The sequence below is a fragment of the Actinocorallia longicatena genome, assembly GCF_039534125.1.
In the GTDB taxonomy this organism is placed as follows: Bacteria; Actinomycetota; Actinomycetes; order Streptosporangiales; family Streptosporangiaceae; genus Actinocorallia; species Actinocorallia longicatena.
Window position 1 is genome coordinate 57,473 of the sequence record NZ_BAAAUV010000005.1, and the last position, 115,343, is coordinate 172,815.

94 protein-coding genes and 4 pseudogenes (2 of these 98 running past the window's edge) are annotated in these 115,343 nt (G+C 70.2%); 56 read left to right on the forward strand and 42 right to left on the reverse strand.

The window, feature by feature from the left end:
- A protein-coding gene (locus ABD785_RS11165) for a discoidin domain-containing protein (RefSeq protein WP_344825787.1) crosses the window boundary here: on the forward strand, positions 1-740 show its 3' portion. It extends 1,390 nt beyond the left edge of the window; only the last 740 of its 2,130 coding nucleotides appear in the window; its start codon lies off the left edge, out of view; the stop codon is at positions 738-740.
- Here ABD785_RS11165 and ABD785_RS11170 read toward each other — a convergent pair.
- Entirely contained in the window at positions 673-1,593 is a 921-nt protein-coding gene (locus ABD785_RS11170) for a 1-aminocyclopropane-1-carboxylate deaminase/D-cysteine desulfhydrase (RefSeq protein WP_344825790.1), read from the reverse strand. The genes ABD785_RS11165 and ABD785_RS11170 overlap by 68 nt on opposite strands.
- 54 nt (positions 1,594-1,647) lie before the next feature.
- Between ABD785_RS11170 and ABD785_RS11175 the strand changes: the two genes are divergently transcribed.
- The 8 genes from ABD785_RS11175 to ABD785_RS11210 all read left to right on the forward strand — a co-directional run bounded on the left by ABD785_RS11175 (position 1,648) and on the right by ABD785_RS11210 (position 10,459).
- Positions 1,648-2,313, forward strand: a complete 666-nt coding sequence (locus tag ABD785_RS11175; protein ID WP_344825793.1) for an SGNH/GDSL hydrolase family protein — start codon at positions 1,648-1,650, stop codon at positions 2,311-2,313.
- A gap of 58 nt (positions 2,314-2,371) precedes the next feature.
- Entirely contained in the window at positions 2,372-2,719 is a 348-nt protein-coding gene (locus ABD785_RS11180) for a VOC family protein (protein ID WP_344825795.1), read from the forward strand.
- A gap of 18 nt (positions 2,720-2,737) precedes the next feature.
- Positions 2,738-5,119: an ATP-binding cassette domain-containing protein gene (locus tag ABD785_RS11185; protein WP_344825798.1), complete on the forward strand. Its 2,382-nt coding sequence runs from the start codon at positions 2,738-2,740 to the stop codon at positions 5,117-5,119.
- Between the two features lie 297 nt (positions 5,120-5,416).
- Positions 5,417-6,517 (forward strand): sugar ABC transporter substrate-binding protein, encoded by a 1,101-nt coding sequence (locus ABD785_RS11190; protein WP_344825801.1) that lies wholly within the window; start codon positions 5,417-5,419, stop codon positions 6,515-6,517.
- Positions 6,518-6,590: 73 nt separating this feature from the next.
- The gene (locus ABD785_RS11195) at positions 6,591-7,388 is read left to right on the forward strand and encodes an ATP-binding cassette domain-containing protein (protein WP_344825804.1); all 798 of its coding nucleotides are present in this window, start codon (positions 6,591-6,593) and stop codon (positions 7,386-7,388) included.
- Positions 7,385-8,635, forward strand: coding sequence for a sugar ABC transporter permease (locus tag ABD785_RS11200; RefSeq protein WP_344825807.1), 1,251 nt, complete (start codon positions 7,385-7,387; stop codon positions 8,633-8,635). The genes ABD785_RS11195 and ABD785_RS11200 overlap by 4 nt, the downstream gene beginning before the upstream one ends.
- Positions 8,636-8,660: 25 nt before the next feature.
- On the forward strand, positions 8,661-9,869 hold the full coding sequence (locus tag ABD785_RS11205; protein WP_344825810.1) for an ROK family transcriptional regulator: 1,209 nt from the start codon (positions 8,661-8,663) through the stop codon (positions 9,867-9,869).
- A gap of 203 nt (positions 9,870-10,072) precedes the next feature.
- Entirely contained in the window at positions 10,073-10,459 is a 387-nt protein-coding gene (locus ABD785_RS11210; protein WP_344825813.1) for an HNH endonuclease, read from the forward strand.
- Positions 10,460-10,490: 31 nt separating this feature from the next.
- Here ABD785_RS11210 and ABD785_RS11215 read toward each other — a convergent pair whose 3' ends face one another.
- Positions 10,491-11,285: a class II aldolase/adducin family protein gene (locus ABD785_RS11215; protein WP_344825816.1), complete on the reverse strand. Its 795-nt coding sequence runs from the start codon at positions 11,283-11,285 to the stop codon at positions 10,491-10,493.
- 146 nt (positions 11,286-11,431) lie between these two features.
- Here ABD785_RS11215 and ABD785_RS11220 point away from each other — a divergent pair, with 146 nt between their 5' ends.
- Both ABD785_RS11220 and ABD785_RS11225 read left to right on the forward strand, forming a co-directional pair.
- Positions 11,432-12,490 carry a helix-turn-helix domain-containing protein gene (locus tag ABD785_RS11220; RefSeq protein WP_344825819.1) on the forward strand — a complete coding sequence of 353 codons (1,059 nt, stop codon included), beginning with the start codon at positions 11,432-11,434 and terminating at the stop codon, positions 12,488-12,490.
- A gap of 5 nt (positions 12,491-12,495) precedes the next feature.
- Entirely contained in the window at positions 12,496-13,353 is an 858-nt protein-coding gene (locus tag ABD785_RS11225; RefSeq protein ID WP_344825821.1) for an LLM class flavin-dependent oxidoreductase, read from the forward strand.
- Here the strand turns inward: ABD785_RS11225 and ABD785_RS11230 are convergent.
- The 4 genes from ABD785_RS11230 to ABD785_RS11245 form a co-directional block, all read right to left on the reverse strand.
- The gene (locus ABD785_RS11230; RefSeq protein ID WP_344825824.1) at positions 13,341-13,850 is read right to left on the reverse strand and encodes a hypothetical protein; all 510 of its coding nucleotides are present in this window, start codon (positions 13,848-13,850) and stop codon (positions 13,341-13,343) included. The genes ABD785_RS11225 and ABD785_RS11230 overlap by 13 nt on opposite strands.
- A 103-nt stretch (positions 13,851-13,953) precedes the next feature.
- Positions 13,954-14,685, reverse strand: a complete 732-nt coding sequence (locus tag ABD785_RS11235; RefSeq protein WP_344825827.1) for a hypothetical protein — start codon at positions 14,683-14,685, stop codon at positions 13,954-13,956.
- Positions 14,686-14,695: 10 nt separating this feature from the next.
- Entirely contained in the window at positions 14,696-16,087 is a 1,392-nt protein-coding gene (locus ABD785_RS11240; RefSeq protein ID WP_344827080.1) for an aldehyde dehydrogenase family protein, read from the reverse strand.
- Between the two features lie 95 nt (positions 16,088-16,182).
- Entirely contained in the window at positions 16,183-17,052 is an 870-nt protein-coding gene (locus tag ABD785_RS11245) for a LysR family transcriptional regulator (protein ID WP_344825830.1), read from the reverse strand.
- Between the two features lie 75 nt (positions 17,053-17,127).
- Here ABD785_RS11245 and ABD785_RS11250 point away from each other — a divergent pair, with 75 nt between their 5' ends.
- From ABD785_RS11250 to ABD785_RS11260, 3 genes are read left to right on the forward strand one after another with little or no spacing between them, the layout of a single operon-like run.
- Positions 17,128-17,844: a CTP synthase C-terminal region-related (seleno)protein gene (locus ABD785_RS11250; RefSeq protein WP_344825833.1), complete on the forward strand. Its 717-nt coding sequence runs from the start codon at positions 17,128-17,130 to the stop codon at positions 17,842-17,844.
- Entirely contained in the window at positions 17,841-18,743 is a 903-nt protein-coding gene (locus ABD785_RS11255) for a DMT family transporter (protein WP_344825835.1), read from the forward strand. Before ABD785_RS11250 ends, ABD785_RS11255 begins: the two co-directional genes overlap by 4 nt.
- A gap of 55 nt (positions 18,744-18,798) precedes the next feature.
- Entirely contained in the window at positions 18,799-19,440 is a 642-nt protein-coding gene (locus ABD785_RS11260; RefSeq protein ID WP_344825837.1) for a hypothetical protein, read from the forward strand.
- 7 nt (positions 19,441-19,447) lie between these two features.
- On the opposite strand, the gene ABD785_RS11265 is transcribed toward ABD785_RS11260, so the two are convergent.
- Together ABD785_RS11265 and ABD785_RS11270 are read right to left on the reverse strand one after the other, a co-directional pair.
- On the reverse strand, positions 19,448-22,270 hold the full coding sequence (locus ABD785_RS11265; protein WP_344825840.1) for a helix-turn-helix transcriptional regulator: 2,823 nt from the start codon (positions 22,268-22,270) through the stop codon (positions 19,448-19,450).
- 39 nt (positions 22,271-22,309) lie between these two features.
- Complete coding sequence (locus tag ABD785_RS11270) at positions 22,310-23,353, reverse strand: LacI family DNA-binding transcriptional regulator (protein ID WP_344825843.1); 1,044 nt, start codon at positions 23,351-23,353, stop codon at positions 22,310-22,312.
- Positions 23,354-23,457: 104 nt separating this feature from the next.
- Here ABD785_RS11270 and ABD785_RS11275 point away from each other — a divergent pair, with 104 nt between their 5' ends.
- Entirely contained in the window at positions 23,458-23,655 is a 198-nt protein-coding gene (locus tag ABD785_RS11275) for a hypothetical protein (protein WP_344825846.1), read from the forward strand.
- 160 nt (positions 23,656-23,815) lie between these two features.
- On the opposite strand, the gene ABD785_RS11280 is transcribed toward ABD785_RS11275, so the two are convergent.
- Positions 23,816-24,451 carry a hypothetical protein gene (locus ABD785_RS11280; protein ID WP_344825848.1) on the reverse strand — a complete coding sequence of 212 codons (636 nt, stop codon included), beginning with the start codon at positions 24,449-24,451 and terminating at the stop codon, positions 23,816-23,818.
- Positions 24,452-24,454: 3 nt separating this feature from the next.
- Entirely contained in the window at positions 24,455-25,282 is an 828-nt protein-coding gene (locus ABD785_RS11285) for a hypothetical protein (protein ID WP_344825851.1), read from the reverse strand.
- A 375-nt stretch (positions 25,283-25,657) separates the two neighbouring features.
- Between ABD785_RS11285 and mscL the strand changes: the two genes are divergently transcribed.
- From mscL to ABD785_RS11300, 3 genes are all read left to right on the forward strand, one after another.
- Entirely contained in the window at positions 25,658-26,077 is a 420-nt protein-coding gene (gene mscL, locus ABD785_RS11290; RefSeq protein WP_344825853.1) for a large conductance mechanosensitive channel protein MscL, read from the forward strand.
- A 54-nt stretch (positions 26,078-26,131) separates the two neighbouring features.
- A complete protein-coding gene (locus ABD785_RS11295; protein WP_344825856.1) occupies positions 26,132-26,302 on the forward strand; it encodes a DUF3099 domain-containing protein in 171 nt (56 codons plus the stop codon).
- A 157-nt stretch (positions 26,303-26,459) separates the two neighbouring features.
- Complete coding sequence (locus ABD785_RS11300; protein ID WP_344825858.1) at positions 26,460-26,921, forward strand: hypothetical protein; 462 nt, start codon at positions 26,460-26,462, stop codon at positions 26,919-26,921.
- 3 nt (positions 26,922-26,924) lie between these two features.
- On the opposite strand, the gene ABD785_RS11305 is transcribed toward ABD785_RS11300, so the two are convergent.
- Positions 26,925-28,490: a glycoside hydrolase family 13 protein gene (locus ABD785_RS11305; RefSeq protein ID WP_344825861.1), complete on the reverse strand. Its 1,566-nt coding sequence runs from the start codon at positions 28,488-28,490 to the stop codon at positions 26,925-26,927.
- A 157-nt stretch (positions 28,491-28,647) separates the two neighbouring features.
- Here ABD785_RS11305 and ABD785_RS11310 point away from each other — a divergent pair, with 157 nt between their 5' ends.
- The 7 genes and pseudogenes from ABD785_RS11310 (at position 28,648) to ABD785_RS11340 (ending at position 35,442) form a co-directional block, all read left to right on the forward strand.
- Positions 28,648-29,919: a sugar ABC transporter substrate-binding protein gene (locus ABD785_RS11310; protein WP_344825864.1), complete on the forward strand. Its 1,272-nt coding sequence runs from the start codon at positions 28,648-28,650 to the stop codon at positions 29,917-29,919.
- A 4-nt stretch (positions 29,920-29,923) separates the two neighbouring features.
- Complete coding sequence (locus ABD785_RS11315) at positions 29,924-31,534, forward strand: ABC transporter permease subunit (RefSeq protein WP_344825866.1); 1,611 nt, start codon at positions 29,924-29,926, stop codon at positions 31,532-31,534.
- The gene (locus tag ABD785_RS11320) at positions 31,531-32,400 is read left to right on the forward strand and encodes a sugar ABC transporter permease (protein WP_344825869.1); all 870 of its coding nucleotides are present in this window, start codon (positions 31,531-31,533) and stop codon (positions 32,398-32,400) included. The genes ABD785_RS11315 and ABD785_RS11320 overlap by 4 nt, the downstream gene beginning before the upstream one ends.
- Before the next feature lie 38 nt (positions 32,401-32,438).
- Positions 32,439-33,404, forward strand: a pseudogene (locus ABD785_RS11325) (MFS transporter); the annotation flags it as partial.
- A 172-nt stretch (positions 33,405-33,576) separates the two neighbouring features.
- Complete coding sequence (locus ABD785_RS11330; RefSeq protein ID WP_344825871.1) at positions 33,577-34,170, forward strand: DinB family protein; 594 nt, start codon at positions 33,577-33,579, stop codon at positions 34,168-34,170.
- Positions 34,167-34,775 carry an NUDIX hydrolase gene (locus tag ABD785_RS11335; RefSeq protein ID WP_344825874.1) on the forward strand — a complete coding sequence of 203 codons (609 nt, stop codon included), beginning with the start codon at positions 34,167-34,169 and terminating at the stop codon, positions 34,773-34,775. The genes ABD785_RS11330 and ABD785_RS11335 overlap by 4 nt, the downstream gene beginning before the upstream one ends.
- A 76-nt stretch (positions 34,776-34,851) precedes the next feature.
- A complete protein-coding gene (locus tag ABD785_RS11340) occupies positions 34,852-35,442 on the forward strand; it encodes a hypothetical protein (protein ID WP_344825877.1) in 591 nt (196 codons plus the stop codon).
- 7 nt (positions 35,443-35,449) lie between these two features.
- On the opposite strand, the gene ABD785_RS11345 is transcribed toward ABD785_RS11340, so the two are convergent.
- The 4 genes from ABD785_RS11345 to aceA all read right to left on the reverse strand — a co-directional run bounded on the left by ABD785_RS11345 (position 35,450) and on the right by aceA (position 39,489).
- The gene (locus tag ABD785_RS11345; RefSeq protein ID WP_425547761.1) at positions 35,450-36,409 is read right to left on the reverse strand and encodes an ABC transporter ATP-binding protein; all 960 of its coding nucleotides are present in this window, start codon (positions 36,407-36,409) and stop codon (positions 35,450-35,452) included.
- Positions 36,410-36,423: 14 nt separating this feature from the next.
- Entirely contained in the window at positions 36,424-37,212 is a 789-nt protein-coding gene (locus ABD785_RS11350) for an ABC transporter permease (RefSeq protein ID WP_344825883.1), read from the reverse strand.
- Entirely contained in the window at positions 37,205-37,984 is a 780-nt protein-coding gene (locus ABD785_RS11355) for an ABC transporter permease (RefSeq protein ID WP_344825886.1), read from the reverse strand. The genes ABD785_RS11350 and ABD785_RS11355 overlap by 8 nt, the downstream gene beginning before the upstream one ends.
- A gap of 218 nt (positions 37,985-38,202) precedes the next feature.
- Positions 38,203-39,489 carry an isocitrate lyase gene (aceA, locus tag ABD785_RS11360; protein ID WP_344825891.1) on the reverse strand — a complete coding sequence of 429 codons (1,287 nt, stop codon included), beginning with the start codon at positions 39,487-39,489 and terminating at the stop codon, positions 38,203-38,205.
- Positions 39,490-39,609: 120 nt separating this feature from the next.
- Between aceA and ABD785_RS11365 the strand changes: the two genes are divergently transcribed.
- The 3 genes from ABD785_RS11365 to ABD785_RS11375 all read left to right on the forward strand — a co-directional run bounded on the left by ABD785_RS11365 (position 39,610) and on the right by ABD785_RS11375 (position 43,043).
- Positions 39,610-41,079: a helix-turn-helix domain-containing protein gene (locus tag ABD785_RS11365; protein ID WP_425547758.1), complete on the forward strand. Its 1,470-nt coding sequence runs from the start codon at positions 39,610-39,612 to the stop codon at positions 41,077-41,079.
- 173 nt (positions 41,080-41,252) lie between these two features.
- Entirely contained in the window at positions 41,253-42,218 is a 966-nt protein-coding gene (locus ABD785_RS11370) for a glucosyl-3-phosphoglycerate synthase (RefSeq protein ID WP_344825897.1), read from the forward strand.
- A gap of 105 nt (positions 42,219-42,323) precedes the next feature.
- A complete protein-coding gene (locus ABD785_RS11375) occupies positions 42,324-43,043 on the forward strand; it encodes a mechanosensitive ion channel family protein (RefSeq protein WP_344825900.1) in 720 nt (239 codons plus the stop codon).
- Here the strand turns inward: ABD785_RS11375 and ABD785_RS11380 are convergent, their stop codons facing one another.
- Positions 43,044-43,313 carry a DUF6401 family natural product biosynthesis protein gene (locus tag ABD785_RS11380; protein ID WP_344825903.1) on the reverse strand — a complete coding sequence of 90 codons (270 nt, stop codon included), beginning with the start codon at positions 43,311-43,313 and terminating at the stop codon, positions 43,044-43,046.
- Positions 43,314-43,558: 245 nt separating this feature from the next.
- Between ABD785_RS11380 and ABD785_RS11385 the strand changes: the two genes are divergently transcribed.
- Positions 43,559-44,785, forward strand: a complete 1,227-nt coding sequence (locus ABD785_RS11385) for an acyl-CoA dehydrogenase family protein (RefSeq protein ID WP_344825906.1) — start codon at positions 43,559-43,561, stop codon at positions 44,783-44,785.
- Positions 44,786-45,176: 391 nt separating this feature from the next.
- Here ABD785_RS11385 and ABD785_RS11390 read toward each other — a convergent pair whose 3' ends face one another.
- Together ABD785_RS11390 and ABD785_RS41310 are read right to left on the reverse strand one after the other, a co-directional pair.
- A complete protein-coding gene (locus ABD785_RS11390; protein ID WP_344825909.1) occupies positions 45,177-45,623 on the reverse strand; it encodes a type 1 periplasmic-binding domain-containing protein in 447 nt (148 codons plus the stop codon).
- 3 nt (positions 45,624-45,626) lie between these two features.
- Positions 45,627-45,779 (reverse strand): annotated as a pseudogene (locus ABD785_RS41310) (OapA N-terminal domain-containing protein); the annotation flags it as partial.
- A 422-nt stretch (positions 45,780-46,201) separates the two neighbouring features.
- Here ABD785_RS41310 and ABD785_RS11395 point away from each other — a divergent pair.
- Both ABD785_RS11395 and ABD785_RS11400 read left to right on the forward strand, forming a co-directional pair.
- Positions 46,202-56,833 carry a LamG-like jellyroll fold domain-containing protein gene (locus ABD785_RS11395; RefSeq protein ID WP_344825912.1) on the forward strand — a complete coding sequence of 3,544 codons (10,632 nt, stop codon included), beginning with the start codon at positions 46,202-46,204 and terminating at the stop codon, positions 56,831-56,833.
- 1 nt (position 56,834) lies between these two features.
- A complete protein-coding gene (locus ABD785_RS11400; RefSeq protein WP_344825915.1) occupies positions 56,835-57,116 on the forward strand; it encodes a DUF6881 domain-containing protein in 282 nt (93 codons plus the stop codon).
- 1,060 nt (positions 57,117-58,176) lie between these two features.
- Here the strand turns inward: ABD785_RS11400 and ABD785_RS11405 are convergent.
- The 3 genes from ABD785_RS11405 to ABD785_RS11415 form a co-directional block, all read right to left on the reverse strand.
- On the reverse strand, positions 58,177-58,875 hold the full coding sequence (locus ABD785_RS11405; RefSeq protein WP_344825918.1) for a hypothetical protein: 699 nt from the start codon (positions 58,873-58,875) through the stop codon (positions 58,177-58,179).
- Between the two features lie 169 nt (positions 58,876-59,044).
- The gene (locus tag ABD785_RS11410) at positions 59,045-59,887 is read right to left on the reverse strand and encodes a DUF1206 domain-containing protein (protein WP_344825921.1); all 843 of its coding nucleotides are present in this window, start codon (positions 59,885-59,887) and stop codon (positions 59,045-59,047) included.
- A 185-nt stretch (positions 59,888-60,072) separates the two neighbouring features.
- Positions 60,073-60,504 (reverse strand): TetR/AcrR family transcriptional regulator, encoded by a 432-nt coding sequence (locus tag ABD785_RS11415; RefSeq protein ID WP_344827084.1) that lies wholly within the window; start codon positions 60,502-60,504, stop codon positions 60,073-60,075.
- Between the two features lie 62 nt (positions 60,505-60,566).
- On the opposite strand from ABD785_RS11415, the gene ABD785_RS11420 reads away from it, so the two are divergent.
- A complete protein-coding gene (locus tag ABD785_RS11420; RefSeq protein ID WP_344825924.1) occupies positions 60,567-60,950 on the forward strand; it encodes a nuclear transport factor 2 family protein in 384 nt (127 codons plus the stop codon).
- A gap of 121 nt (positions 60,951-61,071) precedes the next feature.
- On the opposite strand, the gene ABD785_RS11425 is transcribed toward ABD785_RS11420, so the two are convergent.
- Positions 61,072-61,536, reverse strand: coding sequence for a winged helix-turn-helix transcriptional regulator (locus ABD785_RS11425; RefSeq protein WP_344825927.1), 465 nt, complete (start codon positions 61,534-61,536; stop codon positions 61,072-61,074).
- Between the two features lie 76 nt (positions 61,537-61,612).
- Here ABD785_RS11425 and ABD785_RS11430 point away from each other — a divergent pair, with 76 nt between their 5' ends.
- Both ABD785_RS11430 and ABD785_RS11435 read left to right on the forward strand, forming a co-directional pair.
- On the forward strand, positions 61,613-63,862 hold the full coding sequence (locus ABD785_RS11430; protein ID WP_344825931.1) for a molybdopterin-dependent oxidoreductase: 2,250 nt from the start codon (positions 61,613-61,615) through the stop codon (positions 63,860-63,862).
- A 52-nt stretch (positions 63,863-63,914) separates the two neighbouring features.
- Positions 63,915-64,334, forward strand: coding sequence for a hypothetical protein (locus ABD785_RS11435; RefSeq protein WP_344825934.1), 420 nt, complete (start codon positions 63,915-63,917; stop codon positions 64,332-64,334).
- A gap of 119 nt (positions 64,335-64,453) precedes the next feature.
- Here ABD785_RS11435 and ABD785_RS11440 read toward each other — a convergent pair whose 3' ends face one another.
- Complete coding sequence (locus tag ABD785_RS11440; protein ID WP_344825937.1) at positions 64,454-65,068, reverse strand: TetR family transcriptional regulator; 615 nt, start codon at positions 65,066-65,068, stop codon at positions 64,454-64,456.
- A 114-nt stretch (positions 65,069-65,182) separates the two neighbouring features.
- On the opposite strand from ABD785_RS11440, the gene ABD785_RS11445 reads away from it, so the two are divergent.
- Both ABD785_RS11445 and ABD785_RS11450 read left to right on the forward strand, forming a co-directional pair.
- Entirely contained in the window at positions 65,183-66,055 is an 873-nt protein-coding gene (locus ABD785_RS11445) for an NAD(P)H-binding protein (RefSeq protein ID WP_344825940.1), read from the forward strand.
- Positions 66,056-66,083: 28 nt separating this feature from the next.
- Entirely contained in the window at positions 66,084-67,094 is a 1,011-nt protein-coding gene (locus ABD785_RS11450; protein ID WP_344825943.1) for an LLM class flavin-dependent oxidoreductase, read from the forward strand.
- A gap of 323 nt (positions 67,095-67,417) precedes the next feature.
- On the opposite strand, the gene ABD785_RS11455 is transcribed toward ABD785_RS11450, so the two are convergent.
- Positions 67,418-68,329: a methyltransferase domain-containing protein gene (locus ABD785_RS11455; protein WP_344825946.1), complete on the reverse strand. Its 912-nt coding sequence runs from the start codon at positions 68,327-68,329 to the stop codon at positions 67,418-67,420.
- A gap of 108 nt (positions 68,330-68,437) precedes the next feature.
- Here ABD785_RS11455 and ABD785_RS11460 point away from each other — a divergent pair, with 108 nt between their 5' ends.
- Entirely contained in the window at positions 68,438-71,203 is a 2,766-nt protein-coding gene (locus ABD785_RS11460; protein ID WP_344825950.1) for an ATP-binding protein, read from the forward strand.
- Between the two features lie 98 nt (positions 71,204-71,301).
- Positions 71,302-72,060: a class I SAM-dependent methyltransferase gene (locus ABD785_RS11465; protein WP_344825953.1), complete on the forward strand. Its 759-nt coding sequence runs from the start codon at positions 71,302-71,304 to the stop codon at positions 72,058-72,060.
- A 2-nt stretch (positions 72,061-72,062) separates the two neighbouring features.
- Here the strand turns inward: ABD785_RS11465 and ABD785_RS11470 are convergent, their stop codons facing one another.
- The gene (locus ABD785_RS11470) at positions 72,063-72,758 is read right to left on the reverse strand and encodes an SDR family oxidoreductase (RefSeq protein ID WP_344825956.1); all 696 of its coding nucleotides are present in this window, start codon (positions 72,756-72,758) and stop codon (positions 72,063-72,065) included.
- 69 nt (positions 72,759-72,827) lie between these two features.
- Positions 72,828-75,584, reverse strand: coding sequence for an AAA family ATPase (locus ABD785_RS11475; protein ID WP_344825959.1), 2,757 nt, complete (start codon positions 75,582-75,584; stop codon positions 72,828-72,830).
- Positions 75,585-75,744: 160 nt separating this feature from the next.
- On the opposite strand from ABD785_RS11475, the gene ABD785_RS11480 reads away from it, so the two are divergent.
- The 5 genes and pseudogenes from ABD785_RS11480 (at position 75,745) to ABD785_RS11500 (ending at position 79,283) form a co-directional block, all read left to right on the forward strand.
- A complete protein-coding gene (locus ABD785_RS11480; RefSeq protein WP_344825962.1) occupies positions 75,745-76,482 on the forward strand; it encodes an SDR family NAD(P)-dependent oxidoreductase in 738 nt (245 codons plus the stop codon).
- An 88-nt stretch (positions 76,483-76,570) separates the two neighbouring features.
- A complete protein-coding gene (locus ABD785_RS11485) occupies positions 76,571-77,527 on the forward strand; it encodes an alpha/beta hydrolase (RefSeq protein WP_344825965.1) in 957 nt (318 codons plus the stop codon).
- Positions 77,528-77,529: 2 nt separating this feature from the next.
- Entirely contained in the window at positions 77,530-78,252 is a 723-nt protein-coding gene (locus tag ABD785_RS11490; protein ID WP_344825968.1) for an alpha/beta fold hydrolase, read from the forward strand.
- A 39-nt stretch (positions 78,253-78,291) separates the two neighbouring features.
- Positions 78,292-78,597 (forward strand): annotated as a pseudogene (locus tag ABD785_RS11495) (ferritin-like domain-containing protein); the annotation flags it as partial.
- Between the two features lie 89 nt (positions 78,598-78,686).
- A complete protein-coding gene (locus ABD785_RS11500) occupies positions 78,687-79,283 on the forward strand; it encodes a hypothetical protein (RefSeq protein ID WP_344825971.1) in 597 nt (198 codons plus the stop codon).
- A 9-nt stretch (positions 79,284-79,292) separates the two neighbouring features.
- Here ABD785_RS11500 and ABD785_RS11505 read toward each other — a convergent pair whose 3' ends face one another.
- The 3 genes from ABD785_RS11505 to ABD785_RS11515 are packed head-to-tail and all read right to left on the reverse strand — an operon-like array spanning position 79,293 to position 81,482.
- Positions 79,293-79,856 (reverse strand): dihydrofolate reductase family protein, encoded by a 564-nt coding sequence (locus ABD785_RS11505; RefSeq protein WP_344825974.1) that lies wholly within the window; start codon positions 79,854-79,856, stop codon positions 79,293-79,295.
- 40 nt (positions 79,857-79,896) lie between these two features.
- A complete protein-coding gene (locus tag ABD785_RS11510) occupies positions 79,897-80,613 on the reverse strand; it encodes a helix-turn-helix transcriptional regulator (RefSeq protein ID WP_344825977.1) in 717 nt (238 codons plus the stop codon).
- Between the two features lie 38 nt (positions 80,614-80,651).
- Positions 80,652-81,482, reverse strand: a complete 831-nt coding sequence (locus ABD785_RS11515; protein ID WP_344825979.1) for a hypothetical protein — start codon at positions 81,480-81,482, stop codon at positions 80,652-80,654.
- A gap of 134 nt (positions 81,483-81,616) precedes the next feature.
- Between ABD785_RS11515 and ABD785_RS11520 the strand changes: the two genes are divergently transcribed.
- The 4 genes from ABD785_RS11520 to ABD785_RS11535 are packed head-to-tail and all read left to right on the forward strand — an operon-like array spanning position 81,617 to position 84,520.
- On the forward strand, positions 81,617-82,783 hold the full coding sequence (locus ABD785_RS11520; RefSeq protein WP_344825981.1) for a sensor histidine kinase: 1,167 nt from the start codon (positions 81,617-81,619) through the stop codon (positions 82,781-82,783).
- Positions 82,780-83,442: a response regulator gene (locus ABD785_RS11525; protein WP_344825984.1), complete on the forward strand. Its 663-nt coding sequence runs from the start codon at positions 82,780-82,782 to the stop codon at positions 83,440-83,442. Before ABD785_RS11520 ends, ABD785_RS11525 begins: the two co-directional genes overlap by 4 nt.
- A gap of 26 nt (positions 83,443-83,468) precedes the next feature.
- Entirely contained in the window at positions 83,469-83,861 is a 393-nt protein-coding gene (locus tag ABD785_RS11530) for a hypothetical protein (protein WP_344825987.1), read from the forward strand.
- Positions 83,858-84,520 carry a hypothetical protein gene (locus ABD785_RS11535; RefSeq protein WP_344825990.1) on the forward strand — a complete coding sequence of 221 codons (663 nt, stop codon included), beginning with the start codon at positions 83,858-83,860 and terminating at the stop codon, positions 84,518-84,520. The genes ABD785_RS11530 and ABD785_RS11535 overlap by 4 nt, the downstream gene beginning before the upstream one ends.
- Before the next feature lie 50 nt (positions 84,521-84,570).
- Here ABD785_RS11535 and ABD785_RS11540 read toward each other — a convergent pair whose 3' ends face one another.
- The gene (locus ABD785_RS11540) at positions 84,571-85,206 is read right to left on the reverse strand and encodes a BMP family ABC transporter substrate-binding protein (RefSeq protein WP_344825992.1); all 636 of its coding nucleotides are present in this window, start codon (positions 85,204-85,206) and stop codon (positions 84,571-84,573) included.
- Between the two features lie 421 nt (positions 85,207-85,627).
- Here ABD785_RS11540 and ABD785_RS11545 point away from each other — a divergent pair, with 421 nt between their 5' ends.
- Positions 85,628-96,130 (forward strand): LamG-like jellyroll fold domain-containing protein, encoded by a 10,503-nt coding sequence (locus ABD785_RS11545; RefSeq protein WP_344825995.1) that lies wholly within the window; start codon positions 85,628-85,630, stop codon positions 96,128-96,130.
- Entirely contained in the window at positions 96,127-96,495 is a 369-nt protein-coding gene (locus ABD785_RS11550) for a hypothetical protein (RefSeq protein WP_344825998.1), read from the forward strand. The genes ABD785_RS11545 and ABD785_RS11550 overlap by 4 nt, the downstream gene beginning before the upstream one ends.
- A 549-nt stretch (positions 96,496-97,044) precedes the next feature.
- On the opposite strand, the gene ABD785_RS11555 is transcribed toward ABD785_RS11550, so the two are convergent.
- The 5 genes from ABD785_RS11555 to ABD785_RS11575 form a co-directional block, all read right to left on the reverse strand.
- Positions 97,045-97,881 (reverse strand): poly(ethylene terephthalate) hydrolase family protein, encoded by an 837-nt coding sequence (locus ABD785_RS11555; protein WP_344826001.1) that lies wholly within the window; start codon positions 97,879-97,881, stop codon positions 97,045-97,047.
- A 92-nt stretch (positions 97,882-97,973) separates the two neighbouring features.
- Positions 97,974-99,152, reverse strand: a complete 1,179-nt coding sequence (locus ABD785_RS11560; protein WP_344826003.1) for a PucR family transcriptional regulator — start codon at positions 99,150-99,152, stop codon at positions 97,974-97,976.
- A 110-nt stretch (positions 99,153-99,262) separates the two neighbouring features.
- Positions 99,263-100,444 carry a PucR family transcriptional regulator gene (locus ABD785_RS11565; RefSeq protein WP_344826006.1) on the reverse strand — a complete coding sequence of 394 codons (1,182 nt, stop codon included), beginning with the start codon at positions 100,442-100,444 and terminating at the stop codon, positions 99,263-99,265.
- Positions 100,445-100,480: 36 nt separating this feature from the next.
- Positions 100,481-100,867, reverse strand: a complete 387-nt coding sequence (locus tag ABD785_RS11570; protein ID WP_344826009.1) for an STAS domain-containing protein — start codon at positions 100,865-100,867, stop codon at positions 100,481-100,483.
- An 83-nt stretch (positions 100,868-100,950) separates the two neighbouring features.
- Positions 100,951-101,379 carry an Hsp20/alpha crystallin family protein gene (locus ABD785_RS11575; protein WP_344826011.1) on the reverse strand — a complete coding sequence of 143 codons (429 nt, stop codon included), beginning with the start codon at positions 101,377-101,379 and terminating at the stop codon, positions 100,951-100,953.
- A 153-nt stretch (positions 101,380-101,532) separates the two neighbouring features.
- Between ABD785_RS11575 and ABD785_RS11580 the strand changes: the two genes are divergently transcribed.
- A complete protein-coding gene (locus ABD785_RS11580) occupies positions 101,533-102,606 on the forward strand; it encodes a beta propeller repeat protein (protein ID WP_344826014.1) in 1,074 nt (357 codons plus the stop codon).
- Between the two features lie 61 nt (positions 102,607-102,667).
- Here the strand turns inward: ABD785_RS11580 and ABD785_RS11585 are convergent, their stop codons facing one another.
- The gene (locus tag ABD785_RS11585) at positions 102,668-103,753 is read right to left on the reverse strand and encodes a hypothetical protein (RefSeq protein ID WP_344826017.1); all 1,086 of its coding nucleotides are present in this window, start codon (positions 103,751-103,753) and stop codon (positions 102,668-102,670) included.
- Positions 103,754-104,022: 269 nt separating this feature from the next.
- Here ABD785_RS11585 and ABD785_RS11590 point away from each other — a divergent pair, with 269 nt between their 5' ends.
- The 3 genes from ABD785_RS11590 to ABD785_RS11600 are packed head-to-tail and all read left to right on the forward strand — an operon-like array spanning position 104,023 to position 105,640.
- Complete coding sequence (locus ABD785_RS11590) at positions 104,023-104,649, forward strand: hypothetical protein (protein ID WP_344826020.1); 627 nt, start codon at positions 104,023-104,025, stop codon at positions 104,647-104,649.
- Positions 104,646-104,924 (forward strand): hypothetical protein, encoded by a 279-nt coding sequence (locus tag ABD785_RS11595; RefSeq protein ID WP_344826023.1) that lies wholly within the window; start codon positions 104,646-104,648, stop codon positions 104,922-104,924. The genes ABD785_RS11590 and ABD785_RS11595 overlap by 4 nt, the downstream gene beginning before the upstream one ends.
- 38 nt (positions 104,925-104,962) lie before the next feature.
- Positions 104,963-105,640: a hypothetical protein gene (locus tag ABD785_RS11600; RefSeq protein WP_344826026.1), complete on the forward strand. Its 678-nt coding sequence runs from the start codon at positions 104,963-104,965 to the stop codon at positions 105,638-105,640.
- Here the strand turns inward: ABD785_RS11600 and ABD785_RS11605 are convergent.
- Complete coding sequence (locus ABD785_RS11605) at positions 105,608-106,585, reverse strand: hypothetical protein (RefSeq protein ID WP_344826029.1); 978 nt, start codon at positions 106,583-106,585, stop codon at positions 105,608-105,610. The two genes, ABD785_RS11600 and ABD785_RS11605, sit on opposite strands and share 33 nt — an antisense overlap.
- 121 nt (positions 106,586-106,706) lie before the next feature.
- Positions 106,707-107,162 carry a MarR family transcriptional regulator gene (locus ABD785_RS11610; RefSeq protein WP_344826031.1) on the reverse strand — a complete coding sequence of 152 codons (456 nt, stop codon included), beginning with the start codon at positions 107,160-107,162 and terminating at the stop codon, positions 106,707-106,709.
- Between the two features lie 146 nt (positions 107,163-107,308).
- Between ABD785_RS11610 and ABD785_RS11615 the strand changes: the two genes are divergently transcribed.
- Complete coding sequence (locus tag ABD785_RS11615; protein ID WP_344826034.1) at positions 107,309-110,809, forward strand: protein kinase domain-containing protein; 3,501 nt, start codon at positions 107,309-107,311, stop codon at positions 110,807-110,809.
- Between the two features lie 40 nt (positions 110,810-110,849).
- On the opposite strand, the gene ABD785_RS11620 is transcribed toward ABD785_RS11615, so the two are convergent.
- Positions 110,850-111,563 carry a class I SAM-dependent DNA methyltransferase gene (locus ABD785_RS11620; RefSeq protein ID WP_344826037.1) on the reverse strand — a complete coding sequence of 238 codons (714 nt, stop codon included), beginning with the start codon at positions 111,561-111,563 and terminating at the stop codon, positions 110,850-110,852.
- A 117-nt stretch (positions 111,564-111,680) separates the two neighbouring features.
- Here ABD785_RS11620 and ABD785_RS11625 point away from each other — a divergent pair, with 117 nt between their 5' ends.
- Positions 111,681-112,001: an antibiotic biosynthesis monooxygenase family protein gene (locus ABD785_RS11625; protein ID WP_344826040.1), complete on the forward strand. Its 321-nt coding sequence runs from the start codon at positions 111,681-111,683 to the stop codon at positions 111,999-112,001.
- A 211-nt stretch (positions 112,002-112,212) separates the two neighbouring features.
- On the opposite strand, the gene ABD785_RS11630 is transcribed toward ABD785_RS11625, so the two are convergent.
- Together ABD785_RS11630 and ABD785_RS11635 are read right to left on the reverse strand one after the other, a co-directional pair.
- Positions 112,213-112,686, reverse strand: a complete 474-nt coding sequence (locus ABD785_RS11630; protein ID WP_344826042.1) for a hypothetical protein — start codon at positions 112,684-112,686, stop codon at positions 112,213-112,215.
- Between the two features lie 203 nt (positions 112,687-112,889).
- Positions 112,890-113,540: a LysR substrate-binding domain-containing protein gene (locus tag ABD785_RS11635; protein WP_344826044.1), complete on the reverse strand. Its 651-nt coding sequence runs from the start codon at positions 113,538-113,540 to the stop codon at positions 112,890-112,892.
- An 89-nt stretch (positions 113,541-113,629) separates the two neighbouring features.
- On the opposite strand from ABD785_RS11635, the gene ABD785_RS11640 reads away from it, so the two are divergent.
- Positions 113,630-113,980: a DUF5997 family protein gene (locus ABD785_RS11640; protein WP_344827086.1), complete on the forward strand. Its 351-nt coding sequence runs from the start codon at positions 113,630-113,632 to the stop codon at positions 113,978-113,980.
- Positions 113,981-114,210: 230 nt separating this feature from the next.
- Here ABD785_RS11640 and ABD785_RS11645 read toward each other — a convergent pair.
- A pseudogene (locus ABD785_RS11645) lies at positions 114,211-115,343 on the reverse strand (TIM barrel protein); its annotated part runs 463 nt beyond the window's last position; the annotation flags it as partial.

The following is a 115,343-nucleotide window of genomic DNA, read 5'->3' on the forward strand; positions in this document are numbered from 1 at the left end:
TGCCGGACGGCGGCGTGACCGCCATGAAGGTCGCCGACGTCGACGGGGTGAAGCTCGCGGGCTTCCTCATCGACGCGGGCACCACGAACTCGCCGGCGCTCCTGGAGATCGGCCCTCCGGGAGCGTCGGCGGACCACTCCGACGACCCGATCTCGATGCAGGACGTCTTCGTCCGCATCGGCGGCCAGTTCGCCGGCAAGGCCACCACCAGCGTGGTCGTCAACAGCGATGACACGATCATCGACCACACCTGGATCTGGCGGGCCGACCACGGCGACGGCGTCGGCTGGGAGACCAACCGGGCCGACTACGGCCTCGTGGTCAACGGCGACGACGTGCTGGCCACCGGCCTGTTCGTCGAGCACTTCAACCGGTACGACGTCACCTGGAACGGCGAGCGCGGGCGGACGATCTTCTTCCAGAACGAGAAGTCCTACGACGCGCCGGACCAGGCGTCGATCCAGAACGGCTCCGTCCGCGGCTACGCGGCCTACAAGGTCGCCGACACCGTCCGGGCCCACGAGGCCTGGGGGCTGGGCTCCTACTGCTACTTCAACGTCGACCCGTCGATCGTCCAGGACAGGGGCTTCGAGGTGCCGGTGACCCCGGGCGTCAGGCTGCACGACGTGCTGGTGATCTCGCTGGGCGGCAACGGGCAGTTCGCCCATGTCGTCAACGACACCGGGGCGCCCACCCAGGGCACCTCGACCGTGCCGTCCCAGGTGGTCGGCTTCCCGTGATCACCGCGACGATCCGGGTTCCCCGGGGGAACCCGGATCGTCGCGCCAGGGAGTGGATTCCGTGGAGCATCTTGGCCACGTAGACCCGTTCGGGGTCGAGTCCGTGCAGGGCGGAGAAGCGGGCGGCGAACGCCTCGAGGCCGGGTGTGCTCCGGGCGTACCCGCCGGCGTGGTGGTCGTGATCGATGCTCCAGTTCGCGGTGACGGCGCCGAGCGCCTCCCGTTGCAGCCGCTCCACCTCACCTTCCAGGTACCCGGCCGCCCCCTTCAGCGCGGAGAACCCCAGGGCCCGCTGCCCGGGCCGTAGCCCCGCGGCGAGCCCGGCCAGGGTGCCGCCCGTCCCGACGGGGCAGCACAGCACGTCGAAGGGCAGATCGATCTCCTCGGCGAGTTCCACGCAGCCGCGGACGCCGAGCGCGTTGCTGCCGCCCTCGGGCACCAGGTAGAACTCCCCGTACTCCTCCCGCAGCCGCGCGGCGACCTCGGGATCGCCCTTGTGGCGGTAGGCGGCGCGGTCGAGGTAGCCCAGGCACATGCCCCAGGCCGCCGCCCGTTCCAGTGACGGGTTGAGCGGCAGACGCTCCTCTCCGCGCACGATCCCGATCGTCCGGAACCCGAAGTGGTGCCCGGCGGCGGCGACGGCCCGCAGATGGTTGGAGTAGGCGCCGCCGAAGGTCAGCAGCGCCCGGTGCCCGCGAGCGGCCTCCAGGTTGTACTTGAGCTTGCGCCACTTGTTCCCCGGCAGATCGGGGTGGACCAGGTCGTCCCGCTTCAGCCAGACCCTGACCCCCGCGGCGGCGAGCACCGGATCCACCACCTCGACGACGGGCGACACCCCCACCGCGAACTCCATGTCCCCACTCTAGTGCCCTTGCAAAAATAGAACGAACGATCGTACTTTTTGTTCATGACGATTTCGACCGTGCCCAGGACCGAAGAGACCGATCCGTTCTGCCTGCCTCCCGCCGAGGCCGCCGCGCTGCTGGCGGGGGCGCCCTGGCGGCGGTTCGCCGTGATCGGGGACAGCCTGTCCAAGGGCACCGGCGATCCGAGCCCCGGCTACGCCTCCCTGGGCTGGCCCGACCGGGTCGCCGACGTCCTGCGCCGGATCCGTCCCGATCTCGCCTGCCTGAACGTCGCCGAGGTCGGAGCGACCACGTCCAGGACGCTGAAGACCCAGCTCGGCCGGATGACCGCCTTCGCCCCCGACCTGGTCCACCTGCCATCGGGGGCCAACGACCTGTTCCGGCCCGAGCCCGACTTCACGGTGATCGAGAAGGCCCTCGGCGCCGTCCACGAGGCCGCGGCGGCCACCGGCGCGACGCTGACGGTCTTCACCCTGGGCCGCGCCTTCGTCGTGCCGGGCTTCCCCGACTGGGACCAGCGGGTGCGCACCGTCAACGCGATCACCCGGAGGCTGGCCTCGGACCACGGGGCCGTCCTCGTGGACATGTGGGACCACCCGGTCAACGACCGTCCGGACCTGGTCGGGCCCGACGGGATCCACTTCTCCGCCTCCGGTCAGGCCGTCCTGGCGGCCGAGATCATCAGGGGGCTCATGGTCAGGGTTTGACCAGACCGGTCAGGAATCGAGAAGCGGCCGCCGCGGGGCCGCAGCTAGCGTGACCGATATGGGAAATCAGGGAATCAAGACCGTTCTGCACCCCGTCTCCGACCTGGCCGCGGCCAAGGCCGTGTACTCGGCCCTGCTCGGAACGGAGCCGCAGGTCGACGGCGACTACTACGTCGGATACGAGGTCGGGGGACAGCACATCGGCCTCGTGCCGAACGGCGGTCCGCAGAAGATGTCCGGTCCGGTCGCCTACTGGCACGTCCCGGACATCGAGGCGAGACTGGCCGAGGTGACCGCGGCGGGCGGCACCGTCCAGGAGGCCGCGCACGACGTCGGCGGCGGGCGCCTGGTGGCCACCTTCACCGACCCCGACGGCAATGTGCTCGGCCTGCTCCAGGACAAGTGATCACACTAGGTTGGGGACATGATGGGATCACCTGAGAGCACCGGCGCGCCGCACGCCGCTGACAGCCATGACCTGATCCGCGTGCACGGTGCGCGGGTGAACAACCTGAAGGACGTCAGCGTCGAGCTGCCCAAGCGCCGGCTGACGGTGTTCACCGGCGTCTCCGGCTCGGGCAAGAGCTCCCTCGTGTTCGGCACGATCGCCGCTGAGTCGCAGCGGCTGATCAACGAGACGTACAGCACCTTCGTGCAGGGCTTCATGCCCACGCTGGCCCGGCCCGAGGTGGACGTCCTCGAGGGCCTGACGAACGCGATCATCGTCGACCAGCAGCGCATGGGCGGCGACGTCCGCTCGACGGTCGGCACCGCCACCGACGCCACGGCGATGCTGCGGATCCTGTTCAGCCGGCTGGGCGATCCCCACATCGGCTCGCCCAGCGCGTTCTCCTTCAACGTCGCGTCGGTCTCGGCGAGCGGCGCTTTCCGGGTCGAGCGCGGGGCCGACACCAAGACCGTCAAGCGGAGCTTCAACCGCGTCGGCGGGATGTGCCCCCGGTGCGAGGGCCGTGGCTCGGTCACCGACTTCGACCTGACGGAGATGTACGACGAGGGCAAGTCGCTGAACGAGGGCGCGCTCACGATCCCCGGCTACAGCATGGACGGCTGGTTCGGCCGCATCTTCCGCGGCTGCGGCTTCTTCGACCCGGACAAGCCCATCAGCAAGTTCACGAAGAAGGAGCTCCACGACCTGCTGCACAAGGAGCCCACCAAGATCAAGGTCGACGGGATCAACCTGACCTACGAGGGCCTGATCCCGAAGATCCAGAAGTCGATGCTCGCCAAGGACGTCGACGCGCTCCAGCCGCACATCCGGGCGTTCGTGGAGCGCGTGGTGACCTTCACGGTCTGCCCCGAGTGCGACGGCACCCGCCTCGCCGCCGAGGCCCGCTCCTCGAAGATCGCGGGAATCAACATCGCCGACGCGTGCGCGATGCAGATCAGCGACCTCGCCGACTGGGTGCGCGGGCTCGACGAGCCGTCGGTGGCGCCGCTGCTGGCCTCGCTCGGCGGGACCCTCGACTCGTTCGTGGAGATCGGGCTCGGCTACCTCAGCCTCGACCGCCCGTCCGGGACGCTCTCGGGCGGCGAGGCCCAGCGCACCAAGATGATCCGGCACCTCGGATCGTCGCTGACCGACGTCACCTACGTCTTCGACGAGCCCACGACCGGCCTGCACCCGCACGACATCCAGCGGATGAACGACCTGCTGCTGCGGCTGCGGGACAAGGGCAACACGGTGCTCGTCGTGGAGCACAAGCCGGAGACGATCACGATCGCCGACCATGTCGTCGACCTCGGTCCCGGCGCGGGCACCGGCGGCGGTTCGGTCTGCTTCGAGGGCACCGTCGAGGGGCTGCGGGCCAGCGACACCATCACCGGACGCCACTTCGACGACCGGGCGGCGATCAAGGACGCCGTGCGGCGGCCCAGGGGCCGGATGGAGATCCGCGGCGCGTCGGCGCACAACCTCCAGGACGTGGACGTCGACGTCCCGCTCGGGGTGCTCGTGGTCGTCACGGGGGTCGCGGGCTCGGGCAAGAGCTCGCTCGTGCACGGCTCGATCCCGGCGGGGGCGGGCGTGGTCTCGATCGACCAGGCCCCGATCCGCGGTTCGCGCCGGAGCAACCCCGCCACCTACACCGGGCTGCTGGAGCCGATCCGCAAGGCGTTCGCCAAGGCCAACGGGGTGAAGCCCGCGCTGTTCAGCGCCAACTCCGAGGGCGCCTGCCCCGCCTGCAACGGCGCCGGCGTCATCTACACCGACCTCGCGGTCATGGCGGGGGTGGCCACGACCTGCGAGGAATGCGAGGGGAAGCGGTTCCAGGCGGCCGTGCTCGACTACCGCTTCGGCGGCCGCGACATCGCCGAGGTCCTGGCGATGCCCGTGGCGGAGGCGGTGGAGTTCTTCGCCGACGGTGAGGCCAAGCTCCCGGCCGCGCACACGATCCTGCGCCGCCTGGCGGACGTCGGGCTGGGCTACCTCACCATCGGCCAGCCGCTCACCACGCTGTCGGGCGGTGAGCGCCAGCGCCTGAAGCTCGCGACCCACATGGGGGAGAAGGGCGGGATCTACGTCCTCGACGAGCCGACCGCGGGCCTCCACCTGGCCGACGTGGAGCAGCTCCTCGGCCTCCTGGACCGGCTCGTCGACGCCGGCAAGTCCGTGATCGTCGTCGAGCACCACCAGGCCGTCATGGCCCACGCCGACTGGATCATCGACCTCGGTCCCGGCGCAGGCCACAACGGCGGCCGGATCGTCTTCGAGGGCACCCCGGCCGATCTCGTCACCGCCCGTTCCACCCTGACGGGCGAGCACCTCGCCGACTACGTGGGAGCCTGACCGCCGCGGTCCCCCTCTTACCCGTCCGCCCCAGCAGCCCGCCGGCCCCGCCGGCGGGCTGTTCTCATGAGTTCGTGCAGGTTAACGGCGTGTGTCCGGATTGTTATCCGAGACAACAAATAACCCCCTTGCCCGGGTTGTGCGGCAGGTCACTGTCGCATAAGTTGCTCGAAACAACATTCAAGCCGGACGCGGAACCGTAACCCGGGAGCCGTCCGGCGCAGCGCTGACCCACCCCGTTATCCCCCTCGCCGCTCCCCATCAGCGGCAAGTCCCCCAGGAAAGGACCCACGCATCATGCGCAAGGGGATCCTCGGCCTCACCGCGGCCACCGCCCTCCTCCTCACCTCCGTCGCCGCCTGTGGCGACGACAGCGGAGACAAGAAGTCCGGCGACGGCGGCGCCAAGGCGACCGACAAGATCGGCGTCATCCTTCCCGACAGCAAGAGCTCGGACCGCTGGGAGACCCAGGACCGTCCGGCGCTGGCGAAGGCCTTCGACGCCGCCGGTGTCAAGTACGACATCCAGAACGCCCAGGGCGACAAGAACGCCTTCCAGACCATCGCCGACCAGATGCTGACCTCCGGCGTCAAGGTCCTGCTGATCGTCAACCTCGACTCCGGCACGGGCAAGGCCGTCATCGACAAGGCCACCGCCGCGGGCGTCCCGGTCATCGACTACGACCGTCCCACCCTCGGTGGCGGCGCGAAGTACTACGTGTCCTACGACAACGTGAAGGTCGGCAAGCTCCAGGGCGAGGGCCTCGTCAAGTGCCTGACCGACAAGGGCGTCAAGAAGCCGATCGTGGCCGAGCTCAACGGCTCCCCGACCGACAACAACGCCACCCTGTTCAAGGAGGGCTACGACAGCGTCCTCAAGCCCAAGTACGACTCGGGTGAGTTCGTCAAGGGCCCGGACCAGTCGGTCCCGGACTGGGACAACGCCAAGGGCGGCACGATCTTCGAGCAGATGCTGACCAGCACCCCGAAGATCGCCGGCGTGCTCGCGGCCAACGACGGCCTGGGCGGCGCCGCGCTGGCCATCCTGAAGAAGCAGAAGCTGAACGGCACCGTGCCGGTCACCGGCCAGGACGCCACCGTCCCCGGTCTGCAGAGCATCCTCACGGGTGACCAGTGCATGACGGTCTTCAAGGACTCCGTCGCCGAGGGCACCGCCGCGGCCAACCTCGCCGTCTCGCTCCTCAAGGGCGAGCAGGGCAAGACCAACGCCACCTTCACCGACCCGACCAACAAGGCCCAGATCCCGGCCCAGCTGCTCGACCCGGTCGCGATCTACAAGGAGAACGTGAAGGACGTCATCACCGCGGGCGCCGTCACCAAGGACAAGGTCTGCACCCCCGAGCTGGCCAAGGCCTGCACGGACGCCGGCATCCAGTAGTAAGTTCCACCGGCTTGCGCCCCGGCCGCCCTCCCCGGCGGCCGGGGCCGCCCCCTGAGGAGACCCCAAACCCATGACCGCGTCCGAAACGCCGGCCACCCCGGTGATCGAGCTGCGCGGGATCGACAAGAGCTTCGGTCCCGTCCAGGTCCTGCACGACGTCGCCTTCTCCGCCTACCCGGGCGAGGTGACCGCCCTCGTCGGAGACAACGGCGCCGGTAAGTCCACCCTCGTCAAGTGCATGGGCGGCATCCACCCGATCGACAGCGGTGAGCTCCTGTTCGAGGGCGCGCCGGTCAACGTGCACAGCCCGCGGGACGCGGCAGCGCTCGGCATCGAGATCGTGTACCAGGATCTTGCGCTCTGCGACAACCTGGACATCGTCCAGAACATGTTCCTCGGCCGCGAGAAGAAGTCCGGGATCATCCTGGACGAGTTCTCGATGGAGGAACTGGCCGCCAAGACCCTCGCCGGTCTGTCGGTCCGCACCGTGAAGTCGGTGCGCCAGCAGGTGTCGTCCCTGTCCGGCGGTCAGCGCCAGACGGTCGCCATCGCCAAGGCCGTGCTGTGGAACAGCAAGGTCGTCATCCTCGACGAGCCGACCGCGGCGCTGGGTGTCGCGCAGACCCAGCAGGTGCTCGAGCTCGTCCGGCGGCTCGCCGACAGGGGACTGTCGGTCGTCCTGATCTCGCACAACATGAACGACGTTTTCGCGGTGTCCGACCGGATCGCCGCCCTCTACCTCGGGCGCATGGCCGCCCAGGTCAAGACCTCCGACGTCACGCACGCGCAGGTCGTCGAACTGATCACCGCGGGCCGCAGCGGGGACCTCGGCCTCGTCGGCACGAACGGGAACGGAGCCAAGGCATGAGCGCCGTAGCATCGAAGGCGCCCGTGGAGAAGAAGTCCACCGGTTCGCCCCTGGCCGGCATGGCCAACGACTACATCGGCAAGCTCCGCGCCGGTGACATGGGCGCGCTGCCCGCCACCCTGGCGCTGGTCGCCCTCTGCGTCGGCTTCTGGATCGCGCAGCCGGTCTTCATGTCCGAGCGCAACTTCGCGAACCTGTTCACCCAGGGCGCCGCGGGCGCGGTCATCGCCATGGGCCTCATCTTCGTGCTGCTGCTCGGAGAGATCGACCTGTCCGCGGGCTTCGCCAGCGGTGTGAGCGCCGGTGTGCTCGCGGTCGTGATGACCAACCACGGCTGGCCCTGGTACGCCGCCATCGCCGTCGCGATCGTCACCGGCCTGTTCATCGGCCTGTGCATCGGCACGATCGTGGTCAAGCTCGGGATCCCCTCCTTCGTCGTGACGCTCGCCGCGTTCATGGCCCTCCAGGGCGTCGCCCTGAAGATCATGAACAACGGCACCATCATCAGCGTCAAGGACAAGACGGTCCTCGGGATCGCGAACAAGAACGTGCCGCCGGCCGTCGGCTGGGTGCTGTTCGCGGTGCTCGTCGCCGGCTTCGCGTTCATCGAGATCCGCAAGGCCCGCACCCGCATCTCGCGCGGGCTCGCCAACCGCGGCATGACGGTCGCCTACGTGCGCATCATCGGCCTCGCGATCATCCTCGGCTTCGCGGTCTTCGTCCTCAACGGCGAGCGCAGCCAGAACCCGACCTTCGCCTCGCTCAAGGGCATGCCCTACGTCGTCCCGCTGATCGGCGTGCTGCTGATCGTCTGGACCTTCGTCCTCAACCGCACCACCTTCGGCCGCCACATCTACGCGGTCGGCGGCAACCAGGAGGCGGCCCGCCGCGCGGGCATCAACGTCGACAAGATCAAGGTTCTGGCCTTCGTCATCTGCTCGGCGATGGCGGCCATCGGCGGCATCATCGCGGCCTCCCGCGCCAACTCCGTCGACCCGAACACCGGCGGCAGCGACGTGCTGCTGAAGGCGGTCGGCGCCGCGGTCATCGGCGGCACCAGCCTCTTCGGCGGACGTGGCCGGATCATCGACGCGGTCCTCGGTGGCGCGGTCGTCGCGGTCATCGACAACGGCATGGGTCTTATGGGGTACAGCGCGGGCACCAAGGCGATTGTGACAGGATCTGTCCTGTTGCTGGCCGCGGGGGTGGACGCGCTCTCCCGCAAGCGCGCCCTACCCGGTCGTTAACCCCCCAGTAAGGAACTCCGCCCCCATGAGAGCCGCACCCTCCCCTGAGGAGATCCGTCGGCACAACCTGGGAACCCTCCTCCGTCACGTGCATCTGGGCGGGCCCGCGTCGCGCGCCACGCTGGCCGAGCGGATGGGCCTGAACCGCAGCACCATCATGGCGCTGACCTCGGACCTGACCGCCGCCGGGCTCGTGACGGAGGAGCTCCCCAAGGAGACCCGCAAGGCCGGGAGGCCCTCGCTGGTCGTCCGCCCCGAGTCGGCGCGCGTCTACGTGCTCGCCCTCGACGTGGGCGCCGACCGGCTCGCGGTCGCCAGGATCGGGCTCGGCGGCGTCATCCTCGACCGCAAGGACCTGCCGCGCCCGCGCGGCTCGTTCGAACCCGAGGACGTGCTGTCGCAGCTGTCCGCGCTGGCCCGCGGCCTGGTCCGCAAGGCACGCGCCGACACGATCTGCGTCGGGGTGGGAGTGGCGTTCTCGGGGATCATCCGGCAGGAGGACGGGGTCGTCAGGTACGGCCCGAACATCGGCTGGGTCGACGTCCCGTTCGGTGAGGAGCTCAGCCGCAGGCTGGGCCTCGGGGTCCAGGTCGCGGTCGGCAACGACGCGAACCTGGGCGCCCTCGCCGAGCGTGAGCGCGGCGCGGGCGTCGGCCTCGACGACCTCATCTACCTGCACGGGGACGTCGGCATCGGCGGCGGCATCATCATGGGCGGCCGGCTGCTCGGCGGCGAGGGCGGCTACGGCGGCGAGGTCGGCCACATGGTCGTCAACCCCGGCGGACGGCCCTGCGGCTGCGGCTCGCGCGGCTGCCTCGAGGCCGAGGGCGGCGAACGCGCCCTCATCGCGGCGTCGGGCCGCTCGCTGACGGACATGTCGGGGCGGGAGGCCGTCGAGGTGATCGTCGACGCGGCGGACCGCGGCGACTCCACCGCCCGCGACGCGCTCCACCAGGTCGGCGACTGGCTCGGCTACGGGGTCGCCAACCTGGTCAACATCTTCAACCCGTCGATGGTCATCTTCGGCGGCGTCCTGCGCGAGATCTACCTCGGCTCGGCCGCGCAGATCCGCAGCCGCCTCGCCCTGGACGGCCTCACCGCGGCCCGCGAGGGCGTCAAGCTCAGGACCTCCTCCCTCGGCGACGAGGCCACCTTGGTCGGCGCCGCCGAGCTCGCCTTCGGCGACGTCCTGTCGGATCCGCTCGAGACCCTCGCGAGAGTCAACGTCGGCTGACGGTCCCCGCGAGGGCCGGCGAGGCGCCCGAACGGCGGCATCGCCCCAGGTCGGCGCAAGAGTTCACAGAAAATGCATTGCCTGTGACGGCCGTGATCGGCACTCTTCTCTTAGGCCCCGGAGCGGGCTGGGATGAGGGGAGGTGTCGGATGGCGAGCGTTCTCGTACTCAACGCGTCGTATGAGCCTTTACAGCGCGTTTCCGTGCGGCACGCGATCCGGATGGTGGTCCGGGGCGTCGCCGTGATCGAGGAGGCGCTGGAGGACCGCACGTTCGGGGCTTTCCCCGAGCCGAAGGTGCTGCGGCTCGTCCGCTACGTGTCGATGAAGTGGCGCCACGCGCGCCGGCCCGGCTGGAGCAAGGCCGGGGTGTACCGCAGGGACCGGGGCAGGTGCGGTTACTGCGGGCGGTCCGGCGACTCGATCGACCACATCGTCCCGGTGTCCCGCGGGGGCGCCTCCAGCTGGGAGAACACCGTTCTTGCCTGCCGGAAGTGCAACCACAAGAAGGCCGACCATCTGCTCGCCGAGTGCGGCATGATCCTGCTGCTCGTCCCGAAGGCGCCGACCTGGGACCAGCTGATGAACTGAGAGGAAGGGGCCCCGCAGGGCCCCTTCCACGTCATTCGAACAGGTCGGGCTGCTCGCGGATGACCGCGTCGGCGATCGGCTGGTAGTTGAACCAGGCCACGAGGTCGTTGCCGAGCTGGGTCTGGGTGAGCACCGCGTTCTCGTGCTCGATCGGGACCGGGGTGCCCGCGGCCTTGGCCAGCAGCTGGACCTGGGCGCTGCGCTCCATCGTGATGAACCACCAGGCGGCCGCGTCGACGGAGTCGCCGACGGTCAGCAGGCCGTGGTTGCGCAGGATGACGGCCTTGGCCGAGCCGAGGGCCGCGGCGATGCGCTTGCCCTCCTCGAGGTCGGTGACGACACCGGTGTAGTCGTCGAACAGGCCGTGGTCCTGATAGAACGCGCAGGCGTCCTGGGTGATCGGCTCCAGCAGCTGCCCGAGCGCCGACAGGGCGCGACCGTGCGTGGAGTGCGAGTGCGCGGCGGCCACGACCTCCGGACGGGCCTGGTGGACCTGGGAGTGGATCGCGAACGCGGCCTCGTTGACCGGGAAGCGCCCCTCGACGACCTTGCCCTCGTGGTTGACGAGGATCAGGTCGCTGACCCGGACGTGCTTGAACGACATGCCGAACGGGTTCACCCAGAAGCAGTCGGTCCGCTCGGGGTCGCGGGCGGTGATGTGGCCCGCCACGCCCTCCTCGAAGCCGAACTTCCCGAACGTCCGCAGCGCGACGGCCAGCCGCTCCTTGCGGTGGCGGCGCTCGTCCTCGACGGAGGTGAAGACCGGCGGGAACCGGTACTCCAGATTCGAGGCGATCTTGTTCAGGAACTCCTCTTCCTGTGCCATCGCGTGTGCTCCTTGTCGTGCCGGGGTTCGTTGTCCTGGGGTGCCAACGGTTTCTTCCACTCAACCCTAAGCGTGCCGGTCATGCTAGGTCGGGACGGTCCAATACGGGCGGGTGTGGTTGTCTGAAGAGGACAAGGGAGGCGCCGGTGAGCGGTTTCGCGGACCTGCTGGGGTCGGGCACGTCCGATCCGGCGGTGATCGAGGCGACCGTCAGGGCCGCCCGGGCCAGGTCCCCGCTGGTCGCGGCGCTGCCCGAGGACGAGGTCAGACGGCACGTCCGGGCGATCATCGACGCGGCGATCGCGGCGCTGGACGCGGGCGTCCCGGAGGAGGCCGACCTGGAGGCGGCGGCGTCCCTGGGCGGCGACCGGGCCCGTCAGGGCGTCCCGGTCGCCGCCCTCCTCGACGGCTTCCAGGCGGGCCGCACCCTGATCGTCAGGACCCTGGTCGACCGGGGCAGGGCGGCCGGGCTGCCCGCCGACGAGCTGCTCGACGGCGTCACCAGGATCGACGCCATCGCCACCGCGCTGGAGCACCGGATGGTCCACGCGCACCGGATCGCCGAGCTCGACCTCGCCAGGACCGCCCGCGACACCGAGGTGCAGCGGCTGCGGCGGATCCTGCACGGCGAGGACCCCGCCGACCGGGCGCTGCACGTGATCGTCACCGATGTCAGCGATCCGGCCGAGGCCCAGGCGCTCGAGCAGGATCTGGGCGGGCTGTCGGGCCTGGTCGACGGCCGTCTCGTGGCCCTCACCCCGACGCTCCCCGGCGCGGCGGCCGCGGGCGGGGGCCCGCGCGGCGCCGTCTCCCCGCTGGTGGCCCCCGCGCGGATCCCGGTCATGTACGAGCTGTGCCGCCGGGCCCTCCAGACCGGAGAGCCGGGGCTGCGTCCCCTCACGGAGCTGGCCCTGGCCACCGCCATGGCCGCCGAACCCGCGCTCGGCGGGCTCCTGGCCGACGACCTGCTGGCCGGCCTCGACCCCGCCGACCCCTTCCACCGGGAGCTGGCCGAGACCGTCCTGGTCTACCTCGACCACGCGGGACGGATCGAGCCGGCCGCCGCCGCCCTCCACGTCCACCCGAACACCGTGAAGTACCGGATCCGCAGGTACCGGCAGCTCACCGGGGACCCCCTGGACCGGCTCGGCGTGGCCGCCACCGCCCACCGCTGGTGGGCGCTGCGGTCCTTCCTGAGAGGATGAGGACCATGAACGTTGGCGTGGTGATGTGGCCGATCGAGGAGTGGCCCGCGATGGGGGAGCGCTGGAGGCAGGCCGAGGAGTTCGGCTTCCACAGCGCCTGGATCTACGACCACACCGCATGGCGCGGCCACACCCCGTGGGACGACGCCTACGCCACCCTGCCCGCCGCCGCGGCCCTGACCAGCACGATCAGGCTCGGCACCCTGGTGACGACCCCGAACTTCCGGCATCCGGTCCCCACGGCCTCGGCGATCAAGACCATCGACCGGATCTCCGGCGGCCGGCTCACCCTCGGCATCGGGGCGGGCGGCAGCGCCCACACCTCCGACGGCGACATCCTCGGCGAGGAGTGGACGCCCCGGGAGCGCGCCGACCGGTTCGCCGAGTGGACGGGCCAGCTCGACGCCCTGCTCACCCGGTCGCCCGTCACGGTCGAGGGCGACCACTGGACGGCCCGCGAGGTGACCCTGGCGCCCGGCCTGGTCCAGCGGCGCCCGCCGTTCCTGATCGCGGGGGAGGGGCCGCGCGGGATGCGCCTGGCCGCCCGCCTCGGCCAGGGCTGGATCGCCAACCCCGACGTCCCCGACGGCCCGGCGCTGCCGGTGGTGCGGACCCAGCTCGCCAAGCTGGAGGCCGCCTGCGAGGCGGAGGGGCGCGACTTCGCCGATCTGTCGAAGCTGATGCTCACCGGCTTCTCCGGCGACGGCTGGCTGGCCTCCCGCGCCGCGTTCGAGGACCTCCACGGCCGGTACGCCGAGATCGGGATCACCGACCTCGTGATCCACTGGCCGCGTCCGGGCTCGGCGTGGGACGCCGACTTCGCGGTCTTCGAGCAGATCGCCGAGTTCGTTCAGAGCCGGTAGATCCGTCCCTCCTCGGCCCACTCGACCCGGGCCCGGTGGCCGTCCCGGCCCTCCTCGGCGGTGAGGACGAGGCGGCGCACCCCGGCCTCCAGCGCCGGGGGCGCGAGCCGCTCGGGGGCGAACATGAGATCGGCCGATTCCGCCCAGGCGGGGAAGGCTCCGGCGTGCGGGGCCCAGACCGCCGTCCTGGTGCCGGTCGTGATCCGGTAGCCGTAGGCGTGCCCGGCCAGCGGGAGCGGGGCGATCCGCAGCGCGCCGTGGTCGTAGGGCGAGACGACGGGCTCGGGCATGCCCGTGGTGTGGGCGAGGGCCCTGCGCCGCGGCTGCAGCGGGTCGAACGGGTCGCTCACCAGCCAGGCGTGGACGTTCTCCGGGGGCTCGGATCCGGGACCTCCGTCGAACCCGATCCGGACCTGCCCGTACTCCAGCAGGAGGCCCGCCGGGGCGTGGTCGGCCGAACCCGCAGTCCCGGCGCCCAGCAGGATCAGACGCGACACGCAATCATGAAAACCCCGCCGTCCAACCCGCGTCCATGCCCTTTCCGAAACCAGTTCGGCCAGCAATGGACGCGAGTCTGCACCGCCGACCCGCGATCGGCCCTCAGGCGTAGTTCTGGCCGCAGACGAGCATCCTGGCCAGCTCCAGCCAGGGGATCTCGGGGATGTCGCGCACGGGGGACTGCCGGGGGCCGTCGTCCTTCGGCAGGCGGGCGCCGTCGGACGCCGACCAGCCGCCGAAGGCGCCGGCGATCGCGCACTCGACGAAGGCGGCGGAGTCGAAGTTGCGCCACAGGGCGGGGGTGGCGCGCCTGCCGGTGCCCTCGGGGCGGGGCGCCTGGACGCCGTCCCCGTCGTCGCGGACCGGAGGCCGGGCGACGAAGTCCTCGAGGTCGGCGATCTGGGAGAGCAGGACCCGCTCCCAGTCGGCGTAGGACCGCGGGGCCCCGGTCAGGTCGAGGTCCTTGGTCGTCCAGGCCTCGTCGTAGGAGGGCGGCGGGGTGGACCCGGCGGCGGAGAACAGCGCGCCGACGTCGTCCAGGGTGAGATGGGGGCGGGCCCGCAGGCCCGAGCTGACCTTCCACATCGAGCGCAGGAAGGCCGAGAGCGACCAGGACGCGGCGCGCGCGTCCCGGCCGATCTTCAGGACGGTGAGGTAGAGATCACGGTTGGTCGTGAGCTGCGGATCGTCCGGGCCGTCGACCCAGTAGGTCTGCTTGTGCTGGACACCGCTCTCGAACACCAGCACGTGGGAGAGCGCCGAGACCCTTGTCTGGTGCGAGGCGACCCTAACCTGGTTGCCGTTGTCGTCCTGCCGCATCACGTCCCAGTTCATTCGGGGTAATTTACCCCTTCGCCCGATGTCTTACCTGCACCTCGGTGAAGCCCTCGAGGCCCCACGTGCCGTTCTCGACGCCGATCCCGGACCATTTGAAGCCGCCGAAGGGCTGGGCGGGGTGCAGGGCCAGATGGGTGTTCACCCAGGCCGTGCCGCATTCGAGCTCGTCGGCCACGGCGGCGGCCCGCTCGGTGTCGGTGCCCCAGACCGAGCCCGACAGCCCGAAGTGGGTGCCGTTGGCGCGGGCGACCGCCTCGTCCAGTGAGGTGTACTTCACGATCGGCAGGGCTGGGCCGAACTGCTCCTCGTCGACGATGCGGCTGCCGTCCTCGACCCCGGTCAGCAGGGTCGGCTCGAAGAAGTAGCCGGGCCCGTCCACGGGCTTGCCGCCGGTGACGGCGCGCGCCCCGCCGCTCAGGGCGTCGGCGACCAGCCCGGCGACGCGCTCGAACTGCGGCCGGTTGTTGAGCGGCCCGTGCGTGACGCCCTCCTCGAGCCCGGGGCCGACCTTCGTCCGGGCGGCCTGGTCGGCGAGGGCCTCGACGAGCTCGTCGTGCAGCGATTCCGGCACGTAGACGCGCTTGATCGCCGAGCAGACCTGGCCGTTGTTCTGGAAGGCCGCGCCGAACAGCTTCGCCGCGATGGCCGCGGGGTCGGCGTCCGGCAGGACGATCGCCGGGTCGTTGCCGCCGAGCTCCAGGGTCACCCGCTTGAGGTCGTCGGCCGCCGAGGCCGCCACCCGCTTGCCGGTGGCCACGCTGCCCGTGAAGGTGATCTTGCGCGGGACCGGGTGGACGGTCATGTGCGCGCCCAGCGGGTCGCGGCCGCTGACCACGTTGAGCACGCCCGCGGGCAGCACGTCGCGGAACAGCTCCCCGACGCGCAGCGTGGTCAGCGGGGTGAACGGCGACGGCTTGAGCACCATGGTGTTGCCCGCCAGCAGCGCGGGCGCGATCTTCCAGCAGGCCAGGATCAGCGGGAAGTTCCACGGGGTGATCGCCGCGACGACGCCCATCGGCCTGCGGACGACCTCGACGAAGGCCGCGTCGTCGTCGCGGATGACCTGGCGCGGCATCGGCAGGTCGGCGAAGTGCTTCAGCCAGACGCCCGCGCCGATGATCTCGAAAGTGGCCTCCTTGAGCGGCTTGCCCTGCTCGCCGACCAGGATCGGGGCGAGATCCCCCGCCCCGGCCAGGAGGAGGTCGCCCGCGGCGTGCAGGGCGGCGCGCCGGGCGTCCTCGTCCCGGCGCCAGGAGCCGTAGGCGGCCTCCGCCGCGGCGAAGGCCGCGTCGAGCTGCTCGGGCGAGCAGTCGGGGGCCTGCGCGTGCACCTCGCCGGTGGCGGGGTCGACGACATCGAAGACGTCCTTCGCGGGGACGTCCTCCCCGCCGATGGTCATTCCGTACACGCGCGCCTCCACGATAGAAACCGAATCCGGTTCGGTTCTACCACCGATCGCGGACGACTTCCACCGCGAGGCCCGTGGAGAGGGGGTCAGCCGTCGGTGAGCGCCTCCGCGGCGGCCCGCGCCGCCGGGCTGAGGGTCGCGGCGTGCAGCAGCTCGGTCCGGTGGACCAGCGGCGGCTCGGTCACCGGGACGGCGGTGGTCCAGCCGTTCGACAGCTCCGCCCGGTGCGGCAGGACGGCGAGCCCGTGGCCCCCGGCGACCAGCCTGAGCAGGCACAGGACATCGGTGCAGGGGTACCTCAGAGCGGGCCTGAAGCTCTCCGAGCCCACGGCCGCGCGCAGGGCCTCCAGCGGGACGGCCGTGTCGGTGGCGTCGATCCAGCGGGCCTCGGCGAGGTCGGCCAGGCGCAGCCCGGGCCGCCCGGCCAGGGGATGTCCCGGCGGCATCAGGACCGCGACGGGCTCCTGGGTGATCGCGATCGTCGGCAGCGGGCCCACATCGGGGAGGTTCAGCGGGTCGTCGGGGGCGGCGAGCCCGTCGACGAGGCCCAGATCGGCCTGGCCCGTCGCGACGGCGGCGCTGACCTCGAGCCTGGGCCGCACGGACACGGTGAACGCCCGGCCGGGACGCCACGCCGCCGACAGCCGCTCCAGCGAGGCCGCCAGCGGGGAAACGGCCAGGGCGACCTCCCCGGACGGCGCCGTCACCAGCCGCTCGATGTCGGAGCGGGCCGCGTCGAGCCGCAGCAGCAGCGGCACCGCGTGCTCCAGCAGCCGTTCCCCGACCGGGGTGGGGCCGACCGGGCGGCGGGTCAGCAGCGCCGCCCCCAGATCCTGCTCCAGCGCGGCGATGTGCTGGGAGACGGCCGACTGGGTGTAGCCGAGCTCGGCGGCGGCCTCGGAGAACGAACACAGCCGGGAGACGGCCACGAACGTGCGCAGCAGATGCGGATCCATGAGCATCAGTATCGCTAATACCGGCAGTGCGAATCATCGTTGGACGCACGGCCGCCGCTCCGTGACCATGGAGACATGCTCACCCACACCGCCCGGATCGCCCTGGTCGGAAACCGCTCGGAGAACATCCGCGCCCACGCCAGGGTGCCCCGGATGATCCAGGCGCTCGCCGACCGGGACCAGCTCGTCCTCGACGCCTACTGGATCCCCACCGAGGAGGCCCACCAGGGTCTCGAGGCCTTCGACGGGATCTGGCTGCTGCCCGGCAGCCCCTACCGCAGCGAGACCGGGGCCGTGGCCGCCGTCCGCACGGCCCGCGAGAACGCGATCCCCTTCCTGGGCACGTGCGGCGGCTTCCAGCACGCGGTCCTGGAGTTCGCCAGGAACGTCTGCGGGCTCGCCGGGGCCCGCAACGCCGAGTCCGAGCCGGGAGCGACCGAGGATCTGGTGATCGTCCCGCTGACCTGCTCGCTGGAGGGGCACGAGACCGAGGTCAGGATCGCCCCCGGCTCCACGGCGGAGGCGCTGCTCGGCGCGGAACGCTCCATCGAGCGTTTCTTCTGCTCCTACGGGCTCAACAACGCCTACCTGCCCCTGCTGGAGGCCGCCGGGCTGCGCTTCAGCGGCCGCGACACCGACGGCGAGGTCCGCGTCGCCGAGCTACCCGGGCACCCGTTCTTCCTCGGCACCCTGTTCCAGCCCGAGCTCGCCGGCGACGGCACCCGGGCCCACCCGATCCTGCGCGGCTTCGCCTCGGCGGCCGTCGCCCACTCCTCGATGGTGACCTCATGACCCAGACCGTGTCCCCGCCCGCCGCCGCGACCGGCCGTCCCTGGGCGGCGCTGGCGGCCGTCACCGTGACCGTCCTGGCCTGGGCCTCGGCGTTCGTCGTGATCCGCTCGGTCGGCGAGGACTTCGGTCCCGGGCCGCTCAGCCTCGGCCGGCTGCTGATCGGCAGCATCGTCCTCGGCGGGATCCTGCTGGCCCGCAGGACCTGGGTCACGCCCACCCGGCGCGAGTGGGGCTTCGCCGTGCTGTGCGGGCTCGGCTGGTTCGGCGTCTACAACGTCGCGCTCAACGCCGCCGAACAGCGCATCGACGCCGGGACGGCCGCGATGCTCGTCAACGTCGGGCCGATCCTCATCGCCCTGCTCGCCGGGTACTTCCTGAAGGAGGGCTACCCCCGGTGGCTGCTCATCGGGGCGGCCGTGGCCTTCGGCGGGGCCGTCCTGATCGGGGTCGCGACCAGCCACGACAGCGGAACCGACCTCGCCGGGGTGCTGCTGTGCCTGGTGGCGGCCGTCACCTACGCGATCGGCGTGGTCTCCCAGAAGCCGATCGTCCGGCGGATCCCGCCGCTCCAGGCCGTCTGGATGTCGTGCACGATCGCGGCCGTGGCCTGCCTGTTCTACCTGCCGGGACTGGCGTCGGACCTCGGCGGGGCCTCCGGCGGCTCGATCTCCGGCCTGCTCTACCTCGGCCTGGTCCCGACCGCGCTGGCCTTCACCACCTGGGGATACGCCCTCAGCCGGATGAACGCCGGGCGGCTGGGCGTCACGACCTACGTGGTCCCGCCGCTGACCATCGTCATGGCGCTGGTACTGCTCGACGAGTCCCCGGCCGTCCTGGCCCTGGCGGGCGGCGTGGTCTGCCTCGTGGGCGTCGCCCTCTCCCGGCGCGCGTCCCGCTGAGGACGGGGCGGCGGTCACTGGTCCCCGGGTCGGCCTCCCTGGTCGACTCGGGATCATGCGTTCCGTACCTCTCGCCGCCGCCCTCGCCCTGTCCGCCTGCGTCCTCACCGGCGCCTGCACCGTCACCGCCGGGGGCTCGGTGACCCCGGGCAAGACCGGCCGCACCAAGACCGGGCAGAGCACGACCGGGCGGACCGGCACGACGACCGCCGGGCCGACCGCCAGGGCGACCGTCCCGGCGCAGGACGGCCCGCGCCGCGTCGTCAGCGCCGCCACCGCGGGCGGCCTGCCGAAGGGCACCGGCGACCAGGCCGTCACCGACGTCCCGGTGGACCCGGGCGAGGTCCGTGACGGCATGAACCTGGTGATCGAGAACTACGTGCGGCCGGGATCCGGCGATCCGGTCCTGCTCGTCGCCGTCGACGGCGTCACCGACGGCACGGAGAAGCGCCGCGAGCACCTGTGGCGCGGCCTGCTCGACCGCCTCCAGTGGGACGGCGGCGTCGACTCCCGTCCGGTGGCCGCGGGGCCGCTCGGCGGCTCCGTCGAGTGCTTCCTCGTCTCCCTCGCCCAGGACGGCAACGTGGTGTGCGGCTGGGCCGACGCCACGACCGCGGGCATCGCCCTGATCCCCGACAGCACCGTCGCCACCGCCTCCCGGCTCTTCCTGGCGATCCGCGCCGACGTGGAGGGCTGAGCCCGTCCTACGGCCGGAGGAAGCGGGCCGCCGCCTCGGTGCGGGTGGAGACGCCCAGCTTGCCGAGGATGTTGGAGACGTGGACGCTGGCCGTCTTGGGGGAGATGAACAGGGCCGCGGCGATGTCGCGGTTGCTGCGCCCCTCGGCCAGCAGCCGCAGCACCTCGTTCTCGCGCGCCGTCAGCACCGGCAGGACGGGCGCGGCGGTCAGGAAGCCCGCCCGGCCGCCGAGCTCGGTGAGCACCCCGAGCAGGGGGGCCGCGCCCAGATCCGTCGCGGTCTCGGCGGCCTCCCGCCAGGCGGACTCGGCCTCCTCGCGCAGATCGTTCCTGAGCAGGACGTCCGCGAGGCGCCACTGCGAGCGGGCCTTCTCGTACCGGAAGCCGTAGTCGAACGCCTCGGCCACCGCCCGCCACGCCTCGGGGGTGTCCTCGCCCCTGCCCCGCAGGTACTCGGCCTCGGCCCTGGCCAGCCAGGCGCGGCCCTCGCCGCCCAGCCAGTTGCGGGGCTCACCGGAGAGGGTGAGGGAGGCGGAGTGGCGGGCCTCGGCGAGGAAGGCCTCGGCGGCCTCGGGATCGGCTCCGTCGCCGAGATCGGCGAGCGCGCCCAGGGCGACGGCGTCGACCCGGATCCGCGGCGTCAGCGACAGGCTCGGCAGCGCGTCCAGGGCGCGCCTGGCATGCCGCAGCGCGGCGGCGTGGTCGCCCGACCAGGCCGCGTGCTCGGCCGCGAGCCCGCCGGACATGTAGATCAGGAACGGGCCCTCGTCGTCGTGGTCGAGGTTGAGCCGGTCCATCCAGCGCAGCCGCTCCTCGACGACCGGAGCGCCCCTGGCGACGTCGAGGAACAGGGCGTAGGCCGACACCTGGGCCTCCCCGGTGGTCGCGGCGCGCACCGGGAAGCCTTCGGCGTAGGTCTCCGCGCTCTTCCAGTCGCCGATCGTGTAGGCCACGAGCAGTTGCAGGCAGCGGATCGACAGCCCGTACCCGCTCCACATCAGGCCCGCGGACGCGGCCTCCTCGACGGTCTTGTCGATCGCCTCCCGCGCGGCGTCCAGGTCGCCCCGGTCGAAGTGGCCGCGGGCGTAGGAGTAGGCGGCCCTCAGGTAGACCTCGGGGTCGCCGAGGTCCCGGCCGAGCCGGTAGGCCCGCGCGAACAGGTCCATGCCCTCCTTCTCGGAGGTGAGGCTCTCGTGGTAGATGCCGAGGGTCACCAGCGTGCTGGCCTCGGCGTCGAGCGCCCCGGACGCCCGTCCCGCGGCGACGGCCTCGGCGGCCCTGTCCTCGAAGTCGCCGTACTCGTCGGAGAAGATGACCGACCGCACATAGGTCGCCAGCGCCCTGGCCCGCTGCGGGGTCGGCGGGTCGGCGGGCAGCACCTCGATCGACTCCCGGGCCACCACCACCGACTCGTCGTCGCGGTCGAGGTCGGACAGGTAGTAGGCCAGCCGCTCCAGCACCTCGGTGAGCAGCAGCGGGTCGGGTTCCGCGCCGGACCGCCCGCCGCGCAGGAGGTCGCGGAGCGTCTCGAGCCGGTGGACGGCGCGGCGGACCTCGCCGCTCAGCGCCTCGGCGGTCACCGCCTGGAGCGCCAGATGGACCCGGTCGGTCCCGGCGGCCTCCGCCGGGCCCGGCACCCGCTCCCACAGGGCCAGCGCGCGGTCGTAGTGGACGTGCGCCTCGTTCGGCGCCCCGATCCTGATCGCCTCCCGGCCCGCCTCGACGGACGCCGCGAACGCGCGCGGAAGATCATGGGCGGCGAGGCTGTGGTAGGCCAGCTCGGCGGGGCGCCCCCGGCCGACCAGGCAGGCCGCGAACGCCGCGTGCAGCCGGGTGTTCTCGCCCGGCAGCAGGTCGCCGTACACGGCCTCGCGCAGCAGCGCGTGCCGGAACACGTAGCCCTCGCCGTGCGGTTCGAGCAGACGGTGCGAGACGAGCTCGCGCAGGGCCCGCTCGCACCTGTCCTCCTCGAGCTCGGACATCTCGCGGAGCATCGAGTCGTCGATGCGCTGACCCGCCACCGACGCCACCCGGACGACCTGCTGGGCGTCGTCGGACAGCCGCTCGACCTTGGCCAGCAGCAGGTCGACCAGCCCGGTCGGCAGATCGTCGCCGGCGTCGAAGAGCTCCCCGGCGTAGAAGGCGTTGCCCTCGGAGCGGGCGTGGATCCGCGCGGCCTCCTCGGGGCTGGTGCCGCCGAGGGTCGCCAGGTAGCCGGCGGTCTCGGCCGCCTCGAACGGCCTGACCTCCACGGCGGTGACGGTCGGCTGCCGCAGCAGCTCCGCGACGACCGGACGCAGCGGATGCCGCCGGTGCAGGTCGTCGGAGCGGTAGGTGCCGATGACCGCGACCCGGTCGCGCTGGAGGAACCGGCTGAGGAAGGTCAGCAGATGCCGGGTGGAGGCGTCCGCCCAGTGCAGGTCCTCCAGCACCAGCAGGACGGGCCTCTCCTCGGCCAGCTCGGCGAGCAGCCCGAGGACCGCGCCGAACAGCTGCTGCTGGACCGGTCCCGCGCCGTCGCCGTCGGTGCCGTCGGGCAGCAGCCTGCCCAGCACCGGCCGGGCCCTCAGCCGCTCGGCCACGGCGGGCCCGCCACCGCGGAGCGCCTCGGCCAGCGGCAGGTAGGGGACGCTCTCACCGAGTTCGGCGCACTGCCCGGCCAGGACGGTCCAGCCGCCGCGCGCGCCCTCGATGATCTCCGTGGTGAGCCGGGTCTTGCCGACCCCGGCGTCCCCGCTGACCAGGACGAGCCCGCTCTGCCCCGCCGCGGCCCGGGCCAGGACCTCGCGCAGGGCCTCGACCTCGGGTTCGCGTCCGATCAGTGCCGCCATGACGGTGATTATCCCTGACCAGGCGGGTGTCCCGCGCGGTCAGAACTCCGGCGGGAGCGAGGTCGAGGAGCGGGTGATGAGCTCGTAGGCCATGAGGATCCGCCGGGCCCCGCCGCCGGGGGCGTCGTCGAGGCCGTCGTCGAGCAGGAGGCGTCCGACGGTGCGGCCCTTCTCCGACTTGGGCTGGCGGATGGTGGTGAGCCCGGCCTCGCCCGCCGCGGGGATGTCGTCGAAGCCGGTCACGGAGACGTTGTCGGGGACCGTCAGGCCCCTGTCGTGGACGGCCGCGAGGGCGCCGAGCGCGATGAGGTCGGTCGTCGCGATGATCGCGGTCGGCCGGGGGTGGAGGTCCAGCAGCCTGGCGGCGCCCGCCCGGCCGCCCTCACGGGAGTGGATCGCGTGCTGGACGGCCACGTCGTCCCAGGACAGGCCCGCCTCCTCGACGGCATCGCGGAACCCGGCCAGGCGGGCGGCGACCGCCCCGAAGGAACCGGCGTCGGCCAGATCGATGCCGGCGGGGCCCGGATGGAGCACCCCGAGCCGCCGGTGGCCGAGCCGCAGCAGGTAGGAGGCGACGGTGTGAGCGGCGGCCCTGTCGTCGACGCCCACGAACGGGACGCCGTCCAGGTAGGGCTCGCCCGCGATCACGTAAGGGAGCCGCCGCTGGCGGAGCGCCTCCAGCGCGGGGTGGTCTTTATCGAGACAGAAGGCGATGAAGCCGTCGACGATCGCCTCGCGGACGGCCGCCTCGGCGGAATCGTGGTCGGGCCAGGCCATCAGCAGCAGGCTGGTCGAGGAGATCTCGGCGATCTCGGCGAGGCCGCGCAGGAACGCCACCGCGTAGGGATCGGTGAAGGCGTAGGACAGCTCCTCGGTGAGCAGCACGCCCACCACGCCGGAACGGCCGCGCCGCAGGGTGCGGGCCGCCGGATCGGGCCCGGAGTAGCCGAGCTCCTCGGCGACGTCGAGGATCCGCTGCCTGAGCTCGGGCGCGAGCTGGTCGGGCCGCGAGAACGCGTTCGACACGGTCGTGCGGGAGACCCCGACGGCCTCCGCGATCGTCTTCAGTGTGACGCGTGCCATGTTTCCAGATCCTAGTTCTGAATTGATTCAGAAGCCAAGCCGGGTTATTCTGGACTCAGATCTGAATCGATCCAGAAGACGGCTTAGGCCAGAAGGTGGCTCTCATGAGCGTTCCGATGTCCGCTCCTTTCCTCAAGGCCCAGTACGACTACGCGCGCAGCGCCCTGCCGAACGCGCCCGTGGTCCCGCACGTCGAGAAGAAGGCCCGGGCCGTCACCGCCCGCCGCGCCCTCTCCAAGGTCCTCTACCGCCTCGCCGACCAGGTCAGCCCGGGTCGTGACGAGCACGATCTCGCCGCCTAGACTGCGGCGTCGGGCCAGACGGGAATCTATGGGGATGGAGTCCCGTCCGGCCTAACGGCCCGCGGAGGTCCCTCAGGGGTGGGGTGGTCCTCCGCGGGCGCCAACGAGGAAGGCCCGATCCGTTCGCGGATCGGGCCTTCTTTCTTTCGCTTTCCTCCCGCTACAGGGCGAGCAGCCGGTCGAGGAGGGTGCGGTAGCCGCGGAGCGACTGGCGCAGCTCCTCGGTGTTGTCCTTCTCGTTGCTCCAGCGGTCGTCCAGCTCCCGCTTGCGCTCGGTGAGCGCGGTGGTCAGGCTGGTGACGACCTCGTCGGCGAGCTGCTCGGCCTGGCGGACGGTCTCGTAGGGGTCGTCGACGAAGTTCGCCTGGACCTCCTGCCAGCGCTTCCGGAAGCCCTCGCCGTAGCCCTCCTCGAACAGCGAGCGGTCCTCGTCGTTCGTGCGGGGCAGGTCGGCGGGGACGTCGCTCGAGGGCACGTCGGCGGGCACGGCCTCGACCGGCACCGCGTCGACATGGCCGTCGTCGGCCGGGGTGTCGCCCGGGGCGGGGTCGCCGGCGACGAGCAGGTCGTCGTCCTTCGGCGTCTCGTCCCGCGGGGTCTCGGCGGTCTCGGCCGTGTCGGCCGTGTCGTAGGGGCCGTCCTCGGGATAGGGGTCGCCGGTGTGGTCGCCGACGCGCTCGCCGGTGACGTGGCCCTCCTCGTGGGCGGTCTCGGCCTCGTGGCCGAAGCCCTCGTTACGGGACCGGCTCAGGTCCTCTTCTTCCCGGTCTCCCGAACCCATCGGATACGCGGTCATGAGCTAGCTCCTCTCGTCCGGACGCGGACGTGACTTCTGCAGGTCGTCGGGGTCGGGGGCGGGCGCGTGGACGCCCTCCCGCGCGGGGTGCTCCGGCGCCCCGCCCGCAGCGGCCTCGACGGGGTCGCCCGGGGTGCGGACGGAGCCGGGGTCGTCGGCCGGGCCGGGGGCGGTGCCGGTCGCGGTGTCGGTCGTGGTGCCGGTCGTGGTGCCGGTTCCGGTGGCGCCGACGGGCTCATCGGTGTCCCGGCGGCCGTGCAGGTGCTCGGCCGCCTCGGGGAGAGCGGAGCGCTCGTCGTCGGGGACGGCGAGCAGGTCCTCGAAGAGGGCGCGGTAGTGGACCATCGCCTGGCGCAGGTCCTCGGTGCCCGCCTCCTTGAGGGTGGCGCGCTCGCTGATCGCGTGGGCGGCGTGGTAGTGGTCGAGCGTCCGGCCGTGGTCGACGGAGAGCAGCGCGACGCGCTCCTCGAAGCCCTCGGTCGGGTAGCCGCGGTCGCGCATGACGAGCGTGACGAGCCGGTCGGCGTCCGCGACGGCCGTCTCGGGCGTGTCGACGAAGTGCTCCTGCAGCCCGGTCCACTCGCGGCGGTACCGTTCGCGGGCCTCGGGGTCGAGGTCCTTGAGGTCGAGCTCCTGGTGGCGCTGCTCGCGTTCGAGGAGCTCCTTCTCCGCCGTCTTGCGGTCGCCGGCGGTCTCTACCGTGCGTTCGTATTCGGGGCCGAACCTGCGGCGCAGCCGCTGCGTCCGGGCGCGCTCGTAACCGAACACGCCCACGGCGGCGACCACGATGAGGACGGCTACGGCTATGACGACCATGATCGTGGTCGACATGTGTGCCTCCTATGAAGTCGAATGATGTGCAGCCGAGTGCCCCGGGCAAATGGGGTGAAACCTCGCGGTGTCTTTCGGGTGGTCCCGTGTGATAAGGGTTTGCCCGATCGCGGCGGGTCCGGCAGTCTGGGCGGGTCGGAGGTGAACCCGGACGGTCCGCGGAGCGTCCTACTGATGACAAGGGGGCGAGTGACATGAGCATGCGACGGGTGGATCGGACGGGGCCTCGGCCCGTCCCGGCGGACACGCCTCCGGAGGAGGAGCGCCGTCCCGCACGGTGGGTGTCGCTGGAGGCGGAGCCGCCCTCCCAGGGGCCCGACAGGGCAAATGGGGAGATTGACGGCTAGGTCGCTTTAGGCCGGGTATGGTCGGCCGATGTTCGATGGTCTGAAGAAATTCCTGCTGCGCGGCAACCTGGTCGAACTGGCGGTGGCCGTCGTCATCGGCGCCCAGTTCAGCGGCCTGGTCAACCAGTTCGTCAAGTCCTTCATCTCCCCGCTGCTGAGCCTGGTCGGCGGGGACACCGACCTGAGCCGGCTCAAGTTCACGATCAACAAGAGCGTGTTCACCTACGGCGACTTCCTCACGGTCCTGATCGCCTTCGTGATCGCCGCGGTCGTCGTCTACTTCGTCCTCGTCCTGCCGGTGGCGCGCGTCGTCGCGTTCATCGACCGGAACAAGGAGGCGACCGAGCGCGAATGCCCCCACTGCATCAGCAGCATCCCGATCAGGGCGCGGGTCTGCGCGCACTGCGGCCACGAGGTCCCCACCGCCGCCCCCTCCGCGGCCGGGTAGGCGCCCGGCGGGCGGGCTCCCGGAGAGCCGGAGCCCGGTGGGTACCTTGGAAGAGTGGAACGCCGGAAGCGCATCTACCTGATCATGATGGGCACGTGCCTCACGCTGTACGTGCTCTCCTGGACGGTCGTGCGCTTCTGGTCTTCCACCGCCGCGATCGTCATGGCGATCGTGGCCTCGATCATCCCGCCCGTCGCGGTGATCCTCGCCAACCGCCCGGACTGACCGGCCTCCCCGTCGTCACCCAGGTGAGGAACTGACAGCGGTTTCTGTCGCACCGGAGGATTGTTCCCCGGCCGCAAGTCGATGAATGTGTGGATAACAGCAAGATCCACCTGTTAAGAATCGGTTCGGGGTGGGTCACACCTCGGACAGGACGGTGATGGCTTTGCGGCACGCGTTCGGTTTCGTGCTCGGGTTGGTTCTCGCCCCCGCACTCGCCTACGGCATGGCATGGGCGTACGTCAGGGCCGGCGTGGCGGTGGATCCCCTGGAACACACCATCACCGACCGCACCCAGCTCTACGGTGCGTTCGCGCTGATGGCGGCGGTGGGCCTGGTCGGCGGGGTGACGGTGGTCGCCCGGTGGGCCTCGCCACTGGTCTCGCTGATGCCGGCGCTGGCCTTCCTCGGCTGGACGGTGTGGTTCCTCGCCGCCCCCGCCTCGGCGGCCGGGCTGCCCGCCAGGTTCCCTCCGGCGGGCGAGCTCGACGCGGGCCTCGAGAACCTCCTGGCCTCGGGCCTGTTCGCCCTGGCGGGCTTCATGCTCCTGGTCCCCGCCTGGACGCCGCACCGCTGGCGGGCGCGGCAGCCCGAGCCGGAGGAGACCTACGAGTACGCCTGATCGCTACAGCGAGCGGAGCCAGCAGGAGGCGTCCGGCGGGAGGAGACCGCCGGGGAGCGCGCGGCTGGCCAGCAGGACCTCCGTGCCGAAGGCGTCGAGGGCGATCGGCTCGGCGGTGGTGTTGACGACCACGGTGAGGCCGGGGGAGCGGTCGAAGGCCAGGACGCCGTCGGGGGAGGGGCGCCAGGTGAGCTCGCCGCCGCCGAGGGCCGGGTGCTCGCGGCGCAGCCGCAGGGCGTCGCGGTAGAGGCTGAGGGTCGAGGCGGGGTCGCCGTCCTGGGCCTCCACGGTGAGCCCGGCCCACGCCGCGGGCTGGGGGAGGTGCGGGGCGCGGGCGCCCTCGGGGCCGAAGCGGAAGAACTCGGCGGCGGTGCCGCCCCAGGGCAGGGCGACGCGGCAGCCGTCGCGGCTCTCGCCGGTCCGCGGGAACGAAGGGTCCTCGCGCAGCTCGTCGGGCAGGTCGAGGACCTCCTCGAGGCCGAGTTCCTCGCCGTTGTAGAGGTAGGCGGAGCCGGGCAGCGCGAGCATGAGCAGCAGCGCGGCCCTGGCCCGGTCGAGCCCGGCCGCGCCGCCGCCGTACCGGGTGACGTGCCGGACCTTGTCGTGGTTGGACAGCACCCAGGTGGTGGGCGCCCCGACCAGGTGGGCCTCGGCCAGCGAGTCGTCGATGACCTTGCGGTAGTCCTTGGCGGCGAACTCCGACTCCATGAACGCGAAGTTGAACGCCTGGTGGAGCTCGTCGGGGCCGATGTAGCGGGCGAGCCGCTCGGCGTTCTCCACCCACGCCTCCGCGACGGCCATCCGCCCGCCGGGGTAGGAGTCGAGGATCGGCCGCCACTCGCGGTAGATGTCGTGGACGCCGTCCTGGTCGAAGTAGGGCACCCGGTTGTGGCCGAACAGCTCGACGCGCCGGTGGGAGTCCGAGCCCATGGACGGCAGGCCCGGAGCCTTCACCATGCCCTGGGCGACGTCGACCCGGAAGCCGTCGACGCCCCGGTCGAGCCAGAACCGCAGGACGTCGCGGAACTCCGCGCGCACCTCGGGGTGGTCCCAGTCGAAGTCCGGCTGCTCGGGGGCGAACAGGTGCAGGTACCACTGGCCGTCGGGGACCCGGGTCCAGGCGGGCCCACCGAAGATCGACTGCCAGTCGTTGGGGGGAAGGTGGCCCTCACCGTCGCGGAAGTGGAACCTCGCCCGCTCGGGTGAGCCGGGGGCGGCGGCCAGCGCCTCCTGGAACCAGGGGTGCAGGTCCGAGCAGTGGTTGGGGACCAGGTCGACGATCACCCGCAGGCCCAGGCCGTGCGCGTCGTTGATCATCGCGTCGAAGTCGGCCAAAGTGCCGAAGGCCGGGTCCACGTCGCGGTAGTCGGCGACGTCGTAGCCCCCGTCGACCCAGGGGGAGACGTAGAACGGGCTGAGCCACAGGGCGTCGATGCCGAGATCTTTCAAGTATGGCAAGCGATTGCGGAGCCCGGGCAGGTCGCCGGAGCCGTCCCCGTCACCGTCGGCGAAGCTGCGCGGATACACCTGGTAGACGACGGCATCCCGCCACCAGTCGGAAACGGTCATGGGGGTGCCCTCCTGTGGGCTTGCTAGAATCTTGCAGCGTGGATGTAGGGGACTATCTGTAACAGGATCGGCAACTTGCTGCAAGAACTTCCAATCTCTGAAAAGCCTTGCTAATCTCCCGGCCATCACCCCAATCCCCTAGAACCGGGAGATCCCCATGCGCATCCGTTCCGCGGGTGTGGCCGCCCTCGCCCTGGGCCTGGCCTTCAGCGCCGCAGCTTGTGGCGGCTCCAAGAGCGAGGACACGCCGGCCCCCGCCGCCACCACCTCGGCCGCGCTCGACAAGGGCAACGGCAAGCTCGTCATCTGGGCCGACGACAAGCGCGCGCCCGTCCTGAAGTCCTTCGCCGACCAGTTCGGCACGGAGAACGGCGTCCAGGTCGAGGTCAAGGCCTTCGCGGAGAACCTCCAGACGACCTTCCTGACCGCGTCCCAGAAGGGCAGCGGCCCCGACATCGTCGTCACCGCGCATGACTGGATCGGCAACTTCGTGCAGAACGGGGCGATCGACCCGCTGCAGCTCACGGACGCGCAGAAGGCGGCGTTCCAGCCGCTGGCGATGAAGGCGGTGACCTTCGGCAACCAGACGTTCGGCGCACCCTACGCGATCGAGAACCTGGCGCTGATCCGCAACACCGACCTCGTCCCCGACGCCCCGCAGACCGTCGAGGACCTGGTCGCCAAGGGCCAGGAGCTGAAGAAGGCGGGCAAGGTCAAGAACATCCTCTGCCTGCAGTCCGGCGACCTCGGCGACGCCTACCACCTGTACCCGCTGTTCTCCTCGGCCGGGGGTTCGCTGTTCGGCACGACCCCCACGGGCGACCCCGACCCCAAGAACGTGACGCTCGGCGGCGAGGAGTCCGTCAAGGCCTTCGAGAAGATCGCGACCCTTGGTTCCAAGGGCTCCGGCGCGCTGACCACCTCGATCGGCTCCGACAACTCCATCCCGACCTTCACCTCGAAGAAGTGCGCGTTCCTCGTCTCCGGCCCGTGGGCGCTCGGTGACGTGAAGAAGGCGGGCGTCAAGTACGACATCTCGGCGATCCCCGGCTTCCAGGGCGCCAAGCCCGCCTCGCCGTTCGTGGGCGTCCAGTCGTTCTTCGTCGCCGCCAAGGGCCAGAGCAAGGCCCTCGCGCAGGAGTTCGTCGGCAACTACGTCACCAACAAGGACGTCCAGCTGGCGCTGTTCAAGGCCGACCCGCGTCCCGAGGCGCTGACCGCGGCGCTCGAGGAGTCGAAGGCCGCCGACCCCGACCTCGGCAAGTTCCTCGAGGCGGGCGCCAACGGCATCCCGATGCCGGCCATCCCCGAGATGTCCGCCATCTGGGAGCCGTTCGGCAAGGCCGAGGCGTCCGTGATCAAGGGTGCCGACCCGAAGACGGCCGTCGAGGCCGCCGCGAAGGCCGTCACGAAGGCGATCAGCAAGTAGCACCATGACTGCGATCGAGCAGACGGTGGGCGTGGGGAGCGCGGGCTCCCCACGTCCGGGGCCGTCCCACCCCGACTCCCCGCGCAAGAGCAGGCGAGAGATCTCCACCGGCTTCGTGGTGAGCCGTCTGCTCGTCCTCGGCTTCGTCCTGGCGATGGCCGCCTACGCGGCCCCGCCGCTGGTCTCCGGGCACCACTGGCCGGGCCTGGCGGTGCTGGTCCTGGTCACCGGCGGCATCGCCTGCCTGTACCTGACCCGGCGGCACGTCCCGCTGAAGTACCTCGTGCCCGGCACGCTCCTGATGGTCATGCTCCAGCTCCTGCCGGTGCTCTACACGGTGCAGGTGGCCTTCACGAACTTCGGCGACGGCCACCGCGGCTCCAAGCAGGACGCGATCACCGCGATCGAGTCGACCTCCCTCACCCAGGTGAAGGGCTCGGCGGAGTACGCGCTGTCGTTCGCGCTGAAGGACGGCAGGCTCGTCTTCCTGCTGACAGACCCGGCGACCGGGACCTCCCAGGTCGGCACCGAGCAGGGCCTCGCACCGCTGGACGGCGTCCGGCTCGGCATCACCGGCAAGGTCCTGTCCGCCCCCGGCTACCAGGTGCTGACCACCGCGCAGGCGGCGGGCCACGACAGGGAGATCACCGCGTTCTCGGTGCCCACCCGCGACGGCGCGATCAAGGCGAACGGCCTGTCCCGCGCCTACGAGGGCCGCCGCACCAGGCACTACGACCGGGCGGCCGACGCGATCGTCGACACCGCGACCGGCGCGACCTGGACGGCCGACGAGGACCAGGGCCTGTTCGTCGACGCCAAGGGCGAGAAGCTGTCGCAGGGCTGGAAGGTCGGGGTCGGCTTCGGCAACTTCTCCCGGCTGTTCGGCGACTCCACGATCCTCGGCCACTTCCTCGGGACCTTCACCTGGGACCTGTTCTTCGCCCTGTCGACCGTGTTCGGGACGTTCGTGATCGGCACGGCCGTCGCGCTGCTGCTGCACGGCTGGAAGACCCGGGCGCTCCGCTTCTACCGGGTCCTGGTCGTGCTGCCGTACTCGATGCCGGCCTTCGCGATGCTGCTGGTCTGGCGGAGCATGTTCAACACCGAGTTCGGCCTCGTCAACAAGGTCCTCGGCACCGGCGTCGACTGGTTCGGCGAGCCGCTCGCCGCGCGGTTCGCGGTGATCCTCATCAACGTCTGGCTGGGCTTCCCCTACATCTTCCTGGTGGTGACGGGGGCGCTCCAGGCGATCCCCGGCGAGCTCAGCGAGGCCGCCCGGATGGACGGCGCGACACCGTGGCAGAGCTTCCGCAAGGTCGTCCTGCCCCTGCTGCTCGTCGCGACGACCCCGCTGCTCATCTCGTCGTTCGCGTTCAACTTCAACAACTTCAACGTCATCCAGCTCACCACGGCGGGCGCCCCGTTCCCCGCGGACGACCCGTCCGTCGGCGCGACGGACCTGCTCATCACCTACACCTTCCGGATCGCGTTCGGCGCCAACAGCGCGGACTTCGGGTTCGCCGCCGCGATCTCGGTGCTGATCTTCCTGATGGTGGCGGCGATGTCGACCTACTCCTTCCGCAGGACCCGGGCCCAGGAGGACGTGTTCTCATGAGAGACCGAAGCGCATCGGCGAGGTTCAGGAGGAGCGGCTGGCGGCACGTCGCGATGGCGGGGGTCCTGGCGTTCGCGCTGTTCCCCGTGCTGTTCGTGGTCTCCGCGGCGTTCAACCCGCTCGGCACGCTGTCGTCGAGCGAGCTGATCCCGACGGGGGCGAGCCTCGGCAACTTCAGCAGGCTGTTCGGCAACCCCGACTACCCGTTCGAGCGGTGGTTCCTGAACTCGGTCGGGCTGTCGCTGGCCGCCGCGTTCGTCAGCCTGTTCCTGTCGCTGCTGGCGGCCTTCGCCTTCAGCAGGCTGCGGTTCCGGGGCCGCCGCATCGGGCTGCTGTCGCTGCTGCTGATCCAGATGTTCCCGCAGTTCCTGGCCATCGTGACGATCATCATCTTCTTCACGACGGTCACCGACCTGTGGCCGCTGTTCGGCTTCAACTCCCTCGGCGGGCTGTTCCTGCTGTACATGGGCGGGGCGCTCGGCGTGAACACCTACCTGATGAAGGGGTTCCTCGACACCGTCCCGCGGGAGCTGGACGAGGCCGCCAGGATCGACGGCGCCTCGCACGTCCAGATCTTCTTCCGGGTCATCCTGCCGCTGGTCACCCCGATCCTCGCGGTGACGGGCCTGCTGGCCTTCATCGGGGTCATGAGCGAGTTCCTCATGGCCAGCGTCTTCCTGCAGGAACCGAACGTGAAGACCCTGGCCGTCGGCATGTACGGGATGCTCGGCCCGGACGGCCGCAACACCAACTTCGGGGTCTTCTCCGCGGGCACCCTCATCACCGCGATCCCGACCGTCGGCGTCTTCCTCTGGCTCCAGAGATTCATCGTCAGCGGGCTGTCGTCGGGGGCGGTGAAGGGCTGACCGCCCCGCCCCGGCGGCCGGGGGACTTCACCACGCTCCTGGCCGTCGCCTTCCTCGGCGGCTGCGGGAACTGGCTCAGCACGTTCGCGCTCGGCTACCTCGTCTTCACGGGGTCGGGGCTGACGGTCCTCGGGCTGCTGGACTCCCTGCCGGTGATCGCCGCCGTCCTGGCGGGGCCGCGGCTGGGCGCGTGGGTCGATCACCGCCCGGCCCGCCGGACCATTCGCGACCTGCAGATCGCGCTCGCGGTCGTGACGGCGGCCCTGGTCTGGTACCAGCCGGTCTCCTACCTGCTGCTGCTCACGCTGAAGGCGCTGCTGGCCGGGGCGCAGTGGTCGGCGTTCAACCGGCTGATGCCCGCGGTGGTCCCGGACGGCCGGATCGGCCGCGGCATGGGCCTGCTCGGCACCGTCAACCAGACGGCGGCGGGCCTGGGCATGGCGCTCGGCCCCTACCTCGCCGCCCGGCTGGGCCCGAAGGTCTTCCTGCTGGACGCCGCGGCGTTCCTGGTCGCCTCGCTGCTCTACCGGCGGATCCGCACCGACGTCGCGCCCGCCGCCTCGGCCGACCGCAGGGTCCGCGCGGCCTTCCCCCGGCTGTTCGGCGATCCGTTCCACCGGGCCGTCCTCGGCCTGTTCCTGCTGGGCCAGCTCGTCTGGGGGATGCGGGACATCGGCATCCTGCCGCTGGTCCGCGACGTCCTGCGGCTGGACACCGCGCACTGGACGGGCCTGTTCGCCGCCGTCGGGCTGTGCGGCGAGGTCGTCGCGACGGCGGTGTTCGCCTGGCGCGATCCCCGGCCGGGCCGCGCCGCCCGTCCCTGGCTGGCGGCGCTCACCGTCCTGCTGGCCGTCTCCGTGGCGTTGCCCGTCATGGCCACCGGTCCGGCCGTTCCCGCCAAGTTCCTGGACGGCGTGGCCTCCTGCCTGCTGGGCGGCGGTGCGATGCTGGTCCTGGTGATGTCGGCCCCGCCCGACCTGCGGGGCAGGACCGCCGCCCTGGTCGGCGGGCTCGGGATGGCCGTCCTGGCCGGTTCGAAACTGGTGCTGGGCCTGCTCATGGCCCGCTACGGGGTGGTCCCCGTGTACGAGACGGTCGCGGTGCTCGTCGTCGTGGCGGCCCTGGCCCTGGCGGTGCCGGCCGGGCGATCATGGCGGCGGGCTACAGTCGTGATCCATGAGTGGTCACGACCCCAAGGGGGATCTGCACCGGTATCTGCGGATCGGGCGCGAGGTGCTGGTGTGGAAGCTGGACGGCCTGGCGGAATACGACGTCCGGCGGCCGATGACTCCCACGGGCACCAATCTGCTGGGCCTGGTCAAGCATGTGGCGAGCGTCGAGGCGGCTTATCTCGGTGAGGTGTTCGGGCGGCCCTTCCCCGAGCCGCTGCCCTGGTTCGAGGACGGAGCCGAGCCCAACGCCGACATGTGGGCGACCCCGGAGGAGTCCCGGGCCGACGTCATCGGCTTCTACCACCGGGTCTGGGCGCACGGCGACGCCACGATCGAGGCGCTCCCGCTCGACGCGCCCGGCCGGGTGCCCTGGTGGCCGGGGGAGCGCGGGAACGTGGATCTCCACCGGATCCTCGTGCACATGATCGTCGACCTTCAGCGGCACGCCGGCCACGCCGACATCATCCGCGAGCTCATCGACGGGGCCGCGGGACTGCGCACCGGAGTCTCCAACCTCCCCGAGGCCGACGAGGAGTGGTGGAGCGCCTACCGCGACCGCCTCGAACGGGCGGCCGTGTCGGCCTCGGCGGGATCATGAGCGACGGCTTCAGGGAGACCGCGGCCCGGCGGCTCGCGGCGTTCGGATCGGTGGCGATCGAGGACCGTCCGGGGACGCGGAGGGCGGCCGTCGTGTTGTGCGTGACCGAACAGGACGGCGAGCCGGGCGTCCTGGTGATCAAGCGGGCCTACCGGGGACGCAACGCCGGGCAGTGGGGGCTGCCGGGCGGGCGCGCCGACGAGGGCGAGACCCCGGAGATCACGGCGCTGCGCGAGCTGGAGGAGGAGCTCGGGGTCGCGCTGGAGCCCTCGGACGTCCTCGGGCGCCTCGACGACTTCCCCGCGAGCTCGGGATTCGTGATCACCCCGGTGGTGGCCGTCGCCTCCGCCCCGGTGCGTCCCGTCCCGAGCCCCGACGAGGTCCACTCCGTCCACCACGTGCCGCTGGCCGCGCTGGCGGCCGACGGCGTCGTCAACTGGCTGGCCCAGCCGTCGGGGCCGCCGCTGCTCCAGATGCTCCTCGGCCCGCGCATGACCGTCCACGCCCCGACGGGCGCGATGCTCTGGCAGTTCCGCGAGGTCGTCCTGCTCGGCAACGACGTCCGGGTCGCCGACCTCCTCCAGCCCGACTGGACCCGCCACTGACACCGGGGCTCCGCGAGGGGCCATGACGCCCGGAATGACACAGAGCGCCCATGCTCATCCGCGTATGCTCACCCTCGTGATCGCGCGTGAGTACGGGTACGAGATCCTTCCCGGGGTGGCGGCCGACACCCCCGGCATCACCGACGCGGCGCGCCGTGGCCGGCGGGCCGGGCTGGTCGTCGGGCTGCCCGCGGTGTCCGTGCTGGGCCTGGTCGCCGCCGGTCTGACCGCGCAGGGCGGGATGCTCACCGGGCTCGGCCTCATGTGCGCGGCCGCGGCGCTCGTCACGGCGGGGCTGGTCGCGCTGTGGACGCGCGCCAGGAACCGGGAGCTGCGGATCCTGCGGACCTATCCCTGGCAGGCGTGGCCGTGCGGGAGCCGTTCGGTGCGGGTCGTGGCGGCCTCGGGGGAGCGCTCGGGCGGACGCCGCTGGAGCAGCGAGGGCCGGGTGGTCCTCCTCCAGCCGGACGGCCAGAGCCACTGCTCGTTCCCCGCGCCGGGCCGCGGGGTCCAGGAGAGCGTGTGGTTCGCGGGCGACACCCGCTTCGGCGGCGTCCTGGCCGTTCCCGGTGGGTTCCCCTCGCGCTACGTGACCCGGGCGAAGCCGGGCCGCCGCAAGGGCTCCCACGAGGAGGACGCCCTCGCCGCCCGGGCGCGTCTCGGCTGAACGGGGCTCACCGCGCGACCCCCGGCTCGATCCTGGTGTTGGTGTAGAGGCGGGTGACCACGTCCTCGATGTCGGGTTCGCGCAGGGCGAGGTCGAGGACCTCGTGGGTGCGCGTGACCTCGGCGATCACCGTCGCGGGGTTGACGTTCGGCGGCAGCGCGAACCACAGCCGGGGCCCCTCGCGGCGGATCAGCCGCACGCCGGGCGGCTCGGGGGCGGGCCCGGGACGCGCGAGATCGACGATGAGCGTGCGGTCGGCCTCGGCGGTGGCGCGCAGGGCGTCGAGGCCGCCGTCGAAGGCGAGCACGCCATGGTCGATGACCATGACGCGGCGGCAGAGCCGTTCGATGTCGCCGAGGTCGTGCGTGGTGAGCAGGATCGTCGTGCCCTCCTCGCGGTTCACCCGGGCCAGGAAGTCGCGGACGGTCGCCTTGCTGACGACGTCGAGGCCGATCGTCGGCTCGTCGAGGACGAGCAGCTCGGGCCGGTGCAGGAGCGCCGCGGTCAGGTCGCCGCGCATCCGCTGGCCGAGGCTGAGCTGCCGGACGGGCGTGTCGAGGAACGGCGCCAGCTCGAGCAGCTCGGTCAGCTCGTCGAGCCGCTCCCGGAACAGCCCCTGCTCTACTTTGTAAAGGTGCCGGATCAGGGTGAAGCTGTCCCGTAGCGGCAGGTCCCACCAGAGCGTGGTGCGCTGGCCGAAGACCACGCCGAGCCGGCGGGCCAGCTCCGTCCGCTTCCGCGACGGATCGAGGCCCGCGACCCTGATCCGCCCCGACGACGCCGTGAGGATGCCGGTCAACATCTTGATCGTCGTCGACTTCCCGGCGCCGTTAGGCCCGAGATAGCCCACGAACTCCCCGGGCTCGACCGTGAAGCTGATCTCCCGCACCGCGTCGAGCTCCGACCGGGCCCGCCGCAGCACGCCGGCCTTCTTGCGCAGCACGAACGTCTTCGTCACCGACTCCAGTGAGATCAACCTGCTCAGCTCCCGGTCGAACGGTAGTGACGCAGCCCCGTGCGCCAGGCGAGCGTGGCCACCGCGACGAGCAGCACGGCGACCACGGGGGACAGGAACCGGCACCACGGCGGCAGCCCCAGCGGATCGGGGTGCCCGAGCACGTACAGCGACGGCTGCCAGTTGACGAACGCGAGCGGCACCACGAACGTGACGCCCCGCACGAAGTCCCTACCGAAGATCGACATCGGGTACTGGGCCATGAAGTTGCCGCCCCAGGTGACGCCCTTGGTGACCTGGTGGCCGTCGATCAGCACGAACTGCACCGCGGAGGTCATCACCCAGATCGCGCAGAAGATGACCGTCCCGCAGCCGACCATCGCGACCGTGACCAGCACGTCGAGCGGGTCGAGCCGGAGATGGGCCATCGCGACGCCGAGGGCCGTCCCCGCCGGGACGAGCCGCGACAGCTTGCGCGGCGAGAACTCCTCGGTCGCGAGCTGGAGCATCGGGCTGACCGGCCGCACGAGCATCGTGTCCAGCGCCCCGGACTTGATGTGCTCGCTCAGCCGGTCGGTCGTCCCGCAGCCGATGTCGGAGAGAGCGAACGCGACCTGGCAGGTGCCCCACAGGTACATGAACTCCATGACGGTGAACCCGCCGAGCTCGTCCACCCGGTGGAACATGATCGCCAGCCCGGCCAGGTCGAGGAGCATGACGAACATCCCGCTGACCATGAACAGGACCAGCGACAGCGGGTACTGCATCGCGGCCCTGGTCCAGGTCCAGGCGAGCAGCAGGTAGGTCCTAACCACCCTGGATCACCAGCTTGCGGTGGGCGGCCCTGGTGAGCAGCCGTCCGGCCAGCAGCAGGACGGCCGCCCAGCCGGCCTGGAAGGCGAACGAGCCGAGAAGATCGGGGGAGCGGCCGAGGTAGACGTCGGCGGGGACCTGGATCAGCCCCGACCACGGCAGCGCCCGGACGGCCGTCTGGAACGGCCCGGGGAACGCCACCAGCGGAAGGATCATTCCGGAGAGGAAGAGCGAGCAGACGATCGCGACGGAGTCCAGGGCGCGGGAGTCGGTCAGCCAGAACACCAGGATCGAGATCACGTAGCGGATCGAGAAGCCGAGCACGACCGCCAGCAGCAGCGACAGCAGGAAGGCGGGCCAGCGTTCGGCCGGCGGGAAGAGGATCCCGAACGCCAGCCAGCCGGCGAACATCGGGATCGTTCCCCGGCCGATCACGGTGTACAGCGCCCGCCCGAGGTCGTCGGCGAGCCACCAGAGCTGGAGGTCGGCGGGGCGGTGCAGATCGATCGAGACGTCGCCGGTGCGGATGCGCTGGGTCAGCTCCATCCCGCCGAAGATCTGGACGGGCCCGATCATCGCCTGGGTGAGGAAGGAGAAGGTGATCGCGTCGGTGGCGGTGTAGCCGCCGAGCCCGGGGGTGGCCTGCCACAGCGCGAGCAGCACGTAGCCGCGCACGAACCCGAAGACGGTGTTGCTGACGGCCTCGCCGAGGGCGGCGAGCCGGTAGGCGGAGTAGCGCCGGAACGAGAACCAGAGCACCCACGCGTACGCCACGCATCCCCCTCCGCGAGGGAACAAGTTTACGCGAACCACCGCTTCCCGGTGGATCTCCGGCGGAACACCCGCATCCGTCGGGGAGGGTCCCCGGGAAAACGAAGTGTCCCTGCCGGGTGCACGGGTCCGGCAGGGACACTTCTCAGGGGATCGGCACAGGGGTGGGGGGAGTTACCCGTGCGATCGTGTGGTTCCGGGAGAGCCGATCGCGGATGCTCCTAGTGGAACTGCTCGCTCTCGGTGCTGTCCTTGTAGGCGGTCGTGGAGGAGTTGGGGTTGATCGCGGTGGAGACGGCGTCGAAGTAGCCGGTGCCGACCTCGCGCTGGTGCTTGGTCGCCGTGTAGCCGCGGGTCTCGCTCGCGAACTCGCGCTCCTGCAGGTCGACGTAGGCGGTCATGCCCTCGCGGGCGTAGCCGTGCGCCAGGTCGAACATGGAGTAGTTGAGGGCGTGGAAGCCGGCCAGGGTGATGAACTGGAACTTGAAGCCCATGTGGCCGAGCTCGCGCTGGAACTTCGCGATGGTCGCGTCGTCCAGGTGCTTCTTCCAGTTGAAGGAGGGCGAGCAGTTGTAGGCCAGCATCTGGTCCGGGTACTCGGCCTTGACGGCCTCGGCGAACTTGCGGGCCAGCTCCAGGTCCGGGGTGCCGGTCTCCATCCAGATGAGGTCGGAGTAGGGCGCGTAGGCCAGGGCGCGGGCGATGCAGGGCTCGACGCCGTTGCGGACCCGGTAGAAGCCCTCGGCGGTGCGCTCACCGGTGATGAAGGGGCGGTCGCGCTCGTCCACGTCGGTGGTGATGAGGGTCGCGGCCTCGGCGTCGGTCCGCGCGATCACCAGGGTGGGGACGTTGGAGACGTCGGCCGCGAGACGGGCGGCGTTCAGGGTCTTGATGTGCTGGCCGGTCGGGATGAGGACCTTGCCGCCGAGGTGGCCGCACTTCTTCTCGGAGGCGAGCTGGTCCTCCCAGTGGACGCCCGCGGCGCCGGCCTCGATCATGCCCTTCATCAGCTCGTAGGCGTTCAGGACGCCACCGAAGCCGGCCTCGGCGTCCGCGACGATCGGCGCGAGCCAGTGCGGGGCGTTCTCGTCACCCTCGGACCAGGTGATCTGGTCGGCGCGGATGAGCGCGTTGTTGATGCGCTTCACGACGGCCGGGACCGAGTTGGCGGGGTAGATCGACTGGTCGGGGTAGGTCTGGCCGGAGAGGTTGGCGTCACCGGCGACCTGCCACCCCGAGAGGTAGATGGCCTTGAGGCCCGCCTTGATCTGCTGCACGGCCTGGTTGCCGGTCAGCGCGCCGAGCGCGTGGACGTAGTCCTCTTCGTGGACCAGCTTCCACAGCCGCTCCGCGCCAAGGCGGGCCAGAGTGTGCTCGACCTGAACCGATCCGCGCAGGCGGATGACATCCTCGGCCGTGTAGGTCCGCTCGATGCCGTTCCAACGCTCGTCGGTGTTCCACTGGTTCTGCAGCTCTTCAGCCGCGCCCTTGAGGCGACCATCAGTCATCTTCGTACTCCCTTTTGGTGTCGTCCCCTGGGTGCTTGCTCCGAGTCTGCACTCTCTTGACGTCAAGCTTCTACCGGGAAGTAATAGAAACTTCTGCGATTTTTGCGCTAGCATCAACCCATGGCCGTCTTGCGAAGCGAAGAATCGCTGAACTTGTCGAGTGGTGTAGACCTTTCCGTGTTCGGGCAGCGTCTGCGGCATCTGCGCCGCGGACGGGGCCTTACCCTCTCTGAGCTGGGCGAACGTGTCGGACGGGCCCCCTCGCAGCTCTCCCTCCTGGAGAACGGCAAGCGCGAACCGAAGCTGTCACTGCTTCAGGCGCTGGCCACGGCGCTCGGCGTCCCGGTCGAGGAACTTCTTCAGAAGGAGGCCCCCTCGCGGCGGGCCCAGCTGGAGATCGCCCTCGAGGACGCCCAGCGCGACCCGATCTACAAGCAGCTCGGGCTGCCCTACCTGAAGGCGTCCAAACGCCTTCCCAACGACGTCCTCGAACACCTGCTCGGGCTGTACGACGAGCTGAAGCGGTCGCGGACCAAGCCGACCGCCTCCCCGGAGGAGGCGCGGATCGCCAACGCCGAGCTCCGGCGGAAGATGCACGACCGCGGCAACTACTTCGGCGAGATCGAGCAGGTCGCCCGCAAGACGCTGGACAACGTCGGCTACAAGTCCGGGGCGCTGTCCCAGGGCATGCTGATGGCCCTGGTCACCCACTTCGGCTACAACCTGCGCTACGTCCAGGACCTGCCGCGGTCCGTCCGTTCGGTGACCGACCAGCGCAACCGGCGGATCTACCTCGAGCGCGAGCAGCTCGGCATGCACACCCCCCGCACGATCCTGCTCCAGACCCTCGGCCACATCGCCCTGGCCCACACGGTGCCGCGGGACTTCGCCGACTTCCTGCGCCAGCGCGTCGAGGCCAACTACTTCGCCGCGGCGATGCTGCTGCCCGAGGCGGCCGTCGCGCCCTACCTGCGCGACGCCAAGGCCAACCGCGAGCTGTCGGTCGAGGACCTCGCCGACGTCTTCTCCGTCTCCTACGAGATGGCCGCCCACCGCTTCACCAACATCGCCAGCCACCACCTCGACCTGCGCTGCCACTTCACCAAGAACGACGAGAGCGGGACGATCTACAAGGCCTACGCCAACGACGGCCTGGTCTTCCCCGCCGACGAGGACGGCGCGATCGAGGGCCAGCGGATGTGCCGCCAGTGGGGCGGCCGGCGGGTGTTCAACAGCCATGACCGGTTCTCCGTCTTCTACCAGTACACCGACACGCCCAAGGGCACGTACTGGTGCCTGTCGCACATCGACCCCTCGCACGAGCGCGACTTCGCGATCACCCTCGGGGTCCGGTTCGAGGACTCTCGCTGGTTCCGCGGCCGCGAGACCCAGAACCGGGTCAAGTCCGCCTGCCCCGACGGCGACTGCTGCCAGCTCCCGCCGGCCGAGCTCGCCGCCCGCTGGGAGGGCCAGGCGTGGCCCTCGGCGAGGGCCCACTCCCATGTCCTGTCGGTGCTGCCGCCCGGTGCCTTCCCCGGCGTCGACGACGCGGACGTGTACACCTTCCTCGACAAACACAGCGAGTCATAGAATTCGGTTCGACCGGAAGAGTTTCGGCCGTCGTGCCCGGGCGGCGGACCGGTCCCTTTGTGAACTGGAGGTTTCGTCGCGTTAAGTTCAGGGGTCGGTCCGCCCACCTCCGCGTGAGGGGGTGAATGATCGGAGATATCCGCGGTGTTCCTTCCCTAGAAGGGAGTTTGCTTGTGCTCGCTGAAGCCTCCAACTGGCTGAATCGGTGTTCGAGCCTCGCCGCGGACTGGCCCCTCCAGGACCTGCTGGAGGCCAAGGGTTCGACCAGGATCAGCGTCGTGCTGCCCGCGAGGGACGAGCAGGACACCGTAGGGCTGATCGTCTCGGCGATCCGCCGGGATCTCGTGGAACGGGCGCCGCTCGTCGACGAGATCGTCGTGATCGACTCCAGGTCGTCCGACGCCACCGCGGAGATCGCCGCCGCCGCGGGTGCCAAGGTCTTCGCCCAGGACGCCATCCTGCCCCGGCTGCCGTCGATGTCGGGCAAGGGCGAGGCGCTGTGGAAGTCCCTGGCCGTCACGACCGGCGATCTCGTGGTCTTCGTGGACGCGGACCTGCTGAACTTCTCCTCGACCTTCGTGACCGGCCTGCTCGGGCCGCTGCTGTCGGACCCGTCGGTCAGCCTGGTGAAGGCCTGCTACGACCGTCCCTACAACGGGGGAGAGGCCTCCTTCGCGGGCGGGGGCAGGGTCACCGAGCTCGTCGCCCGTCCGCTGATCAACATGCACTGGCCGCAGCTCGCGGGGGTCGTCCAGCCCTTGTCGGGGGAGTACGCGGGCCGCCGCTCCCTGCTGGAACGCCTCCCCTTCGTCACCGGCTACGGCGTGGAGCTCGGGCTCCTGCTCGACACGGTCCATCTGGAGGGCCTCGACGCCCTCGCCCAGGTCGACCTCGGGGTGCGGGTCCACAGCCACAACTCCACCGAGGCGCTGGGCGCCATGGCGTCCCAGATCATGCAGACCGCCTGGACCCGCCTCGACCGCCAGGGCCTCATGCTCGCCCTCTCCCAGCCCTCCTCCGACCTCACCCAGTTCCACCGGGGCCCGTCCGGCTACGTCCCGGCGGACCGCGACGCCGCCGTCGGCGAACGGCCCCCCATGATCCAGATTCCCGAGTACGCGTCTCTCCAGCCTCGTTGAATGGAACGGTGACACTCCGGGTAGGGATGATCACAATGCGGGTGGCGCTGCGACGGGAGTTCCCCAGGGGGCCCCAAAGTGAACTGGACTCAAACCTGGCAGTCGGTGACCGATAACGTCGCGCAGACGGGACCGAAGGTCCTGGTGTTCCTGTGCGTCATGGTCATCGGCTGGATCATCGCGCGGGTACTCCGCGGGGTGGTCCAGAAACTGCTCAACAAGGTCGGCTTCGATCGATGGGTGGGCGACACGCCCGTCGGTGAGGGGCTGAAGCGCAGCGGGTGGGGCGCGAGCATGCTCGTGGCCAAGATCACCTACTGGGCGATCCTGCTGGTCACGCTGCAGATGGCGTTCGGCGTGTTCGGCGCGAACCCGGTGAGCGACCTGCTCGCCTCGGTGGTGGCGTGGCTGCCCAAGGCGGCCGTCGCGATCATCCTTGTGGTGGTGGCCTCGGCGATCGCCAAGGTCGTCAAGGACCTGGTCATCGCGGCCACGGGGCAGCTGTCCTACGGCAGGCTGCTGGCCAACATCGCGCAGTTCTTCATCCTGGCCGTCGGTATCATCGCGGCCCTGAACCAGATCGGCGTCGCCACGACCGTGACCACGCCCATCCTTGTGACCGTCCTGGCCACCATCGGGGCGATCCTGGCGATCGGCGTCGGCGGCGGCCTGATCAAGCCCATGCAGGAGCGGTGGGAGCGCATGCTGAGCCGCGCCGAGAAGGACGCGGGCGTCGGCCCGGCCTACGACAGGGGACGGGAGGACGCCCTGCGCGGGTCCGGCGAGCGCGAGACCACGCCCGTCGAGCGGACGACCCTCCAGTGATCAGGAGGCGACGGTCCTGAGCTCACGCTCGATCGCGGTGGCCCGCAGGAGTTCCCAGTCGAACTCCTGTCCGGGCCACCAGCCTTTTTCCATGCAGACCTCGAGGAAGCCGTGCCGGTAGTCCCGCAGGGTCTTCTCGGTCAGGGGCAGGCCGGAACCCTGGATGATGTCGCGCACCGCGGCGGCGTGCTGGTCGGCGGCCGCGGTCAGCCCGGGCGAGAGGCTCAGCTCGTCCAGGCGCTCGAGGAGTTCGTCGTGGAGTGAGCGCATGACCCCGAAGAGTACGTCTCTTTACCTTGTGCTGAATCCGCCCGGTGAGGCGGTGGAAGTGCGCGCCGAACGCCAAAGGGCGCCCGAAATCCCTGGGGCTAGCCGCATCCCGGCCCGCCGTCTAGCGGCTGAACTTCTGTTGTGACGGCACGCACACGCACTCCGGCCTACTCTTCGGTAACTCCCGGGTGCTACCGTGGGTAACACACTATTAGACGAAGTATCCCGGAAGAGGTTCACACACCGTGTCCGACGTAGCGAAGAGCTTCTCCCTGGAGCTCACCGAAGATGTCCGGGACGCCCAGGCCTGGTGTCATGAGTTCGCCCGCGACGTCATCCGCCCCGCGGCGGAGGAGTGGGACGAACGCGAGGAGACCCCCTGGCCGATCATCCAGGAGGCGGCCAAGATCGGCCTGTACTCTCTGGACTTCTTCGCCACCCAGTCCTTCGAGGATTCCGGTCTCGGCATTCCGGTCACTTTCGAAGAGCTCTTCTGGGGCGACGCGGGCATCGCGCTGGCCATCGTCGGAACGGGCCTCGCCGCCGCGTCCCTGGCGACGACCGGAACCCCCGAGCAGATCGCCGAGTGGGCGCCGCAGATGTTCGGCACCGCCGACGACGTCAAGCTGGGAGCCTTCTGCGCCTCCGAGCCGAACGCGGGCTCCGACGTCGGCTCCATCCGCTGCAAGGCCGTCTACCAGGAGGCCACCGACGAGTGGGTCCTGAACGGCGTGAAGACCTGGGTGACCAACGGCGGCATCGCCAACGTCCACGTGGTCGTCGCCTCGATCTACCCCGAGCTCGGCTCGCGCGGCCAGGCGTCCTTCATCATCCCCCCGAACACTCCCGGCTTCTCCCAGGGCCAGAAGTTCAAGAAGCACGGCATCCGCGCCAGCCACACCGCCGAGGTCATCCTCGACAACGTGCGCATCCCCGGCTCCCTCCTCATCGGCGGCAAGGAGCGTTTCGACGCCCGCATCGCCCGCGTCCGCGAGGGCAAGCGCGCCGCCGGCCAGGCCGCCATGAAGACCTTCGAGACGACCCGCCCGACCGTCGGCGCCATGGCTCTGGGCGTCGGCCGCGCCGCCTACGACTACGCCCTGTCCTACTCCCGCGAGCGCGAGCAGTTCGGCAAGAAGATCGGTGACTTCCAGGCCATCGCCTTCAAGCTGGCCGACATGAAGACCCAGCTCGACGCCGCCCGCCTCCTCGTCTGGCGCGCCGCCTGGATGGCCCGCGCCGGAAAGCCCTTCGAGAACGCCGAAGGCTCCATGGCCAAACTCGCCGCCTCCGAGATGTCCGTCCGCGTCACCGAGGAAGCCATCCAGATCCTCGGCGGCAACGGCTACACCCGCGACTACCCCGTAGAACGCATGCACCGCGACTCCAAGATCTTCACCATCTTCGAAGGCACCTCCGAGATCCAGCGCCTCGTCATCGGCCGCACCGTCACAGGCCTCCCGGTCCGCTAAATCCCCAGCTCGGCAAGGCTTTCCTCGCGCCGGTCCCGGCATCCGCGACATCGTGGATACCGGGACCGATCCGTGAGATCTAGAAGATCCGATGTATCTTCGAATCTGCTGCGAAGGCCCTGTTCCTGGCCATCGGCCACGGCACTGCTGGCGAATCCTCCTTTTGAGGTAGCGGCTTTCGGCGTTTTGCACCGCGCGTCCCGCGTTTTGCCCGCACCGGTATCTGGCCAGGCGTGCTGAGCGTGTGCTGACCCCCTCCCTTACCGGGTAGGGGTATTCAGGTCTGCGACGTCAGGGATGACGCTGTCCGCCTACAGGATACTTTGACGCATGCCGCGGGCCTCGGCCCGAACGGTCGGTCGGTGAAGGATTTCGGTAGCAGTTGTGCGGTTCACTCTTTTCCGGAGACTTCCGCGCTAACCAGTGCTTCGACCCTGGCGGAGATGTCGCGGTCTTCGCCGTTCACGGCGGTGATGTTGGGATGCCCGGCGGTGGAGCCGATGAGGACGAACGCCTGGCTGGGATGCAGGCTGGCTTGAGCGCTCACGGTTTTCGCGGGAATGTCCCCGGCGGCGACGATGACGGCGCATCCGGAGGCGATGAGGGTGTTCAGAAAGGGTGTGGAATTCGCGACGGTGGCCGGCCCGGTGACGGGGAGATACTGCACTTTGGCACGAGTCCGCAGTGAAGCCTGCTGCATTCCGGACCAGGCTGGAATGGCCGCCGGATCGGTGATGCCCTGCGCTCCGGTGAGAAGGCACGCCTTGGTCGCGAGATACTCCCTGGTCCGCACGGGCGCAGGTCCAGGTCTCCACGCGACGGCCAGTCCGATCGACACGACGCAAATGAGGGAAATGCAGAGGAGAACGCGCTGGTGAAACGGTGGGAGCTGCTTCCAGGAACTGGTGATTCGTTCGATGAACGTCGGTAGGCGCACTCGTCCCCGTATGTAGGCGGTCGCCATGCCGACCGGACGTCGAGTTGGACGGCACATCGTAGGCGGGGGTCATGATCTAATGTCAAGTGACCCGCATCACATCTCGACTCGACGGGTGCATGGGAAGTCAGTGGCTAGGTGAGCACTGTGGCATGCGACGAGTGCATCGAGGGTGTTGACGGCGGATCGTCTCGGCGTTCGGCTCCAGCACGGTGCGGGACCATTCCGATGCTGTCAAGAGTGACCAGGATCACTTGTCCATCCGGAACTTGCGCCACCTGCGCACTAACGATCAAGGCGTCTGAAAACCGCTACTTTGAGATTCTTACATCTTGTTTTGTCACTTGCTGATCAGTTACTTCTGAAAAGCCTCGGCGTGATCATGCCTGGGTTGGTTCGCTCGCCTCCATGGCGGCCGACTGCAGAGGGCGTGGCTCGTGATCAGCTTGTCGCTGTCTCAGGTCTTCCTGGGTCTGGTCGTGTTGGTATCCGTGATGATGGCCGGTGCCTACATCGGTGGCCGGTTCTCTGGTGCGAGGCGTCGGCATGTCGGCTGGTTCGGTCCCCGGGCGAGCTTCCGGATCGTCTTCACGGCGGGCGTGGCGTTGATCGCGACGCTGACCTCCGAACCCGCGATGGCGATGAGCGCGCTGGTGGAGACGCCCGAGCTGAGGCTGCCGGGGGTTGAGGCGGTCGAGGGCCTCGTCCGGGGCAAGCCGACGCCGAAATGGGGGGATCTGCCCAAGCAGGGCGGCGGCACCGCCAACGGCGATCCGGTCATGGTCTCCGGTGACGGGACTCGGGCGAACAAGGGTAACGGCCACAAGCCCAAGCCGGGCAAGGGCGAACTGCCGGAGTACGAGCGGCTGAAGCCGAAGTACCCCGAGGGAGCGAGCGCCGACGGGACCGTTGGGTACGTCAAGCGGACGAGCAAGCGGCTCGCCGCCAAGTCGACGGCTACCTCGGACTACTTCCAGAACGCCGACGGCACCACCACGCGGATCATGAGCCAGTCGCCGGTGAACTACCACGACGCCAAGGGCGGCTGGCAGCCGATCGACACGACGCTCAAGCAGTCCGGCGGGCGGTTCGAAGAGACAGCCAACGGCGTGAACGCAGACTTCGCGGCCTCGGCCGCCGATCCGCGCCTGGTGCATCTGACAGCCGACGGACACGAGATCTCCTACGGCCTTCAGGGCGCCGCGCCGGTCGCACCGACCGTCTCAGGAAGCACCGCGACCTACCCCGAGGCCCTGGCCAAGACCGACGTCCAACTCGAGACGACTCCCACCGGCATCAAGGAGACCCTGGTCTTGAAGGCGTCCGACGCCCAGGCCGAATGGGTTTTCCCGCTCGATACCGGAGGCCTCCAGCCCGTCATCGACGAGGGCGGCGGCATCCGGTTCCAGGACCCGCGAGGCAAGGTCGTCACCCGTGCCCCGCCGGCGTTCGCCGAGGACTCCAAGTACGACCCGCGCTCCGGCCTCCCGGCCACCACCCGTCAGATCACCTACCGGCTCGAGGACCGGGACGGCACCAAGGTTCTGGTCATGACGCTGGACCCGGAATGGCTGAAGTCACCCGAGAGGGTGTTCCCGGTCAAGGTCGACCCGACCTACACGATGTACTCCGCGTCGACCTACGTGATGACCAACGCGAACGGTGACCACTCGACGGAGCGCCTGATCGCCGTCGGCTCGTGGGACAACGGCCCGCACACGGCCCGCTCCTACCTGAAGTTCCCCGACCAGGGCCTGGACTACTCCGGTGTGACGGTCGCCTCCGCGAAGCTCCAGATCTTCAACGTGTGGGCGAGCACCTGCACCGCTCAGCAGTTCGACATCTTCGAAGGCCTCGAGGACTGGAACTCCTGGGACGCCAAGATGCAGTCCTACGCCACGTCCCCGGGCTACACCCAGTGGCTGGGCTACAACTCCCAGACGCTGACCACGGCGTGCGCCAACACGACCTTCGATCCGTCGATCGGCCAGTGGCTCGACGTCCCCGTGGCCGCGGCGAACCTGCCGATTATCCAGGGCTGGGCGAACGGAACCCGCCCGGACTACGGCCTGGTCCTCGCGGCACCGGTCAACGACAACGCGCACTGGAAACAGTTCGCCTCCTCCAATAACTGGTCGACGCCGCCGAAATTCGTCGTCACCTACAACACCGGAAAGATCCCTCCGCGCCTGCGCAACCAGGCCCCGGCCGACGGCAATGTCTTCGACACCCTCACCCCGACGCTGTCCGCGACGGGTGAAGTCGATCCGGCCGCCACGACGAAGCAGATCCGCTTCAAGGTCTACAACGACGCGAGCACCCTCGTCGCCGACTCCGGGAACCAGAACACCACCGACTCACTGGCGTCCTGGACGGTTCCCGCAGGTGCGCTGACCTGGGGCAAGTCCTACTACTGGACCGCACAGTCCTACGACGGCACGACCTACTCCTCCAATCCACCCTGGCTGACGTTCTCCGTCCAGGTGCCACAGCCGACGATCACTTCGTCGCTGTCACAGAACAGCGACCGGGGCTTCGACCCGGGGAATGGCAACTACACCACGTCCGCGACCGACGCCGACGTGGAGACCATCGGCCCGGACCTCCAGGTTTCCCGTGACTACAACTCTCGCGACCCGCGCGTCTCCGGCGCGTTCGGAGCGGCCTGGTCGAGCGTCTACGACTCCCAGGTCGCCGAGCAGTACACGACCTCGGGCGCGGTGAAGGGCACCTACGTCACCTACCCCGAAGGCTCCGTGGTCGGGTTCGGCAAGAACAGCGATGGCAGCTTCACGCCGCCGTCCGGCCGCTATGTCTCCTTCCGGTCGGTGAGCAACGGCTACACGCTGACCGACAAGGACGGCACGCTCTACACCTTCACCCAGTCGCTCGGCGGCGGAAAGTACGGCATCTCCTCGATCGCCGACGCCAGCAACCGCGCGATCACCTTTACCTGGACCTCAGGGAAGATCACCAAGGTGGTGTCCGGGATCTCCGGCAGGTCCCTCAACCTGGCCTGGACGACGCCTGCCGCCCCCCTGAAGCCGCACGTCTCGACCGTTACGACCGATCCCGCGACGCCCGGCGACAACTCCACCATCCAGACCTGGACCTACACCTACACCGGCGACAAGCTCACCCAGGCGTGCTCACTGGGCTGCACGGTCTACGGCTATGCGTCCGGTTCGAACTATCACTCCCAGGTCCTCGACACGGGCGCCGACTCCTACTGGCCGCTGGCCGAACCGTCCGGGACGGTCGCCAACAGCGCGAACCTGGCCAACCAGGGCTCGGACAAGGGCACCTACAGCAACGTGACGCTCGGCGTCACCGGCCCGCTGGCGGGTGGCTCGGCCACAGCGGCCGGATTCAACGGCACGAACTCCGCCGTCCAGCTGCCCCGCACCTACAAGATCGGTACCAAGCGGCCGCAGGGCATCTCGCTGTGGTTCAAGGGCACGACCCCCAACGGGGTGCTGTTCTCCTACTCCGAGGAGAACCCCCTCACCAACGCGACCGCTCCCAGCGACTACACGCCCGCCCTGTACATCGACAGCAACGGCAAGCTGAACGGCACGCTGTTCACCAACCAGGCCGCCGACCAATACACCCCGATCACCAGCGCGAACGCGGTCACGGACGGCAACTGGCACAACGTGGTGCTGACCGGCGACGGCGGCAAACAGTGGCTCTACCTCGACGGTGCACTGGTCAACTCGAAGATCGGTCTGCACGAGGTTCCCGGGCAGTGGTACGACCTGGTCGGAGCGGGCTACCTCGGCTACAAGTGGCCCAACCAGCCGCACTACTCGACGACCGTCAAGACCGGTTACGCCTCGTTCTACACCGGCTCGATCTCCGATGTCGCCTACTTCGACAAGACCCTGACCCAGGGCGATGTCACCAACCTCAACACCGTCGCCAAGACTCCGAACGCGTTCCTGACCTCGATCACGAGGCCGTCCGGGAAGGCGTTCGCGGCGATCGACTACGACGGGGTCACCGGCACGGTCACCCATGTGACCGACGACAACGGCGGCGGCTGGAGCATCGCGACGCCGACCGTCAAGGGGTCGAGCGACGTCTACCGAGGCGCGGTCCTCGGCTCGGCGCCCGCCACTTACCTCCGGCTCGCCGACTCGGCGGGCTCCGCGCAGGCCACCGATCAGGTCAACTCGGGGACCGGGACTTACGCCAACGTCACGCTGGGGACGACAGGACCGTTCTCCGACGCCAGCGCCGCGTCGTTCAACGGCACTTCCTCGTATGTCCAGATGCCATCGAACAACGTCATCGGCACCCAGCCGGCCTCGGTCGAGATGTGGTTCTCCATGCCCGCCGGAAACGTCAACGGCGGTGTCCTGTTCGATCAGCAGGCCAATCCGCTGCCGGGCGCGTCCGCGCCCAGCGGTGACCATGTCCCCGCCCTCTACATCGGCAAGGACGGCAAGGTACACGGCAAGGTCTGGGACTCCAACGGCGTCAACAACCAACTGGTCTCGACGAAGCCTGTCAACGACGGTGCCTGGCACCATGTCGTGCTCGCCGTCGCCGCCGGCTCCCAGAGCCTGTACCTCGACGGAACCCCGCAGGGCACCACGATGGGCACTCTCATCCAGACGGCCAACAACTACAGCTATGTCGGTGCCGGATTCGTCGCCAACACCTGGCCCAGCGCTCCGACCAACAGCCTCGGCTACTTTCCCGGTTCCATCGCCGAGGTCGCCTTCTACCGCTCGACGCTCACCGGCCAGGACGCCGAGGCCCGCATGACGGCCGCCCGCGGTTCCGGTGGTCTCGCCCCGATGAAGACCGTCACGGTTGTCGACCCCGGCGGCCAGACCGTCACCTACGACTACGACCTGGCCAACGGCTCCCGCGACCTCGCGATCACCGACCCGCTCGGCAAGAAGACCAGCTACGGGTACGACACCGGCGGCTTCCTGCACACGGTCACCGACCCGCTGGGCAACGTCGACACGACCGGCCACGACGTCCGCGGTAACACGGTCTCCAAGATCACGTGCCAGAACCAGGCGGCCAACCAGTGCTCGACGGAGTACTACTCCTTCTGGCCGGACGCCACCACCAAGCAGCTCACCCCGAACCCGAAGAACGATCTGCTCCTCACCGAGCGGGACGGCCGCTCCACCGGCCCGACCGACGACACGTTCGTGAACGTCCATACCTACGACGCGGCCGGAAACGAGATCGAGACCGTCTCACCGCCGGTTCCGGGCTTCCCCGGAGGCCGGTTCACCAAGATCTCCTACACGGACGGCACTACGATCGCGGCGGCCAACGGCGGGTTCGCGCCCGTGGGACTGCCGTACAAGACCGTGTCCCCCGGTGGTGCGACGACTCTCACGACCTACTTCCAAAACGGCGACATCGCCAAGATCAAGGACGCCGCCGGGCAGGAGACAAGGTTCACCTACGACGGCCTCGGGCGCCGGAAGAGCGTCACCATCGTGTCGGACACCTATCCGGCCGGCGTGACGAAGACCTTCACCTACGACGCCGTCGGGAACGTCACCGAGGAGCTCAATCCGGCGGTCACCAACCGGGTGACGGGCGCGATCCACACGGCCAGGATCGTCTCCGCCTACGACCTGGACAGCAACCTCCTGTCACAGACGATCAGCGACACCACCGGCGGTGACGCCTCCAGGACTACGTCGATGACCTACAACGCCAACGGCCTGGTCGACACCAGCACCGACGCGTTGAACAAGGTCATCCAGACCGCCTACGACGGCTACGGCAACAAGATCCGGGAGACCGACGAGAACGGGCAGGTCACGGAGTTCGCCTACGACGCGAACGGCCGTCTCACCACCACGACGCTGAAGAACTACACCGGTGACCCGAACAACCCCACGGCCGCGCAAGATCTGATCACCGAGTCCCGCACCTACGACGCGGCGGGCCGGATCGCCTGGACCAAGGACGGGCTGGGGTACAAGACCAAGTACACCTACACCGACAACGACCTGGTCGCGAAGGTCACCAGGGTCGACCAGAACGACCTCAACCCGTTCGTCCAGGAGGAGAACTTCTACGACGCCGGCGGCAACGCGATCAAGAAGATCATCAACAACGGCGCCACCACCTCGCTCGCCACCGTAGACACCGCGGGCCGGACCCTGTCGACGACCGACGATCCGACCGGGGCCAACCGCAAGACCACGTTCTCCTACACGCCCGACGACGAGGTCGCCACCACGACCGAGACCGATGGAGGCTTGTGGCCGGTCACGACGTCCTACACCTACGATCCGCTCGGCCGGACGACGAGCAAGTCGATCACCGGTGACGATCCGGGTCACCCGGTCGCGTGGTGGAAGCTCGACCAGACCTCCGGTGCCAGTGTGCCCGACGGCTCCGGGGACGGCTTCACCGCTGCCGCGGGAACCAACGTCACCTGGGCGGACTCCGCAGCGGTCCTGAACGGGCAGGCCGGAGCCCAGATCGCGACCAACGGCCCCGTCGTCGACACCTCGCAGAGCTTCACGGTGTCGGCCTGGGCGAAGCTGAACACCCTGACCGGGACGCAGACCGTCCTCAGCCAGGACGGGAACCAGCAGAGCGGCTTCTTCCTCAAGTACGACGGTGGCACCGGCAAGTGGGCGTTCATGCGGGTCGGGACCGACGTCGCGAGCCCCTCCGCCTATCCGTCGGTCAATGGGCCCACCGCGGTACTGGGAACCTGGACCCATCTGACGGCATCGTTCAACTCCGCCGACGGGAACATGACGCTCTACGTCAACGGGGTGTCGCAGGGCACCATCGCCGATCCCACTCCGTTCGCCACCTCCGGTCCGTTCGTGATCGGCCGCGCCAAGTTCGCCGGCAACCTCGTCGACTACGTGAACGGGTCCGTGGGCAACGTCCAGGCCTACAACCGGGTGCTGTCCGGGACCGAGGTCACCAAGCTGTTCACCAACGGACGAAACGGCGGGACCACGGCCTCCTTCACCAAGGCCACCACCCGCTGGACGCTCGACCAGCGAGGCCTGGCGACGGCCATGACCGACCCGAACGGGAACGTCACGACTTACGCCCACGACGAGATCGGCCAGCAGACCCAGGTCACCGCGCCGACCGTCAACGTCGAAGTCGGCGGCGGCACCTCGGCCGCGGTCCACCCGATCTCGCTGACCGGCTACGACACCTTCGGCGACGAGACCGAAACCCAGGACCACAACGGCAATGTGACGGTCACCGCCTACGACGCCGAAGGCCAGCAGACCAAGGTCACCCAGCCCTCGTACACGGCGCCGGGAGCGGGGACGCCCACCGTCTCCGAGCAGAAGTGGGCCTACGACAACGCCGGTCAGGTCATCAACACCACCGACGGCCGAGGGAAGATCACCCGCTACACCTACGACCAGCGCGGCAACGTGGCCAAGGTCGAGGACGCGCGGGGCGGTTTCACCAAGACCGCCTATGACCGCAATGGTGAGGTCATCTCGGTCATCTCGCCCGGAGGTGCACAGAACCAGGCGACCTACGACCATCTCGGCCGGAAACTCACCGAAACCGAGCTCGACCGGTATCCGGCGCCGACCTCCTCGACGACCACGTACTCCTACGCGGCCTCGGCGACGAACCCCGGCGGCGCCTTCCTTGCCTCGACCAAGACCCAGAACAACGTCACCACCACCTTCGGCTACAACAACCTCGGCGAGCAGACTCGCGTCACCGACGCGGCCGGTGCCCTCACCACCACCGACTACGATCAGTTCGGCCGCCCCAGCAAGACCACGCTGCACGACGGCACCTCGACCCGGATCTCCTACGACCTGCTCGACAACCCGGTCGAGGCCAAGAACGTCGACTCCGACGGGACGACCATCCTGCGCCAGGTCAGCAGCGCCTACGACGCGGCGGGCCGGTTGATCTCTACCACGGACGCCCGAGGGCACACGACGACCTTCACGCGCGACGCCCTCGGGCAGGTGACCGCCCAGACCGAACCCGTCGACGTCGGCGTCGGGATCACCAGTTCGTTCGGCTACGACGCCGCCGGCAACCGGACCCGTTTCACTGACGGCCGCGGCTACGCCCGGATCTACACCTACAACTCGTGGAACAGGCCAGAGACGGCGGTCGAGCCTGCCACCGCGACCTACACGACCGTGGCGGACAGGACGACCACGATCAGCTATGACGCCAACGGCCAGCCGGTCAAGACCGTCTCGCCCGGCGGCGTCACGACCAACAACACCTTCAACGACGTCGGCCAGCTCACGGGACAGACCGGCACGGGCGCGGATGCCGCCACCACCGACCGATCCTTCACCTTCGACGCCGACGGCCGCATGACCAAGGCCGAGACCGCGGCGATCGGCGTCACCGTCCCCGCGACCAGTGAAACCTTCACCTACAACGACCGGGACAGGCTTCTCACCACGGCCGGATCGGCGGGTGTCAGCTCCTTCGCCTACAACGGTGACGGCCTCACGACCTCCCGCACAGACGCCGCAGGCACCACCACATACACCTACGACACGGCGAACCGCCTCTCCACCCTGAGCGATCCGACCACCAGCAAGGTGCTGACCTACGGATACGACACGATGTCGCAGCCGACCAGCATCGCCTACGGCACGGCGGGGAACACGCGGACCTTCGGCTACGACCACCGGCACCAGCTCACCAGCGACGTCCTGAAGAACAGCGGTGGCACCACGCTTGCGTCCGTCGCCTACGGATACGACGCCAACGGCAACGAGACGTCCAAAACGACCACCGGGGTCACCGGGGCGGCGGCCAACACCTACACCTACGACTGGTCGGACCGGCTCAAGAGCTGGAACAACGGCTCCGTCAACACCCTCTACGACTACGACGCCTCAGGTAACAGGATCAAGATCGGTGCGAACGTCCTCACCTACGACGCTCGCAACCAGCTCACCTCCGATGGCACGAACACCTACACCTACACCCCGCGCGGCACCCTGGCCACCCAGACAAGACCGGGCGGCACCGTCAGCTACACCAGCGACGCCTACGGCCAGCAGGTCACCGAGGCGACCCTCGCGGGGGGCACCCAGACCTACAGCTCTGATGCCCTGAACAGGAACCTCACCGGCAGTGGACCGGGTGGCAGCCGCACCTTCGCCTATTCCGGTCTGTCCAACACGCTGGCGTCCGACGGCACGAGCACCTACAGCCGTCTCCCCGGCGACAGCCTGGTCGGCATCGGCACTCCGAACGGCAGCGGCGGCTCCACCGGAACGGGCGTCTTCGCCTTCACGGATCTGCACTCGGACGTCATCGCCAACTTCACCGCGACCGGCGGCCTGACCGGCTCCACCGCCTACGACCCGCTCGGGAACATCCTCGGCACGACCGGCATGACGGGCAGCCTCGGGTACCAGTCCGGCTGGACCGACACCGCCACCGGCAAGGTCAACATGTGGTCCCGCTGGTACACCCCGGCCATCGGCCAGTTCCAGAACAAGGACTCCGTCTCCCTCGACCCGGTCGGCAATTCCACTGCGGCCAACGCCTTCGCCTACGTCGATGACAACCCCCTCACCGACATCGACCCCACAGGCAATTGCGGCCTCTTCGGCCACTTCTGCGGGTTCACCAAGGCCGTCACCGCACCGTTCAGCTTCGTGATGCCTTTCGTGAGTCCTGTCACGAACTTCGTCACCCAGCACTACAACAATGCGGTCAAACACGCGAAGAAGGCCGCCGCGAAGGTCAAGCGGAGCCTTCAGACGACAGCCCAGAAGCTGCGCGACCTCAAGCGGGAGGCCCAGAAACGCCTCACCCGCTACTACAACGAGAAGGCGAAAAAGGTCCGCAAGATCACCCAGCGGGTCAAGGAGAGCTACTCCAACAGCAAGAAGAAGCTACGCAAGAAACTGGAGAAAAAGCTCCCCAAACGCCTGGTCAAGAACCTGGCCACCGCCGGCACCATCCTGGAGAACACGACCAAGGGCCTGGCCAACATGGCCGTCGCACCCGTGGTCAACACCTACAAATGCGCCAAGGGCAACTGGAAGTCCTGCGGCGACCTTGCCATGAACATCATGTTCGGCCCCATGGGCAACCCCCTGGACATGGTCACGAGCACCGTCGACACCGTGAAGGACGTCGTCGACGACTGCCGCAAGGGCGACTACGACTCCTGCATCACCAAGACCATCACCTACGGGGCCATCGCCCTCGCCACCCGCAAACTCCCCTTCGCCAAGGGCCCCAAGGGCATCAAGACCCCCAAGGGCGCGAAGCCGACCGCCAAGCCCTCCCCGAAGGCCACCCCCCGCCCAAAGGAGAAGACGAAGCCCAAGGAGGAGGACTGCAACAGCTTCGTCAAGGGCACCTTGGTCGTGATGGCGGACGGCTCCAAGAAGACGATCGAAACGATCTCGATCGGCGACAGAGTCTTGGCCGGAGCCGCTGAGAGCGGAGCAAAGAGCGCGCAGACGGTCGGCGCGACCATCAAGGGGACCGGCGACAAGAAACTCGTCACGCTCACGATCGACATTGATGGAGACAGAGGCCAGAAAACCGCCAAAATCACCGCGACCGCCGGCCATCCCTTCTGGGTTCCCGCTCAGCGCACCTGGGTCGATGCGGGAGAGCTGAAGTCGAACGACTGGCTCTTCACCAGCTCCGACGACCTCGTGAAGATCGATGCAGTCCGGACCTGGACGCAGAACACCACGGTTCACAACCTCTCAGTCGCCACCGTCCATACCTACTACGTGCTGGCGGGTCCCACGCCGGTCCTGGTACACAACTCGGGGCCGTGCCCGCCGGAGAAGCTCTATCATTACACCAACGAGGCTGGCCACGATGGGATCACCGCCAGCCGGCAATTGTGGCCTTCGTTGAAGGCGAGTAACCCGAAGGATGCGCGGTATGGTGACGGTCAGTACTTGACTGATATCAAGCCGGGAACCAAATCTCTTGGACAGCTATCGGCAGCCTTCTTGCGTGTACCTTGGGCGGGGCAGAAGTTCACCCACTTCGTCGAGATTGATGTTAGAGGACTAAACGTGATCCAAGGTCGACCTGGAGTCTTCGTAATTCTCAACAACGGTCCGCTTGACCTGGTAGGGCGTATCCTCGGCTCGGGGCTCAACTGAGATGCGATACGTCAAGGTGACGTGGCAGCATGAGTTCGATGACGAGCCGATTCTCTATCTCAGTGAACTCGGTGACGACGGTTATGAGACTCGCAAAGTTCAGATTTTTCGGGACGGCCGAGTTGAGTGGGCAGATGAGCAGCGTGAGACCGCGACCGTTGGCCTATCCGAGATCCCATTTCCGTCGCTGGAGGAGATATCGAATCAGCCGGAATTCGAGGCGGAGGAGATAGGGGCGGAGGAGTTTGAGCAAGCCTGGTTGGAGGCGCGGGCGGCTTTCTGAACTAGGTGTACTCGGTCTTGTGATGGGTGGCCGTTGACGCCCATATGGCTCGGTGGTTGTAGTGGTGTAGCCAGGGGCGAATGCTTACGATGGGCGCAGCGCCGACCCGACGGGAGCAAGCGGCTACCCGGCGGCATGGCGTCTGCTGTCTGCCTCAACCGGACGGTCCTGGGCGCCTGTGTGAGCCCGGCTAGAGTGAACGACCGCCACGGCGCTGCGATCCTACTATCTGCAGTACGCTCTGGTCGGCTGTGGCCACGGTCTGCCTCATCGGCCGGAAGTCGCCGACCATGAATCCTACGTTTGTCGACGCAGATTCGTGAGGAAGGTGAGTAGGGTTCCAGCCACGCTGAAGCAAGGCCAAACGCGGTGTTCTAAATATCGCTTGAACGACCTCTGGCGAGACATGCCCCCGGGCACTCGGCGCTCGATTCGGAGCAGGTGTGCTGAGTTCGGCGCTGAGGGTGTGGAGATCGTAGGCTTGTGACCTGCGGAAACTGGGGTAGAATTCGGGATTTTCACCATCTTCGAAGGCACCTCCGAGATCCAGCGCCTCGTCATCGGCCGCACCGTGACGGGCCTCCCCGTCCGCTAGACCTGACCAGCGAAAACGCGCCCTCACCCAGGACCTGCCGGGTGGGGGCGCGCCTTGTTCCGGGACCCTCTCAGAGCCTCAGGTAGAGGTGCTTCGCATCGCAGGGGTTAGGACTCTCGGCATCCGGGCGGGGGTCCGGGCAGCAACTCCCAGTCGTGCTCGTGAAGTGCGCGTTGGCATACAGCCCATCTGATGTCAGCGCTGCCGGCGTCTTCTAGCTGAACGCTGGCGATCACTTCGCCATCGCATCCCTCGTGCGCGCTGCACTCTCCTCCTGCCGCTTTGGTCTTGCGGCCCTGGTACCACTCTGGGGTGTATCGCCAGGCGCCTCGTAGGCGGGACTTCATGGTTCTGACGGTACGTATGTCGGGGCGAACCGTCTCGGCTTTGCTCCATCTGCGCTCCACCGCATCGCTGTTCAGGCAGATCTCGCCGGGGCTTTCACGATGTCGGGTGGGAGGGTTGTCAGCTGTCCCGGAAGAGGAGGACGTAGGTGTGGTCCGCGCCGGCCGGGTTGGCCTGGACGAGGACCTCGATTCGGTCGGGGAGCGCCTGCTCGTCGAGCTCCAGGACGCAGCGCCACGCGCGAGCGGCGCGGTGGAGGCTGGAGAACCTCTTGTCGCGGAGCTTCCTGATCCCTGTGCCGTCCCAGCGCAACACGATCGGGATCGCGGCCACCGGGGACACCGATGCGACCTCGACGTCGAACTTCGCGCAGATACAGCCGAGCGCGATGTCCTGGGCCTCTCGGGGCGTGATCGCGGTTCTCCTGCGAGCCCAGGTCGAGTCGCTCCACCGCTGCCGCATCCCGGAAAGGGCGGACTTGGCGATGTCGTAGGCAAGATTGCCGACCATGCCCGTGGCCATCGCCGTCCCCAGATAGAACGACACCTCGGGGATGCCGAAACCACCGGCCCAGACCACCGTGCTGATCCGGACGGTACAGCCGTCCTGGACGTCCGCTACGGCGAGGGTGGAGGCCAGGTCCAGCTCTCGCTCGTCGGCCAGGTGGTCGAGAGGTGTCTCCCCGGTGATCAGCACCACCCGAAGCTTCGCCAGGACCCGGATCCCGGATATGCGGTACAGCGTGTCCCGCGCGAAGTCCTTCACCAGGAGATCGGCCGGCACGTCCTCGACGGCGAAGGGCTGACCGTCGAGCCCCATGACGCGAAAGCTGAGAACGGAAGCTTGGCGGCGCTGACCGGCGGGTTCCATGACATTCCAGATACCACGCGCGAAAGCTCTCGTGTCGCGATTCCCTGTGGAGGGATCGCCCCGATGATCGTGCTCCGGTCGACGGTCTGGTCGGTCGCGAGGGAGGGCGCTGTGCCGGTCAGGAGCGGACGGCTTCGACCTTGCGCCAGCGGGCCTCGCAGAAGTTGTACGCGCCGTAGAGCACCAGGCCGGTGGCGACGGCGACCAGGAGCCAGGGGCCTGCCGGTGTGTCGGCCAGTTCGCGCAGGGTGCCGTCCAGGCCCTTGGCCTTGCCGGCGTCGAAGGCGAGCGCGGCGTGCGCGATGAAGACGCCGACGCCGGCGAAGACCAGGCCACGGGCGCTGGTGCCGATCACGCCGAGCACCTTGACGGCGGTACGGACCTTGGGATTCATCTGCGACGTGCGCAGCTCCTCGAGGAACTCATGCCGCACGGCGCTGACGACGCCCACGATGCCGTGGGCGAGGAAGCCCAGGCCGACGGCCAGCACCAGCCAGCGTCCGCCGGGCTCGGCCATCGCCTCGCTGGTGAAGCTCTTGGACTGCTCGTCGCTGCCCTTGCCGCCGTGTCCCGTCGCGTACCGCAGCACGCTGACGAAGAGCGCTGTGTAGATCGCGGCTCGGGCGAGCGCGGTCAGCCGTTTGGCCGGTTTGTGCCCGTCCGGCACGGGCTCGCCGTACAGGGCCTCCGAGCATCGCCACAGAACCATCCCCGCGAATCCCACCACGAGCAGCCACAGCATGACGGTGCCGCCGGGGTTGTCGACGACGGTCTGCAGCGCGCCCTTCTTGTCCGCTTCCGCTCTGCCGCGGCCCAGCCCGATCTGGAGCGCGAGCCATCCGATCAGCAGGTAGATGACCCCATGGGTCACCAGTCCGGCGCGGGAGAGCAGGTGGAACAGATCATGTCCCGCCGCCTGCCGCCCTGCCCGTTGCGCCTTCCTCGTGACACTCGGCGTCATCGTTCGCCCTCCTCTGAAGTCGGCACGACCGTGCCCCGCACGATGAGGACCAAACGACGGCGAACCCCCTCACGGCGGATGCCCCGCTCGGCGATGGAGGCTCCGGAACCAGAGCCCGTCGCGTCGGCCCACGTTCTCGATCTCTGAGATGGGCTCGTCGGCCACCTCCTCCCGGCCTGGGTGGTTCAGGGGCCCAGGCCGTGGAAGATGATCGCGAGGGTGCGGTGCTGGAGGTCGGGGTTCCAGGTCGAGTGGAGGGCGGCCTGGCAGGTGCCGGCCAGCAGGGCGATGATCTCGTCGGGGCGGATGTCCCGGCGGACGGTGCCGGAGTGCTGGGCGCGTGCCAGGAGTTCTTCGATCTCGTGTCGGAGGGGCTGGACCGCGTCGGTGATCTGAAGCTCGATCCCGGTCGCGGGATCGGCGTCGGGGGCCGTGAGCGTTTCGGCCCTGGCGGTGAGGCGGTGCAGGAGGTCCTTCATGAGGGCCTGCAGGAGTGCCTGTTCCGTGGGGAAGTGCCGGAACACCGTCCCGATCGCCACTCCCGCTTTGGCGGCGGCCTCCTCCGTCGACGCCGTGGAACCCTTCTCGGCGAAGACCTCGCGGGCCGCGGCGAGGATGCGGGCGCGGTTGCGGCGGGCATCCGCGCGACGACCTCGGCCCGCGTGCGGTGTTCGAGCAGATGCGACGGCAGTGGCTCGGCGGCGAAGGCGGGCCGCTGCCCGATCTGCTGGCCGAGGACGTCGTCATCGAGATGCCGTTCGCGCGGCCGGGCGGCCCGTCGCGGATCGAGGGACGTGCGGCGTTCCTGGCGTTCGCCGAACCTCGGCGGGCCGCGTTCCCCGTGCGGTTCGAAGCGGTGCGGGAGGTGGCCGTCCATGACACCGCCGATCCGGAGGTGATCGTCGTGGAGTACGAGCTCGAAGGGACCGTGACCACCACGGGTCACCGCGCCTCCGCCCGGTTCATCGGGGTCCTCCGCGCCCGCGACGGCCGGATCGTGCTCTGGCGGGAGTACCAGAACACCCAGGCGATAGCCGAGGCGCTGGAGTACCGACCGTCCTGATCGCCTCTCGTCGCTGACGCGGAATCGTTGCCGGTTCTCCCCGCTACCAGGACGAGACCGACCGGCGGAAGCCCGATGTTCCGTCCGCCGGGGTTGCCCATGCGCCCTCTCCGGGGGGCGTTCAGGCCGGAGGGGCCGGTGGTGTCGCGCGGCCGAGGGGGGTCATCCGCCTCGGGTCGATGGGGTCGGCGCAGTGGGGGCAGGTGAGGGCCGGGGTGATGATCTCGCCGCACGGCTGGTGGCGGAGGCGGAGGGGCGGGCCGTCCTCGCCCGACATCCAGCGGTCGCCCCAGCCCGCGATCGAGATGATCACCGGGTAGAGGTCGAGGCCCTTGGCGGTCAGCTTGTACTCGTTGCGGACGGGGCGCTCGCTGTAGGGGCGGCGTTCGAGGATGCCGTGGTCGACCAGGACGGCCAGGCGGTCGGCCAGCAGGTGGCGGGAGACGCCGAGGTCGGCCTGGAAGTCCTCGAAGCGGCGGACGCCGAGGAAGGCGTCGCGCAGCACGAGCAGGGTCCAGCGGTCGCCGATCACCGACAGGGTGCGGGCGACCGAGCAGTCGACGTCCCCGATGTCCTTCCATCGCATGACACGAGTGTATTGCGTTCCTTTTCGGAACTGACTAAGTTCCGAAAAGGAACTTACCGGCGTCGAAGGGGTGCCCATGGACGAGTGGCGGCCGAGCGCGTGCATCTTGTGCGAGTGCAACTGCGGGGTGGAGATCCTGGTCGGCCCGTCCGGCTCGTTCGACAAGATCCGGGGCGACAAGCTGCACCCGGCGTCCCACGGCTACACCTGCAACAAGGCGCTGAGGCTCGACCGTTACCAGAACGGGCGGACCGAGCGGCTCACCCGGCCCCTGCGCAAGGCGCCCGACGGGACGTTCGAGGAGGTCTCCTGGCAGACGGCGATCGCCGAGATCGCCGGGCGGCTCAAGGAGCTTCCCGGAGAGTCGATCTTCTATTACGGGGGCGGCGGGCAGGGCAACCACCTCGGCGGCGCCTATGCCACGGCGACGATGAAGGCCTACGGGGCGAAGTACCGCTCCAGTGCCCTGGCGCAGGAGAAGACCGGCGAGTTCTGGGTGAGCGCCCGGATGCTCGGCGCCCCGACCCGCTCGGACTTCGAGCACTGCGAGGTCGCGGTGTTCGTCGGCAAGAACCCCTACCAGTCGCACGGTTTCCCGCGGGCCCGGGCGGTCCTCAAGGAGATCGGCAAGGACCCGGCGAGGTCGATGATCGTCATCGATCCGGTGCGGACCGAGACCGCCGAGCTCGCCGACTTCCACCTGCGGATCCGGCCGGGGACCGATGTCTATCTGCTGACCGCGATGGCCGCCGTGCTCGTCCAGGAGAAGCTGATCGACGAGGACTGGCTGGCCGAGCACGCCGACGGGCTGGAGAAGGTCCGGGCGACGCTCGCCGCCGTCGCGGTGGGCCGGTACTGCGCGATCGCGGGCGTCGAGGAGGATCTCGTCCGGGCGGCGTCCCGCAGGATCGCCTCGGCCTCCTCGGTGGCGGTCACCGAGGATCTCGGGGTGCAGATGAACCGCGACTCCACGGTCGTCTCCTACGTCCAGCGGCTGCTGTGGCTGCTGACCGGCAACCTCGCCGTGCCGGGCACGCAGTACGTCTTCTCCAACCTCGCGCCGATCGCCCGCGACCGCGGGCACAAGGTCGGCGAGGGGCCGGTCAGCCCGGTCGCGGGTGCGAAGATCATCAGTGGTCTGGTGCCCTGCAACGTGATCGCCGAGGAGATCCTCACCGACCATCCGGCGCGCTACCGGGCGATGCTGGTGGAGAGCTCGAACCCGGCGCACTCGCTGGCCGACTCCGCGGCCATGCGCTCCGCGCTCCAGGCCCTGGACCTGCTGGTCGTCATCGACGTCGCGATGACGGAGACCGCGCGGCTCGCCGACTACGTCCTGCCGGCGCCCACCCAGTTCGAGAAGTGGGAGGCGACGTTCTTCACCTTCGACTTCCCGCGCAACATCTTCCATCTGCGCAAGCCCGTCGTGCGGGCTCCCGAGGGCCCGCTGCCCGAACCGGAGATCCACGCGCGGCTGGTGGAGGCCTCGGGTGCGCTGCCTCCCGGCGTCGTCGCGCCGCTGCGGGAGGCCGCCGTCCGGGGCCGCGCGGAGTTCGCCGAGGCGTTCCTGAACCTGCTCGGCGCGGAACCGCGGCTGGCGCGGCTCGCCCCGGTGCTGCTCTACCGGACGCTCGGACCGACCCTTCCGGACGGCGCCGCGGCCGCGGCGGTCCTGTGGGGCGCGGCCCACACCTTCGTCCAGGAGAACCCCGCAGGAGTGAAACGCGCCGGATACGGCGAGGGCCTGGAGGCCGGCGAACGGCTCTTCGACGCGATCGTGTCCAGTCCGCACGGCGTGGTCACCACCGACGACGAGCACGAGGAGACCTGGCGGCGGCTGAAGGGACGCCGGATCCAGCTCGACCTTCCCGAGTTCCTCGCCGAGGTGGCCGGCCTCGGCGACCGTCCCGAGCGCGCCGGCGACGCCGAATGGCCGTTCGTCCTGTCGGCCGGCGAACGCCGCGCCTTCACCGCCAACACGATCATCCGCGACCCGGACTGGCGCAGGCGCGACGCCGAGGGCGCGCTGCGCATCGCGCCGTCCGACGCCGCCCGCCTGGGCCTGGCCACGGGCGACCGCGCCGTGCTGAGCACGAGGCGCGGCAGCGTCGAGGTCGTCGTCGAGCCGACCGACCGCATGCGCCCCGGCCACATCTCCCTGCCCAACGGCTTCGGTCTCGACCATCCCGACCCCGAATCCGGACGCGTCGTCACCGGCATCGCCCCCAACGAACTCACCTCGAGCGAGGCCCGCGACCCCTACGCCGGAACCCCCTGGCACAAGCACGTCCCCGCCCGTCTCACCCCGCTGACGGCCGGCACCTGAGCGTCGGCGCGCCGCCTGGCCAGGAGATCCCGACGACCGAAAGGCTGCGAGGGTGGGTTCAGAGGATCGCCCGGGCACAGGTGCCCCCACCATCCGCGAGGCGATGATCCGCGCGGCCAGGCTCCACCCGCTCGACACGACCGTGGCCGAGGCATCGGCGGCCCTGGCGAACCCCCACGTCCACCTCCTCCTGCTGGTCGAGGACCGGATCCTGCACGGAACCCTCACCACCGGCGACCTCACCGGCGCCCCCGGCCCCCTTCCCGCCCTGCGCTACGCCCGCCTCGCGGGCCGCACCATCGCAGCGGACGCCGATCTCGCCCTGGTGCACGCCGAAATGATCTCCTCGGGCCGGCGCAGGCTGGCCGTCGTCGACTCCCAGGGCGCCCTCCTGGGCCTCCTCTGCCTCAAAGCGAGCCGGACGGGCTTCTGCACCGACCAGGGCATAGCGGCCCGCGCCCGTCCGGGATGAACGGAGGCGGATCGGTTCGAGGCGGCGCCGCGGTGGCGGGCGCTGCCGCTGCGGAAGCCGCAGCCCGGCGCGGAAGTCGCTGATGGCGATGAGGGCGGCCGTCGGGGAGCGCGGTCGCGTCAGGCGGTCTCGGCCCGGAGACGCGGTGTGCGCGAGTCCTCGAGCTGCCGCTCGATGAGGGCGGTCGTGGTGGCGCGGGTCTCGTCGGGGGCGGGGGACCGGGCGATGAGGAGTGCCGCTTCGGTCAGGGCGGCGATGAGCAGGTGGGCGCGTTCCTCGATCGCCGCTGAGGGGAGGGCGCCGGCCGACGCGGCGGCGGCCAGGCCCCGGCGCAGCAACCCGAAGCCGCCGTCCTCCGCGTCGATGTCCCTCCACCGGGCCCACCCCAGGGCGGCGGGCGCGTCGATCAGCGCGATCTGCCGGTAGGTCCGCTCCGTGCATACCTCCAGGTAGAGGCGGCAGCCGGCCTTCAGCACCTCGACGGGGTCGGCGCCGGGGACGGCGACGCCGAGCAGCCGCCCGGACACCTCGTGGCACAGGTCCGTGTAGACGGCCGCGAGCACCTCGATCTTGTCGCGGTAGTGGTGGTAGAGCGCGCCCTTGGAGACCCCGGCCCTGTCCGCGATCTGGTCGATGCTGGTCCGCTCGTACCCGTGCTCGGCGAACAGGTCGGACGCCGCGGCCATGATGGCTCGCTGTGTGCTGACCGATCGCTCCGCTTGCTGCCTGCGCATCCACGGATCGTATCCGAGCCCGGCCCCGCGGACTATACAAACCGACCGTCGGTATGTAAGTTCGCCATGTCGAGCACGGCCCGGCATCGTCGCGTGAGAAAGGCACCGAACGATATGAAGATCGCGATCATCGGTGGGACCGGCACCATCGGAGCCCACCTCCTGCCCCTCCTGGCGAAGACCGACGCTCAGGTGACGGCCCTCGCCAGAACCTCCGCGGCCGCCGAGGCCGTACGCCGTTCGGGCGCGACGCCGATCCTCGGTGATCTCTCCGACGGAGAAGCGGTCAAGTCCCTGGTGGGGGAGGCCGACTCCCTGCTGCTCCTGACCGCCAACACCCCCGGCCAGCTCGATCAGGAGAGCCGGGTCATCGAGGCGAACGCCTCATCCCGGCGTGCGCTGGTGGTCAAGGTGTCGGCCCCCGGCGTGAGCGGTGACTCGCCCCTCGCCTTCGGCCGAACCCATCACGCGGCGGAGGAGCTGCTGCGGGCCTCGGGCGTCGACCACGTCGTCATCAGGCCGGGCTGGCTCATGCAGAACGTCGGCCTCGTGCTCGACGGCATCGTCCGCGGCGGCGAACTCGCCCTGCCGATCGGGACGGGCGCGATCGCCGCCGTCGACGCGCGTGACGTCGCGGCGGCCTGCCGCGTCGCGCTCACCGAACCCGCCCGGCTCCCCTCCGGAGACCTGCTGGTGATAGGCCGGGAGGACGTCGACGGCGCGGCGATGGCCGAGGCGCTGAGCACCGCGGCACGACGCGCCATCACCTTCCGGGACGCCACCAGGGAGGAGTTCGAGGCCTCCCTTCGCGCGAACGGCACGCACGCCGAACTCGTCGACGACCTCGCCTTCCTCTACGACGTCGTCATCAGAAACGGCTTCGTGGCGGGCCCGGACTCCTCCGTCGAAGAGCTCACCGGAGCCCGGGCCACCACCTTCGGCTCCTTCGCGACGGACCACTCCGCCTGGTTCACCCCGCGTGGCTGACCTGCCCGAACCGACGATCGGAATCCTGGTGTCCCCACCCCCGCGTATCGGACTCTGGTACGACCTCCGCAACCCCGGGCCGTCCCGGCGGACCTTCACCGGCCTCTACCGGGCCACCCTCGACCAGATCGCCTGGGCCGAATCCCTCGGAATCGGCTCGGCCTGGTTCTCCGAGCACCACTTCGCGGACGACGGCTACACCCCGTCTCCTCTGGTGTTCGCGGCCGCGGCCGCGGAACGGACCACCACCATGCGGCTCGGGACGAACCTGGTGCAGGCGCCGCTGCACGACCCGATCCGCCTCGCCGAGGACGCCGCGACGGTCTCGCTGCTGTCGGAGGGCCGCTTCGATCTCGGCGTCGGCCTCGGGTACCGGCAGCTCGAATTCGAGACGTTCGGCAGGACCCTCCGGCACCGCCCGAGCCTGCTCACCGAAGGCATCGACATCCTCCGTCAGGCGTGGTCCGGCGAGGAGGTCCACCTCGACGGCGAACGCCACCAGGTACGCGGAGTCAAAGTCCGCCCGATCCCCGAACAGCGACCCCGGATCATGGTCGGGGGCATCGCGGATCCGGCGATCAGGCGTGCCGCCGCCATCGGAGACGGGTTCCTCAGCGCGGTGGACGCCACGATCCCGGTCTACCTCGACGAAGCCCGCTCCCTCGGGAAGGAGCCGGCGGTCTGCGCCGCCCAGTGGGCGATCGTCGCCGACGATCCCGAGCGCGAGTGGGCCCGCGTCGGAGACCTCGCCCTCTACCAGATCAACACCTACATCTCCTGGGGCGCGTTCGGCCCCCCGGACCGCGTACCCACCTACGCGGACCGCGACGAACTCCTGGCCGGCGGGCTATTCGCGATCTGGGACCCGGCCACCGCGGCCGGGCACATCACCCGCCTCCTGCGCGAGCACCCCCAGGTCGAAGACGTCCACTTCTGGGCCCAGCTCCCGGGCGAGGACGTCGCCGGCGGATCCGCCCGCATCGAAGTCCTCGCCCATCAGGTCCTGCCCGCGGTCACCGCCGCCCTGAAGCAGCCCTGAACCGACCACGGAATCGGCCGTGCCGTCACCCGGGTCCTGCCGAAACGGATCGTCGGCGAGGCTCCGCGGTTGCTCGCGGCGTCCTCGCCAGGCGACCACACCGACGACCTCGCCGAAGCCGCACTCCTGCTCGCCGAGAACCACGACCAGCCGTTACCCGGCCTGCCGCACACCCTCGCCACCCGCATCCCTGACCTCGCGGCGGCGCGCGGACACACGAGACCGGTGCGGCGGAAGCGCCGGGCCGGGACGCGACCGTTCGGCGCTCAGGGGGTGCGGGGCGGACCGGGCCCGGGGCCGACGGCGTAGACGAACCGCCGCGCTCACGGTGAGGGACGGTCCTCCAGGTGAGGCCGGGCGGGGCCGGCCGGGCGGCGGCCCCAGGCGGAGATCAGCGGGGCGAGCGTCAGATCGAGTTCGCCGGCCTGGACGGCCGCGAGATGCGCGTCGATCTCGGTGTCGTCGGTCAGGCCGGCCTTGAGCAGCTCGCCGCGCACGTGGCGGATGGTCGCCGCCTCCAGGTGGTCGCAGGCCCGTCCGCCGACCGGGAAGGAGCCCGAGGCGGCGACGTCCACCAGCCCGGCCTCGCGCAGGGCCCGGGGCAGGGTCCGGCCGTAGCGGAGGTCGGCGCCGCGGCGTGCCAGGAGTTCCCGGACGGCTTCACGCATCCTGTTGGCCCGCCGCTGGGCGGGGCCTCCGTCGTCCAGGCACGCCAGGGGCTGCAGGGCGGTGTCGGCGTCCTCGACCAGCAGCACGCCGCCGGGCCGCAGCGCCGCCGCCATGGTCGCCAGCGCCCGTGCCCGGTCGGGTACGTGGACGAGCACGAGCCGGGCGTGCACCAGGTCGAACGTGCCCGGTTCCGGGGGCGGGTCGGCGGCGACGTCGTGCCGCCGCACCTCGTAGCCGTCACCCGGATGCAGCCAGGACGGATCGATGTCGGTGGCCAGCACATGCCCGGTCGGGCCGACGGCCGCCGCGAGCGCCTCCGGGATGCTGCGGCCCCCGGCTCCCACCTCCCAGCAGCGCGAGCCCGCCCCGACTCCGAGCCGGTCGAAGTGCCCCCGCGTCACGCCGTCGAACAGCTCGGCCAGCCAGACGAATCGCTCGCCCGCCTCGGCACGCGCGTTGTCCAGCAGATAACCGCGGGCGGGAGCCGGCGGTCCCTCGGGCCCGGTGGCCCCGTGTTCCGGGTCCGGCCGGACGTCTTCGTGCGGAGGGCGGGGTGCGGAGGTCATCACCCCATGGTCGCATCCCGGGGCGGTCCGGTGGGCGTGAGATCATCGGGGTCTGTCCTCGAGACAGGCCCCGGTTTCGAGTGGTTCGTCGGAAGGCGGTGTCCGCGGGTGTCGTTCCATGTGGCTGTCGGGCGGGCCGGCCGTCCGGCAGAGATGGTCAACCGGCATCAGGAGCGGGATTCGCTCGCCGGTCTTCTGGCCGGGGTCCGTGAGGGTCAGGGCCGGGCGATCGTCGTGACGGGCGACGCCGGGGTGGGGAAGACGGCTCTCCTGGACGACATGGCCGCGCGGGCGACCGCGTTCCAGGTTCTGCGGGTGTCCGGCGTGCAGTCGGAGATGGAGCTGCCGTTCGCCGGCCTGCACCAGCTCTGCGCCCCCCTGCTGGACGGGCTGGAGAGGCTGCCGGCGCCGCAGTGCCAGGCGCTGCGCACCGCGTTCGGCCTGGCGGAGGGGCCGCCTCCGGCCCGTTTCCTGGTAGGGATGGCCGTCCTCAGCCTCCTGTCGGAGGCGTCACGGGCGAATCCGCTGCTGTGCGTCGCTGACGATCTTCACTGGCTGGACAAGGCGTCGGCGCAGGCCCTCGGATTCGCGGCCCGGCGGCTCGGCGCCGACCCGATCGGCATGGTGTTCGGCACCCGCACCCCCACCGAGGAGATCGTCGGCCTCTACGAGCTCAGGCTCGTCGGCCTGACCAACCGGCACGCGCGCGAACTGCTCGCCGCGGCGCTGACCGGGCCGCTGGACGAGCGCGTCCGCGACCAGATCGTCAGCGAGACGCGCGGCAATCCGCTGGCGCTGCTGGAGCTGCCGAGGACGCTCTCGCGCGAGGAGCTCGCCGGCGGGTTCGGGTTTCCCGGCGCCGCCCAGCTCTCCGGCAGGATCGAGGAGGGCTTCACCCTCCAGCTGAAGGAGCTGCCCGCCGACACGCTGTTGCTGCTGCAGCTCGCGGCGGCCGACCCGTCCGGGGACTCCTCCCTGGTGTGGCGGGCCGCCGAGCGGCTCGGCGTCACCCATGAGGCGGCGCAGCCGGCCGCCGACGCGGGGCTCGCGGAGTTCGGCCACCGGATCAACTTCCGCCACCCCCTGCTGCGGCTGGCGGCCTACCGGTCGGCGCCCGCGCGGGAACGCCATTCGGTGCATCTGGCGCTGGCCGGGTCGACCGACCCCGACGTCGATCCCGACCGCTGGGCCTGGCATCGTGCGCAGGCCTCGACCGGCCCCGACGAGGAGGTCGCCGCCGACCTGGAGCGCTCCGCGGGACGCGCGCAGGCCCGCGGCGGGCCGAACGCCGCCGCCGCGTTCCTGGAGCAGGCCGTCGTCCTGACCGTCGATCCGGCGCGCAGGATCGACCGGCTGCTCGCCGCCGCGCAGGCCAACCTGCAGGCCGGTTCCTTCGATCACGCGCTGGAGCTGGTCGGGATCGCCGAGGCGGAGCCTCTGTCGGAACTCCAGAGCGCGAAGGCCGGGCTGCTGCGCGGGCACGTCGCGTTCGCCTCCGGGCTGGGCGCCGAGGGGGCGCTGCTGCTGCACCAGGCGGGCAAGCGGGTCGAGCCGCTCGACCTCGGGCTGGCCCGCGAGACCTACCTGAACGCCTGGATGGCCGGGATGTTCGCCGGGGGCCTCGCCGAAGGCGGAAGCATGACCGACGTGTCCCGGACGGCGCTCAAGCTTCCGGTCTCGGCGGAGCCCGACGAGGCCGAGCTCGTCCTCGAAGCGATCTCGCGGGTCGTCGTCGACGGTCCCGCGGCGGCCGCGGGCGTGCTGCGGCGGGCCGTGGACGCCGTCCTCGACTCCTCCCTCACCCCCGACGAGGTCGTGCGCTGGGGATGGTTCGGGCACGCCGCCGCGATCGCCCGCTGGGACTTCGCCAACTGGCGCTTCCTGCTCTCCCGGGAGCTCAACGTCCTGCGCGATGTGGGCGCGTTCGACCTGATGCCGATCGTCATGGCCACGCTCGGCACCGTCGTCACCTGGTCGGGGGACTTCGACGCGTCCGCGGCGCTGTTCGCCGAGGCCGACGCGGTGTGCGAGGCCACCGGCGCCCCGGCCGCCGCGTTCGGTCCCGCGATGCTGTCCTGCCTGCGCGGCGACGAGGAGGAGGGGCTCCGGCGCGTCCAGGCCATGATCGCCGAGGTGGAGGTGACCGGCCAGGGCGTCAGCATCACCTACGCGAACTGGATCGCCGCGGTCCTCTACAACGGCCTCGGCCGGTTCGAGGAGGCGATGGCCGCCGCCCGTGCGTCGGCCGAGAGCTCCGCCGAGCTGTTCGTGGCGCAGTGGCCGCTGCCGGAGCTCGTCGAGTCGGCGGTGCGGTGCGGTGAGACCGGGGTCGCCGAGGCGGCCCTGAACCGGCTGGCCGAGTGGACGACGGCCGGTGCGACCGATGTCGGGCTCGGGCTGGAGGCCCGTTCGCGCGCCCTGCTCAGCGAGGGCGAGGCCGCCGACGGCCTCTACCGGGAGGCCGTCGAGCGGCTCGGCCGGACGGAGCTCCGCCCGGAACTGGGCCGCGCCCGCCTGCTGCACGGCGAGTGGCTGCGCCGCGAGGATCGCCGCGCCGACGCCCGCCGTGAACTGCGGATCGCGCACGAGCTGTTCACCGAGATCGGCATGAAGGCGTTCGCCGAACGGGCCCGCCGCGAGCTGCTGGCGGCCGGGGACCGGGTCCGCCGGGAGACGGCGGAGAACGTCGTCGAGCTGACCGCCCAGGAGGCGCTGATCGTCCGCCTCGCCTGCGAGGGCCGGACCAATCCCGAGATCGGCGCCCAGCTGTTCCTGAGCGCCCGCACGGTCGAGTGGCACCTGCGCAAGGTCTTCGGCAAGCTCGGCATCACCTCCCGCCGCGAGCTCCCCGCCGCGATCGCCCGCCGTTCCTGACCCGCCGTCGCACCGGCGTGCTGTCACGGACGCGTCCGGCGTCCTGTCTCAGTCGGTGACCGGGAGGCCGTCGGGGCCCCGGGACCAAGGGGGCACCGATGAACGCACCGGCGATGGTCGCCGAGTTCGATGACGTCGCCGGCTGGACGGCCGACGCCGTCGAACGTCTGGGGGAGCGGTACGCGATTCCGGCGGCCTGCCGGGGCAGCGCGAGCCCGGCGGCCCTGGCCTGGCTGGCCGAGGCGTGTGAGCTGGCGGCCGGTGATCTCCTGCTGGATGTCGGGGCGGGGGTCGGCGGCCCGGCGGCCTGGGCGGCGAGCCGGTTCGGCGTCCGGCCGGTCCTGGTGGAGCCGATGCCGTCCGCGTGCCGGGCGGCGTCGCGGCTGTTCGGGCTGCCGGTGGTGCGAGCGGAGGGGACGCGGATACCGCTGCGCGACCGGTCGGCCGACGCCGTGTGGTGCCTGGGGGTGCTGTGCACCGTCCGGGACAAGGCGGCGATGCTCCGGGAGTTCCACCGGGTGCTGAAGCCGGGCGCCTCGCTGGGGCTGCTGGTGATCGTCGCCCGTGGGTCGTGGGTGGGGCCCGTCCCCGAGGGCAACCATTTCCCGACGCGCAGGGAACTGGCCGCCCTCCTCGACGGCGCCGGCTTCGATCTGGTCGAGCAGGTCGAGGCCCCGAGCGGTGTGCCGCTGTCCTGGTCGCGGCGCTCGGCGCGGGTCGCCGCGGCCGTCGCCGCCCGGCACTCCGCCGAGCCGGCCCACCGGATGGCGGAGGGCCAGGGCGACATCTTCGGCCGGCTGTTCGCTTCCCGGCAGATCGCGACGCACCTGGTCCACGCCGCCTGGCGGGCGAAATGACGTCACCGGGTGCGGCGTGGGGAGCGGATCAGCATCTCGCTCACGGCGGTCCGCGGGCCCCGGGTGACGATGTAGCCGACGGCGTCCGCGACGTCCTCGGGCCGCACCGGGCCCGTGCCCGGCTCGACCACGGCGACCCGGACGCTCTCGTCCAGGAGCTCCCGGCGGAGCGCTTCGCTGAAGGAGCCGAGCCACGCCTTGGTCAGGCCGTAGACGCTGCTCCCCGGCCGGGCGGCCCGTCCCGCGGTGGAGCCGACGCTGACGAGATCGGCGACCTGCCGCGGCGAGGTCGACGCCGCGTAGATCAGATGCGGGACGGCGGCGTGGGTGAGGTGGAGCAGGGCCGCCACGTTGACGGCGATCATCCGGTCCCAGGCCTCGACGGGCGTGTGCAGGGCGGAGTCGAGCAGCATGGTCTCGGCGCCGTTGACCAGGACGTCCAGGCGTCCCAGCCGGTCCAGGGTCTCGTCGACGGCGAGGTCGGTTCCGCCGGGTTCGGTGAGATCCGCGGCGATGGCGACCGCGTGCCCGCCCGACGCGGTGATGGCGCGGGTGACCCGCTCCAGCGGGCCGTGGTGGCCGGCGACGAGGGCGACCGACGCCCCCTCCGACGCCAGCCGCCGCGCCGTCGCGGCCCCGATGCCGCCGGTGGCGCCCGTGACCAGGGCGACCGTCCCGTTCAGTGGTTGATCAGACATGCGGCCAGCCTCGCCGGGACGGCCCCCGGTTCGCACCCGGGGGACTCCCTGGTTCCCCGGGGCCCGGGGTCAGCCGGACGTGCCGTCCTCGTCCCGGGGCAGGACCTGGGAGAGCTGCCGCCGGGAGCTGATCTCCAGCTTGGTGAAGATCTTGCGGAGATGCCATTCGACGGTGCGGGGGCTCAGGAAGAGGCGGGAGCCGACCTCCGGATTGGACAGGCCGTCCCTGGCGAGCAGCGCGATCTGCAGCTCCTGGGCGGTCAGCTCGGCGGCGGCCGGGACCGGGCCCTTCCGCTTGCGGACGGTCTCGCCGGTGGCGAGCAGCTCCCGCCGGGCGCGTTCGGCGAACGCCTCCATCCCGATCGAGGAGAACATCTCGTGGGCGGTCCGCAGGTGCGTCCTGGCCTCGGTGCGCTGCCGGTCGCGGCGCAGCCACTCCCCGTACAGCAGGTGGGCGCGGGCGAGCTCGGGGCGGAGGGTCGTCCGGCCGAGCCGGTCGATCGCCTGCCGGTAGAGGCCGTCGGCGTCGCCGCCGTCGCTGGTCAGGGCCTGGCAGCGGGTCAGGATGCCCTGCGCCCAGTCGGTGTCGCAGGGCTCCGCGGCCTCGGCCAGGTCGGACAGCGCGCCGTGGGCGGAGGCGTGGTCGCCGGTGCGGGCCGCGGCCTCGATGAGCTCGGGCAGGGCCCACTGCGAGGTGAGCGCGTTGGCGCTCTGGAGGGTGGCCCGCGCCGCCGACAGGGCCGGCTCGTACCGGGCGAGGCCGTTGTAGAGGATCGACGCCGCCCACTGCGCGGAGGAGACGCCGTTGAGCTGCCCGCTCGCGACGGACTCCTCGATCGTCGTGGTGATCAGCGGGACGGCCTCCTCCTCCCGTCCGCGCATCCCGGCCAGCAGGAGCCGGGTGTGCTGGGCGATGGGCATGCCGGTGACGGCCGTCGCGGAGTCGGCCTGGACGGCGATCGAGGCGGCGGCGGCGAAGTCGCCCGTCATCGTGACCGGGACGCCCAGCGCGTGGAGGTAGATCGGCAGATCGGACATGACGCCGGCCGCGCGCACGATCTCGATCATCCTGGCGGGCGTCTCCGTCATGATCGCGTCCTCCCAGAGGAACGCGGTCAGGCCGAACGCGGCCCACCCCCACTTCATGAGGTCCTCGGGAGGGTGGGCGGGGAGGGCGGCCAGCGCCCGCCGCAGGTAGGGCAGGGCGGCGGCCCGGTCGTCGGTGATGAGCAGCGCGAACGCCCTGACGATGAGGTCGAGCGCGCTCGGGGCGTTCTCGGGGAGGGGGAGCTCCCGCATCGCCCGTGAGATGCGGAGCATGCTGTCGCGGTTGGTGGCCCCGTACGCCGCGCTTCCCCAGGCGAGCAGGTAGGTCCGGCGGGCCAGGTCCCGGTCGAAGGGCTCCAGCCGCCGGGCGGCCGACAGCAGCATCAGCGGGCCCTTGTCGTCGAGCCCGGACGCGAAGACGATGTGGCTGCGCAGAAGATGGGCGCGGACGCGCTGGAACTCCTCCCGCGCGTGCCGTTCGGCGACGTCGATGAGGTCGCGGGCCACCTCGAGCCCGCCCGCCAGGAAGGTCGCGTCGGCGGCCAGCAGGGCCCGTTCGGCGCGCAGCGAGCCGTCGGAGGTCAGCGCCACCGACCGCTGGAGGAACGCGGCCGCGGCGGCGGGACCGCCCCGCGCCCGCACCCGGCCGGCGGATCGTTCCAGCTCGGCGGCGACGCTCTCGTCGGGCGCGAACGCCGCGGCCGCCAGATGCCAGGCGCGGCGGTCGGGATCGGCGACGCCGTCGACGGCCTCCGCCAGCGCCAGATGGACCGTGCGCAGATCCCGCCGGTTCGCCGACCCGTACACGGCGGACCGGACGAGCGGATGCCGGAACACCACCCGGACGCCGAACGTCAGCAGCCCGTCCATCTCGCCCGCCAGATCGGACGGGGAGGCGATCCCGAGCCGTTCCGCGCACCGCCGGACCAGCATCGGGTCGCCGGTCGGCTCCGCGGCGGCGACCAGGAGCAGCAGCCGTGCCTGCTCGGGCAGGCCGTCGATCCGGGCCTGGAAGCCCTGCTCGATCCGGTCGGGAAGCCCATCGGCGTGCGGCAGCCCGAACTCGCCCGCCATCTGCGTCACCGTCAGGACGCGCGGCAGTTCCAGCAGGGCGAGCGGGTTGCCCCGCGCCTCGGCCACGAACCTCTCGCGGACCCGCGGATCGAGCCGGACGCTCGTCACCGAGTCCAGCAGCGTGGCGGCGTCGGCGTCACGCAGCCCGGTGATCTCCAGCTCCGGCAGCCCGATCAGGTCTGCGGGGCGTTCGCGCGAGCCGAAGAACAGCGCGACCGACTCGGCGAGCAGCCGCCGGGCGACGATGCCCAGGATCTGCGCCGACTCCCGGTCCAGCCAGTGCGCGTCGTCCACGACGCACAGCTGGGGGCCGTCCTCGGAGGCGTCCGACAGCAGGCTCAGCACCGAGAGCCCGACCAGGAACCGTTCCGGCGCGGGCCCCGACCTCAGCCCGAAGACGGTCTCCAGCGCCTCGCACTGCAGGTCGGGCAGGTTCCGCCGCCGCTCCAGCAGCGGCATGCAGAGCTGGTGCAGGGCCGCGTAGGGGAGGGCCATCTCGGACTCGACGCCGCTCGCCCGCAGCACCCGCAGGCCCGTCGCCGTCCGCTCGGCGTACTCCAGCAGCGCCGACTTCCCGATGCCGGGAGCGCCGCGCAACACCAGGACCCTGCTCTGCCCGGCACGGACAGCCCCTACCAGGCGGTCGAGGACGGCGCATTCGGCGGCCCGGCCCAGCAGCCCGGTCGCATGGTCACGTCGGTTCACGCTACTCCGGTCGCTGTACCCGCTCCACGAGGACGATATGGGCGGATTCTACCGGGATGCCCAGCGGTGGCGCCCGCCAGGGATTCCGGGGCCGGTCTGTCACGCGTCCCCTGCCCGCCCGGTCATAGCGGACACAGCCGTCAGACTTCGGAGGAATCGCGTGAACGGAACACTCAACGGCAAGGTCGCCCTGGTCACGGGCGCCTCGTCGGGCATCGGCGAGGCGATCGCACTGGCCCTCGCCGAGCAGGGGGCGAAGGTGGTGGCGGGGGCGCGCAGGACCGAGCGGCTCGCCGCCCTGGCCGGACGGGCGTGCGGCGAGGTGGTGCCGGTCGCCCTCGACGTCACCGGCCGGCGGTCGGCGGAGGCCGCGGTCGCGGCGGCCGTCGAGCGGTTCGGCGGCCTGGACGTCCTGGTCAACAACGCCGGGCTCATGCTCGCCGGCCCCATCGAGGGCGCCGACGTGACCGAATGGACCCGCATGATCGACACGAATCTGCTCGGCTCCCTCCACATGATCCACGCGGCGCTGCCCCGGCTGCTCGAACGCCGTGGGGCGGTCGTCCAGATCTCCTCCACCTCGGGACGGATCGCGTCGGCCGCCAGTGGGGTCTACTCGGCGACGAAGTTCGGGATCACGGCCTTCGCCGAGGCCCTGCGGCAGGAGGTGACCGAGCGGGGCGTGCGCGTCGTGGTCGTCGAACCCGGATTCGTCACGACCGAGCTGACCGACCACATCACCGACCCCGCGATGCGGGAGGCCGCCCGGCAGATCGCCTCCGCCATCCGCCCCCTGCGGCCGGACGACGTCGCCGCGGCCGTCCTCTACGCGCTCACCCAGCCCGTCCACGTCGCGGTCAACGAGATCCTCGTCCGTCCCACCGACCAGAGCCGCTAGACCGGCGATGACCGCTCCGCTGTCACGGATCGGCGGGGCCGTCCTGTCTTAGCAGGCGAACCGATCGGCACCGAATGGAGAAGAACACATGACCGAGCACGTCCTGGAACCGGCCGCGCAGCGGCTCGCCGACGCCACCGCCAAGCCCCCGCACCTCTACGAGCTGGGCGCCCTCGGCGCCCGCAAGGTCCTCGCGGACCTCCAGGCCGGCCCGCCGGGGCTGCCCGCCGTGGACGAGAAGTGGATCACCGTTCCGGCCGAGGTCGGCGACGTCCGGGTGCGGATCGTCAGGCCCGCCGGGGCGTCCGGGCCGCTGCCCACCGTCCTGTACGTCCACGGCGGCGGCTGGGTGATCGGCGACGCGGGCACCCACGACCGGCTGGTCCGCCGCCTCGCGGTGGGGACGGGCGCGGCCGTCGTCTTCGTCGAGTACGACCGCTCGCCCGAGGCCCGCTACCCGGTGGCCGTCGAGCAGGCCTACGCCACCGCCCGGTGGATCACCAGGGAAGGGGCGTCCGAAGGTCTGGACGCCTCCCGGCTGGCCGTCGCCGGAGACTCCGTCGGCGGCAACATGACCGCCGCCCTGACGATCCTCGCCAAGCGGCGCGGTGACGTGACCTTCGTCCACCAGTCCCTCTACTACCCGGTCACCGACGCCGCCCAGGACACCGCCAGCTACCGCGAGTTCGCCGACGGCCCCTACCTGACGGCGAAGGCCATGGCCTGGTTCTGGGACGCCTACACCACCGATCCCGCCCAGCGCGAGGAGATCACCGCGTCGCCGCTGCGGGCCACCCTCGACGATCTGGCGGGCCTGCCGCCCGCGCTCGTCATCGTCGACGAGTGCGACGTCCTGCGCGACGAGGGCGAGGCCTACGCCCGCAGGCTGCTGGCGGCCGGGGTCCCCACCACCAGCGTCCGCGTCAACGGCACGCTGCACGACTTCATGATGCTCAACCCGCTCAGCGAGACCCGTGCCTCGCGCGTGGCGACCGCCCTCGCGGTGGCCGCCCTCCAGATCGCCCTCACCTCCGGAAAGGCCTGATCATGAGCACCGAGAAGCCCGTCATCGTCCTGGTCCACGGGGCCTTCGCCGAGTCGGCGTCCTGGAACCGCGTCCTCGGGCGGCTGCGGACCGCGGGGCTCACGGCCGTCGCGGTGGGCAATCCGCTGCGCGACGTCGCCGGTGACGCCGCGTACGTCCGGGACGCCGTCGCGAGCATCGGAGGCCCGGTGATCCTGGCCGGCCACTCCTACGGCGGCATGGTGATCACCGAGGCGGCGGCGGGGAACCCCGGCGTGCGGGGCCTGGTCTACGTCGCCGGATTCGCCCCGGACGCCGGTGAGAGCGCGTTCCTGCTGTCCGGCAAGTTCGACGGCAGCACCCTCGCAGGGGCGTTGACGGCCTACCCGGTGACGTCCGGCGGCAACGAGTTCCGGATCATCGACGACCGCTACCACGGCCAGTTCTGCGCCGACCTCGACGAGGGCGAGGCCGCCCTGCTGGCCGCGACGCAGCGCCCGGTCACCGAACGCGCGCTGACCGGCACGCTGACGTCCGGCGAACCCGCCTGGCGGACCACGCCGTCGTGGTTCGTGTTCGGCGGCGGCGACCGCAACATCCCGGCCGCCGCGATGCGGTTCATGGCCGAACGCGCCGGAGCCCGCGGGACCAGGGAGGTGGCGGCCGCCTCCCACGCGATCGCCGCGTCCCAGCCCGACGCCGTGACGGCCACCCTCCTCGACGCCGTCGACGGCTGCCGGGGCTGAGACCCCTCCGCCAGGCCGGACGCGTGCACCGGGGCGCACGCGTCCCGCCAGGTCAGCGGCGCCCACTTCCGGCACACCGCGGGCTGGATGTTCGCGGTCGAGGACCGGGAATCGGCCCTCGGCGCCCTGCGGGAGATCATCGACCGGGGAGAGGGCAAGGGCCACGGCGAGGTCTGGGACGGAGACCAGGAGGCGGCCCACCCCGACCGGAACGAGGTCGCCCACTACCACCGTCTCCTCGAACTCGAACGAGGCCGCCGCTTCCGCCCCGGCGACACCGCGGAGTCCGGTCCCACCGGCGACGGCCCCACCTTCACCTGCGTCCCCCCGTCCCATGGCACCTGACCGCCACCTCCGCGGGGGCGGCCGGGTCCCGGCCGCGGCGGGACGGCCGTCTCTTCCGGGCGGGCGCGAGGGCGGTCTACGGTCCCGCCGTGGACATCGAGAGATTCACGTTTCCCGGCCGTCCCACCTGGGTTCGGGCCGTCCTCTTCAGCGGTCTGGTGGTGACCGCCTGGTTCCTGCTGGGAGCACTGTGGGCCATCGATCTGGTGCCCTATCTGCTGGGCGCCCCGGCGATCCTGGTGCTCGTGCTGTCCCCGCTGGGAATGGCCCTGGTCTTCCGGCGCGGCGGCCCGGAGTTCGGCGCCATGGTCGCGGTCGGCGTCGCGTTGACGGTGACCGGGTTCGCGGTGCCCGGCGACGCGTACCTCAACGCCGTCGGATCACCCCTGAAGGCGAAGGTGGTGGCCGAGAGCTGCGACTGGGTGAAGGGCACCTGCTCCCGCCGGTACCGGCTCGAGGACGGGGAGGGGCGGACGGTCGACGGCCTTCTGAAGCACGGCCCGCAGCGGATCGGGGACGAGGTCGAGGTCCGCACCGATCCGGCCGGTGTCATCCCGCCCCGCCGGACCGGGGAGACGGGCTTTGGCTTCCTCGACCTGGTGGCCCTGCTGGCCTGGCTGGGATGGTTCACCCTGATCGTCCAGGGCCTCAGGGCCGACCGCTCCCGAACGGCGCACCCCGGGTGAGCGGCCCGGTCAGGCGGCGTGGGCGCCGTAGGAGGTGAGGATCACGCCGTTGGAGGTGGTGCGGGAGGTCAGCAGGCGCAGCCGCTTGGGCGGGCGGCCGTCGGGGAAGAGCCGGGCGCCCGTGCCCGCGAGCAGCGGGTAGATCTCCAGGCGGAGTTCGTCGACGAGCCCCGCGTGGGTGAGAAAGCCTGCGAGTGAGGGGCTGCCGTGGAGGCCGATCGGGCCGCCGGCCCGGTTCTTGAGGCGCTCGACCTCCCGGACGGCGTCGCCGGACAGGACCGTCGCCTCCGGGCCGGTTCCCCAGGGAGCGCGGTCCAGGGTGGTGGAGACGACGTACTTGGGGACGGCGTTGATGTGGTCGGCGAACGGGTGGCCGCTGAGGCCCGGCCAGTGACCGGCCCACTCCTGGTAGGTGATCCGGCCGAGCAGCATCGCGTCCTCCTCGGCCGTTCGCTCGAAGAACGGGGTGGTCACCTCCGGGACGTCGCGGAGTTCGGCAAGGGCGCCGATGACGGCGTCGGGAACGGCGACGCCGTCCAGGGTCATGAAGATGTGGGCGGTGAGCGGACGCACCAGCCTGCTCCTTTGCTGATCGGCTTCGGGTCCGTGCAGCCTAGGACGCGGGCCGGGCCCGCGGCTTGTACAGAAAGGACATCGGGCCGGGGGCGCGCGGGCGCAGCCCGGACGCGGTGGCGCCCACGAACCGCCGGAGGGAGCGGGCCAGATGCGGATGGTCGTAGTAGCCCAGCGCATGGACCACCTCGGAGATCGGCGTCCCGGCCTGGAGCAGTGACGCCGCGCTCCGGGCCCGTTCGATCCGGCCGACGGCCTGAGGGGTGAGGCCGGTCGAGGCCAGGAAGTGCCGCCTCACCGAACGGGGCGTCAGGCCGGCTGGTCGTCCGGCGAGCGTCCGGCCGACCACGGGATCCCCGATCAGAACCCGGTCGGCGGTCAGCGCGGCCACCAGGTCCTCGGCGTCGTCGTAGCCGGGGAGCGGCCGGCGGTGACCGGCCAGCAGGAACGACCGCCGGGTCACCTCGCCGAGCGGGACATGGCCGTCGACCAGACGGTGCATGGGCACCGTCCGCAGGCTGGCGCCCAGAGCGAACCTGACGCCGAGGAACTCGGTGTCGCAGGGGACCGGCGCACGGGCGGCCCGGCTCTCCGGCCCCTGCACCGTCGCGCGGACGGCACCGTCCTCCTCCCACACGACGAACGTCCAGTGCGCCGTGGCCACCGACGTCATCTCCGCGACCCCGGAAGTCCGGCAGCGCCACACCCGGTCGATGTGCGGCGCCTCGGAGGCACGATCCTCGAACTCCCATCCCATGCCCCCATGGTGCCGTGCCCGCGGACTGATCGGCCGGATCAGCGTCCGGCCGCGCGGAGGCCCCAGCGGGTTCTGCCGCCCGGCTTGAAGACGGAGAGGACCACGGCGATCCACAGCAGGGTGAAGAAGAGGGCCATCGCGCCGGTCAGCAGGGTTCCGGTGCCTCCCGGCGCGGCGGCGGGGTCCGCGGTCCGCTCGGCCAGGAGGTCGATCCACGAGCCCTCGAGGGTCGCGAGGACCGGGAGGGCGAGGGCGATGACGAACTTGGCCAGTACCCAGCGGTGCCTGACCAGGCCCCACGGGGTGCCGAAGGAGACCACGGCCCCGGTGACCATCGTGAACAGGACGCTCGGGATCGCCAGGGCCACGTTGAACGTCCCCATGAACGCGTAGGCGGAGTGCCGGGCCTGCGGGTCGTCCGCGGTCATCCCCATGACGGCCAGGGCGAGCATGGCGAGGGAGACGCCGAGCCAGCCGACGCCTGCGCCGACGTGCAGGGTGAGCCACGTCTTGCGGGAGGTCCGCCCGAGCCTCGGGAAACGCGGACGCAGCGCGGCCGTGATCACGACCGACAGCGCCATGCCGATCCACGGCGCCTGGTGGGCGAGCAGGAACAGGAACTGAGCGGGGACGAAGAGCAGGTGGAACACGATCAGGATCCGCCGTGTGGCGTCGCGGGGTGCGAGCAGGCTTCCGAAGGAGAGCACCGCGGCGATCGCGTACCCGATCGTCCCGGCGGCCTGGAACAGGGGGTGGGGGGCGTCCGGCCGCAGGGCGATCAGGGTCGCCGCGACGACGGCGAAGGCTCCGAAGACGAGCTGCAGGTTCCTGTGCACGGTCGGTCGGCTGAGGTGTTCTGAGATGACCATGCCGCCAGCGTCGCCCGTGGAGCGATCCCGGAGCGTCGGCCGATCCGGGAGGACCGCTCACCCTTTCGGCCCCGATCCATGTACATCTTTCGGCCGATGCCCGTCCCGGAGAGGCCCTCTAGCCTGGGGAGACCATGGACACGAGCGATCGGCATCCGGCCGTCCCCTGGTACCGGCGCCGTCCGGCGATCGACGCGGCGGCCGTCGTGTGCGCGGTGTACACCGTCACCGGCGAGTTCGGGGGGAGCGGCTTCTTCGGGCCGAGCCTCGCCGGCCTCGAGGGCTATCCGCCGCTGTGGGCGGGCGTCCCGCTGGCCGCGGGCATCGGGTCGCTGGCCTGGCGGCGGCGCCGGTTCCCGGTGCTCCTGCTGGTCGGAGCGCTCCTGGTGAACGCGATCGTCTCGGCGCATGTGGCCGTCGTGCTCGCGCTGTACACCCTGGCCGAACGCACCACCTCCCGGGCCGGGGTCGCCGTCGCCATGCTGGTCTCGGCCGTCCTGGTCGGCATTCCGCTCTGGCTGCACGCGGGCGCGGACGGCGCGATCCCGATCGGCATGGCCGTGTGCTTCGCCCCGTCGCTCCTCGGCCTGTACGTCGGCACCCGCCGGGAGCTGGTGAGCCGGATCAGGGAACGGACGGAACGCCTCGAACGCGACCAGCACCGGCGCATCGCGCAGGCCCGGAGCGACGAGCGGGCCCACATCGCCCGCGACATGCACGACGTCGTCACCCACCGGGTCTCGCTGATGGTGTTGCAGGCGACCGCCCTGGAAGCCGCCGGGGGACAGGAGGCCGTCACCATCGGACAGCAGATCGGGGCGACCGGCCGGGAGGCGCTCGCCGAGCTCCGCTCCCTGGTGGAGGTCCTGCGCAACGACGGCGACGTCCCGCTCGCCCCCCAGCCGGGACTCGCCGAGCTCGACGCCCTCATCCAGGAGTCCCGCCGGATCGGCACACCCGTCACCCTGGAGCTGACGGGCCGGCGCGACGAGCGGCTGCCGATCCTCGTCGAGCACACCGCCTACCGGTTCGTCCAGGAGGCGCTGACCAACGTGCACAAGCACGCGCCGGGAGCACGGACGCGCGTCCTCGTCCACCGGACGCCGCGGCTGCTGCGGCTGTCGGTCGCCAGCGACCGGGGGAACACGGCCACCGAGGTGTCGCTGCCCTCGGGCGGGCACGGGCTGCTCGGGCTCGCGCAGCGCGTCCGGCTGGTCGGCGGCGAGTTCACCGCGGGACCGGCCGCCGACGGCGGCTTCGAGCTGACCGCCGAGATCCCGACGCCGTGGAGCGAGACGTGAAGGCCGCTCCGATCAGGACGCTGATCGTCGACGACGAGTGGATGGTGCGGGCGATGCTGCGCACCATCATGGAGGCCGCGCCCGACATCACGGTGGCGGGCGAGGCCGCCGACGGCATCGAGGCCGTCGGCCTCGCGGGGACGCTCCGCCCCGACGTCGTCCTCATGGACATCCGGATGCCGCGAGGCGACGGCCTGACCGCGACCGAGCGCATGGCCCGGCTGCCCTCCCCACCCCATGTCGTCGTCCTCACCACCTTCGACCTCGACGAATACGTCCACGCCGCACTCCGCAACGGCGCCGTCGGATTCCTCCTGAAGGACGCGTCGGCCGGCGACATGCTCGCCGCGGTCCGCAGCGCCGCCCGCGGCGACGCGATGATCTCCCCGCGCGTCACCCGCAGGCTCCTCCGCACCTTCACCGACCCGGCGCCGACCCCGCACACCGAGGCCGAGCGGCGGCTGGCGGTCCTCACCGGCAAGGAACGGGAGGTCCTGATCGCCCTCGGCGGCGGCCTCTCGAACGCCGAGATCGCCTCCCTCCTCTACATGAGCGAGGCCACGGCCAAGACCCACATCAGCAGAATCCTCACCAAACTCACCCTCACCAACCGAGTGCAGGCGGCCATCCTGGCCCTCCGAGCCGGCCTCCTCGACTGACCCGTTCCTCGGAAAGATCATGATTCTTGCTGGAAAATGTCTTCATGGGGTCGACGCGATATTGGCCATGGATCGTCGTGGCCGGCATTTCCATGACGACGGTCGGTGTGGTCCTTCTCGCTTTCGGATTGGATGCTGCGGACAAGGTCGCGGGCATTGTCGGCGGCCTGGGCACGGTGACCGGACTGGTCTTGACCGTGCGGGCATTCGGCCTGCAGGCGCAGCGGGGAAGAGAACGGCCGGATTCCCCGCCCGTGAGAGTCCAGAGGATCACGGGGACGACGGTTCGGGGACATGGTCACCAGACGATCAGCGGCGGATTCTCTTCCACGGAGCAGACGGTGGAGAACTCGGACTTCGGGGGATCCATCGAGCAGAGGGCGCAGGGAGATGGATCCGGTCCTGGTGATCGCGGATGAGGAAGGAGCCGGGGGACGGTTTCGATGCGAGTTCTCGGCAGGAGGCGTCCGGGAACATCGTCGGCGGAAATCTGGGGCAGTGGAGCGAACATCACTACTACCAGGGGTCCGAGGTCTCGCTGGTGCCCGTGCGCTGGATGCGGTGGTCGACCGCCGTCGCTCTCGTGATTCTCCTCCTGCTGTCGGGAGCCGTATTCTGGTTGTATCAGCGCAATTGTGACCGCCTGGGCCCTGTGGGTTGTTCGTCGCGTGGAGAAGAACGTCTGTTGGCCCCCGTGTCGGCACGAAGCGGGACTCTCACCCTCACCGTCACTCGCGTCACGACGACGAGGAACACCGTCCGGGTCGGAATCAGCGCAGAGAACCGGGGAACGGATTCCCTGCGCCTGCCGGTCCAGGGATCATCGCGGCTCGTGGAGATTCCGAGCGGCAGGACCTCAGGAGGCGGCGTCGCAGGAAGCGACTGGCCTCAGGAGATTCCGCCGCGTTCGACCGTGTCGGGAATCCTGGTGTTCGACCACGTTCTCGACGGGGCCGCCCGGGAGCTGGAAGTGGGCTTCACGAGCATCTTCGAGGGACGTACCGAGCTCAGTTTCGGCGAACGGCCGCAAACGAAATCGATCATTGTGCGGAAGGTGCGGATCGACCCTCCCCGCTGACGCCCTCGATCAGGCGACGGGCGAAGCCGCGGGACCCGGCGAGATGCTGGCTATTCTTGTTGTGAGGAAACCGCGACGAGTTCCTCCACCTGGTCGACGAGGGTCGCGGGATCGGCGCTGATCGAGCTCACGTTGCGTGTTTCCGAGGCGGCTCCGACGACCGCGAAACGGAGTTTCGGATAGGTGCGTGCGCCGCTGCTGACGGCGGTCGTCTGGGTGGCTCCGACACCGATGATGAGATTGCAGCGCGTCTGTATCAAAGTGCCGAGATAGGGCAGCGCGTTGGTGCTCTTCACCTCGCTGTTCGCCAGGTACTGGATCTTGGAACGGGTCTTCAGGGACGCTTGTTGCATGCCGTTCCAGACCAGGGAGGCGGGCTCTGCCGCAACGCCCTTCGCATCCGTGAGAAGGCAGCTTTTGTGGGCCGTGTATTGGCGTGCGCGCGGGGCCGGATCGGTGGGGGAGAACCAGGCGATTCCCGCTGTGATGGCAGCGATGACGACCAGAGAGGCGGAAATCAGCTGCCAGCGCCGAGGTGCGTGGATAAACGCTCTTGGCGGTGAGAAATGCCCGTGAGACTGCGTTGCCCATGCGTCCGGTCCCCCGATGTCATCAATGAAGCCGCCAATGCCGACGCTCGACCGGGAGCATAGCCACAGCTCATCGTGTTCCGTCAACGGGTCCACAGATCGATGTGATGTCCCTCACATAACAGGCCTCGTCATGGCTCGCCGGGCCGGTAGATAAAGCGGACATAAAGCATTGCGAGCAGCCAGGACGTCCTCTCGCCTGCCCGGCGAGACGCGCCCATCCGAGGGTTTTCTGTGTCTAACAGCTAACTTTGTGTGTATTACAACGCGATTTTCTGAGATGTACCAATGATCTTGCCTGGCGTCAGCCGGGAGATCGAGGTGCTCGCACCGACGGGTGCGGCCTGGACGTTGGAGACGTTTGTGGCTGGCCTGTCCTTTGCTTTGGCGTGCGAGATCTCGGTCGCGGCAGTGGTCGCGGGGGGGCGCCGGGTCGTCGGTCGCGAGCGCGATACACCGACGTCGAGACCTCGGACGGTGGCGAAGATCCGGTCACGGCGGCCATGCCCGAAGGCCGTTGTCGCTGCTGCGGTCGTCGCGGCGGGGACTGCGAAAGATCGCGCTGCTGACGATCACCGCGCTGGTGATGACGGTGACCGCGGATGCCGCGCTCGCCGTCGGCGCGCTGGCGGTGACCCCGGCCCTGCGGCTGCCCGAGGCGGCGAACGTGCTCGGGCTGTTCGACACGGCGCCGAAGCCCGACTGGGGGAGCCTGCCGAAGCAGAAGTCCGGCACGGCCGACGGCCTGCCGCCCGAGCAGGGCGCACCGCCGCCGGTGAAGGGTGGAACGGGCCACAAGCCGAAGCCGGGCAAGGGTGAGTCCCCGGAGTACCAGCGGCTCGTCGCGAAGATCGCCAAAGGTCCGAGCGGCGCGAACGTCGGCTTCGAGAAGCGGACCAGCAAGCGCGTGGCGTCGAAGTCGACGGCCACCTCGGACTACTTCCAGAACGCGGACGGCTCTTTCTCCCGCGTCGTCAGCCCCGTCCCGGTGAACTACCAGGACGGTTCAGGGTCCTGGCGGCCGATCGACACGGAGCTGAGGAACAGCGCGGACGGCAGGCTGACCGAGACCGCGAACGAGTTCGACGTGGACTTCGCCGCATCAGCGGCCGACCCCGAGCTCGTCCGCCTCGGGGTCGACGGCCACCAGATCAGCTACAGCCTCCAGGGCGCCGCTCCGGTGGCACCGACGGTGTCGGGCAGCGTCGCCACCTATCCGGAGGCGCTCCCGCACACCGACGTGCAGCTGGAGCCGACCCCGGTCGGCATGAAGGAGTCGCTGGTCCTGAAGTCGGCGGACGCCGCCAGTTCATGGATCTTCCCGCTGAAGGCCGACGGCCTGACGCTGGTGCAGGAGCCGTCGGGCGGGATCGCGCTCCAGGACCGGGCGGGTAGGACGGTCACCCGGATTCCCGCCGCCTACGCCGTCGACTCCAAGCTCGACCCGAAGTCCCGGCTGCCCGCGACCACCCACCAGGTCGCCTACCAGCTCACGAAGCAAGGGGACCAGCAGGCCCTGGTCATGACCCTGGACAAGGAGTGGCTGCACTCCGCCGACCGTGTGTTCCCGGTGATCGTGGACCCGGCGACGACCCTGTACTCGGTGTCGACCTACACGATCAGCGGCGGCGACTACCCGGCCGCCGACCGCTCCACCGAGCGCATCCTCCCCGTCGGCTCCTACGATTCGGGCCCGCACAGCACCCGTTCGTTCCTGACCTTCTCCAACGCCGACGCGCTGGACAACTCGCACGCGACGGTCACCTCCGCCAGCTTGAAGATCTATGCCGTCTACGCGGCCACCTGCACCCCGCAGAAGTTCGACGTCTACCGCACTTCGTCGCCGTGGAAGCCGTGGGAGGTCCTCACCCCCGCGACCGGGCCGACCAACGACCCCACGATCATCGGCACGCTGACCCCGAGCGTCCCCAACGCGTGCGCCAACACCGGTCCGACCCTGAACCACAACAGCGTCGACGAGCTGAACGTCCCCCTGAACGCGAACGGCGTCGCGGCCGTCAACGCCTGGTCGCAGGGGACCAGCCCGGACTACGGGCTGACCCTGCAGGCCACGAACAGCGACACCGTCCACTACAAGCTGTTCAACTCCTACAACAACTGGTCGACCCCGCCGCAGCTGATCGTCAACTACACCGGGAAGATCCTCCCTCGGGTCGAGCAGCAGACCCCGGGCGACGGCTACGAGGCCGCCACCCTCACTCCGCAGTTCAGCGCGACCGGCCGCTACGACACCGCGGTCACCGTCGCCAACCAGAAGTACCGCTTCCAGGTCATCGACTCGACGGGCGCGCAGATCGCCGACTCCGGCCTGGTGACGGCCCCGAACTGGAGCGTCCCTGCGGGCAAGCTGATCTGGAACAGGAGTTACTACTGGACCGTCCAGACCTACGACGGCACGAACTACTCACCCAACCCCTCGCTGCTCACCTTCTCCACCCCCGTGCCGCAACCGGCGATCACGTCGTCGCTCGCGCAGAACGCGGGACACGGGTTCAATCCGGCGATCGGCAACTACACCCACGAGGCGACCGACGCCGCCGTCGACACCATCGGTCCCGACCTGGCGATCGCACGCGCCTACAACTCGCGTGACCCGCGCCGCAACGGAGCGTTCGGCGCGTCCTGGTCGACCGTCCTGGACTCCAAGGCCGTCGAGCAACTCGACGGTGCCGGGAACGTCGTCAGCGTGAACGTCACCTATCCGGACGGCTCGGTCGTCGGATACGGGAAGAACAACGCCGGAGGGACCGGCACCGACAAGACGTTCACCCCGCCGCCCGGCCGGTTCGCCTCCCTCCGGATGGTCACCGACGGTTACACGCTGACCGACAAGAACGAGACGGTCTACACCTTCAAGCAGGCCGGCGGCGCCAACACCTGGGGCATCACCTCGATCACCGACGCCAACGGGCGGGCACTGAACCTCACCTACACCGGCGGACGCGTCGCCACGATGAAGTCCGCGGTCTCCGGCCGCACCCTCTTCTTCGACTGGTCGACCCCCACCGCGCCGAACAGCGCGCACGTCACCAAGGTGTCCACCGATCCGGTCACGGCCGGCTCGCCGACCTCGGCGTTGACCTGGAACTACACCTACACCGGCGACCAGCTGTCGACGGTCTGCCACGACGGCAAGTGCTACGCCTACGCCTACAAGGGCGGCTCGCCTTACCACAACCAGGTCCTGGACCTGGATCCGTCATCGTTCTGGCCGATGTCGGAGACCTCCGGGACCACGGCCGTCAGCGCGGCCCTGGCCAACGCCCACGCTGATGACGCCACCTACCGCAACATCACGCTGGGCCAGCCCGACCCGCTGATCGGCAGCTCGGCCACCTCGGCGTCCTTCAACGGCACGAACTCCTCGGTCTGGCTCCGCCCCACCTACAAGATCGGAACCGCGGCGCCGCAGACGATCTCCCTCTGGTTCAAGACCGGCACCCCCAACGGCGTGCTGTTCTCCTACGCCCACGACGACCCCGGCACACAGGCCACCTCACCGAGCGACTACACCCCCGCCCTCTACATCGGCAGCAACGGCAAGCTTCAGGGAGAGTTCTGGAACAACACCGACAACTCGCCGATGGTCAGCGGCGCGGCGGTCACCGACAACAAGTGGCACAACGTCGTGCTGACCTCGACCGGCCTGAAGCAGCGGCTCTACCTCGACAACGTCGAGATCGGAAACAAGGACGGCCTGGTCCAGCAGCCCGGCCAGTGGACGAACGTGATCGGAGCGGGCTACCTCGGTTCCACCTGGCCGAACCAGCCGCACTACAGCACGACCGACAAGACCGGCTACGCCACCTTCTTCAACGGCCTCATCGCCGACGTCGCGGTGTTCGACCGGGCCCTCACCGTGCCGAACGTCGGCAACCTCTTCGCGATGGCCAACCAGTCCGCCAGCTATCTGAAGACGATCACGCTGCCGAGCGGCAAGAACCACGCGAGCGTCGAGTACGACAACCTCACCGGGACCGTCACCAAGGTGACCGACGAGAACGGCGGCGCCTGGACCTTCGACGCCCCCACCGTGACGGGCTCCAGCAACGTCTACCGGGCCGCGGTCCTCGGCGGAGCTCCCGCCGACTACTTCCGGATGAGCGACCTCGCCGGGTCGCCCACCGCGCGCAACGAGATCAACGCCGGTACCGCGACCTATTCGAACGTCACCCTCGGCGACACCGGCCCGTTCACCGACAGTAAGGCCGCCACGTTCAACGGCACCTCCTCCTTCATGGAACTGCCGGCCATCGACCAGCTCCAGACCCAGCCGGGCTCGGTCGAGATGTGGTTCAAGATGCAGAAGGGCAGCACCGCGGGCGGCGTCCTCTACGACCAGGAATCCGACCCGCTGCCCGGAGCCACCCAGGTCTCGGGGAGCTTCGTCCCCGCCCTGTACGTGGGCACCGACGGGAAACTGCACGGAAAGCTGTGGGACGCCAACGGCGTCAACAACGGCATGATCTCGACCGACCTCGTCAACGACGGGCAGTGGCACCACGCCGTCCTGGCCGCCGGAACGACCGGCCAGGCCATGTACCTGGACGGCGACCGGGTGGGAACGACCAGCGTTCCCCCGATCTACGCCGCGTCCAACCACACCTACATCGGCGCGGGCATGTCCGGCGGCAACTGGCCCAACCACCCGACGAACGTCCTCGGCTGGTTCCCCGGATCGATCTCCGACGTGGCCTTCTACCGCAATCAGCTCTCCGTCCAGGACGTCGGCCAGCACTACGCCGCGGCCCGGCAGTCCAACGGCCCCGCCCCCGTCCAGCGGGTGACCTTCAAAGACCCTGCTCAGAACGTCCTGGTGAACGAGTACGACCTGAGCAACGGCGGCCGGCAGATCTCGGCGACCGACGCGCTCCAGCACACCACCCGCTTCGGCTACGACAGCAACGGGTTCGAGCGCACCGTCACCGACCCCAACGGCAACGTCACCACCACCGGCCACGACGTCCGCGGCAACGTCGTGTCGAAGACGACCTGCCAGAACCACGCCCAGAACCTCTGCTCGACCGGCTACTTCACCTTCCTGCCGGACTCCACCACCACGACCTTGACGCCGAGCCCGCTCAACGACCTGCCCAAGACCGAGCGCGACGGCCGCTCCTCCGGGCCGGCCGACGACACGTTCCTCACGGTCTACGACTACGACTCCGCCGGTAACAGGACGACCGTCACGAGCCCGCCCGTCCCCGGCTTCCCCGGCGGCCGCGTCACGAAGACCTCCTACACCGACGGGACGACGATCGCCGCGGCCGACACCGGGTTCGCTCCGGCCGGCCTGCCCTACAAGGTCGTCTCGCCCGGCGGAGGAACCACGCTGACGAGCTACTTCAAGAACGGCGACGTCGCCTCGACGACGGACGCAGCGGGCCTGGTCACCAGGTTCACCTACGACGGAGTCGGCCGCCAGCTGACCATGACCGAGGTCTCCGACACCTATCCGGCGGGCCTCACGACGACGGTGGCCTACGACGCCGCGGGCAACCTGAACGAGAAGACCAGCCCACCGGTGACGAACCGGGTGACAGGCGCCGTGCACACCGCGAAGACCACCACGGTCTTCGACGCCGACGGCAACGCCACGTCCCAGACGATCGCCGACACCACCGGCGGCGACGCCTCCCGGACCAGCTCGGCCACCTACAACAGCCACAACCAGGTGGAGACCGAGACCGACGAGCTCGGGTTCGTCACCTCCAGCGGCTACGACCTGTTCGGGAACAAGACCAGCGAGACCGACGCCGAGGGCAGGGTCACCACCACCGAGTACAACGCCAACGGCCAGGTGACCCGGAAGCTGCTCAAGAACTACACCGGCGACCCGAACAACCCGTCCCCGGCGCAGGACCTCCCGCTGGAGACCCGCTCCTACTTCAACGACGGCTCGCCGGCGACGGTCAAGGACGCGGTCGGCAACTTCACGACCTACACCTATTACAACAACGGGCTGACGCGGACGGTCACCAAGACCGACCCCGGCAACCAGGGCGCCTTCGTCGAGAGCGAGACGTTCTACGACGGGGCGGGCAACGCGACCAAGCAGGTGACCAACAACGGGGCGACCACCACGACCCAGGCGTTCGACACCGCGGGGCGCATGTACTCCTCCACCCTGGATCCGACGGGCGTCGCCCGCACCACCACGGTCTCCTACACTCCCGACGACCAGGTCGCCACGACGACCGAGAAGGACAACGGGAACACCCCCATCACGACGTCGTACACCTACGACCCGATGGGCCGGAAGACCAGCGAGTCCCTCGCCGGCGACTCCTCCGGCCACCCGGTCGCCTGGTGGAAGCTCAACCAGACCTCCGGCCGTCAGGTCAGCGACTCCTCCGGCTCAGGCGTGACCGCCACCGCCTCGGACGGCGTCACCTGGGCGGACTCCGCGGCCGCGATGAACGGGACGGCCGGCACCCAGATCGCTGCCAACGGACCGGTGGTCGACACCTCGCAGAGCTTCACCGTGTCCGCCTGGATCAAGCCGACCGCCCTGAACGGCAACAGCCAGACGCTGGTCAGCCAGGACGGTGTGCAGCAGAGCGGCTTCATGCTCCAGTACGCGGGCTACAGCAACAAGTGGACGTTCGTCCGGATGGGCACCGATACCGCCAACCCGGCGAACAACTTCACCCTGAACGCCACCGCCACCCCCGCGGCAGGGACCTGGACCCATCTGGCCGGCACCTTCAACGCCGCCAACGGCCAGATGGCCATCTATGTGAACGGCCAGCAGCAGGGCACCCTCACCAACACGACCCCGTGGAACGCCACCGGACCGTTCGTGATCGGCCGCGGCAAGTGGAACGGCGCCCAGGCCGACTTCGTGAACGGCTCGATGGACAACGTCCAGGCCTACAACCGCGTCCTCAGCCCCACCGAGGTCGGAACGGTCTTCAACGGCGGCCGCAACGGCGGGACCACCGCCTCCTACGACCACTCGACGACCAGGTGGACGCTCGACAAGCGCGGCCTGCCCACGGCCATGACCGACGCCAACGGCAACATCACCGACTACACCCATGACGAGGCGGGCCGGCAGGTCATCACCACCGCCCCGACGGTCAACGCCGAGATCGGCGGCGGCGCGGCCACCCCCGTCCGCCCGACCACGACCCTCGGCCTCGACACCTTCGGCGAGGAGACCGAGACCCAGGACGCCAACGGCAACATCACCACGACCGCCTACGACGCCGCGGGTCAGAAGGTCACCCAGACCTCGCCCGCCTACACCGCGCCCGGCACGTCCACGGTGATCAACGCCCAGCAGACCTGGGCGTACAACAAGGTCGGCCAGATCACCGATGCCACCGACCCGCTGAACGGCGTCACCCACTTCGCCTACGACCAGCAGGACTTCGTCTCCTCGGTCAAGGACGCCAAGAACGGCCTCAGCAAGAGCACCTACACCCGCAACGGCGACGTCCTGTCCACCACCTCACCGTCCGGCGCGCAGACCCAGTCGACCTACGACCACCTCGGCCGCAAGCTCACCGACACCACCCTCGAGCGCTACCCGACCGCCGTCGCCTCGACCACCACCTACGCCTACGCGGGCACTCCCGGCGGCGCGTTCCTCGCCTCGGAGACCACTCAGGCCGGGGTGATCACCAAGTACGGCTACAACAACGCCGGTGAAGTCACCTCGACCACGGATCCGGCGAATGCGATCACCACGATCAGCTACGACCAGCGCGGCCGCAAGTCCAAGGTCCGCCAGGCCGACGGCACCGCCACCACCACGCTCTACAACCTCAAAGACCAGCCAGTGAAGATCGCCGACACCGATACCGACGGCGTCACCGAGCTGCGCTCCACGACCTCGGCCTACGACGGAACCGGCGCCCAGCTGTCGGCGACCGACGCCCGCGGCCACACCTCCCTCTTCACCAACGACGCCCTCGGCCGCGTCACCGCCGAGACCCAGCCGGTCGACGCCGCCAACGGCATCACCACTTCCTTCGGCTACGACGCGAACGGCAACCGCACCCGCTTCACCGACGGCCGCGGTAACGCCTGGACCTACGGCTACAACAGCTGGAACCAGTCCGAGACCGCCGTCGAGCCACCGACCGCCACCTACTCCAGTGCCGCCGACCGCACCTCGACGATCGGCTACGACGCCAACGGCCGGGTAGTGAAGAACACCGCCCCCGGCGGAGTCGTCGTCACCACCGGCTACGACAAGCTCGGCGCCGTCACCGGCAAGACCGGCAGCGGAGCCGACGCCGCCACCGTCGACCGCTCCTTCACCTACGACGGCGACGGCCGCATGCTCACCGCCGGAACCTCCGCGATCGGCACCAGCGTCGCCGCGACGAACGAGACGTTCACCTACAACGACCGCGGCAACCTGTTGACCGCGACCGGCTCGGCCGGTTCCAGCTCCTTCGGCTACAACATCGACGACCTGCTGACCACCCGCACGGATGCCGCCGGTTCGACGACCTACACCTATGACACGGCCAACCGGCTCAAGACGATCCAGGACCCGGCCTCGGGCAGCACCCTCACCTACGGCTACGACGCGATCTCCCAGCTGAAGACCATCGGCTACGGAACCGGTTCCAACTCCCGTGCCTTCGGCTACGACTCCCTGCACCGGCCCACCACCGACACCCTGAAGACCAGCGCGGGCACCACGATCGCCTCGGTCGGCTACGGCTACGACGGCAACGACAACATCACGTCCAAGACCACGACCGGCGTGTCCGGAGCCTCCGCCAACACCTACACCTACGACTTCGCCGACCGCATGATCGGCTGGACCACCGGCTCCACCACGACCGTCTACGGCTACGACGACTCCGGCAACCGCACCCGCCTCGGCGCCGACGTCTTCACCTACGACGCCCGCAACCAGCTCACCTCCGACGGCACCGGCAGCACCTACACCTACACGGCCCGAGGAACCCTCAAGACCGCCACCAAGAACAGCGTCACCGCCACCTACACCAGCGACGCCTACGGGCAGCAGATCACCGAAGCCACCTACACAGGCGGCACCCAGACCTACCTCAGCGACGCCCTCGGCCGGAACATCACCGCCACCGGCGGCGCCGGCAACAACACCTTCGTCTACAGCGGCACCGAGAACACCCTCGCCTCCGATGGCACCAACACCTACACCTGGGACCCCGCCGACGCCCTCACCGGCATCGGCACCCCCAACGGTTCCGGAGGCTCGACGAGCACCGGCGTCCTGGCCTACACCGACCAGCACCAGGACGTCATCGCCAACTTCAAGGCCACCACCGCCCTCACCGGCTCCGCCACCTACGACCCCCTCGGCAACATCAAATCCAGCACCGGCCTCATCGGAAAACTCGGTTACCAGTCCGACTGGACCGACACCACCACCGGCAAGGTCAACATGGGCGCCCGCTGGTACACCCCCGCCCTGGGCCAGTTCCAGAACAAGGACACCCTGGCCCTCGACCCCGTCCCCACCTCCATCAAGGCCAACGCCTTCGCCTACGCCGATGACAACCCCCTCACCAACCTCGACCCCGACGGCCACGCAGCCCAAGGCGGCATCGCCAAGGGCTTCGGCAACACCAACACCAAAGCCGGCGGCCGCGGCCCCGCGAAGTCGAGTACGTCCAGCAAGAAGGAGCAAGCCAAGGCAAAAGCCAAAATGATGGCCCTTCAGGCCAAAGCAAAGAAGGCGGCGGCAGCAGCAAAGAAGAGAGAGAGGGCGAAGGCTGAAAAGGCCGCTGCTAAAGCAGTATCTGATGGTAAGCGGCGTTCTGCGAGAGTAAAGTCCGCATCGAGCAGCTCGAACAAGGGAAAGTCAAATAGGGGACCGGGTTCGCCGGGGGATGGGCCAAATGTAAAGCAAGCCATTTTTGACCCGCTTGAAAAGTATAGAGAGTGGGTCGACGAACGCTGTCCTCCGGCAACATGTGGCCAGGTTCTAAACGGCCTGATCGAACTTTCGAAGATCGTCATGGATGCAATCCAGGGGTTCGTCTATGAGATGTACATCGTCAATGTGGTCGGATGCTTCAATGGGCCTAACCTGACTGACTGCTCGCTCGCACTGCTAGACGTTGTTCCTCAGGGAATCCTGGAGAAGTTGGTCTTCGGAGTAGCACGGCTAATCCTTAAAGCGGAGCGCCTCAGGGTGTTCCTCAAGGTATTCAAGGCGAGAGCCGGGAAAAGCGGAGAAGAGGCGACCGAGGCCGAGAAAAAGCTCCTTAAAAAGGAGCAGCAAAAGATCTGTAAAACAAACAGTTTTTCCGGATCGACTCTCGTGCTTTTGGCTGACGGATCCGGGAAGCAGATAAGTCAAGTCAAGGTCGGTGACCATATTATAAACACGATCCCAGGATCGGGCGCTTCGGAAATTAACACAGTTGAGAATGTAATTATCACCAAAGATGATCACGACTTTGTGGATCTTAAGATCGGCAGCCTTGCCGAGGGGCGAGGGCCTCCGAAAACAGGACACATCACTACTACCTTCCACCATCCGTTCTACGACGCGACCCAAGCCGCCTTCGTCGACGCGATGGATCTCAAAGAAGGCGATCTACTCCAGCAGCCGGACGGCACCCACGCTACCGTCCTCGAAGTCCGTCTTTACCAGGCAACCATCTCGACCTACAATCTTACAGTCGCTGGCCTGCACACCTTCTATGTGCTCGCAGGGTCCACCCCGGTCTTGGTCCATAACCAAGATCTGCCTTGCGGGGTTCCCGGAGTGGGTGACCTGCCGTCGAAGGTTGTGAACAGTAACATGGGACACGTTGACCTGACCCGCGCCGAACGGGCTGGCTTTACGACGATTCGTGGTGCGCGCGATGCGGTTCGTGATTTGGGCAAGCAGATCGAGAAGTCCGGATTCCCCGAAGGTACGATTTCAGATACGGCACACGCCGATCGGGTACTGGTCCCGATTGGCGAAAAGGGATATGCCGTCTATCAGATCAAGCCCAACGGAAATGCAGTCTTCAAGACAATCCTGGAGCGTCGATGACGGCACAAGACGAAGAGACCTTGAGTGAGCCGTTCTGGAACCTCGGAGACGCTGAGGAGGTGGTAGTGCAAGGTATCCTGAGGCGACGCTTTCCGGTAACCTACTCCCTTCTCGCCGAGGGTCTAAATAATTCGGACCCCATGGAATTGGTCTATCCGGGCAATTCGGACGAGTATTCGGATGTCATTCGAGAGCTGATTGTCCTGCTCGCTCCCGTGAATGGAGATGTTTCAAAGCTCGGTGATGTAGATTTGAAGAACGTCCTCGTTGAGGCGCTGGCAAGATGTTTTGGCGAAGAAGCCGACGGGTTGAGGATAGATCACGCAGTCCGGCTACTCCGGCGACCTTCTTTGGAGACGGATTAGGGTAGGAGAAAGTTCCGCTTGTCTCGCCCGGTAGTTGCGCTGAGGGGCTCTGAACCGATTATTCGACGAGGTTCAAGCCACGCTGGCGGCCACAGTGAGGGGTAGATGTTCGTTCCTGTTGCCGTCAGAGTGGGAGAGTGTTTGTGGAAAACCTCTAACATGCCCTGGTCGTGATCGATTCTGCTACGATCCAGTCAAGCGCGGTGCGATCCTGTTCATCGATTTTGCTGAGGATTCTGAGGGCATTGAATTTGTGGTCGCTGCGAGCCTGTACAAGTTCCTAGTATTTCTACTGGAGGCGGAGCTCGAGATTCTGGCTGGCCCTTTCGCTGGTATTTTTTTCGAAATGTGAGAACCGGAGATTTTCTCATCCGTCGGGGCTTCGTTGTTGCCGTGGAATTCCTGAATTCGGTCCCAGTCGAATGATGCCTGATCCCGCCATCCGTAGGGGCAGGCATCGTGCTTTGCTGGCTGTTCGTGAAAACCCCGCGCCCAAGGCGAGGGAAGGCCCGTCCCGCGAAGGTGCGGGACGGGTGGAAGGACAGGGCGTCAGGTGGTGGGGAGGGATTGGGCCTTGGGGTTGCGGTGCCAGTCGGACCAGGTGGTGGTGTCGGAGCAGTAGGTGCAGGGGCCGGTGAACGCTGACTTCGCGGTGGGGTCGTTCATGAGGAAGGCGCGGAGCCAGGCGGTGGTGGGGCCGCGGAAGCCGCCGCCGTCGAGGGCCGTGGTGAAGTGGGTGGCGCCGCGGAGTTCGCCGTAGACGGCGGGGACGTGGTCGGAGTCGTTGTAGAAGGCGCGGACGAGGAAGGGGAAGACGATCACGTCGTACTGGCCGGCCAGGTAGAAGGTGGGCTCGTCCATCTGGTCGGGGTCGGCGAGGGGGCCGGGCTGGATGGCTACGACCGTGTCGACGCGGGGGTCGATGGCGGCGTTGATGGCGCCGGCGCCGCCCTGGGAGTGGCCTGCGGAGGCGATGTTGGCGAGGTCGACGTGCTGGTAGTAGAGGCTGCCGGGGTCGGTGTCGCGGGCGGTCAGTTCGTCGATGCCGTAGCGCATGGACAGGCCGGGGTTGGACTGGGTGGAGTTGGAGGCGGCGACGATGAAGCCGTGGCTGGCCCAGTGGCGTAGCAGGAGGGTGTAGGCGCCGGGGACGGCGAACGTTCCGTTGCCCCAGATGACCACCGGGTGGCGGCCGGTGAGGTTCTTCGGGCGGTAGAAGGTCGTGATCGCCTCGATGTCGACCTGGACCTCGTACGGGCCCGGGTCGGACCATGTGCGGGCGGCGGACGGGAGGGCGGCGGGGGTGGCGGCGCCTGCGGGGGGTGCCTGGAACAGGGCGGCCGCGACGAGTGCGGTCCCTGCCAGGGCGACGATTCTGCTCCTCATGGCGGTCATCCTGAACGCGGTCGCGGGCCGTGTCTGTCCGCAATCGCGGCAATCCTCAGGTGATCGGCTTGGGCGTTTTCACAGCGGCCGGCTCAGGTGAGCAGGTCGCGGGCGGTGAGGGCGGCCGTCAGGAGGCGGAAGCCGTCGGGATCGGCGGGGTCCAGTCCGGTGAGGGAGGCGATCCGGCGGAGGCGGTAGTCCAGGGTGTTGCGGTGGACGTGCAGTTCGAGCGCCGCCTGCCTGCGGTTGTGCCCGTGCAGGGCGACGATCCGGACGGTCTCCATCAGGTCGGGACGGCCCGCCAGGGGGTCCAGGCGCGCGGCGAGCTTGGTCAGGCCGCTGCCGGGACGGGCGAGCTGGTACTCCAGCAGCACGTCCTCGAGCCGGTACAGCCCGGCCGGACGGCGCAGCCGCACCACCAGGGCGGCCACCTCGCGGGCCTCGGCGGCGGCCGCGGGGATCTCCGCGATGTTCCCGGCGGGGGAGACGGCCGCCCGGGCCTGACGTTCGGCGGCCTTGCCGAGCAGGGCGACCAGTGCGGCCAGGTCGGGATCGGCGGGGCCGGGCAGCAGCAGGGTGCCGCCGTCCTCGTCGAAGGCGGCCAGCACATGGGTCTCGGCGTGCGCGGCGAGCGTCGCCTCCAGGTCGCGCAGGACCCGCCGGGTGTCCTCGATCCCGCGTTCCCGGCGGGCCCGAGGCGGGGTCAGGCGGAGCGCGACGACCGTGTAGGAGGAGGCCAGGGCCGTTCCGGCGCGGGCGGCCAGGTGCCGGGCGGGCTCCCCGGCGAGCAGCGCCGTGACCAGGGCCTGCCGGGCCTCGCGGCGCTCGCCGTAGAGCTGCTGCTGCTCCTGGACGTGCGCGAGGGTCACCGCGGGCACGATCGAGCGCAGGTAGCCCAGCAGGTGGAGGCCGAGGTCGTGCAGGTCGGCGGCGTCCTCGGGGCCGGCGTGGTCGGCGGCGGCCCGCCAGCACACCTCGATCGCCAGATGGTAGGCGGCCAGCGCGGCCTCCAGCGGGACGCCCTGCTCGGCCCGCTGAGCCGACCAGGTGATGATCTCCGCGCGCTCCTCGATGGTCGGGGTGCGGCACTGGCGCAGCGTCGCCAGGATGCCGCGCATGTTGGCCTCGACGGCCAGCCGGACGGGCCCGTCGAGGACCTCGCGCGGCTGGAGGGCGTAGAACGGCACCTGGCGCGCGAACTCCTCGACGACCCGCAGGGCCAGCCCGGGAGCCTGGTCGGCCAGCCAGGAGTGCAGACGGGGCTCGTCCAACGGATCTCCTCTCGCGGGGCGGGGAACCGATCGTCCTCCCGTCGGCCGGGCGAGTCCATGGTCGGCCGCCCCCGGAGGACGGCCCGCCGTTGTGCGCCTGCCCGAGGCGCTCACGACAGGCGCAGGCGCACCGAACGGACGGCCGCGTACAGGGCGGCGATGTCGCGGGGGTGGTCGAGGGACCGCCCGGTGAGGGAGGCGATCCTGTCGAGGCGGTTGCGGACGGTGTTGCGGTGGCAGAACAGGCGTGCCGCGACCTCGGTGGTGCTGCCGCCGGTCTCGAGCCAGGCCGTCAGGACCTCCAGCAGCGCGTCATGGTCGGGATGGGTGGTGAGCGCGCCGAGGACGGTGCCGGACAGGCGCGCCGCGAGATCGGTGCTGGCCACGACGAGGGCGGCGGCCGGGTCGACCTCCAGGGTGGTGGCGCCGCGGGCTTCGGGCGGGAGCGCGGCCCTGGCCAGCTCGGCCAGCCGGAGGGCCTCGGCGGTCTCGCGCAGGCCCTCGTAGTGCGGGCTGATCCCGGTGCGGCCCGAGGAGGCGAGGTCGAGGATCCCGGTGACCTGGGCGGGCGGCTGCCCGCCGGTGAGGGCGATGATCCCGGCGAGGTGGCCGGCGCGGGGCCGCCACACCGACCGCAGGCCGTGGTGGTGCAGGGCGTGTTCCAGGCCGGGGGAGTCGCGACGGTCGGCGACCGCGCACAGGTAGGGGCCGTGGTCGGGCAGGCCGATCGCGGCGGCGGTCCCGCCCAGCAGGCTCCAGTCGGCGGTGCGGCCTTCGAACAGCGCGTCCAGCAGGGCGAGGCGCTGACGTTCGTCGTCGCGGGCCAGGTCGATGAGGGTGTCGCGGTAGACCTCGTTGACGGTCTGCGAACTGGCGTCGCACAGGGCCCAGATCGTCATGGTCAGCGCGGCGATCGCGTCGAAGGTCATGCCGTCCAGGAGCCGGGCGCGGGCGATCATCGCCTCGCACAGCAGCCGGTAGCCGATGCGGTAGGCGTGCAGCAGCGTCCCGATCGGGACGCCCTGCGCCGCGCGGCGGCGGGCGTTCTCCCGGCTGGACTCGGTGCCGATGGGCAGCCCGCGGGCCAGGCAGGTGAGCTGTTCGCGCAGGATCTGCCCGTTGAACGCCCGGACGTCGGCGCGCCGCTCGGGGCCGAGCCCGGCATAGAAGGAGTCCTCGACGACGATCGTGGCGAAGACGTCGTCGGCCAGCCCCTCGACGGCCTCCAGCAACCCGCCCGCGATCTCACTGATCAGCGGGGACACCTCGATCCCCGCGGCCCGCTCGCTCATGGCGCGCAGTTTATTCACGGGGCGGTGCCAAACCGGTTACACGCCGTCCGCCCCGGGTCGGGTCGCGGTGGCGTCGAGGTGGCGGCGGGCCTGGGGGAGGTCCTTGGAGAGAGGGAACTGCAGGTCCAGGCCGGTGGTCTCCAGAAGGCGGGCGACCTTGGGCTGGACACCGCACATGACGAACGGCACGCCGCTCGCGGCGGTCCGCCGGTAGGCCGAGATGAGGAGTCTCAGCCCGCTGGAGTCGCAGAACTCCAGGCCGGACAGGTCGAGGATCACTCCGGTGGGCCCGGCGGTGGTGAGTACTTCCGCCAGCGCCGGGGAGAGGTCGTCGCTCGCGGTGTGGGAGTAGGACAGATCTCCGTGGATGCGCACCACGGTGTAGGGGCCGAGCGGGGAAGCGGTGAGGCGTGGCTCCGACATGCCTGAAACCTTTTCGACGCGGTGGAGATGAACGATCGCCCGCGGAGGGGCCGCGTTCTGGTGCGGCCCCTCCGCGGGTCCGATCAGGAGCTGATGACCTTGTGCGCGGGCCGGCCGCCGCCGCTGATGGAGATCTTGCGGGACTTGGCGTGCTCGGAGATCGGGATGCGCAGGGTCAGCACGCCGTCGGCGTACGAGGCGTCGATCCGCTCGGTGTCGAGGGTGTCACCCAGGAAGAGCTGGCGGGTGAAGGTGCCCGAAGGACGCTCGGAGGCGATCCATTCCACGCCCTCGCCGCTCTGGCGGCGCCTGTCGGCGCGCACGGTCAGGACGTTCCGCTCGATGTCCAGGTCGACGGCCTCGGGGTCGATGCCCGGCAGGTCGAACTGGACCACGAACTCCTCACCCTGGCGCCAGGCGTCCATCGGGACCGCCGTCGGCCGGTTCGTGGTGCCGAAGACCTGCTGGGACAGCCGGTCGAGCTCACGGAAGGGGTCGGTACGCATCAGCATCGCGGAGTTCCTCCTTTGATGTCATGGCCGCTGAACTGACACATATTGATATACCCCAACGCCGTTAACTTGACAAGTCGCCGCTCAACTCCGGCGACGACTCCATTCCTATAGACACTGGTGTCTTTATGGGTTTGCCTGGATGATGTCGGTATGAGATCACTTCGCGTGCGGGCGGTCGTCGCGGCCGTCGTCCTCGTCGGTTCGGCCCCCCCTGCCGCCGTGCACGCCGCGGCGGCGCCAGCGCCGCTGAGGGACGTGCCGCTGCCGTTCCTGTGGCCCAGGGCGGAGGTGTCCAGCGTCGCCGCGGTCTCCGGCACCGAGGCCTGGGTGACCGGGGGGCAGGGGCGGGTCGGCGGCAGCGCGGGCAATCCGGTGGTCCGCCACCGGGTCGGATCGCAGTGGAAGGAGTACCCGCTCGGAGGCTGGTCGGGGAACGGCTACGTCTCCCAGGTCGTCGCGCACGGCGGCGAGGTCTGGGTGCGGGGACTCCAGGATCCCGCGGGAACGGCGCGCCTGTACCTGGCGCGGTTCGACGGGACGGCGTTCCGGCCCGTCGCGCCGCCGGCGGAGATCGCCTCCGCCCATGACGTCGCCCTGTGGGGCGGCCCGGCCGGGGTGTGGATCCGGGTCGGAGTCGAAGCCGGGGAGAACGAGATCCGGCCGGCGCTGTTCCGGCGCACCGGCGGATCCTGGACGGCCGACCCTGTCGTCGAGCGGCTGAACCTGGGCGGGCTGTCGGATCTGCAGGCCGTCAGCGCCACCGAGGCGTGGGCCGGAGCCTGCCGCTGGAACGCCGTCATCGGTGCCCTGGAATCGGTGACGCTCCGGTGGGACGGCTCCACCTGGACCACGCTGCCCCCGCTGCCGTCCGAAGGCTGCGACACCAGCGTCGCGCCCGCCGGGGGCGGCACCGCCTGGACGCTCACCTGGAACGCCACCCTGCACCACTGGAACGGCACGTCGTGGACCACGGCCCCCGCCGGCCCCTTCAGCACCAACGGCAAGAAGGTGCGCCTGGACGGGGACGGCAACCCGCTCGTCACCGTCAACAACGCGATCATCTACGGGCTCGCACCGCTGCTGCGCTACGCCGACGGTCAGTGGCAGACCTTCCCCACCCCGGTCACCACCTGGACGAGCGACTTCTCCGTCGCCCCCGGAGGGCGGATCTGGGTGGCCGGCGCCACCCGGATCGACTCACCCGTGTTCCTCACCTCGCCCTGACGACGGGCGGACCGGCGAGAGGGAAGGACGTCGCCCCGGTGACGTCCTTCCACCGGAGGCGTCAGGGAAGCGGTACGTCCGTCTTCGCGGTGAGGCCGAGGACGGTCACGTCCGTACTGAGGAAGCCGCCACCGGGGAGGTTCCAGTCGCGTTCCTTGAAGGTGGGGTTCTGCCCGAGATTGATCACGAAGGTCCAGGCGGAGCCGTTCCAGCGGTAGAGCGGGTAGGTGGTGGGGCCCCGCGGGCCCTCCATCGGGCAGTAGCACAGGGACGTCACGTAGTAGACGGAGCCGTCGTGCTCGTAGGAGTGGATCGTCTGGACCGAGGAGGCGGTGGTCGCCTCCCAGACGCCGCCCGTGAGGCGGAGGACGGGGCCGGAGCCGGGGAAGGCCCAGATGTCGGTGTCGGAGACGACCAGCTTGGACGCCACCGGGGGAGGTGCGATCTCGGTCCAGGTGGAACCGTCCCAGTGGGTGATCCGGTCGGAGGAGCCGGTCGTGTAGGCGTAGATGTCGGTCAGGGAACGGATCTTCATCCTGCCCCTGAGGGTGTCCGGCCAGCCGGGCGGTGACGTCAGGGCCGTCGCCCACTGGGCACCGGCCGCCAGCTTCATCAACCGGACGTTCTGGCGGAAGACGGTGTCGGAGCCGAGGACCTGGACCTCCTCGCAGCCCGTGCTGAGGCCGACGGACCGGCTCGTCCAGGACTGGCCGTCGAAGTGGGCCGCCCAGGAACTGCTGGAGCCCCACTGGAAGGTGCGTCCGCAGGCCCAGACGTCGGACGGGCCGCCGGAGTCCAGGGAGAGGATCTCGCCTTCGCCCGTCATGCCCGGGGTCGGCTGGGTGGCCCAGCCCGTCCCGCCGGTCCAGCGCTGGAGAACGGGCTTGGGATTGAGGGTGAAGATCTGGCTGTTCGGGATCGGGTTGCCAGCGGTGTCGGTCTGGGGAGTGCTGTTGATCAGCGCCCCCTGGTAACCGGCGAGCCAGGCCTCTCCGGCCCCGGTCGCCTCGACGTCATGGACGGCCCGCTCAGGGCCCCAGGTGAAGTTCGGGTTGATCTGCCGCCACACCGGAGGATCGCCGGCGGCGGGTCCGGAGACCACGGCCGCGGCCACCACCGCCGCCACGAGTATCGCTCGTCTTCTCATGCCCCCACCCTGGGCTCCCCCCACCCACGTTTCATGGGCGAACCCGACGAACTTCCCACCCCCCGTCGTCCGATCCACCAACCCGGCCCAGGCCCCTGGATCTTCGGGGCGTCCGGTGTCCGGAGCAGGACTCATGATCTGGGATCGGTGCGTCTTTCGATGCCTCTGTGGTTTCTCCGGTCCCACGGGTAACTCTGCTGTCTCCTTTCATCATGATTGAAAGGAATGGTGTCCTGGTGCACCTCTGGCCGCGCTGGCATCATCGGGTCATGCCTCAGGGGTCCAGCGGGGATGAATTCGATGAATTCTCGCCTTTGCAGCAGCCGACCACCCTCGGATATGTGTTCTCGACGAGGGACGCCCACACGATCGCGGCGCCGTTGCTGGTCGCGGCGGCCCTGTCGCTGGCGGGTGTGGTGGCAGGGGCCAGCGACGCGACCTTCCGCTGGCCCGGGCCGACGCTCCTGCTCCTCGTGATCACCTCGCTCCTGCTCGTCGCGAGCATTCAGCTGCAATACCTGGCCCGGCAGTTCCTCTATTCCCGGGCCGACATCGACGACTGGTATCCGCCTGGCCTCAGCGGACAGAAGAAGCGCTACCAGCTCCTGTGTAAATGGCAGGGGGACGACTACGCGACGTGGAAAAAATTCAACGACATATCTGTCATGTGTTTCAACGTCGGGACGGTCTTCCTCGGTAGCGGCATCTTCGCCGCCCTGCTCCCGGCGGACGGGAACAAGCAGCCGGGCTGGCGGCTGGTGGCCGCGTGCCTCGTCCTGGCCGCCTCGGTGGCCGACGTCGTGTGGACTCTGTGGCTCTACCGGTGGAACACCGTGACCAGTCTGGAGCGCGGAGACGAGCTCGCGAATCTCGAAGAAGAAGAGGAGACATCATGACCGTCCATGGAATGACGCTTCCGGGCCACCCTCCTGCGCCCAAGAACGGCTGCCGCGCCTGCGGTGCGACGCTCGGCAGGCCGAGCGGCGACGACACCTGGGATGCGTGGAACAGCGCGGCCGACCAGGGCGGACAGGTTCTGGCCGACTACGTCCGTGAACACAGCGGAGTCAGCCACCGCTCCGGATGCCCGTTCAAGGACCTGCCGTTGTCGGTGCTGCGCAAGTTCGCCGGGAGCTGGGACAAGCTCATCGCGCAGGCCCGGCGTCTCTGACACCCTCCGGGCCGTCCTGGCTGACTAGCATTGCTCGGATGGCGGGTACGGGCGTGCGGCGTCGTGGGCGGGCGTGGTTCGGGCTGGTCGCGCTGGCGGCCGGGAGCTTCGTCATCGGGGACGTCCATGAGCGGCTGCGGGAGGCCGTCGCGTGGGTGGGGGGCCACTGGCCCTGGCTGGTGCTCGGGTGGGCTGGGGCCAATGTGGTCAGGTCGGCGGTCGCCGCGGGATCGCTCATCGCTCCCGCGCTGCTGGTGGCTGCCGCGCTGGCCGGGCTCGGGCTCGTAGGCGTGGAGATTCTGATCGACGTGCTGGCGCCGGCCCTCCTGATCACGGTCGGTGCGGTGTTGGTGCGGTCGTCGGCGGAGCCGGGGGTTGGGGCCTGGACGCGGGTCCTGGTGTCGGGAAGGGTGACGGCACCCGCGGAGGTCGGGCACGAGACACCCCACGCGAGATTCGCGATCCGGGCCGTGGCGGGGGAGGTCCGTGCCGATTTCGCGGGCTCGGTCCTGGCCGGGGGAATGGACCTGGAGGTGACGGCGATCGCGGGCCATGTGCATCTGACCGTCCCGAGGAGCTGGCCGGTCGTGGTGCGGACGGCCGGAACGGTCTTCACCCACGTCTCCGACACCGGGCCCCGATCCGGCGACGCGGCCGCGGAGGTCGGGCTGCACCTGCTCGGGCTATGCGGCGCCGTCAGTCTCGTCCGGGTCTGACCGTCCGTGATCGTAGGGGAGGCCGACGTCCTGACCGGCCATCCCGGCTGATATCGACTGGAAGACCTCCCACTCGGAGTCGCGATCGGGCAGCGGGAGATGCAGGGCAGTGACGAGGTCGAAGCGGTGCAGGTCGTAGACGACCCACATCAGGCCCGCATAGGTCTGGGCGGCCGTCACGGCGCCCTTGTAGGCCAGTACGGCTCCCGCAGAGCACAAGAGGGGCGCCCACCAGGTCCGCGGTTCGTCGTGCAGGGCGAAGGCCAGCAGCAGAACGCAGCCCGCGAAGCTGTGGCAGAGATTGACCGAGGCGTCGAGCATGGTCCGGGCGGAGCCCAGCGCCTCCGAGAGCGGTTTGGACATCTGCGGATATATCCGCGGCCACGACGACAGGGTTGTCAGCCCGTACCTCTCTCCCGCGCTGAGCTCTCCGGCCCGCAGCGCGTTGCCCAGCGCGGTGGGCAGGAGGACGTCACCCGGCGGAAGGGCGGCCAGCCGACGTGCGGCGAGGGCGTGCACCCGTGCCTGGTCGGCGTTCCGTTTCAGCCCGCGTACCTGTTCGGGCAGGGTGCGGTTCGCCGCGTTCTCCTCGCCGTCGCCGTCGCCGTCGCCGTCGCCGTCGCCGTCGCCGTCGCCGATGGCGGGAAGGCGGTCGAGGCGTTCCCGTCTGCGCCGCTGGAATTCGACGAGGACCTCGGAGAGGCGGGCGGTGGGCGTCCACCGGTCCCAGTACCCCTCCAGGAGGCGAACGGCCCGGACCTGGAACGGGTGGAGGAGCAGGCCGAGGACGGCGGCGCAGACGCTGATCCCGAGGACTGATCCCACCACGCCTGCCGGGGTCCTGGGCAGGGGCTGCCCCGTCCGGCCGGAGAAGCTGCCGGCGGCGATCAGCGTCCACAAGCAGGCCACGAAGACGGCATGAGGCACGAAGCTCACAGCCACCATTCGCCGCATGCGACGCACCCTTCCCGGGATCCCCGCGGAGCGTCCATTATGGCCGTTCGGCGCAGGCCTCCGGGCTCGGCCCGTCCCGAACGGCCACCGTCCGACGCGGCCGTGGGACGGCTCAGGTGGGGAGGTCGCTGTCGCCTTCGAGGTTCTCGATCACCTGGCGGAGGACGTTGATCATGGTGACGAAGTCGGCGGGGTCGATGTTCTGGAGCATCTTTGTGTGGACCTCGGCGTTGCGGTCGCGGGCTCGGTCCAGGGCGAGACGGCCGGCGTCGGTGAGGGCGAAGGTGCCGTTCTCCACGAGCCATCCGCGGGCGATCAGGTCGTCGTAGACGTCGTCGAACGTGCCGGTGGGCATGAAGTCGGCGAAGCGGCTCAGCTTCGTGGTCAGGGTGGTCCGGTTCCAGGTGCCGGGGGCTCCCGACACGTGGTTCAGGGTCCACCAGTGGGGTTGGGTCAGGGCCTCCACGGCGAGGGCTCCGCGGATTCCCGCCAGGACCCTCTTGGACGCCTCCGTGCTCCAGTAACCGGTCGGCTGGCGTGCGACGTCTTCCGGTGCGTAGGTCCTCATGCGCCGACCGTAGAACGTGAAGCGGACTTCAAGTCAACGGGTGGCGAAGACGGGCGCCGACCGCCCCGCGAGGAGAGTCCGGTCCTGGACACGGCGGCAACGGGGCGCGGCGGAGGGGCGTCGAAGTGGTGCGGTGAGGAGGAGCGATGGTCGCGGAAGCGCTGGTGGCGGGGGATCCGCAGGAGATCGGGGGGTACTGGCTGGCGGGGCGGCTGGGCGCCGGGGGACAGGGCGTGGTCTACGAGGCGTACGGAGCCGACGGGGTGCGGGTGGCGGTCAAGGCGCTGCACGGGGAGTACGCAGGGAAGGGGCTCTCCCGGGAGGCCGCGGCCGTCGGGCAGGTGGCGTCGTTCTGCACGGCCAGGGTGATCGAGGTCGAGGCGGAGGGGGCGCGGCCGTACATCGTCAGCGAGTTCGTGCCGGGCCCGGATCTCGCGGCGGCGGTCGACGCGGGCGGGCCGCTGGAGGAGGGGGATCTGCTCCGGCTGGCGATCGGGATCGCCACCGCGCTCGTCGCGATCCACCGGGCCGGGGTCGTGCACCGGGACCTGAAGCCCGCGAACGTGCTCCTGGGCCCCGACGGCCCCCGAGTGATCGACTTCGGGATCGCCCGTACCGAGGACATGTCGCGGACCGCGGCGGGAGTCCTCAGGGGCACGCCCCGCTACATGGCGCCGGAGGCGTTCCAGGGCGCCGCCGCGGGGCCCGAGGTCGACGTGTGGGCCTGGGGTGCGGTCGTGTACTTCGCCGCGCTCGGCCGGCCGCCGTTCACCGGCGCGTCGCTGGCCGTCATCGCGCACAGCGCCCTCCACGACCGGCCGGACCTCGACGGCCTCCCGCCGTCGCTGCGCCCGGCCGTGACCGCCGCCCTCGCCAAGGATCCGGCGGAGCGGCCCACCGCCCACCGGCTGCTGCTCGACCTGGTCGGCGGGGACGGCGCCGCCGACGACCTGCTGGCCGCGGGGGCGTCCGCGGCGGGCGAGGTGCGGCCGCCCGACGAGACGGTCGCCGAACCGTCCCTGGACGAGCTGGCCGAACGCGTCTACCAGGGCCTGGACACCGACGCCAGGACGGCAGCCCCCCGCGTCCTGCTGCGGATGGTGATCCCCGGAGAGACCGCGGAGGGCACGCTGCGCGGCGCCGGGCGCGCGGAGTTCTCCGACGGCCGGACCGGCGAGGACGCCATCGACGCCGTCATCGGGGCGTTCACCGACGCCGGGCTCCTGACCTCCGCCGGAGGCCGGGTCGAGATCGTCACCGCGGCGCTGCTGCGCGCCTGGCCCCGGCTGCGCTTCTGGATCGACGGCGAGCGGGCCGGTCTCGCGGTCCACCGCTCCCTCACCGACGCCGCCCTGCTGTGGGACCGGCACGGCCGCAAACCGGGCGATCTCTACCAGGGCACCCCGCTGGAGCTGGCCCGCGAGTGGGCCGCCACAGGACGCGACCATCTCGTGCTGAACGTCGCGGAACGCGATTTCCTGAGTGCGGCCGCCGCGCTCGCCGGGTTCCGTTCCCGGCGGCGCGCCGTGCTCGGCGCCGTCCTGGCGATGCTGCTCGTGGTCGCGCTCGGCGCGGTCGCGGTGGCCGTCGACCGGGGCAGGACGGTGGCCGCCCAGCGGGACGAGGCCGTCGCGAGACGCCTGGCGGTCCTGGCGGCGGGCCTGCGCCGCAGCGACCCGCGCACCGGGATGCGGCTCGCCGTCGCGGCGGCGAGCCTGGCCGACCTGCCCGAGACGCGTGCCGAGCTGCTGGCCCAGGCCTACCAGTGGGAGGCCGACGTCTTCGCCCCGCCCGGGGTCGTGCGCTCGGGCATCATCTCGGCGCTGAGCGACGACGGCCTCGTCTTCGTCATCTCCGAGCCCGGCCGGGTCCGGGCATGGGACGTCGGCGCCCGCGCCCCGCTCGCCGAACTGGACACCGGGGAGGCGGCGGCCGTGCCGGTCTCGGTCTCCGCCGACGGCGGCCTCGTCGCCCTCGGCTCCCTCACCGACGGCACGCCCAGCCGCCTGTGGGACGTCCGGACGGGCTCCGTCCGGACCCTCGGCTTCAGCTCCGGGGACCGGCGGACCGGCCTCAGCCCGCGCGGCGGCTACCTGCTCGCCCTCGTCGCCGGAAGCCACCAGATCTGGAACACCCGCACCGGAGCCCTGGTCCACCGGGGAAGCGGCCTGGCCGGATGGGCCTTCGCCCCCGACGACTCCCGGGTGGCACTGAGCCTCGACGGCGGCGTGGAGTTCCGCGGCCTCGCCGACGGAAGGAAGCTGCCGGCCCCGTGGCGGTCCGAGCCGGTCGAGAGCGAACCCGGCTCCATGACCTTCAGCGCCGACGGCCGATGGTTCGCGCTGACCCACGAGCGCCGGGCGCGGATCCTCGATCTGACCACCGGCACCTGGCGGCCCGACATCGAGGTCACCGGCGCCGGATGGCCGTCGGTGCGCCTCAGCTCGGACGGCCGGTTCGCCGCCCTCGACCGGGTGCTGTGGGAGGCCGGGGGCGAACGGCCCCTGCTGCGCTATCCGCCGGGGAATCCGCGCTGCGCCCAGGTCCGCTTCATCCCCGGCGACCGGGGGCTGCGCTGTGTGAACCAGGACCACGCCGTCGTCTCGCTCGACGTCGGGACGCTCACCGGCCGCCCGTCCGCGGAGGAGCCGGTCGAGGACGTCTCCCTCAGCCGCGACGGAACGGTCACGGCGACCAGATCGGGGACGGACGTCCGCGTCTGGGAGGCCGGCGAGGAGGCGGGCACCGGCGTCCTCGCCTCACCCGGCTTCGCCCCGGTCGGGCTCGCGGGCTCGCACTCCCTGAAACTCAGCCCCGACGGAACCCTCCTGGCGGTCACCGCCGCGGGAAAGAAGATCGAGATCTGGGACCGCAGGAACCGCACCCTGGTGTGGTCGTTCCCCTACGAGCTCTCCGGCGGCAAAGTCTCGGACCTGGCGTTCTCTCCCGACGCGGCGGCGCTCGCCGTCGTCACCCGCGGTCCCGACGGCGGGGGCGGTCTCGAACTGTGGGACCTCAGGGGCAGGACCCTGCTGCGGACGATCGACGTCCCGGCGGCTCCGGCCGACTCCCAGGGCGACCTGCTCGGCATCAGCGCCAGGCACGCGGTGTTCCGCCCGGACGGCGCCGCCGTCGCCGCGGGCGGCATCGGCCTGGTCGCCTTCCCGTCAGGGGAGCCGCTGCTCGCCGGCCACGACCTCCGGCACATCCTCGCGCTGAGCCCGGACGGGGCCTCGGCCGTCACCGGGAAGCAGAACGACGTCCTGCTCTGGGACGCCCGCACCGGCCGGCTCCGGGGGCTGCCGCTGCGCGGCCACGGCGCCGAGATCACCGCCGCGGCCTTCTCCGCCGACGGATCGCTCCTCGCCACCGGAGACCGGGACGGCGCGGTCCGTCTCTGGGACACCGCCACGGGCCGTCCTCACGGCGGCGCGCTGCCCGGCCACTCCTCCACCGTCCTCGCCCTGGCCTTCGACGGCGCCTCCCTGCTGTCCGGTAGCGCCACCTCGGCCCGCCGCACCCACAACCTCGACACCGGCCGCCTGCTCAGGGCCGTCTGCGCGAGGTCCGGCGACCTCACCCGCACCGAATGGAAGACCCACATCCCCGAGCTCACTCCCCGTTCCACCTGCCGCCCCCCGGGTTGAGGACGCCGATCCCGGCGGGCCCGAGCGGCGGAACACGAGGTCAGCCGGCCTTGCGTGCCAGGACGAGACAGCACAGAGGGCCACCGCCGGGGCGCCGGCCGAGCGCCGGGAGCGGGGCCGTCCCCACGGCGAATCCGGCCGCCGCCAGCTCGTCGAGGATCGGGTGGAGCGGCTGCGTGCGGTAGTACATGACGAACGGGGGGCGCCGCACGGTGTTGCGGGCGCGCATGGCGAGGTCGAAGGCGAGCAGCATCCAGTACCAGCGCGAGGTGACGGGCTGCGGGGCGCTGAGCGGGAAGGCGAACAGGCCGCCGGGCAGCAGGGCGCGGTGCACCCCCGCGAAGAGCGCGGGACGTTCGGCGGGGAGGAAGTGCCCGAGCGCTCCGAAGCTGACGGCGAGGCCGAATTCCTCGCGGAACGGCAGCTCCCGGACATCGGCCCGGACCCACGCGACGTCCGGACGCGCCCCGCGCGCCTGCGCGAGCATGCCGGCGCTGAAGTCGACCCCGGTGATCTGTTCGCCGCACAGTGGATCCAGGACCCGCAGGCCCGCCCCGGTGCCGCAGCACACGTCCAGCCCCCGGCCGAACGGCCCGAGCGGGCGCAGGGCCTCGGCGGTCGCGTCGAGAACGCTCCCGGGAGTGCGGAAGGGCGTGTGGTCGAATTTCGGGGCGAGCAGGTCGTAGCCGTCCTCGACCGAGGACAGCGCCTGAACCGCCAGCTCCCGCAGGGACGGACCTCGAGGTGAGAACACCGCCCAAGGCTACTTCCGCGGCGCGACGGAACGTCGAGAACCCCGCGCGGCGAAAGCCCCGCCCGTCCGGTCTGACCCCGCGGGTGTCCGCGCGGACGGTCCGGGCATGCCGAAGGCATGATCGCACGCATCTGGCGCGGGACCGTGCGCCTCGAGAACGCCGAGGCTTATGCCGCCTACATCGACGGGACCGGAATCGCGGAGTACCGCCGGACGCCCGGAAACCGGCTGGCTCTCATGCTCCGCCGCGACCACGGCGACCGCACCGAGTTCATCACCTTCACCCTCTGGGACTCGTGGGAGTCCATCAGGGCCTTCGCCGGCCCCGACCCCGAGAAGGCCGTCTACTACCCGAAGGACGACGCCTACCTCCTCGACCGCGCCGAGACCGTCGAGCACTACGAGGTCACCTCCGCGTCGGGGCTCCCCGTCCTCTGACCCGTCAGGGTGCCGGACGGAGCGCGCGGGCGAGCGTGCGCGCGGTGCGGGCCACGATCCTTTCGCCGGGGTCGGCACCGGCGCGCTGCTCCGTGACCGGCGAGGCGGACCGCCCTTCGCCTCCGGACCGCCCGCACAGGCCGACAGCGCGAACAGGCAGGCTCCCGCCGCGAAGAGGATTCTCGACGGCGCCGACGGTCCCCCTCTTCGATCACGCGACGGGCGCGTCGTGGTCCGCCGGGGAGGTATGCCGGGACAACTCCTCGCACTCCGGCGAGTCCGCCCTCAGATCCATCCGCTCCACGCTGGAGCCGGCGCCCAGGGGAACGCTCAGAGCGTACCGAACACATCGATCGAGCCCGGGATCACGAGGATCGACCCGGTAGTAGGCGGTGATCAGCAACCGCCCCGCCGTCCGTGTCGCCGTCCAGTGCGGATCAAGCGAGGTCGCGGCCTCCCCGGCGGTGACGGCACCATCGGCCGCGGCCCGCCTGAGCCTCCCCGGCGCCTCCTCGACCAGCCGCAGATTGTTCTCGACATCCGCCTTCCGAACCCGATCGGCGCCCCGCGGCAGCTCGACGTTCCACCACCACCCGACGGCCCCGACGACGAGCGACCCGAGCAGGACGACGAGGAGAACCACCCGCCCGAAACCGCGCGCCGCCCTTCCCAGGCTGCTCTCCATCGCCTGACCTCCCGCAGTGACGGACATTCCAGCCTATTTCGGAATGGCGGATGCCGGAAACCCGGTGGCGCACCGAGCTCCGGCTTCTCGAACGGATCTCCGGAGGCACCTGCATCCCGGTCATCCACGGCGACGCTCACCGCTGAGCCGGGACGGCCGCATCAGCGCGGGCGGGCCCGCCGCGCGCAGGACGTGAAGCGGGGTCAGCGGCGGCGTCGGGGGGCGGGGCGCCGGGGCTTCTTCGGGGGGTCGGCGGGGCGGCCTCGGGAGCTGTTGGGGGTGCGGCCGCGGATGATGCCGATGAGTTCTTCGATGAGGTCGGTGGTGGGGGGGTCGGGCCAGGTCAGGGCTATCTGGGACTGGGGGGCGTCCGTCACGGGGCGGTAGGTGAGGTCCTTGCGGTGGTGGAGGCGGGCCAGGGATTGGGGGAGGAGGAGGACTCCGGCTTCCGAGGCGACCAGGTCGAGGGCCTCGGGGGTGGTCTCCGGGCGGGTGAAGGCGGGGGTGCCGGGGCGGGTGGTCCAGGGCAGGACGTCGTCGAGGGGGGCGAAGACGTCCTCGTCGTCGAGGTCGGCGAGGCTCAGCTCGTCGACCGCGGCCACCGCGTGGTCCTTCGGCACCATCACCACGGTGGTCTCCACGTAGAGCGGGATCACGTGGAGGGCCTCGCGGTCGACGGGCAGGCGGGTCAGAGCGGCCTCGGCACCGCCCTCGCGCAGCAGGGGGACGGCCTCGGCGGCCGGGACCTGGATCAGCCTGAGCGGCACCTCGCGCACGCGCTCGGCCCAGACGCCGGCCCACTTGGCGGGCGTCACGCCCGGGGCGTAGGCCAGCCGGAACTCACCGTCGGTCACCGTCCCAGCCTAGCGGTGTCCGGAGGGCCCCTTCGCGCTGGCTACCCTTGATGTCCATGAGCACGTCCAAGGCGAAGACTCCGCAGACCATGAAGCCCGCCACCGCGGCCAAGAAGCTGGACATCCTGCTGTCGGCGGCGCCGGCGCAGTTCCAGGAGGGTGTCGTCTCGCGGGAGGAGCTGAACGCGCTCCAGGCCGATCCGCCCGCCTGGCTGACCGATCTGCGCCGTGAGGGCCCCCACCCCCGGCAGGTCGCCGCCGCCAGGCTCCGGATCTCGATCTCGGGGCTGGCCCGCGGAGGGATCACCGGCCCGCTCACCACCGCCGAGATCGAGGCCCTCCGGACCGAGAACCCGGAGTGGCTCCAGAAGGAGCAGGCCGTCCAGGCCGAGGTCCGCAAGGAGGCCCACCGCCTCAAGGAACAGCGCACCGCCCCGTGAACCGCGGGTAAGGACTGCATCGCTCGGCGGATGGGGGCGTTGGGGGCGCCGAAGGCGGTGTAGGTGCCGGTGCGCTGGACGGCTTCGAAGAACAGGGTGGTGCCCAGGGTGCGGGTGTAGAGGTGGAAGAACGCGCCGGTGGGGGTGTGGTCGTAGAGGATGCCGTGGTCGCGCATGCGGGTGAGGACCGGTGCGGGGAGGTCGGTGCGGGCGGCCAGGTCCTCGTAGTAGTTGGCGGGGATGGGCAGGAGGGGGACTCCGGCGGCGCGGAAGCGGGCGGCGAGGGCGAAGATGTCAGGGCAGGTGAAGGCGATGTGCTGGAGGCCTCGCGGCTCGTGGTCGCCCCGGAAGACCGGGACGTTGAGGACCAGGCGGAAGCCGCCCGAGGTCAGGGCCCTGCTGCGCAGGAGGCCGTGGGGCTCGGGGATCTCCTCGACCGGCTGGAGGGCCAGGCCCAGGACCGAGCGGTAGAACAGCAGGCTCTCCTCGAACAGGTCCACGTCGGGGGAGAGGGCGACGTGGTCGACGCTGTCGATGCCCGCCTCCTCCGGCGGCGCGTCGGAGGCCGGGTGGATGTCGAAGTCGGTGAGCCAGTTCTCCGGGCCCTCGCTGCGGCAGAAGTACAGGACGGTGCCGTCGGGGGCGTCGACGGCGGGCAGGCGGAGTTCGCCGGCGTTGAGGGCGCGGGCGGTGCGGGGGGCCATCAGTGCCTGGGCCCGCGCGGCCGAGCGGGCGGCCTGGACGTCCTCGACGCCGATGACCGACACGGTCACCTTGTCGCGTTCCCTGCGGTGCGCGGGCGGGACGGCGCGGGTGAGGACGACCCGGGCCCGTCCCTGCTGCCAGATCTGGACGGGTTTGGTGCGGTGGCTCCCGCGATAGGTGAAGCCCATCCGGCCGAGCAGGTCGCGGGCGGACAGCTCGGTGAAGGCGTCCACGGTCAGCTCGACGAAGGCGAACTCCTCCGGTTCGGAGACGGCCGGGAGCGCCGTCAGCGTGGGGCGCCCGGGGACCTCCCGGCCCACCGCGTCGCCGAGCGCGATCAGTGAGCGCATCGCGTCGACGGCCGTGTGCTCCGGGTCGGCCTGCCGGAAGACGTCGTTGAAGACCTCCAGGGACAGCGGGCCGTCGTACCCGGTCCTGAGGACGGCCGCGGTGAACTCGCGCAGCGCCAGCACGCCCTGACCGGGGAAGCAGCGGTAGTGGCGGCTGAAGAACAGCGGGTCCATCTGGACGCCGGGCGCGTCGGCGAGCTGGAGGTAGAAGATCTTCTCGCCGGGGATCAGGGCGATGCCGGCGGGATCGTCCCGCCGGGTCAGGATGTGGAAACTGTCCAGGCACACGCCGAGCGACGGATGGCCGG

Bases quoted from the DNA above. Each gene is read 5' to 3' on its own strand.
- ABD785_RS11170 (WP_344825790.1), bottom strand. From the start codon at position 1,593: ATGGAGTTCGCGGTGGGGGTGTCGCCCGTCGTCGAGGTGGTGGATCCG.
- ABD785_RS11175 (WP_344825793.1), top strand. From the start codon at position 1,648: ATGACGATTTCGACCGTGCCCAGGACCGAAGAGACCGATCCGTTCTGC.
- ABD785_RS11180 (WP_344825795.1), top strand. From the start codon at position 2,372: ATGGGAAATCAGGGAATCAAGACCGTTCTGCACCCCGTCTCCGACCTG.
- ABD785_RS11185 (WP_344825798.1), top strand. From the start codon at position 2,738: ATGATGGGATCACCTGAGAGCACCGGCGCGCCGCACGCCGCTGACAGC.
- ABD785_RS11190 (WP_344825801.1), top strand. From the start codon at position 5,417: ATGCGCAAGGGGATCCTCGGCCTCACCGCGGCCACCGCCCTCCTCCTC.
- ABD785_RS11195 (WP_344825804.1), top strand. From the start codon at position 6,591: ATGACCGCGTCCGAAACGCCGGCCACCCCGGTGATCGAGCTGCGCGGG.
- ABD785_RS11200 (WP_344825807.1), top strand. From the start codon at position 7,385: ATGAGCGCCGTAGCATCGAAGGCGCCCGTGGAGAAGAAGTCCACCGGT.
- ABD785_RS11205 (WP_344825810.1), top strand. From the start codon at position 8,661: ATGAGAGCCGCACCCTCCCCTGAGGAGATCCGTCGGCACAACCTGGGA.
- ABD785_RS11215 (WP_344825816.1), bottom strand. From the start codon at position 11,285: ATGGCACAGGAAGAGGAGTTCCTGAACAAGATCGCCTCGAATCTGGAG.
- ABD785_RS11225 (WP_344825821.1), top strand. From the start codon at position 12,496: ATGAACGTTGGCGTGGTGATGTGGCCGATCGAGGAGTGGCCCGCGATG.
- ABD785_RS11235 (WP_344825827.1), bottom strand. From the start codon at position 14,685: ATGAACTGGGACGTGATGCGGCAGGACGACAACGGCAACCAGGTTAGG.
- ABD785_RS11240 (WP_344827080.1), bottom strand. From the start codon at position 16,087: ATGACCATCGGCGGGGAGGACGTCCCCGCGAAGGACGTCTTCGATGTC.
- ABD785_RS11245 (WP_344825830.1), bottom strand. From the start codon at position 17,052: ATGGATCCGCATCTGCTGCGCACGTTCGTGGCCGTCTCCCGGCTGTGT.
- ABD785_RS11250 (WP_344825833.1), top strand. From the start codon at position 17,128: ATGCTCACCCACACCGCCCGGATCGCCCTGGTCGGAAACCGCTCGGAG.
- ABD785_RS11255 (WP_344825835.1), top strand. From the start codon at position 17,841: ATGACCCAGACCGTGTCCCCGCCCGCCGCCGCGACCGGCCGTCCCTGG.
- ABD785_RS11260 (WP_344825837.1), top strand. From the start codon at position 18,799: ATGCGTTCCGTACCTCTCGCCGCCGCCCTCGCCCTGTCCGCCTGCGTC.
- ABD785_RS11265 (WP_344825840.1), bottom strand. From the start codon at position 22,270: ATGGCGGCACTGATCGGACGCGAACCCGAGGTCGAGGCCCTGCGCGAG.
- ABD785_RS11270 (WP_344825843.1), bottom strand. From the start codon at position 23,353: ATGGCACGCGTCACACTGAAGACGATCGCGGAGGCCGTCGGGGTCTCC.
- ABD785_RS11275 (WP_344825846.1), top strand. From the start codon at position 23,458: ATGAGCGTTCCGATGTCCGCTCCTTTCCTCAAGGCCCAGTACGACTAC.
- ABD785_RS11280 (WP_344825848.1), bottom strand. From the start codon at position 24,451: ATGACCGCGTATCCGATGGGTTCGGGAGACCGGGAAGAAGAGGACCTG.
- ABD785_RS11285 (WP_344825851.1), bottom strand. From the start codon at position 25,282: ATGTCGACCACGATCATGGTCGTCATAGCCGTAGCCGTCCTCATCGTG.
- mscL (WP_344825853.1), top strand. From the start codon at position 25,658: ATGTTCGATGGTCTGAAGAAATTCCTGCTGCGCGGCAACCTGGTCGAA.
- ABD785_RS11300 (WP_344825858.1), top strand. From the start codon at position 26,460: ATGGCTTTGCGGCACGCGTTCGGTTTCGTGCTCGGGTTGGTTCTCGCC.
- ABD785_RS11305 (WP_344825861.1), bottom strand. From the start codon at position 28,490: ATGACCGTTTCCGACTGGTGGCGGGATGCCGTCGTCTACCAGGTGTAT.
- ABD785_RS11310 (WP_344825864.1), top strand. From the start codon at position 28,648: ATGCGCATCCGTTCCGCGGGTGTGGCCGCCCTCGCCCTGGGCCTGGCC.
- ABD785_RS11315 (WP_344825866.1), top strand. From the start codon at position 29,924: ATGACTGCGATCGAGCAGACGGTGGGCGTGGGGAGCGCGGGCTCCCCA.
- ABD785_RS11320 (WP_344825869.1), top strand. From the start codon at position 31,531: ATGAGAGACCGAAGCGCATCGGCGAGGTTCAGGAGGAGCGGCTGGCGG.
- ABD785_RS11330 (WP_344825871.1), top strand. From the start codon at position 33,577: ATGAGTGGTCACGACCCCAAGGGGGATCTGCACCGGTATCTGCGGATC.
- ABD785_RS11335 (WP_344825874.1), top strand. From the start codon at position 34,167: ATGAGCGACGGCTTCAGGGAGACCGCGGCCCGGCGGCTCGCGGCGTTC.
- aceA (WP_344825891.1), bottom strand. From the start codon at position 39,489: ATGACTGATGGTCGCCTCAAGGGCGCGGCTGAAGAGCTGCAGAACCAG.
- ABD785_RS11365 (WP_425547758.1), top strand. From the start codon at position 39,610: ATGGCCGTCTTGCGAAGCGAAGAATCGCTGAACTTGTCGAGTGGTGTA.
- ABD785_RS11380 (WP_344825903.1), bottom strand. From the start codon at position 43,313: ATGCGCTCACTCCACGACGAACTCCTCGAGCGCCTGGACGAGCTGAGC.
- ABD785_RS11400 (WP_344825915.1), top strand. From the start codon at position 56,835: ATGCGATACGTCAAGGTGACGTGGCAGCATGAGTTCGATGACGAGCCG.
- ABD785_RS11405 (WP_344825918.1), bottom strand. From the start codon at position 58,875: ATGGGGCTCGACGGTCAGCCCTTCGCCGTCGAGGACGTGCCGGCCGAT.
- ABD785_RS11410 (WP_344825921.1), bottom strand. From the start codon at position 59,887: ATGACGCCGAGTGTCACGAGGAAGGCGCAACGGGCAGGGCGGCAGGCG.
- ABD785_RS11420 (WP_344825924.1), top strand. From the start codon at position 60,567: ATGCGACGGCAGTGGCTCGGCGGCGAAGGCGGGCCGCTGCCCGATCTG.
- ABD785_RS11425 (WP_344825927.1), bottom strand. From the start codon at position 61,536: ATGCGATGGAAGGACATCGGGGACGTCGACTGCTCGGTCGCCCGCACC.
- ABD785_RS11430 (WP_344825931.1), top strand. From the start codon at position 61,613: ATGGACGAGTGGCGGCCGAGCGCGTGCATCTTGTGCGAGTGCAACTGC.
- ABD785_RS11440 (WP_344825937.1), bottom strand. From the start codon at position 65,068: ATGCGCAGGCAGCAAGCGGAGCGATCGGTCAGCACACAGCGAGCCATC.
- ABD785_RS11445 (WP_344825940.1), top strand. From the start codon at position 65,183: ATGAAGATCGCGATCATCGGTGGGACCGGCACCATCGGAGCCCACCTC.
- ABD785_RS11455 (WP_344825946.1), bottom strand. From the start codon at position 68,329: ATGACCTCCGCACCCCGCCCTCCGCACGAAGACGTCCGGCCGGACCCG.
- ABD785_RS11465 (WP_344825953.1), top strand. From the start codon at position 71,302: ATGAACGCACCGGCGATGGTCGCCGAGTTCGATGACGTCGCCGGCTGG.
- ABD785_RS11470 (WP_344825956.1), bottom strand. From the start codon at position 72,758: ATGTCTGATCAACCACTGAACGGGACGGTCGCCCTGGTCACGGGCGCC.
- ABD785_RS11485 (WP_344825965.1), top strand. From the start codon at position 76,571: ATGACCGAGCACGTCCTGGAACCGGCCGCGCAGCGGCTCGCCGACGCC.
- ABD785_RS11490 (WP_344825968.1), top strand. From the start codon at position 77,530: ATGAGCACCGAGAAGCCCGTCATCGTCCTGGTCCACGGGGCCTTCGCC.
- ABD785_RS11510 (WP_344825977.1), bottom strand. From the start codon at position 80,613: ATGGGATGGGAGTTCGAGGATCGTGCCTCCGAGGCGCCGCACATCGAC.
- ABD785_RS11515 (WP_344825979.1), bottom strand. From the start codon at position 81,482: ATGGTCATCTCAGAACACCTCAGCCGACCGACCGTGCACAGGAACCTG.
- ABD785_RS11520 (WP_344825981.1), top strand. From the start codon at position 81,617: ATGGACACGAGCGATCGGCATCCGGCCGTCCCCTGGTACCGGCGCCGT.
- ABD785_RS11535 (WP_344825990.1), top strand. From the start codon at position 83,858: ATGAGGAAGGAGCCGGGGGACGGTTTCGATGCGAGTTCTCGGCAGGAG.
- ABD785_RS11550 (WP_344825998.1), top strand. From the start codon at position 96,127: ATGACGGCACAAGACGAAGAGACCTTGAGTGAGCCGTTCTGGAACCTC.
- ABD785_RS11555 (WP_344826001.1), bottom strand. From the start codon at position 97,881: ATGAGGAGCAGAATCGTCGCCCTGGCAGGGACCGCACTCGTCGCGGCC.
- ABD785_RS11565 (WP_344826006.1), bottom strand. From the start codon at position 100,444: ATGAGCGAGCGGGCCGCGGGGATCGAGGTGTCCCCGCTGATCAGTGAG.
- ABD785_RS11570 (WP_344826009.1), bottom strand. From the start codon at position 100,867: ATGTCGGAGCCACGCCTCACCGCTTCCCCGCTCGGCCCCTACACCGTG.
- ABD785_RS11575 (WP_344826011.1), bottom strand. From the start codon at position 101,379: ATGCTGATGCGTACCGACCCCTTCCGTGAGCTCGACCGGCTGTCCCAG.
- ABD785_RS11580 (WP_344826014.1), top strand. From the start codon at position 101,533: ATGAGATCACTTCGCGTGCGGGCGGTCGTCGCGGCCGTCGTCCTCGTC.
- ABD785_RS11585 (WP_344826017.1), bottom strand. From the start codon at position 103,753: ATGAGAAGACGAGCGATACTCGTGGCGGCGGTGGTGGCCGCGGCCGTG.
- ABD785_RS11590 (WP_344826020.1), top strand. From the start codon at position 104,023: ATGCCTCAGGGGTCCAGCGGGGATGAATTCGATGAATTCTCGCCTTTG.
- ABD785_RS11595 (WP_344826023.1), top strand. From the start codon at position 104,646: ATGACCGTCCATGGAATGACGCTTCCGGGCCACCCTCCTGCGCCCAAG.
- ABD785_RS11600 (WP_344826026.1), top strand. From the start codon at position 104,963: ATGGCGGGTACGGGCGTGCGGCGTCGTGGGCGGGCGTGGTTCGGGCTG.
- ABD785_RS11605 (WP_344826029.1), bottom strand. From the start codon at position 106,585: ATGGTGGCTGTGAGCTTCGTGCCTCATGCCGTCTTCGTGGCCTGCTTG.
- ABD785_RS11610 (WP_344826031.1), bottom strand. From the start codon at position 107,162: ATGAGGACCTACGCACCGGAAGACGTCGCACGCCAGCCGACCGGTTAC.
- ABD785_RS11615 (WP_344826034.1), top strand. From the start codon at position 107,309: ATGGTCGCGGAAGCGCTGGTGGCGGGGGATCCGCAGGAGATCGGGGGG.
- ABD785_RS11625 (WP_344826040.1), top strand. From the start codon at position 111,681: ATGATCGCACGCATCTGGCGCGGGACCGTGCGCCTCGAGAACGCCGAG.
- ABD785_RS11630 (WP_344826042.1), bottom strand. From the start codon at position 112,686: ATGGAGAGCAGCCTGGGAAGGGCGGCGCGCGGTTTCGGGCGGGTGGTT.
- ABD785_RS11640 (WP_344827086.1), top strand. From the start codon at position 113,630: ATGAAGCCCGCCACCGCGGCCAAGAAGCTGGACATCCTGCTGTCGGCG.